Here is a 115,343-nt window from a genome sequence, read left to right on the forward strand (position 1 = left end):
GGCCGTGGAGCTGCGGTGGCCGGAGGGGCGGGCCGAGGACGTACTGGAGTCGATCTCGGAGGTCCGCCTGCTGGACATCATCGCCGACGGGGACCAACTGCGGTACCGGTACCGCCCATTGGTGTGGCTGTTCGCCCGTGAGCAGCGGGGCCGCGGACCGGGGCCGCAGTCACCGCCGGGCGGTACGGGCTGATCCGGTCGGGCCCCGGGCGGCCCTTGGCGGCCCCGGGCCCCGGCCGATCCGGCTCAAGACGCCTCAGGCGGGTCCGCGATGGTGCTGTGGACGGCGTTGATGAGCATGGCCACCAGGCTGGCCCAGCGGGCGCCCGCGTCGCTCATCAGCGACTGCCGGGGCCCGATGTACTCGGCGTACTCCGTGCGGTGCGGGTCGAGCGCCAGCTCCCTGACGACCGCGGCGAACTCCGCCGGATCGCCCAGGTCCCGGCGTTCCAGGTGCTGGAGCCAGGCCGTGAAATCGAGTTCCACTCCGGCCGGAATCTCAGTGGTCGATACGTTTTCCACTGCACCTCCCTCGTCTGTGCGGACCGGCATCCATGTCCGCGGGACCAGCATGGAATGCCCGCCTATGGCCGTCCTATTCCAGTGGAGGTCCATGACTATAGGCCGGTGATAGACGGACCGGTCGGCCTACGGCGTTCGGTTAGACGCGGGGGAAACGGGCCTGCAGATTCCAGATGGCGGGGTTGTCCGCGAGCTCGTCGTGCAGATCCACCAGATCCGCGATCAGATCGTGCAGGAAGTCCCGGGCCTCGCGGCGCAGTGCGGCATGGGAGAAATTCAGCGGTGGATCCGTGGCCGGTGCCCAGTCGGCGGTGATGTCCACCCATCCGAAGCGCCGCTCGAAGCGCATCCGGTCGGTGGATTCGGTGAAGTCCAGTTCGGCGTGGACGGGGGTGGCGGAGCGGCTGCCGCGCGGATCCCGGTCGAGCAGTTCGACGATGTCGCACAGCGCCCAGGCGAAGTCCAGCACCGGCACCCATCCCCAGGCTGTGGACAGTTCGCGGCCGGTCGATGTGTCCGTCAGGTGGACATCGCCGCAGAACAGGTCGTGGCGCAGGGCCTGAACAGGGGCGCTCCGGTAGTCCGTCTGTGAAGGGTCCGGGAAGCGGTGGGAGAGGGAGTAGCCGAGCTCGATCACCGACCGATGGTGTCATGGCGTCCCGCCGGCCCGCGGCGGGGGGCGGGCCCTGCGCTGGCACCTTCCTGTTAGCGCCATTGTGGAAGATCAACGAACTCGGATAGAAATCCAGTCAGTTGACGGAACACCCCGTGTCCCGGAAGTGGACGGCGGGAGATCCGACTCCGGCGGTGGTCATCCCCCGAACGACCGCCGGTGCCTCCCTCCGGCGCGCCCGCGGTGCTCCGCGCACCCGCCGCGGCATGCCGGGAGGAGGAGGTCAGGGGCTCGGACCCACCGTGCGAACCAGCCACGGGACCGGGCCCCTGATCAGGGGATGGCGGCGGACGAGAACGATTCGCTGGCAGCTTCCTGTACCGGCTGTTGCGCGGTACCGGCCGCGCGGATAGTTCTGGTGGGAAGCGCCGATAAATAACCGCCGATGAGCGGGAATCCGGGTAGCGGGCAGGTCTGCCGACCGGGATGTGGCAGCTTTATGCAGTGGGCATTGCGCGGTATCGCGGGGTGCCATAGAAAGATCCGAGTCCAAAATGGAAACGGCCCGTGAGTCGGCCTTGTTCGAAAGTGGGGGATCCATCATGAGTTCGGTGCATGAGGAGCGGGTGCAGAAGATCAAGGAGATCGTCTGCGATGTTCTGGAGATCGAAGAGGACGAGGTTACCGAGACCAGCCTCTTCAAGGAGGACCACTCGGCTGACTCGCTGCGTTCCATCGAAATTCTCGCGAATCTCGAGAAGGAATTCCACGTCACCATCGACCAGTCGGAACTCCCCCGGATGGTGCACCTCAAGGGCGTCTACGAGGTAGTCGCCGAGTCCGCCGGCTGGTAAAGCGGCGCTTTCGTATCTGCGGACACGGCCGGAACAGCGGACGAAGGGGTCGGGATGGCGGAGTCGGGGCATGCGAGCCCGCGAAGAGTGGTGATCACCGGTCTCGGTGTGGTCTCCAGTATCGGTATGGGCGTCGAGGAGTTCCGGCGGGGACTGCGCGCCGGAAGCAGCGGGGCCAAGCCGATCACGGTGTTCGACGTCGAGGGGTTCGACCACGCGAACGGCTGTGAGGTGGAGGATTTCGCCCCCGAGCGGTGGATACGCCACCTCGCGGTCGAGCACCTCGGCCGGGCGACGCAGTACTCGGTCGCCGCGGCCCGGATGGCGATCGAGGACGCGGGGGTTTCCATCGCGGACTGGCGGTCGCTGCCGGGTCTGATCTCCATCGGGACCACCGACGGTGAATCGAGGGACCTGGACCACCTGGTCGAGGCCGAGATCGCCCACGGTCCCGAGCACATGTCGCCCGAACTCGCCCGCCGCGTTCCGGCCGGCCGCCTGTCGGCGGCCATCGCACAGGAGTTGCAGCTGTCCGATGTGGAGGCGGTGACGATTCCGACCGCCTGTGCGGCCGGTAACTACGCCCTGGGCTACGGCTATGACGCGGTCCGCTCCGGGGACGCGGAGTACGCGCTGTGCGGTGGCGCCGACGCGATGTGCCGCAAGACGTTCTCCGGTTTCTACCGGCTGGGCACCATCGCGCCGGACCGGTGCCGGCCGTTCGACGTCGACCGCAAGGGCATCCTCACCGGTGAGGGGGCCGGGGTGCTGGTCCTGGAGAGCCTGGAGTCCGCGCTGGCCCGTGGCGCCCGGATTTACGCCGAGGTGCTCGGATACGGCCTGAACTGCGACGCCTACCACCAGGTGGCGCCGAACCAGGACAGCGTCGGCCGGTGCATGCAGCTGGCCCTGGAGAACGCCGGGGTCAAGGCCGACCAGGTGGACCTCATCTCCGCCCACGGCACCGGCACCAAGGCCAACGACGTCACCGAGGCACGCGCCATCCGCGAGGTCTTCGGCAGCCGTCCTCCCAGGACCATCTCGATGAAGTCGATGATCGGCCACACCATGGGCGCCGCCAGCGCGCTGTCGGCCATCGGCTGCGCCCTGGCGATCACCGAGAAGTTCATTCCGCCGACCATCAACCACACCACCACCGACCCCGAGTGCGACGTGGACTGCGTGCCCAACGTGGCGATCGAGGCGGAGCTGAAGGTCGTGCAGAACAACGGCCTGGCCTTCGGCGGCAACAACGCGGTGGTGCTGCTCGGCCGGTACGACGAGGTGCCGGCATGAGCTGGGCGGTGACCGACACGGGGACCGGGACCGACACGGAGGCCGTGGCCGGGTTGGGCGGTCGAGGTGCCGGCATGAGCTGGGCGGTGACCGGCACGGGGACCGGGACCGATACGGAGGCCGTGGCCGGGTTGGGCGGTCGAGGTGCCGGCATGAGCTGGGCGGTGACCGACACGGGGACCGGGACCGATACGGAGGCCGTGGCCGGGTTGGGCGGTCGAGGTGCCGGCATGAGCTGGGCGGTGACCGGCATGGGCGCCGTGGCCGGGCTGGGCGGGGATGTCGACGAGCTGTTCCGCAACCTGTGCGCGGGCCGCTCCGGAGTGGCCGAGCTGCGCGGCTTCGACCACGCCCGGCACACGGCCCGCCACGCGTACGAGGTGGACAACCGCCCCGCACCCGGGGTGGACGTCACCCGGCGGGCGACCGGACTGCTGCTGGACGCGGTCGGCCAGGCGGTGCGCGACGCGGGCCTCGACGACAGCGATCTGAGCGGGGTGCCGGTCCTGGTCGGCACCGGGCTGCGCGAGCTGCGCTCGGTGGAGCTGTGGCGCACCCAGGGCGCCGAATTCCCGGCCTCCCAGCTCCACTTCGGCACCGCGCTGCGCGAGACGTTCGGGGCCGATGACACCCACACCCTGTCCAACGCGTGCTCGGCCGGGCTGTACGCCCTGGCGCTGGGCGTGGACCTGCTGGCGCAGGGAGCGGACACGGTGGTCGTGGCCGGGGTCGACGTGCTCACCGAGACCATGTACGGCCTGCTGGAGCGGGTACAGCCGGTGCCCCCGACCCGGGTGCGGCCGTTCGACCGCGACCGGGACGGCGTCCTGATGGGCGAGGGCGCGGCGGCCGTCGTGCTCAGCCGGATCCCCGGCGGACGTCCGGTGCACGGCCTGGTCCGGGACGTCGCGGTCAACTGCGACGCCTTCCATGTGACGGCGCCGGACCCGGCCGGTATCGCCGAGGCGATCAGGGAGGCGCACACCCGGGGCGGGGTGAAGCCCGCGGACATCGACCTGTTGATGGTGCACGGCACCGGGACGCTGCTCAACGACGAGGCGGAGGCGACCGCGCTCGCGGACGTCTTCGGCCCGGACCGGGACAAGCCCCTGGTGACCGCCACCAAGTCGATGACCGGGCACACCTCCGGCGCCTCCGGGCTGCTCAATCTGGTGGTCACCCTTCGCTGCCTGGCCGAGGGGCTGGTGCCGCCGACCGTGGGCCTGGACGACCCGGTGGACGAGGCGGACGGATTCCGCTTCGTCACCGGCGAGGCCGCTCACCGGTCGCTGACCGTGGCGCAGTTGAACGCATTCGGCTTCGGCGGCATCAACGCCGTCGCGATCCTGGAGGCGGCCCGATGACCGTGGTGGTGAGCGGGGTCGGCGTGGTGCTGCCCCGCGCGAGGTCGGCACCGGAGCTGATGGCACCGGCGGCGGACGCCCCGCCCGTCGAACCGAAGGACCTGGTCGGCCGGAAGGGCCTGCGGTACAAGGACCGGGCCACTCAACTCGCCTACTGCGCGGCCGACGCGGCCCTGCGCGACGCCGGTCTGCTGGACGACGGGGGCCTGCGCGTCCCCGGCGGAAGCGTCGCGATGGTCGCGAGCTCCAACTACGGCAATCTCGACACCATCTGCCGGGCGATCGACACGATCGCCGAGCAGACGGCGGCGGCGGGCAGCGCCATGGACCTGCCGAACGCCTCGAGCAATGTCATCGCCTCCTCCGTCGCCATCCGCTTCGGGCTGCGCGGCCCCAACCTGATGCTGTGCAACGGCGCCACCTCCGGGCTGGACGCCGTCCACTGGGCGGCGACGCTGATCCGCGGTGGCCGGGCCTCCCGGGCGCTGGTCCTCGGCGTCGAACCCGACAACGAGTCCGTGCGCGCCTTCACCGGCGGATCGCGGACCATCGACGGGGCGGCGGCGCTGGTGGTGGAGAGCGAGGAATCGGCCGCCGAACGGGGAGTGAACGCGCCGGCCGTCCTCGGCGATTACGTCCGGGGCGCCGGACTGGGCCGCACTCTGGACCGGCTGGCCAGGACAACCGGCGACCGGCCGGCCCTGTGGCAACTGCCCGAACAGCGTACGGCCGTCGTGCCGGACACCCTGCTGGCGGGCGTCCCCCGGCACGATCTGGGCGAGGTCTTCGGCCTGGGCTCGGGCGCGCTGGGAGTGCTCCAGTGCGCCGCGGCCGTCGGCTGGTTCGCCCGGGGCGGAGCCGGTCCGGTGTACGCCACCGCGGGCACCGACGCCGACGACGCCAGTGCGGGCATCGCGCTGCGCGGGCGGGCAGCGGCCTGATGTCTGCCGGTGACCGTCTCGTGCGGGGACTCGCCCAGGAGGACGGTGGGCCCGCCGAGGCGTCCGCGCGGGGCGACAAGGAGAGCCCCGTGGTCGTGACCCGGCGTGCCCAGGGCGACCCCGGGCGGGGCCGGGTGCTCTTCCTGCACGGACTGTCCAACAGCAGCACGGTGTGGGACGCCTGCGTCGAGCACGGCCGGCGGGCCGGCGGGCCCGAGATGTGGGCCGCCGACCTGCCCTGGCGGGGCCGGAGCGTCGCCGGGTGGAGCGCCCGGGGCGATCTCGTGCCGTATACGGGCGACGCCCTGCGCGCGGTGCCGGGCGGCGCCGCCGTGGTGGTCGCCCACTCGATGGGCGCGAACGTCCTGATGGAGTTCCTGGGCCGCCGGATCGCGGAGGGCCTGGACCCGTTCACCGAGTTCGGCATCCACGGCCTGGTGCTGGTGGCCCCGTTCTACCGGCGCACGGCCGAGGAGTTCGACTGGGCGAGCCTGGCGTACTCCGTGGACAACATGGCCCCGCTGATCGCCGAGGGCATCCGGGTGCACGCCGGGGACCGGGTCCCCCGGGCGGCCCGTCAGCACCTCGCCGAGCGCATCCGGGACTGGGTCGGCCCCTATGGCTGGATGCGGTTCTTCGAGATCTATCTGCGCACCCCCGCCCTGCGGCTGGGAGGGTTCACCGTGCCGTGCCTCGTCCTCGCCGGTGCGGACGACTTCGCCGCGCCGCCGGCCGAGGGCCGCGCGCTCGCGGACGGCCTCCCCGACGCCGAGTTCCGTCTGCTGCCCGACTGCGGGCACTTCCTGATGATCGAGCGGGCCCGGCAGTTCGCCGCCCTGCTCGACCGCTTCGTCAGCACCTGTTCGGCCGTCCGTCCGCACGGCGGTCCCGGCCCCGGATTCCCATGGGAGCACGATCGATGACCACAGTGGCCGAAGGCGCCGTCAAGAGGCTGCTCACCAGCGAGACGACCGCGTCGCTGCGCACCCGGTACGAGGGCTCCAACATCTGCACCTGGATCGGGTTCAAGCACATCAACTACCTGGTCGAGGAGGCGATCCTCTGCCACTTCGCCGACGCGGACCTTCCGGCGCGGGCGCTGTACGCCGAACATGGTCTCGGCGTGGACGTCGTCGACCTCGACACCCGGATCCTGCACGCCCTCTACATGGACGAGACGGTCCAGGCGCGGGTGGTGCCGACGGCCGGGGACGACGACTCCTTCATCTCCTTCACGGTGTCCCTGCACGCCGAGCGGGACGGCGCGGACACCAAGGTGGTGGGCGCCAACGCCAAGGTGGTGCTGCGCTCGGACAGCTATGTCGAGGCGGCCGGTGAACCGCCCGCCGAGCTCGCCCGGTTCGTCACCGACCGGCTGAGCACCCCCGGCGCCGTCGCCCCCGAGCCGCCGGAGCTGACCGGCGCCGACCTCGCGGCCGTCACCACCTCGCTGTCGGCCGGCCGCGGCACCTCCGGCCCCGATCCGGTGCTCGACCTGCTGACCTCGGGGAAGAACGCGTTCGGCTGGAAGTGGCGGATCCCCTACCCGTACTGCCACTTCTCCGAGCGGCTCCAGATGTCCAGCTATCTGCGGCAGATGGAGGAGGTCGTGGACCTCTTCCTCGCCGACCGGGGCATCTCGGTGAAGACCCTGCTGGACGAGCGCCGGTGGATCCCCGCCTGCCCGCACTCCAGGATCCAGATCCTGGACGAGGCGCTGATGGAGGAGGACCTCTACACGGTCTACACCGTCGAGAACGTCTTCAAGGACTTCACCTACACCTCCCGCATGGACTGCTATGTGGTGCGCGACGGCAGGCTGGTGCCGACCGCGACCGGCAAGGTCACCCATGGCTACGCCCTGATCGAGAACCGGCGGGACTGGAACCTGATCAACTTCGACGAGCGCGTCTCCAAGGCGCTGCGCGGCGAATCCTGACCGACGACGGCGACGGAGCGACGGAGCAGACATGAGTGGCGGCACAGCTCTTGTGAATCGACCGGTCATCACGGCCTGGTCGGCGGTATCGCCCTTCGGGATCGGCCGCGCGGCCTTCACCGAGGGGATCAGGGAACGCCGGCCCGCGGCGGCCGGGCTCGACGACGAGCGGTGGCAGGCGGCCGGGGACCGCGCCTGTCTGGTGCCCGACTTCGACCTGCGTACGGTGCTCGGGAAGAAGGGGGTCCGCTCCATGGACCGGGTGACCGGCCTCGCGGTCACCACGGTCGCCCGGCTGCTCGACGACGCGCCGCGCAACCGGTGGGTGGCCACCGGCGAGGACGCCGCCCTCGTCCTGGGCACCACCACCGGCAGTGTGCAGAGCCAGATGGACTTCACCCGGGACTCGTTCACCGGGGAGAAGCCGTATCTGGTGGACCCGGCGCGCTTTCCCAACGCCGTCATGAACTGCGCCGCGGGGCAGAGCGCGATCTGGCACCAGCTCAAGGGGCCGAACACCACGATCGCCGGTGGCCACGCGGCGGGGCTGTACGCCCTCAACTACGCGCGCCGGCTGCTCACCTTCGGCCGGGCCAGGACCGTGCTGTGCGGTGCGGTCGAGGAGTTCTCGCACGCCCGCTCCTGGCTGGAGCGGCACGCGCACCGGCCGGGCACCGAGGGGCCCGCGCAACTGCCCGGTGAGGGCTGCGGACTGCTGCTGGTGGAGCAGCGCGGCTCCGGTGTGCGGGACGACACTGCCTGCACAGTTGGTGCGTCGCCGGCGGTGCAGCGCGGCTCCGGTGCGCGGGACGACACTGCCTGCACAGTTGGTGCGTCGTCGGCGGTGCAGCGCGGCTCCGGTGCGCGGGACGACGCCGAGCAGCCGGTGCTGGCGGAGATCCTCGCGGTGGAGATGGGCATCGCCCTGGACGGCGGGGTCCGCCCCGCGCTGGCGGCCTGTCTGCGCCGGGCCCTGGACCGCGCGGGGGTGCGCCCGGAGGAGATCTGGGCGGTCTCCACCAGCGAGGCGCCCGGCCCGTCCGGGGAGCAGGAGCGGGCCGCCGTGGCCGAGGCCGCCAAGGGAGCGGATCCCGTCCACCTCACCCAGGCCGCGCTCATCGGGGACACCGGGGCCGCGGCGGCGGCGTTCCAGATCGCCGGGGTGCTGGTGCACGCCGAAACCACCCCCGAGGCCGCCGACCGGGTGGCGCTGGTGACCTCCGTCGACCGTGACGGCGCGGTCGGCTGCGCCCTGCTGCGTCTGGCCGGTCCGCGATGACCGGGGCCGTCGGGATTGCCGGGGCCGCCGGGACGACCAGGACCGCCGGGACCGCCGGGACCGCCGGAACGCCGGGCACCCGGCCGAGCAGTCCGATCGCCGCGCGGGTGGAGGTCGTCCGTCCGGCCGCCGCCGACAGCCGGGGCAAGGTGCGTGCGGTGACGGCCGTCACGGTGGGCGAGGACGAGGCGGTCTTCCCCGGGCACTACCCGGGCTTCCCCATCTTCCCCGGGGTCTGCGTGATCGAGTGCGTGCACCTCAGCGGTCTGCGGACCCCTCCGCCGGGCTCGGCCGGTCTGGAACTGGTGGCGGTGGAGAGCACACGGTTCCTCAGGCCGGTCTTCCCGGGCGACCGGCTGGAGGTGGACCTGGTGTGGACCGGCGGGTCCGGGGCGTGGCGGTGCGCCGCCAAGGTGGCCACCGAGCGCGGTGCCGCCGCCCAGGTCAGACTGCGGTTCACGGCCGAGGAGGCGTGATGATCGGTCAGTTCGAGATCAGAAAGGTGCTGCCGCACCGGTTCCCGATGCTGCTGCTGGACCGGGTGACCGAAGTGGTCCCGGGGCAGCGGGTGACCGCAGTGAAGGCCGTGACCTGCAATGAGCCCTGGTACCAGGGGCTCGGACCGGACGCGGCGGCGGAGGCCTACGCCTATCCGCGGGTGCTGCTGCTGGAGTCCTGGTGCCAGTCGGCCGGGCTGCTGGCCACCTGGGAGTCGCCGGATCCCGATGTGCTCGAGGGCCAGGTCATGCTCTTCGGAAGCGTGTCCGGGGTCGAGTACCACCGGCCGGTGCTGCCGGGGGACGTACTGGAACACCGGGCGTCCATCACCCGGGTGGTGGACGACACCGTGATCATCGAGGGCGGTTCCACGGTGGCGGGTGAGCCCGCTCTGACGGTCGGCCTCGCGGTGCTGGCCTTCCGCCCGGCGGGGGAGCTGCGGCCCGGGGACCCTGCCCCCGCTCTCGCCTGACCCCGGCAACAGACATCCGGTCCCACGCGGCCGGCCGAATCGCTTTGGAGAACCAATGGCAGAGAACGCATCCCGGGTGGCGCTGGTCACCGGCGGTTCACGGGGAATCGGCCGGGCGACGGTGGAGCGTCTGGCACGGGACGGCTTCGATGTCGCCTTCTGCTACCAGTCGAACGAGGCGGCCGCCCTGGAGCTGGAGAAGGAGGTCATGGAGACCGGGGTTCGGGTACTGAGCCGCAGGGTCGACGTCCGTGACGCCGGGGCGGTGCGCGCGCTGGTCGCGGAGACCGAGCAGACGCTGGGTCCGATCGACGTGGCCGTGACCGCCGCCGGTATCACCCGTGACAATCCCCTGCTGCTGATGAAGGACGACGAATGGCATGACGTGCTGGACGTCAACCTCGACGGGGTCTACCACGTCTGCCGCTCCGTGGCGTTCGGCATGATGAAGCGGAAGAGCGGGGTGATCGTCAATATCTCCTCGGTCGCCGGTGTGTACGGCAACGCCACCCAGTCCAACTACTCGGCCTCCAAGGCCGGGATCATCGGCTTCTCCCGGGCCCTGGCCAAGGAGGTCGGGCGGTACGGAATCCGCGCCAATGTCGTCGCCCCGGGGTTCATCGACACCGACATGACCTCCGTGCTCACCGGCCAGGTGAAGGACAAGGCGCTGGAGTCGGTGCCGCTCGGGCGGCTGGGGCGGGCCGATGAGGTCGCCGACCTCGTCTCGTACCTCGTCTCGGACCGTGCGGCCTATGTCACGGGCTCCGTCGTCCAGATCGACGGCGGCATCACCATCTAGCTTCGCCCCGAACCAGGAGGTTTCATTGGCCGTCAAACCACCGCGCTGGTATTTCTCACTCCGCAGCCCCTATTCCTGGCTCGCCTACCGTGAACTCACCGAGAACGCGCCCGATGTGGCGGACGCGATCGAATGGCGTCCGTACTGGGAGCCGGACGAGGTGAGCGAGCGCATGCTGGCCGACGCCGGGATCCACCTCCCTTATGTCGCGATGTCGAAGGAGAAGCACTTCTACATCCTCCAGGACGTCAAGCGGGCGACCATCGAGCGTGGCCTGTCGGTGGCCTGGCCGATCGACACCGCTCCCAACTGGGACGTTTCCCATCTCGCCTATCTGGTCGCCGAGGACGCCGGCCGCGGGCGGGACTTCATCGACGCCGTGTACCGGGCCCGCTGGGAGAACGGCATCGACATCTCCGAACGCGCCACCATGGCCGCGATCGGCCATGAACTCGGCCTCGACCCCGATGCGTTGGCCGGTGCGGTCGACGATCCGGAGATCCGCCGGCGGGGCGTCGAGGCGCTGCGGGCGGTGGACCGCGACGGAGTGTTCGGAGTGCCGTTCTTCATCCACCGGCACGACAAGTTCTGGGGACTGGACCGGCTCTCGGGTTTCGTCGCGAGCGTCCGTGCCAAGACCCGGACCGCCGTCGTGGAACAGCGGGAGAACGACCGCGGGGTCGAGCCCGCCCTGCTCGTCCCGGCCGGTGACGCCGGCCACGCCGGTGGCTGCGGCTGACCGGACCCGCTCGCAAAGACCAGACAGACCAGACAGACCAGACAGACCCGATAGGCCCAATAGACCCGCCAGAAAGGCGATCACGCCATGAGCAACCCCTTCGAGGACGAGAACGGCAGCTACTACGTGCTGGTCAACGACGAGCAGCAGCACTCGCTGTGGCCGGCCTTCGCGGAGGTACCCGCGGGCTGGACCGTCGTCCATGGCCAGGACAACCGCCAGGCGTGCCTGGACTACATCAACGAGAACTGGACCGACATGCGGCCCAAGAGCCTGATCGAGGCGATGGGCTGACGCCCGCCACGCCCTCCCGCGCCACGGGGCCCGACATCCCGACGTCGGGCCCCGTGGTGTGTGTCTGGCAGGTTGCTGCGTGACATGCGGGCAGCACGGTCCGAGCCGGACGATCCGGACTACTGTTGACGCACTGTTCATCGCACCCGGGGGGACGTGCCATGACCTGGCTGGCTGCCACCAGCATCGACGACCTGTCCTTCGGGCTGCTGATCGTGCTGATCGCCGTGTCGTCGCTGGGCGTCTTCGTCTTCGGCGTCTCGGCGATCTCCGGTCGCCTGCTCGGCATCCGGGTGGGCCCGCTGCGCGCCCTCGGCGCCGGTCTGGTCGGGCTGGGCGCGATGCTCGTCTTCAAGCCGACCATGCACGACCAGCAGAGCATGGGCGTGCTGTACGGCGTGCAGGTCGGGGTGTCCGTCCTCGCCGCGATGGCCACCCTGGTGCTGGCCGAGGTCTTTCTGCCGCGCGGCAGCTGGGCGCTGCCCATGCGGCTGTGGCGCGCGATGCGCAGCCGGCTGCGGCGCACCCGCCGCTATTCGCAGATCAGCCGGATCTTCATGCGCCACGGGCTGAGCCGTCCGCTGCGCAGCCGGCACAGTCTGGAACGGGCCCTGCGACCGGGCGAGTTCGGCGAGCGGATGGCCAGGGGGCTGCGGCTGGCGCTGGAGGAGTGCGGCGGGGCCTTCATCAAACTGGGCCAGCTGCTGTCCACCCGGCGCGATCTACTGCCCTCGCACTTCATCGACGAACTCAGCCGTCTGCAGAGCGATGTGGCGCCCGCGCCGTGGGGGGACGTGGCGGCGCTGCTGCGCGCGGAGCTGGGCAGGCCGGTGGAGGACGCCTTCGAGTGGATCGAGCAGGTCCCGCTCGCGGCCGCCTCGATCGCCCAGGTCCACCGCGCCAAGCTGCGCGGGGGTCCGGTGGTCGTGGTGAAGGTCCAGCGGCCGGGCATCCGCGAGATGGTCGAGCGCGACCTGGACATCGTCGTCGCGGTCACCCGCGGCCTCCAGCAGCGGTCCCGGTCCTCCCACGCCATGGGGCTGCGGGATCTGGGCGACGGCTTCTCCACATCGGTGCGGGAGGAGCTGGACTTCCGGATCGAGGCCAACAACGCCGCGGTGGTGGCGGCGTCCTGCGGCGGGTACGAGGCGGACGCCCTGGTGCGCGTGCCCCGGGTGTACGAGGAGTTCACCACGGCCAGGGTGCTGGTCCAGGAGTGGCTGGAGGGGGTCACCTTCGACCGTGCGGCGACCGTCGCGGACCGCAAGGGGCTGGACCGCCACCGGATCGCCCGGACCGCCTTCGCCGCCATGCTGCACCAGATCCTGAAGGCGGGGGTGTTCCACGCCGATCCGCATCCGGGCAATGTGCTGCTGCTCGACGACGGACGGATCGGCCTGCTCGACTTCGGCTCGGTGGGCCGTATCGACCCGTCCGTACGCCATGCCCTCCAGGAGATGCTGGTGGCCGTCGACCGCGGCGACCGGGCCGGTCTGCATGACGCGCTGATGGCCCTGCTCGGCACGAGGGCCACCAGGAGCGAGGACCTGATGCTCAACTCGCTGCTGCTGGAGCGGGAGCTGGGGCAGTTCATGGCCCAGCACCTGGGGGCGGGGGCGCGGCCGGACACCGAGATGTTCACCGCGCTGTTCCAGCTGCTCGCCCGGTTCGGTCTCGCCGTTCCGCCGGAGGTGGCCGCCGTCTTCCGGGCCCTGGCGACCATCGAGGGCACCCTGGGCCGGATCACCCCCGACTTCAACATGATCGACGAGGCCCGGGCGATCGCCGTGGACCTCCTCACCGACCGGCTGCGGTTCCGCGCCACGGGTACCGGGAGCGAGGAGGAGGGCGGGCTCGCGTCCGGGTTCTCGTCCCTGGCGCGGAGCGCGACCCATGAGTTCCTGTCCGCGCTGCCGATGCTGCGGCGGCTGCCTCGGAGGGCGGAGCGGATCGGCGCGTCGCTGGAGGAGGGGCGGTTCACGGTCCGGGTGCGGGTGCTCGCCGACGAGCGGGAGCGGCGCTTCGTCTCCGGGCTGATCCACCAGATGACGGTCACCCTGCTGGGGGCCTGTACGGGGCTGATGGGGGTGGTCCTGGTGGTGTTCGGCACCGGGCGCGGGCCCCGGGTCACCGCGGAGGTGGAGCTGTTCCCGCTGCTCGGCTATCAGATGCTCGCGGTCAGTGCGATCCTCATGCTGCGCGCCCTCTACACCGCGATACGCCGGCCGAACACCCACGACACGTTCTAAGCGGTCCGCGGGAAGTGCCCCGACCTGCCGTCGATCGTCTGCGACGCCGTCGTGGCCGGTCCCACGCGGCGGAGCCGCATATCGACGCAGCCGCGGCGGAGCCGCATACCGACACAGTCGCGGCGGAGCCGCACATCGACACAGCCCCGCGCCCCTTCGCGGCGCGTCCGAACCGCGGCCGACTTCCGCCGATCCGCTGAGCCCCCGGGGCCGGGGGCGGACCCCGGCCGACGCGGTACGGGACATCCGGTGCGCACAGCCGCGGACCGGCCCCTGGGCGGAGCCGGTCCGGATTCCTCAGGCGTCGCCGACCAGCAGTGGCTTCTCCCGCATGGTCCAGCCGTTGGCGTCCAGCACCCGCCGTACGCCCGCGACGGAGGTCGAGTCCACGAGCAGTTCGACCAGGCCGCGCGGCTGGTCGAGGGAGTGCTCGATGCGCACGTCCTCGATGTTGACCCCGGCCTCGCCGACGGTGGAGAACAGCCGGGCCAGCGCTCCGGGCTGGTCCGGGACGGCCACCGGGATCGCCACGTACTCGGCGGGCCGTGAACGCTGTTTGTGCGGTACGCGGGCGTGGCCCCGGTTGCCGCGCCGCAGCAACTCCTGGAGATCGGCGGCGGCCTGCCGGCGCCCCTCGGACTCGGCGCCGGGCAGCGCCCGCAGGGCGGCGATCAGTTGTTCCAGGTCCTTGGCGTAGTCGTCGAGGACGTCGGCCACCGCGTCGGCGTTCGCGGTCAGGATGTCGCTCCACAGGGCGGGTTCGCCCGCCGCGATGCGGGTGACGTCCCGCAGTCCCTGTCCCGACACCCGGATGTGCTCGGTCTCGGCGTGCTCCAGCCGGGCCGCCATCATCGAGGCGACCAGATGCGGTGCGTGCGAGGTCAGGGCGACGGCGCGGTCATGGGCGTCGGTGTCCATCAGGACGGGGACGCCACCGCACAGCGAGACCAGCTCCAGCCCCCGGTTGAGCGCCGAGCGATCGGTGAGGGGCGAGGGGGTCAGCACCCAGGGGCGCCCCTCGAAGAGGTCGGCGCGGGCCGCGAGCGGACCGGAGCGCTCGGCGCCGGCCAGCGGATGTCCGCCGATGTAGCGGGACGGATCGCCACCGGCCGCGCGGACCTCCTCGTGCGGCCGCACCTTGACGCTGGCCACATCGGTGTAGGTGTGAGCCAGCCCGTCCCGCTGACAGCGGGCGAGCACGGTGCCGATGCTCGCGGGCGGCACCGCGAGGACGGCGAGGTCCACCTGCCCGGCGGGCATCTCCAGCGAGCCAGCCCCCAGGGCCTCGGCGGTCCTGGCGGCCGTGGTGTCGGCGTCGTCCAGGTACACCAGGACGCCCCAGCGGCTCAGGGCGAGGGCGATGGACGTCCCGATCAGCCCGGTTCCGACGACGACGGCGGTTCTCATGTGTCACGTCCCGATGTGGGTCCGGTGGCGCCGGGGCGCTCGATCTCCGACTGGAGGAAGGCGGCGAGCCGCGCGATGCCGTCCTCGATCTCCGCTGGGCTCAGATAGCTGAAGGAGAGGCGGATCGACCGTTCGCCGCCGGGGCCCGGGTAGAAGTAGGCCATCGGTGTCCAGATGACGCCGTGGTCCTCGGCCGAGCGCAGCAGCGCGGCGTTGTCGGCGGGGAACGGCACCCGGACGGTGAGGAAGAAGCCGCCGCTGGGCCGGTTCCAGCCGATGCCGAGCCGGTCGCGGACGTCTTCGGGGAAGTGGCGGTCCAGTTGCTCGAGGGTGACGCGGAGCGCCTCGCCGTAGTGCTTGGCCGGCACCGCGTTGCGTTCGGTGAGCCGGCCGCCGCAGGCCAGCAGGGCACCGGCGACGGCCGCCTGGCTCAGCGCCGGGGTGTTCACCGTCACCATGCTCTTGATCTTGGCGAGTTCGTCGGCGAGCAGGCTCTCGGCCCCCGACGGATCCCGTACGGGCTGGTCCGCGACGACGAATCCGACGCGGGCGCTGGGGAAGACCGACTTCGAGTACGACCCGATGTGGATCACCCGCCGTGCGTGGTCCATCGACTTCAGGGTGGGCAGCTGGACGCCGGGGCTGACCAGCCGGTACGGGCTGTCCTCGAGGATGAGCAGATCGTGCCGGGCCGCCAGCTCCAGCAACTCCTCGCGAGCGCGCCGGGACATGGTGTTGCCCGACGGGTTCGAATGGTCCGGCACCACGTAGAAGGCGCGCGGGCGGCGGCCCCGGGCCCGCTCGGCGAGGACGGCGGCCTCCACGTCGGCCACGTCAAGACCGTCGGCCCGCTCCTCGACGGGGTGTACGGGCACCCCCAGCAGACTGGCGGCTCCGGTGATGCCCACGTAGCAGGGGCTGGCGACCAGCAGGACGTTCCCGGGGTCCGTGAAGAGCGCGCGCAGGGCCAGCAGCATCCCCTCCTGGGCGCCCACCGTCACCACGATCGCGCCCGGCGGGGCGTCGATGCCCTCGTCGGCGCGGAGCGAGTCGGAGATCAGTTCGCGGATCTGGCCGGCGGTCGGGCCGTACTGGTACAGCGCGGTGCGGATGGCCTCGTCCGAGGCACCGCCCGCGGCCAAGTGGTCCAGATAGCGGCGGATGTGATCGAGGATCTCGTCCTTGTCGAAGAACTCCTCGTACGGCCTTCCGGGGGCGAAGGAGACCACGTCCGGGAAGCGGCCGGTGATCTCGTTCAGGAAGTTCATGGTGTCCAGCACCGGGTCGGACACGCTGTGGTGCAGATCTTCTTTGCGCAGCCCCGCCGTCGGCTCCGGCGGGCGCGGCGGGTCGTGGCGCGGTGCCCCGCCGGACCGGCGGTGGAGCGCCACGGTGGTGTCCTCCGGCGCGGCCGGCAGCGAGGCGTCCGCGTCGGCGACGGTGGCGGTGCCGGTCAGCGCCATGGCCTCCGACAGCTCGTCCAGGATCAGGCCCAGGACGCCCGCCACGCCGTTCCCGCCCGCCACGGCCAGTCCGTGCAGCACCGGGCGGCCCAGCAGCACGGCGTCCGCCCCCAGGGCGAGGGCGCCGAGGACGTCCCGGCCGCGGCGCACGCCGCCGTCCAGGAGCAGGGCGCAGCGGCCGTCCACGGCGGCGGCGATCCGGGCGAGCACGTCCAGGGTGGCGGGTGCCCCGTCCAGCTGCCGTCCGCCGTGGTTGGAAACCACGATGCCGTCCACGCCCGCGGCGATCGCACGCCGGGCGTCCTCGGCGGTCATCACGCCCTTGACCAGTACGGGCAGTCGGCTGACCGAGCGCAGCCAGGCGATGACCGACCAGTCGAGCGAGGGGTCGAGGCCGGTGCGGCCGTGCTCGGACGGGGACGAGTAATCGGCCTCGTCCGCAGGCAGGTTGGCGGGCGCGATATGCGACGGCAGCCGGAAGTCGTTGCGCAGGTCGCGCAGTCGGCGGCCGAGCCGTGGGGTGTCGACGGTCAGGACCAGCGCCTCGAAGCCGGCGGCCTCCGCGTGTTCGATGAGCCGCCGGGTCGTGGCGCGGTCGCGGAAGCAGTAGACCTGGAGCCACAGCGGCGAGGTGGCGGCCGCGGCGATCTCGGCGAAGGTCCGCCCGGCGAAGGTGCTCACCACGAGCGGGAGGCCGGCCGCGCCCGCGGCCCGCGCGGTGGCCGTCTCGCCGTCGGGGTGCATCAGCGTGTGGTAGGCCATGGGCGCCACGGCCACCGGCGCTCCCCACCGCCGTCCCAGGACCGTGGTGGACGGGTCGCACTCGCCCGCCCCGGTCAGGACCCGGGGGCTGAGCCGGATGCGGTCGAACGCCGCCCGGTTGGCGGCGAGCGTCCGCTCCTCCCCGGCCCCGCCCTCGATGAAGTCCCAGACCGCCGGGGTCAGTCGGGTGCGCGCCCGCTCGGCGTACTCCTCGAGGGACAGCGGCGGCCGGGAGGCGCCGGAGGGGGTTGTGCGGCCGGTCACGAGTTGGCCGCCCGGGCGCGCTCGACGGCCTCGTACAGCGCGCGGATGTTGGAGCTTCCGAAGCCCTGGGCCCCGTGGCGCTGGATGAGTTCGAAGAACAGGGTGCGCCGCTCGAAGGGCGAGCGGGTGAAGAGCTGCAACAGGTAACCCCACTCGTCGCGGTCGGCGAGCACATTGGTCTTGCGCAGATCGGTGATGGTCTCGTCGAGGTTGTCGATCCGCTCGGCGAGGGCGTCGTAGTAGGTGCCCGGGGTCTGCAGGAACTCGATGCCCCGGGTCTCGAACTCGACAACGGCCGGGATGATCTCGTCCACGAGGAACGCCAGGTGCTGCACCCCCGGGCCGCCGTTCCGCTCCAGGAATTCATCGATCTGGCCCGGCTTCTTGGTGCTGTCGGGCTCGATGATGGTGAAGGTGATCCCGGACGAGGGGCTGCGCACCACGATGGAGTCCATGGCCTGCTCGCCGACGGCGACGTATTCGCTGGAGTACTGGTCGAAGCCGAATCCGTCGATGTAGTACCGGACCGTGTCGTGCAGGGTGCCGGCCTCGAGACAGACCGCGATGTGGTCGAGCAGCCGCAGTTCGGTCGTGGTGCCGGCCCGGGGGGCGCCCGCCGGCGAGGTGACCCAGTCCCGGCCCGGGGGCAGCCCGTGCGGCTGGTCAGCGGAGCGCTTGAGGAGGGTGTGGCGGACGGCGCCGAAGCCGGAGACCGCGGGGCCGGCCGGGTTGCCGGAGGTCAGATCGCGGGCGCCGGCGGCCAGGGCGCCCTCGTGGGCCGCGAGGGGGTCCTCGCAGGCGAAGGCGATGTCGGCGATGCCATCACCGTGTTCGGCCAGGAAGTCGGCCGTGCCCGGTCCCGAGGTGATGACGAGCTGGATTTCCTTCTCGCGGAGCAGGGTCGATTCCAGCGCGCCGGTCCGGCACCGGGCCTCTTCCTGAAAACCCATACCGGACACGAAATAGTCCGTGGTTTTCCGCTGGTCGTTGGTGTAGATCTCGATGTACTCGACGTCATGCGCGGTCACGATGCTCCCCATCCGACGATTGCCTCGCCACACATGTGTGTGTGCAACTCGTGGAATCGCACGGTACCGGGACGGGGAAGCGGGGCCATGGGCCGCCGAGAATTCTTCTATAGACGGAAAGAGACGGGTGCGGAATTTTCGCGGAAGGCGGTGGAGGGCGTACCGCCAAGACGGCCCGCCGACCGCGTCAATCGCCTCTTTTCGGGCGGTCGCCGATGATCGTGAAGACGGTCGGCCGACCCTGGCAATGGCTTATTCGATTCTCTTCATTTGAACGCTTTGCGGCGCACCGCGTAAGCGTAGGTGACGGCGGCCAGCAGCGGCCCCCAGGCGAGCAGCGGCAGATAGGCGGTGACGAACACCCAGGATCGCCAGCCGAGTTCGCCGACGTCATGGATGAGCGATCCGCGCCAGCCGCCGCCCCCGAACTGGCGGCCGTCCAGCGCGCGCCCCCGCAGCGAGAGGACCAGGGTCATGGTCCAGGTGACGGTGAGGGCCACCGCCCCGAGCGCGGCGGGAATGATCGCGGACAGCGGCCGTACGGGTTTCCCGGCGAGGAAGGGGACCCAGCGCGGCCACACCTCGCCCCAGGTGGAGACCAGCCCCACGGCGAGGAAGGCCAGCCCCTCGGCGACGAGGGACAGGATGACGACGTAGATCTCCAGCGGCAGCCAGCCCGGCAACTGTCCCCGTCCGATGTCCACGTTCTTGGTGAGCGGAACACCGAAGGTGACCTGGGCGATGCGCCACAGCCCCGAGGGCAGCACGACCAACGGGATCAGAAAGGCCGCACGCCGGGCCCAGACGGGCACCCCTTCGGCGGGAGTGCCGTGCAGCTTTCGATAGCCACGGGAAACGGCGGTAAGGATTCCGGACACGGGGCCCTCCAGGAGACACGGGGAAACGTGCGTCCGTTGCTGGATCGCTGCCAGGAGAATGGCATACGGCACCCCGCACGCGACTCCTCCCACGGAGGCAAACCCACACGCCGTCGGGGGGAGCTCCCCTTCGCTCCCTCCTCCGTCCGGATGACCGCGAGGGAGGGGGTGAACGGCTTTCGAACACGCTCCGTGGGAGCTCGATAGAAATCCTCGAAGTGCGCCGGGGAAGCGCGGAAAAGCCTGCTATCAACGGATCGGAGACGTCGTTCACCCACCCTGCTTCCGCGACATGCGGCACGGGCCGACCGAGAGGACCGGACACATGTCCGAGGAGACCAGCCGGACGCCGGAGGTGCTGGGTGAGGACTTCATCCGCGACCCGTACCCGGTGTACGCCCGGCTCCGCGAGCGAACCCCGGTGGCGCGGGTCGTGCTCGGCGGGGCACCGATGTGGCTGGTGCTCCGCCATGAGGCCGCGCGCGCCGCGCTGACCGAGCCGAAACTGCACAAGGACCCCGAGCGCTGTGCCCGGCTGGCCGCCAAGCACGCGGGCGTCGACCCCGTCGAGCAGCCCGCCGAGAAGTCGCCCGGCCAGCGGATGCTGGTGGAGCACATGCTGGGCATGGACCCGCCCCACCACACCCGGCTGCGCAAGCTGGTGGCCAAGGCGTTCACCGCACGGCAGATCCAGGCGCTCCGGCCGCGGATCGAGCACACGGTCGGTGCCCTGCTCGACGGCATCGCCGGGCAGGGCGAGGTGGACCTGCTGAAGGTGTTCGCCTTCCCGCTGCCGCTCACCGTGATCTCCGAGATGATCGGCGTCCCCGAGGCCGACCGGGCCGCCTTCGGAGCGTGGTCCAACGCGCTGACCGTGGCCGTCCAGCCGCAGGAGATGCACCGCATCGCCGACCAGATGGCGGAGTACCTCACCGGCCTGATCGCCGCCAAGCGGGCGGCCCCGGCCGACGACCTGCTCAGCGGGCTGATCCAGGCGCGGGACAACGAGGACCGGCTCAGCGAGAACGAGCTGGTGTCGATGGTCTTCCAGCTCCTGGTGGCCGGATACGAGACCACCGCGCATCTGATCGGCAACGGGATGCTCGCCCTGCTGCGCCACCCGGACCAGCTCGCCGCCCTGCGCGCGGACCGGTCGCTGCTGCGGGGCGCGGGCGAGGAGTTCTGCCGCTACGACAACTCGCTGCACCTGAGCACGCTCTCGGTGACCACGGAACCGGTGGAGATCGCCGGTGTCCGCGTCCCGGCCGACGAGTTCGTCATCGTCTCGCTCGGCGCGGCCAATCACGACCCCGAACGCTTCGAGGACCCCGAGCGGTTCGACATCCGCCGGGAGACCGGCGGGCATCTGGCGTACGGCCACGGCATCCACCACTGCATGGGCGCGCCCCTCGCCCGGTTGCAGGCCGAGATCGCCGTCGGCGCGCTGCTCGACCGCTTCCCGCGGATCGAACTGGCCGTGGCGGCGGAGGGGTTGCGCCGCGAGGTGAACCTGACCCGGGGGCTGGAGTCACTGCCGGTCCGGCTCGGCTGAGCGAGGCGGACCGGACCGGCGTACCGGCCGATGATGAGGAGTCTGATGGATATCGCAATCTCCGCGGCGGGTCTGCGGAAGACTTACGGCGACAACGAGGTGCTGGGCGGCATCGACCTGTCCGTCGAGGCGGGCACGGTCTACGGGCTCCTGGGCCCCAACGGCGCCGGCAAGACGACCACGGTGCGGACGCTGTCGACGCTGATCAAGCCCGATGAGGGCACCGCGACGGTGGCGGGCTACGACGTGCTGAGCCAGGCGCACGAGGTGCGCCGCAGCATCGGGCTGACGGGTCAGTACGCGGCGCTGGACGGTGAGTTGACCGGCCGCGAGAACCTGGTGCTCATGGGAACGCTGCTGCACATGGGCCGTAAGCGGGCCCGTGCCCGCGCGGACGAGGTGCTGGAGATGTTCGACCTCACCGATGCCGCCGACCGGGTCGTCAAGACCTACTCGGGCGGTATGCGCCGCAGGCTGGACCTGGGCGCCAGCCTGACCGGGAGCCCGCCGGTGATCTTCCTGGACGAGCCGTCCACGGGTCTGGACCCGGTCAGCCGGAACGCGCTGTGGGACATGGTGCGCAAGCAGGTCGCCGAGGGGGTCACCGTGCTGCTGACCACCCAGTACCTGGAGGAGGCGGACCAGCTCGCCCACCGTATCGCGCTGATCGACAAGGGGCTGGTGGCGGCGGAGGGCACGCCCGACGAGCTGAAGCGGAAGGTCGGCGGCGAGCGGCTGGAGATCACCGTACGGACCACCGAGATGGTGGAGGCCGCCCGGGTCGCGCTGGCCCGGATCTCCGCGCGGGGCTCCGCCCCGCCGGTCGTCGACGACAGCGGGATGCGGGTGTCCATCGCGCTGGAGAGCGGTATCGCCGGTGTCTCCGCGGCGGCGTCCGAGCTCCAGGGGGCCTCGGTGGAGGTGGTCGACTTCCTCGTGCGGCGCCCCTCGCTGGACGACGTGTTCCTGGAGCTGACCGGAGCCGGACCCGGAGCCGGGCCCGAGGCCGAATTGGAGACGACGAGCCGATGACCACCTATGTCCTGAGCGACGCGCTCGCCCTGGCGGGCCGCCACATACGGCACCTGAAGCGGGCACCGCAGCGGATCCTCAGCATCACCCTGATGCCGATCATGTTCGTGTTCCTCTTCGGCTACCTCTTCGGCAGTTCGATGAACGTGCCGGAGGGCGACTACCACGAGTACATCATGGCGGGCATCTTCACCCAGATGATGCTGGCCGGCGTCATCAACACCGGTGTGGGGGTGGCCGAGGACCTCTCCAACGGACTGGTGGACCGGTTCCGGTCGCTGCCGATGAGCAAGGGCTCGGTGCTGCTCGGCCGGACCCTCTCCGATGTGTTGCTCAACGCGATCTCCTGTGTCGCGATGCTCTCCGTCGGCCTGCTCATCGGCTGGCGCATCCACGGCGGGCCGCTCAAGGCCCTCGCGGGCTTCGGGCTGTTGCTGCTGCTCGGCTACGCCACCGCGTGGCTCGGCTCGCTCATCGGGCTGCTGCTGCGCGATCCCCAGGCGGTCAACTCGGTGGCCATGGTGATCACCATGCCGCTCACCTTCCTGTCGGCGACCTTCTACCCGGCCCAGAACCTGCCGGGCTGGGTGCGTCCGGTGGCCGAGTGGAACCCGGTGACCACCCTGACCACCGGGATGCGGGAACTGTGGGGCAACCCGACGGGGAACGGCGCCGATCCGGCGTTCCCCCTGCGGCATCCGGTGGCGGCCTCGCTGATCATGGTGGTGGTCATGCTGCTCGTCGTGGTCCCGCTGGCCAACCGGGCCTACGAGCGGGCCGCCGCACGCTGAGCGGCGGCCGTAGGACACCCGGGCCGAAGCCGAAGCCCGGACGACCGAAGAGCGGTCGTCCGGGCTTTCGGCGCGGGCGCCGCCGGGTCAGCTCCCCAGATGCGCACGCCAGGTGTCATGGAGGCGGGCCAGGTGCTCGAAGCCGCCGACCACCGCATCGGTCGGCACACCGAAGTCCACCAGACAGGCGACCTCGTCCACCCCCGCGTCCTTCAGCTGCTTGAGCATCGCCATGCAGTCGTCGACGGTGCCGAACATCCCGCTGGTCTCGAAGTACCGGTCGAATGCCTGGGCCACGAGGAACTGACGGTCCTCCGGGCCCATGCTCCTCAGCTCCCGGGACATGTCCGCGCCCTGGGCGCCCGCCGCCTCGGCCGCCTTGATCAGCAGGTCGAAGGAGCTGGCCAGATAGCGGGAGAACGGCTCGCGCACGGTCTCCCGCACGGTGTCGCGGTCGGTGCCCACGAAGGTGTGCACCATCACGGCCACATGCCCCTGCCCGGCCGAGGCGGGCTGGTGCTCGCGGTGCGCCCGGCGGTACTCCCCGATGCGCTGGGCGAGAACATCGACCTCCTGGCCGAGTAGATGGGTGAGCATCCCCATCCCGTGCTCACCGGCCAGCGTGAACGTCGCCGGGGTGCCGCCGCTGGTCAGCCACATCGGCAGCTCGGGCTGGACGGGCGGCGGGAACATGGTCAACTCCACCGTCTCGCCCGCCCCGTCGGTCAGGGACACGCTCTCCCGCCGCCAGAGCCGGCGGATGGTCTCGACCGTCTCCATCAGCCCGGACTTGCGGGTCTCGTAGTTCTCCGGGCGGAGCGCGAAGTCCGCGGCGTGCCAGCCCGAGGCGAGTGCCACCCCGGCCCGGCCGCCCGAGAGGTTGTCGACGACCGACCACTCCTCGGCGATCCGCATCGGGTGGTGCAGCGGCGCCACGACGCTTCCGGCGCGCACCGCGACCCGCTGGGTGACCGCCGCCACCGCGGCGCCCGTCACCGAGGGGTTGGGGTAGAGCCCGCCGAACGGATGGAAGTGGCGCTCGGGGGTCCACACCGCGGTGAAGCCGTTGTCGTCGGCGAACCGGGCGCCGTCCAGCAGCAGCCGGTAGCGGTCGCGCTCCTCGGTGTCGTTGTTGGCGAAGTAGAACAGGCTGAAATCCATGGGTCCTCCGGAAAGCGAAAGAAAAGCGCCCGGGGCGCGCTGACGGCGGGTCCCGGGCGGTGTCGCTGCTGTGCGCCGTTCAGAAACGCACCGGCAGGTCGATCATCGGGCGGACCATGAGTCCGGGCCGATAGCGCACCTCCGAGGGGTGCACGGCCAGCCGGATGCCGGGAAAGCGTTCATAGACCCGTCGAATCGCCAGCTCGGTCAGCGCCTTGGACATATGGGAGCCAAGGCAGTAGTGGATTCCGTGGCCGAAGCTCACATGCGCGGGCTTGGGACGGGTGATGTCCAGCTCCGACGGCCCGTCGGGGAAGGCGTGCGGATCGTGGTTCGCCCCGGCCAGCGAAATGATGATGATCTCGTCCTTGGGGATTTTCACCCCGCACAGTTCGACCGGCTCCAGCGTGACCCGCTGGAGGGAGTTGATCAGCGGGCTGGTGAACCGCAGCAGCTCCTCGACCGCGTTCGGCAGCAGACTCCAGTCGGCCCGGATCTTGTCGGCCTCGCCGGTATGGGTGAGCAGCGCCGCGAAGGAGCCGTTGAGCAGGCTGGTCGTGGTGTCGTTGCCGCCGGTCATCAGGGCGAACGCGGTGGACAGCGCCTCCGCGGCGGTCAGCCGCTTGTCCTCGTCGGCGTGGACCAGCGCGGAGATCAGATCGTCCTGCGGGGTCCGCTGCTTGGTGGCGATCAGCGCTTTGAGGTAGTCCGACAGCTGCCGGGTGTGCTCGGCGATGATGCCCGTCGGATCGCTGGCGTCCACCCGGCGCAGCGTGTTCGTCCACACCAGGAACCGCGGCCAGTCGGCGTCGGGCACGCCCATCAGCTGCGCGATGGTGATGATCGGAAGCGGTTCGTTGAGCCCGGAGACCAGGTCCCGGTTGTCCGTCCGCACCATTTCGTCGAGCAGATCGTCGACCACCTTCTCCCAGCCGTCGCGCAGTCCTCTGACCCGCTTGGGGGTGAAGGCGAAGGTGAGCGCCTTGCGCAGCGGGGTGTGGCGCGGCGGATCGGAGTTGGCCAGGTGGTTGCTGATCTCGTCGGCGGGCTTGATCTCCTGGCCGAGCTGCTTGCCGAGCGCCGCGTAGAGCTTGCCGATGTCCCGGCCGAGCCGGGGGTCGGAGAGCGCGTCGCGGACGTCGTCGTAGCGGCTCACCACCCAGGCCCGCACCCCGTCCGGGGTCTCCACCCGGCACACCGGCTGTTCCTCGCGCAGCTGGGCGAGGAAGGGATAGGGATTCTGTGTGTACTCGTCGCTGAACATCCAGTAGCGGGACAGCGTGCCGGTGTTCGTCACCAGTACTCCCTGAAGTCGCGGTGCGGGTAGCGGCCCGCGGGCGATTGACGGCGCGCGGCCGAACCGATGACAGCACGACCGGACCGGACCGGTCAGCGTCAGTGCGAATTCTTCGAAGTGGACGGCGAAGTGGGCCACTTCCGCGCCACGCGGTGCGCAAAACGAAGTTTTTGCAGCGCCGTTGCCCGGTGGCCCGGCCGGAGCTGAGACTCGACGATCCAGGCTGGTGGCAGGCGACCGAGCCCTTTTTGTCGGCGACCGACGGAATGACGACTGGAGATTTCCATAATGACGCGAGCAGCCATCGACGACGTCCTTCCGCTGTGGCCACTGCAGGAAGGTCTGCTGTTTCAGACCCTGTACGGGGAAGAGAAACTCGATGTCTACGTCGCCCAGATCCTGATCGACCTCGACGGCCCCCTGGACGCCGGGGCCATGCGTGACTCGGTGGCCACTTTGCTGCGCCGGCACCCCAATCTGCGTGCCAGTTTCCGGTACGAGAAGCTGAGCCGTCCGGTGCAGGTGATCGCGCGCGAAGTCCCGGTGCCCTGGCGGGAGTTCGACCTCACCGGGCTCGACGAGCGGGCCCAGGAGCGGGAGCTGGAGCGGCTGGCCGCCGAGGAGGCGGCGCACCGGTTCGACCTGGGCTCCGGGCCGTTGCTGCGCTTCACGCTGATCAAGCTGGGCCCGCACACCAGCCGGCTGATGTTCAACTCGCATCACATCCTGCTCGACGGGTGGTCGACCGCCCGGCTCATGTTCGAGCTCTTCGAGATCTACCACCGCCGCGGCGACGACTCGGGCCTGCCGCCGGTGACGCCGTACCGCGAAGCCCTGAGCTGGCTGGAACGGCAGGACCGGGCGGCGGCCGAGAACGCCTGGCGCACCCTGCTCGCCGAGGTGGAGGAGCCCACGCTGCTCGCGCCCGGCGACACCGGGGCGCGGAACGTGCCGGCCGAGCTGGTCATCTCCATGCCCGATGAGCTGGCCGCCCGGGTGCGGGAGACCGCCCGGCGTAACGACCTCACGCTGAGCGCGGTGTTCCAGGGCTGCTGGGCGCTGCTGCTGGGGCAGCTGACCGGCCGTGACGACGTGGTGTTCGGCTCGACCGTGTCGGTGCGCCCCGCCGAGCTGGCCGGCGCGGACCAGATGGTCGGCCTGTTCATCAACTCGGTGCCGGTCCGGGTGCGGGTGCGCCCGCAGGAGAGCCTGCTGTCCCTGCTGACCGGGATGCAGCGCCAGGCGGCCGGAATGGTCGAACACCACCACCTCAGCCTCCCGGACATCCAGCGGGCCGCCGGGCGCGGCACCCTGTTCGACACGCTCACCGTCACCGAGAACTACCCCATGGGCGGGGACGACCTGCCCGAGCTGCCCGGTGACCTCACGCTGACGGGCGCCAGGGGCACCGACGCCAACCACTACCCGCTGAGCATCGCGGCCCTGCCGGGCGACGGGCTGCGGCTGCACTTCGGCTACCGGCAGGAGCTCTTCACCCGCGAGGACATCGAGGTGCTCGGCGACCGCTTCCGCCGCCTCTTCGCGGCCTTCGCGGCCGATCCGGAGCAGCCGATCGGCCGACTGCCCCTGCTGAGCGACGCCGAGGCCGACCGTATGCTCGCCCTGGGCATGCCCGCACAGCCGCTGCCGGGCGGTGATGTCATCCCCGCGCTCTTCGCCGAACAGGTACGGCTCCATCCGGACGCCGTCGCCCTGGTCCACGAGGACACCTCGCTCTCCTACGCCGAACTGGACCGCCGCGCCAACCGCCTGGCCCGCACCCTGATCGAGCGGGGCGCGGGTCCGGAGCGGGTGGTCGCGCTCGCCCTGGGGCGCTCTCCCGAGCTGGTCGTCGCCATGCTGGCGGTGCTCAAGGCGGGCGCGGCCTACCTGCCGGTGGACATCTCCTATCCGGCCGACCGGATCGCCTATCTGCTCACCGACTCCGATCCGGCGCTGGTCCTGGCCACCGCCGCGTCGGCGGAGGTGATTCCGGACGTCTGCGCCGCGCCGAGGGTGCTGCTGGACGACCCGGCCACCGTCCGCGAGACCGCCGCCCGGCCGGACACCGATATCGAGCCGGGCGAGCGGCGGGGGGCGACGACGTCCGCCAACCCCGCCTACGTCATCTACACCTCCGGCTCCACCGGCCGTCCGAAGGGCGTCATGGTGACGCACTCCGGTCTCGCCGGTCTGGTCGCCACCAACGTCGAGCGGTTCGACGTGGGGCCCGGCTGCCGGGTGCTCCAGTTCTCCTCACCCAGCTTCGACGCCGCCGTCTGGGAGACCTACACCGCCCTGCTCACCGGCGCCACGCTGGTGCTCGCCCCCGCCGAGCGACTGCGGCCCGGCCGGGCGCTGGTCGACCTGGTCGCCGAGCACCAGGTCACCCACGCGCTCATCCCGCCCGCCGCGCTGGCCGTGCTCACCGAGGATCTGCCGTCGATACGCCTGCTGGTGGTCGGCGGTGAGGCGTCCGCACCGGAGCTGGTCGAGGCGTGGTCCGGCAACCGGACGATGATCAATGCCTATGGGCCGACCGAGAGCACCGTCTGCGTCTCCCTCAGCGAGCCGCTCTCCGGCGCGGTGGCGCCGCCCATGGGCACCGCCCTCGGCACCGCGCGGCTGCGGGTGCTCGACGGCGCGCTGCGGCCGGTGCCGCCGGGTGTCACCGGGGAGCTGTACGTCTCGGGCCCCTGCCTGGCGCGCGGCTATCTGAACCGGCCCGGAGTGACCGCCGAGCGCTTCGTCGCCGATCCGTATCCGGGCGGCGGGATGCGCATGTACCGCACCGGTGACCTGGTGCGCTGGAACACCGAGGGCGAGCAGCCCGTGCTGGAGTTCGCCGGCCGGGCCGACGACCAGGTCAAGATCCGCGGATTCCGGATCGAGCTGGGGGAGATCGAGTCGGTCCTGGCCGCGCACGAGCGGATCGACCGTGCGGTGGTCGTGGTGCGTGAGCCGACCCCGGGCGACAAGCGGCTCGTCGCCTATCTGGTGCCGGTGGACGGAGGAGAGGTACCCGCCCCCACCGCGCTGCGCGACCACGTGGGCGCCTCGCTGCCCGAGTACATGGTGCCCTCGGCGTTCGTCGCCCTCGACGCCCTCCCGCTCACCCCCAACGGCAAACTGGACCGCAAGGCGCTGCCCGAGCCCGGCGGCGCGGCCGGACCGGCCGGGCGCGGGCCGCGCACCCCGCAGGAGGAGATCCTGTGCGCGCTCTTCGCCGAACTGCTCGGCGTGCCCGAGGTGGGGGTGGACGACGACTTCTTCGACCTCGGCGGCCACTCGCTGCTGGCCACCCGGCTGGTCACCAGGACCCGCGCGGTCTTCGGCGAGGAGCTGTCGCTGCGCGCGGTGTTCGAGACGGCCACGCCCGCCGGGATAGCCCGCAGGCTGCACCAGGCCGTGGACGGCCGGCCCGCGCTGGAGGCGGGGCCGCGTCCCGAGCGGGTGCCGCTGTCCTTCGCCCAGCGCCGGCTGTGGTTCCTGGACGGGTTCGAGGGCGCCAAGCCGATCTACAACGTCCCGCTCACCGTGCGGCTGACCGGTGAACTGGACCTGGACGCGCTGCGCCATGCCTTCGGGGACGTCCTGGCCAGGCACGAGAGCCTGCGGACGGTGTTCCCGGACGTGGACGGCGACCCGTACCAGCGGGTGCTGGAGCCCGCGGCGGCCGAGCTCGACCTGGCCCTGGTGGATCTGAGCGCGGCACCGGAGCGGCTGGACGAGGCACTGCAGGAGGAGGCCACCACCGGGTTCCGGCTGGCTGACGAACTCCCGCTGCGGGTGCGCGTCTTCCGCACCGGCGACCGTAGTTACGTCCTGCTCGTGGTGATGCACCACATCGTCGGGGACGGCTGGTCGCTGGGCGTCTTCGGCCACGACCTCTCGCTCGCCTACACGGCCAGGCTGAAGGACGCCGCGCCGTCGTGGGAGCCGCTGCCCGTGCAATACGCGGACTACACGCTGTGGCAGCGGCGCGTACTGGGTGAGGAGGCGGACGAGAACAGCGCGATCGCGAGCCAGTTCGCCTACTGGTCGGACGCCCTGGCCGGGATCCCCGACGAGCTCAACCTCCCCGTGGACCGGCCGCGCCCCGCGGTGGCGAGCTACGCGGGCGACACCGTGACGTTCCACCTCCCCGAGGAGCTGCACAAGCGGCTGCTCACCATCGCCCGCACCTCCCAGGCCAGCCTGTTCATGGTGGCCCAGGCCGGTCTTTCGGCGCTGTTGTCGCGGTCCGGCGCGGGCACCGACATCCCCATCGGCACGCCGATCGCCGGCCGTACCGACGACGCCCTCGACGGACTGGTCGGGTTCTTCCTCAACACGCTGGTGCTGCGCACCGACACCTCCGGCAACCCGACCTTCCGCGAACTCATCCAGCGGGTGCGGGAGACCGACCTGGCCGCGTACGCCAACCAGGACGTGCCGTTCGAGCGCCTGGTCGAGCAGCTCAACCCCGAGCGCTCCCTCGCGCGCCACCCGCTGTTCCAGGTGATGTTCACCGTGCAGAACAACCGCCCGGCCGAGCTTTCGCTGCCGGGCCTGCGGGTGGACCAGTACGACCACCTCGGCGACATGGCCAAGTTCGACCTGTTCGTCGGGCTGACCGAGCGGCGCACACCCGACGGCGCACCGGACGGTCTGGACGGGTGGATGGAGTACAGCACCGATCTGTTCGACCGGGAGACGGTCCAGGGGCTCGCCGACCGTCTGATCCGGGTGCTGGCCGCGGCGGCCGAGGACCCCAAGCGGCCGATCGGCGCCCTGGACCTGCTCGACCCGATCGAGCGGCACCGCCAGCTGACCGCCTACAACGACACCGCGCACCAGCTCGACGGGGCCTTCCTCCCGGAACTGCTGGAGCGGCAGGCGCACGCGCTGCCGGACACGCCGGCCGTGGTGCACGGCGACACGGTGATGTCGTACGCCGAGCTGAACGCGGCGGCCAACCGGCTGGCACATCTGCTCATCTCACGGGGCGCCGGTCCCGAGGGCACGGTCGGCATCGCGCTGCCGCGCTCGGCGGAGCTGCTTGTGGCGGTGTGCGCGGTGCTCAAGACCGGAGCGGCCTATCTGCCCGTCGACCCGGAGTACCCGGCCGAGCGCGTCTCCTTCATGCTGGCCGACGCGGCGCCCTCGGTGGTGCTGACCCGGACCGGGGTGCTGCCGGACGGCCATCGGGCCCCGCTCCTCGCCCTCGACACACCGGAGACCGCCGCCCTCCTGGCCGGGCAGGCGGACACCGACCCCACCGACGCGGACCGCACCCGTCCGCTCCACCCGGCCGCCCCGGTCTACGTCATCTACACCTCCGGCTCCACCGGCCGTCCCAAGGGCGTCGTGATGCCCGCGGGCGCCATGGCCAACCTGGTCGCCTGGCACCACGGTGAGATCGGCGGCGGCGCCGGGACGCGGGTCGCGCAGTTCACCGCGATCAGCTTCGACGTCTCCGCCCAGGAGATCCTCACCACCCTGCTCACCGGCAAGACGCTGGTGGTCCCGGACGACGCGGTGCGCCGCGACGCCGCCGCCCTCACCCGGTGGCTGGAGGAGCACCGGATCAACGAGCTGTACGCCCCCAACCTGGTGGTGGACGCCGTCGCGGAGGCCGCCATCGAGGGCGGTGTCACCCTCGGCGAGCTGCGGGTGATCGCCCAGGCGGGCGAGGCGCTGGCGCTCACCCCGCGGCTGCGCGCCTTCCAGGCCGACCGCCCGTGGCTGCGGCTGCACAACCACTACGGCCCCACCGAAAGCCATGTGATCACGGCCACCACCCTGCCCGGCGACCCCGCGCAGTGGCCCGCCACGGCACCGATCGGACGCCCGGTGTGGAACGACCAGGTCTACGTCCTGGACGACGCGCTGGGCCCGGTGCCCCCGGGTGTCGTCGGGGAGCTGTACCTCTCCGGCGCCGGGCTGGCCCGGGGTTATCTGAAGCGGCCGGGCCTCACCGCGGAGCGCTTCGTGGCCGACCCCTTCGGCCCGGCCGGGTCCCGGCTGTACCGCACCGGGGACCTGGTGCGCTGGGGCAAGGACGGCCAACTGGTGTTCGTGGGGCGGGCCGACCACCAGGTCAAGGTGCGCGGCTTCCGGATCGAGCTCGGCGAGATCGAGACGGCGCTCGCCGCCCACCCCGACCTCGCCTCGGTGGCCGTCCTGGCCCGGCAGGACCGGCCCGGGGCCCACCAGCTGGTCGGCTATCTGGTCCCGCCCACGGGACGGACCGCCCCGGCCCCGGCCGAACTGCGCAAGCACCTGGCCGCCACGCTGCCCGAGTACATGGTGCCCAGCGCGTTCGTCGCGCTGGACGCACTGCCGCTGACCCCCAACGGCAAGCTGGACCGCCGGGCGCTGCCCGCGCCGGTACGGGAGGACGCCGAGCGGCGGGAGCCGGCCACGCCGCAGGAGGCCGCGCTGTGCGGGCTGTTCGCCGAGGTGCTCGGGGTGGACGAGGCCGGGGTGGACGACAGCTTCTTCGACCTCGGCGGCCATTCACTGCTCGCCACCCGGCTGACCAGCCGGATCCGTACGACCTTGGGCGCGGAGCTCGGCGTGCGCGACCTGTTCGAGTCGCCGACGCCCGCCGGACTGGCCGGGCTGATCGCCGACGCGGGCGGGGCGCGGCGCGCGGTGACCGCGCGGGAGCGGCCCGAGGAGGTGCCGCTGTCGTTCGCCCAGCGCAGGCTGTGGTTCCTGGGCCGGTTCGAGGGGCCGAGCGCCACCTACAACCTGCCGATGGCCCTGCGGCTGACCGGTGAGCTGGACCGGGAGGCGATGCGCGCGGCGCTGGCCGATGTGGTCACCCGCCACGAGAGCCTGCGCACCGTCTTCCCGGAGGTGGACGGCCGCCCCCGTCAGGTGGTGCTGGACGCGGTGCCCGAACTGCCGGTGGCCGAGGTCACCGAGGCCGGTCTGGAGGCGGCGCTCACCGAGGCCGCCGGGTACGCGTTCGACATCGCCACCGAGATCCCGGTCCGGGCGTGGCTGTTCGCGCTGAGCCGGACCGAGCATGTGCTGGCGCTGGTGGTCCACCACATCGCGGGCGACGGCTGGTCCCTGGCCCCGCTGGGCCGCGATCTGTCCACCGCCTACGCGGCCCGGAGCGCGGGCCGCGCCCCGGAGTTCACCCCGCTGCCCGCGCAATACGCCGACTACACGCTGTGGCAGCACGAGGTGCTGGGCAGCGAGGACGACCCGGACAGCACCATCTCCCGGCAGGCCGCGTTCTGGCGGTCGGCCCTGGACGGCGCGCCGGAGGAGCTGGCGCTGCCCGCCGACCACCGCCGTCCGCCCGCCATCAGCTACCGCGGCGATATGGTCACCTTCCGCTTCGACGCCGAGGTGCACCGCGGCCTGCGCGAGCTGGCCCTGGTCCACCGGGCCAGCCTCTTCATGGCCGTCCAGGCCGGTCTGGCCGCGCTGCTCAGCAGGCTCGGCGCGGGCACCGACATCCCGCTCGGCACGGCGATCGCGGGCCGCACCGACGACGCCCTGGACGATCTGGTCGGCTTCTTCGTCAACACGCTGGTGCTGCGCACCGATGTCTCCGGCGATCCGACCTTCGCCGAGCTGCTGGAGCGGGTGCGGGAGACCGACCTGGCCGCGTACGCCCACCAGGACCTGCCGTTCGAGCGGCTGGTCGAGCTGATCAACCCCGAGCGCTCGGCGTCCCGGCATCCGCTGTTCCAGGTGATGCTGGCGTTCCAGAACACCGCCGAGGGGAGGGTCGAACTGCCCGGGGTGGTCGCGGGGCCGCAGCCGATCGGCCAGGACGTGGCCAAGTTCGACCTGTCCTTCACCCTCTCGGAGACCCATACGGAGGACGGCGCGCCCGCGGGCATCGAGGGGGCGCTCACCTACAGCACCGACCTGTTCGAACGGGACACGGTGCGGATGCTGGTGGACCGGCTGGCTCGGCTGCTGGCCGCCGCCGTCGCCGATCCGTCCCGCTCGGTGGACCAACTGGACGTCCTGCTCCCCGGGGAGCGTCGCCGGATCGTCGAGGAGTGGAACGACGCCGCGGTGCGTGAGGTGCCCCCGGCGACCATGGCGGAGCTGTTCGCCGGGTGGGTGGCCCGCACCCCGGACGCACCCGCTCTGCTGGCCGAGGACCGCACCTGGACCTTCGCCGAACTCGACGCGCGGACCGAGCGGATCGCCCGGGCGCTGGCCGCGCGGGGAGCGGGGCCGGAGAAGCTGGTGGCGGTGGCGCTGCCGCGCTCCCCGGAGCTGATCGTCTCGCTGCTCGCGGTGGTGCGGGCGGGGGCGGCCTATCTGCCGGTCAACCCGGACCTGCCGGGCGACCGCATCGGGTACATGCTCGACGACGCCGCGCCCGCCCTGCTGCTGACCTCCGGCTCCGTCGCCGGACGGCTGCCGCGGACCACCGTGCCCACGGCGCTGTTCGACACGCTGGACGCGCCCGCGCCGGTGGACGGGGCTGATGTGTCCGCGCCGGTGGACGGGGCTGATGTGTCCGCGCCGGTGGACGGGGCTGATGTGTCCGCGCCGGTGGACGGGGCTGATGTGTCCGCGCCCGTGCCCGCCGCCGCCCTGTCGCCCCAGCACCCCGCCTACGTCATCTACACCTCCGGATCGACCGGCAGGCCCAAGGGCGTGACCGTGACCCACGCCGGAGTGGCGCACCTGTGCGCGACGCTGGTGGAGCGGGCGGGCGTCGGCCCGGGGGCCCGGGTGCCGCAGCTGGCCTCGGCCAGCTTCGACGCGGCGTTCCTGGAGATGTCCATGAGCCTGCTGGTGGGCGGCGCGCTGGTGGTGGTCCCGGCCGACCGGCCGACGTCCGGACAGGCGTATCTCGATCTGTGCGCCGAATACGGCGTCACCCACGCCTTCATCACCCCCGCCTCGCTGGCCGCGCTGCCCGAGGGCGGGCTGCCCGAGGGCATGGAGATCGTCGTCGGCGGTGAGTCCTTCGGACCGGAGCTGATCGGCAGGTGGCGGCACACGGTGCGGATGCACAACGTGTACGGCCCGACCGAGACCACCTGTGTGGCCGCGATGAGCGGGCTGCTGACCGACGACGCCGTACCGGCGCTCGGCGCGCCCGTCGCCGACTCGCGGCTGCATGTGCTGGACGAGCGGCTCCGTCCGGTGCCGCTGGGCTGCGTGGGCGAGTTGCACATCGCGGGCGTCTCGCTGGCCCGCGGCTATCTGCGGCGCCCCGGGCTGACCGCCGCGGCTTATGTGGCCGACCCGTTCGGCCCGCCCGGATCGCGGATGTACCGCACCGGCGACCTGGTGCGCCGGCGCGCCGACGGCGAGCTGGAGTTCGTCGGGCGCGCCGACGACCAGGTGAAGCTGCGGGGTCTGCGGATCGAACTGGGCGAGATCACCGCGGCCGTCACGGACCACCCCGGTGTGCACCGCGCCACCACCGTCGTGCGCGAGGACCGCCCGGGGGTGCGGCTGCTGACGGCCTATGTGGTGCCCACCGCCGGGGCGGGCGGCATCGACATCGACGAACTGCGGGCCGGGCTGACGCGACGACTGCCCGACTACATGGTTCCGGCGGCCTTCGTGACGCTCGAGACGCTTCCGCTGACCACCAGCGGAAAGATCGACCGCAAGGCGCTGCCCGCGCCGGAGCAGGGCGGCACGTCCCGGGCGCCGAGCGGCGTCCGTGAGGAGACCCTGCGCCGGCTGGTCGCGGAGGTGCTGGGGCTCGGAGTCGAGGAAGTCGGGGTCGACGACAGCTTCTTCTACCTGGGCGGCGACAGCATCGTCTCGATCCAGCTGGTGGCCAGGGCCCGCGCCGCGGGTCTGGTCTTCACCCCGAAGGACGTCTTCCGCCACCAGACGGTCGCGGCCCTCGCGGCCGCCGCGGGCGCCGTCCCCGAGGCCGAGGCGGAGGACCCGGACGCCGGTATCGGGGAGATCCCCGCGACCCCGATCCTCAACTGGCTCAGCGAGCGGAACGGGCCCATCGACCGGTTCCACCAGTCGATGCTGCTGCAGACGCCCGCAGAGCTGGACCTGGACCGACTGGTCACCGCCGTACAGACGCTGCTGGACCACCACGACGCCCTGCGGGCGCGGCTGAACCGTACCGAAGGGCAGTGGTCGCTGGAGGTGGCGGCCCGCGGCGCGGTCCGCGCGGCGGACCTGATCCGGCGGGTCGACCTCACCGGCCTGGACGACGCGGGGCGCCGCGCGCGCCTCGCCGAGCACAGCGACGCGGCGGTGGGCCGGCTCGCCCCCGAGGACGGCACGATGGCGCAGTTCGTGTGGTTCGACGCCGGGCCCGGTGAGCGCGGCAGGCTGTGGTTCTCGCTGCACCACCTCGTCGTCGACGGCGTCTCCTGGCGGATCCTGCTGCCGGACCTGGCACGGGCCTGGGAGGCGGTACGGGACGGGCGCACCCCCCGGCTCGACCCGGTGGGCACCTCCTTGCGCCGCTGGTCGCGGACGCTGGCCGAGGAAGCCGTCACCCCGGAGCGGATCGCCGAGCTCCCGGTCTGGCGCGGCCGCCTCGCCCAGGCCCCGGAGCCCCTGGCCGAGCTGACCGTCGACCCGGCCAGGGACCTCACCCGCACCCAGCGCTCGATCACCATGGCGCTGCCCGCGGACACCACCCGGACCCTGCTCACCCGGCTGCCCGAGATGTTCCGCGCGTCGGTCAACGACGTGCTGCTCACCGGGCTGACCCTGGCGGTGGCCGACTGGCGCCGCCGGCACTTCGGCGGGGCCACGGGCGGGCTGCTGGTGGCCCTCGAGGGCCACGGCCGCGAGGAGATCGCCGAGCACACCGAACTGTCCCGTACGGTCGGCTGGTTCACCAGCGTGTACCCGCTGTTCCTGGACCCCGGGCGGATCGACTGGGGCGAGGTGTGGACCGGCGGGGCGACCGTCGGCGACGTCCTCGCCCGGATCAAGGAGCAGCTGCGCCAGGTGCCCGACAACGGCGTCGGCTACGGCCTGTTGCGCCATCTCAACCCGGACACCGCGCCCTCGCTGCGGGGGCTGGCCGAGCCGCAGATCGGGTTCAACTACCTCGGTCGCTTCGACACCTCGGCCGCGCCCGAGGCCGCCGACTGGGCGCTCGCCCCCGAGGCGGGCGCCGTCGGCGGCGAGGACCCGGACATGCCGGTCGCCCACGCGCTGGAGGTCACCGCGTCCACCCAGGACCGCGGCGACGGCCCCGAGCTGTCGGTGCTCTGGCAGTGGCCCTCGGCGCTGCTGGAGGAGGCCGTGGTACGGGACCTCGCACAGGCGTGGATCCGGGCGCTGGAGGCGCTGGCCCGCCATGCCGACACCCCGCAGGGCGTCCGCCACACCCCCTCCGACATGGATCTGATCGACGTCAGCCAGGACGAGTTGGACCAGCTCGCGAGCGAACTGGACGGCTGGCAGTAGCCCCACTGCCGAGTTGTTGGTGTGCGGTTTCGGCCAGGGCGAGTGGTCCGGCTCGCGAGTGAGCTGGACTACTGGCGGTGGCTGGCAGTAGCCCCACTTCCGAGTTGTTTATGTGCGGCTTTCACCGGGCCGCGGCGCCATTACGGTCGGATCGGCGGGCCTCGCCGACGGGCGAGACGGGCCCCGCCGATCTCGACTGCGCACTCGTCACACATCGCATCACGAAGACGCCCAGGGAGCCTGTGCAGTGAAGCAGACACGTATCGAGGACCTTCTGCCTTTGTCGCCGCTCCAGGAAGGGCTGCTCTTCCACGCGCAGTACTCCGAGGACGCGGACGCGCTCGACGTCTACACCGTCCAGCTGGCGGTGCGGATCCAGGGCCCGGTGGACGCCCCGGCGGTGCGCCGCGCCGCGGCCGCGCTGGTGCGGCGGCACGCGAGCCTGCGCGCGGGATTCCGGCGCCGCAAGACCGGCGACCCGATGCAGGTGATCCTCCGGGACCTCGAACTCCCTGTGACCGAGCTGGACTTCCACGGTGTCTCCGAGGAGGAGCAGCGGGCGAAGGTCCGGGAGTTCGCCGCCGGAGACCGTGCACGGCGCTTCGACATGGAGCGGCCGCCGCTGCTGCGGGTCACCATGATCAAGGTCGCGGCCGACGCCTTCTGGCTGGTGCTCACCGCCCACCACATCCTGCTGGACGGCTGGTCCGCCCCGCTGGTGATGCAGGAGCTGTTCCAGCACTACCGTGCGGGCGGCGAGGACACCACCCTGCCTCCGGTCACCCCCTACCGCACCTATCTCGCCTGGCTGGCCCGGCAGGACAAGGACGCGGCGAAGCGGGCCTGGCGAGAGGCGCTGGAAGGGGTGGACTCGCCCACGCTCGTGGTGCCCGAGGCGGGCCCCGGCGCCGAGGTGCTGCCCGAGGACCTGGTCGCCGAGGTGCCCGCGGACCTCACCGCCCGCCTCGGCGAGCTGGCCCGCTCCGCCGGGGTCACCCTGAACACGCTGGTGCAGAGCGCCTGGGGCGTGCTGCTCGGCCGGCTGACCGGCCGCGACGACGTGGTGTTCGGCGCCACCGTGTCCGGGCGCCCGGCGGACATCCCCGGCGTGGAGTCCATGGTGGGGCTGTTCATCAACACCCTGCCGGTCCGGGTGCGGGTGGACCACGGCGCCTCCTGGACCGACCTGCTGACCGCGGTCCAGCGGCAGCAGGCCACGCTGCTCGACCACCACCACCTGCCGCTGTCCGCCGTGCAGGAGGCCACGCCGGTCACCGGTGAACTCTTCGACACGCTGGTCGTCTTCGAGAACTACCCGCTGGACTCCGACGGCATCACCGAGCCCATCGACGGGCCGCGGATCACCGACATCACCGGCCAGGACGCCACCCACTACGCGCTCACCCTGTTCCCGACCCCCGGCCCCACCCTGCGGCTGCGCCTGGGCTACCGGCCCGATCTGTACCCGGCCGGGCGGGCGCGGGCCCTGCTGGACGGCTTCTGCCGGATGCTGGAGCGGATCGAGGCGGACCCGTCCCTCCCGGTGGGCCGCACCGAAGTGCTCGCGCCCGAGCTGCTGCGCACCGTCCTGGAGGACTGGAACGAGCCCGACGCCGGGGCGCCGGAGACTTCCGTGCCCGAGCTGTTCGAGGCCGCGGTGGCCGCCGACCCGGCGGCGGTGGCCCTGGTCGCGGACGGGGCCGAGGTCTCCTACGGCGAGCTGGACGCCCGCGCCAACCGGCTGGCCCGGCTGCTGTCCGGGCTCGGCGTCGGCCCCGAGACGCGGGTGGCGGTGGCGCTACCGCGCGGGGCGGACCTGGTGGCCACCCTGCTCGCGGTCCTGAAGACCGGCGGCGGGTACATCCCGCTGGACCCCGAATACCCGGCCGAGCGCGTCGAGTACATCGTGACCGACGCCGCGCCCGCGGTCGTGGTGACGGACTCCTCGGTGACCTCGGTGCCCGCGACCGGTGGTGCGACGCGGGTCCTGCTGGACGACCCGGCGGTCCGCGACCGGCTGGCCGCCCTGTCCGACGAGGCCCCGGAGCTCGCCCCGGTGGCGGGGGACCACCCCGCCTACGCCATCTACACCTCGGGTTCCACGGGCAGGCCCAAGGGCGTCGTCGTCACCCGGGACAACCTCACCAACTTCGTCCAGGACATGCGGGACCGGTTCGCCCTGCGGCCCGGGGACCGGCTGGCCGCGGTGACCACCATCGCCTTCGACATCGCGGGCCTGGAGCTGTACACCCCGCTGGTGTCCGGCGCCGCGGTGGTCCTGGCCACCCGCGACGAGGTGATCGACGTCCCCGCGCTGGCCGCGCTGCTGAAGGACACCGGTGCCTCGGTCATGCAGGCGACGCCCACCCTGTGGCAGGCGCTGGTGTCCCAGCACCCCGAGGCGCTCTCCGGGCTGCGGGTGCTGGTCGGCGGCGAGGCGCTGCCCGCCGGACTCGCCTCCCGGCTGTGCGAACTCGGCTCCGAGGTGACGAACCTGTACGGCCCCACCGAGACCACCGTATGGTCGACGGCCGCCCGCCTCGCGGGGCCCGATGGCAGTGGGACGCCGGGTACCGTACCGAGCAGCCGTGCAGTGCAGCCCACGGCCGCCCGCCTCGCGGGGCCGGACGGCAGTGGGACGCCGGGTACCGTACCGAGCAGCCGTGCAGTGCAGCCCACGGCCGCCCGCCTCGCGGGGCCGGACGGCAGTGGGACGCCGGGTACCGTACCGAGCAGCCGTGCAGTGCAGCCCACGGCCGCCCGCCTCGCGGGGCCGGACGGCAGTGGGACGCCGGGTACCGTACCGAGCAGCCGTGCAGTGCAGCCCACGGCCGCCCGCCTCGCGGGGCCCGACGGCAGTGGGACGCCGGGTACCGTACCGAGCAGCCGTGCAGTGCAGCCCACCGCCGCCCGCCTCGCCGAGGTGTCCGGCCCCCCGGCCATCGGCAGGCCCATCGCGAGCACCCAGGTCTACGTCCTGGACGCCGGGCTGTCACCGGCCCCGCCCGGAACCCTCGGCGACCTCTACATCGCCGGGCGGGGCGTGGCGCGCGGCTACGCGGGCCGTCCGGACCTGACCGCGGAGCGGTTCGTCGCCTGCCCGTTCGGCGCGCCCGGCACCCGGATGTACCGGACCGGTGACGTGGCCCGGTGGACGGACGAAGGGGAGCTGGAGTTCGCCGGCCGCACCGACGACCAGGTCAAGGTGCGCGGTTTCCGCATCGAGCTGGGCGAGATCGAGACCGCGCTCGCCGAGCTGCCCGAGGTCGCCCAGGCGGCGGTGGTGGCCCGCGAGGCCGGGTCGGGCGAGCGGCGGCTGGTGGCGTACGTCGTCGCGGCCCCGGGCGCGGCGGTGCCGGTGCCCGCGCTGCGCCGGGCCGTCGGCGCGCGGCTGCCGGAGTACATGATGCCCTCGGCGTTCATGGTGCTCGACGAGATGCCGCTGACGCCCAACGGGAAGACCGACCGCAAGGCGCTTCCCTCGCCGGACCTCACCGCACTGTCCACGAGCGTGGCCCCGCGCACACCGCAGGAGGAGATCCTGTGCGGCCTGTTCATGGAGGCGCTGGAGCTGGACTCGGTCGGCATTCACGACGACTTCTTCGAGCTGGGCGGGCACTCGCTGCACGCCACCCGGATGGTCAGCCGGACCCGGACGGCGTTCTCCGTGGAACTGCCGCTGCGCGCGTTGTGGGAGGCGCCCACGGTGGCGCGGCTGGCGGAACGGCTCCGGGACGCCGACAGCGCGCGGCCGCCGGTGGTCCCGGTGGAGCGCCCGGAGCGGATCCCGCTGTCCTACGCCCAGCGCAGGCTGTGGTTCCTCAACCGGTTCGAGAACGGCGCCGCGGCGCACAACATCAGCCTGGGGCTGCGGCTGACGGGCACGCTGGACCACGAGGCGCTGCGGGCGGCCGTCCGGGACGTCACGGCCCGGCACGAGACGCTGCGCACGGTCTTCCCGGAGACCGGCGGCTCCGCGCGGCAGCTGATCCTGCCCCCGGACCAGTGCCCGGCCGAGCTGGTCGTCACCTCCGTCGACGAGCGGACGCTGGACGCGGCGATCGCCGAACAGGCGGCGCGCGACTTCGACCTGGCGACCGAGACCCCGCTGCGGGTGACGCTGTTCCGGGTGGCCCCGGACCACCACGTCCTGCTGATCATCCTGCACCACATCGCGGGCGACGGCTGGTCCGTCGGCCCCTTCGCCGCCGACCTCACCTCGGCCTATCTGGCGCGGACCGCCGGCCGGGCCCCGGACTGGGAGCCGCTGCCGGTCCAGTACGCCGACTACACGATCTGGAACTACTCGGTCCTCGGCGACGAGAGCGACCCCGGGAGCCTGGTCAGCGAGCAGCTCGAATTCTGGCGGCAGCGACTCGAGGGCAGCCCCGATGTGTTGCCGCTGCCGACGGACCGCCCGCGTCCGCCGGAGGCCGACTACACGGCCGAGACGGTCGAGGGGCGGATCTCACCGGAGCTGCACCGCGCGCTGGCCCGTGTCGCCCGTACGACCGGGACCAGCCTGTTCATGGTGTTGCAGGCCGGTCTGGCCTCGTTGCTCTCCGCGCATGGCGCGGGCACCGACATCCCCGTGGGCTCACCGATCGCCGGGCGCAACGACAAGGCGCTCGAGGAAATGATCGGCTTCTTCGTCAACACACTGGTGCTGCGCACCGACACCTCGGGCGACCCCACCTTCCGCGAACTGCTGGACCGGGTCCGCGAGTACGACCTGGCCGCGTACGCCCACCAGGAGGTGCCCTTCGAGCGCCTGGTCGAGCTGCTCAACCCCGAGCGCTCGCTGGCCTGGCACCCGCTGTTCCAGATCTGGCTGAACGTACAGAACCTCGAGACCACCACCACCTCGCCGACCGGTCTTCCCGGGGTCGACGCCGTCGCGTATCCGGTGCCGGTCAACGCGACCCAGTTCGACCTGGCCTTCACCTTCAACGAGAGCACCGGTCCCGGCGGCGCCCCGGCCGGTCTTCAGGCACTGATCGACTTCCGGCTCGACCTCTTCGACCGGGAGACGGTCGAGGCCCTGTTCGAGCGCCTGACGCGGCTTCTGGAACGGGTCACCGAGGACCCGGACCTGCGGGTGGGCGACATCTCCCCGCTCACCGAGGAAGAGCACGCCGTGCTGGCCGCCGCGAACGACACCGCGCGCGACCTTCCCCCGGCGACCTTCCCCGCGCTGTTCGCCCGCAGGGTGGCCGAGGCGCCCGACGACCCCGCGGTGGCCTTCGAGGGCCGCGAGACGTCCTTCGCCGAACTGGACCGGAGGGCGAACCGGCTCGCGCATGTGCTGCGCGCCGAGGGTGCGGCCCCCGAGCGGTTCGTCGCCCTGGCGCTGCCCCGCTCCCCCGACTGGCCGGCCGCGGTACTGGCCGTGCACAAGGCGGGCGCGGCCTATCTGCCGCTCGATCCGGCGTACCCCGCCGAGCGCCTGGCCTACATGCTCGCCGACGCCCGGCCCGGCGTGGTCGTCACCACCCGGCCCATCGCCGAGACCCTGCCCCCCATGGGCGACACCACCGTCCTCCTCCTCGACGACGAGGCCACCGAGGCCAGGATCGCGAAGGCGCCGGAGACCGCGCCGGAGGTCCGGCTGTCGGTGGACCACCCGGCCTATCTGATCTACACCTCCGGCTCCACCGGCAGGCCGAAGGGCGTGGTGGTCCCGCACACCGGCTTCGCCAGTCTGCTCACCGGCTATGTGGAGGCGCTCGGACTCGGTCCGGGCAGCCGCGTCCTGCAGTTCGCCTCGCCGAGCTTCGACGCCGCCTTCGCCGAGCTGTGCAAGGCGCTCCTGTCCGGCTCCACGCTGGTGATGGCGCCGACCGAGCGCCTGGACCCCGGCGCCCCGCTGGCCGCGCTGCTCACCGAGGAGCGCGTCACCCAGGCGACCATCCCGCCGGCCGCGCTCGGTGTGATGACGGACGGTGAGGTGCCCGCGAGCATCACCCTGCTGGTGGCGGGGGAGGCGACCCCGCCGGAGCTGGCCGGCCGCTGGTCGGCGGGGCGGCGGATGGTGAACGCGTACGGCCCGACCGAGGCCACGGTGTGCGCCACCATCAGCGCGCCGCTGTCCGGCGCGGCCGAACCGCCCCTTGGCACACCGATCCCCAACGCCCGGGTGCGGGTGCTCGACGCGGCGCTGCGGCCGACGGCCCCCGGGGTGGTCGGCGAGCTGTACCTCTCGGGTCCCGGGCTCGCCCGCGGCTACCTCAACCGGCCAGGACCGAGCGCGGAGCGCTTCGTCGCCGATCCGTTCGGCCCGCCCGGCACCCGTATGTACCGCACGGGTGACCTGGCCAAGTGGACCCGCGATGGTGTGCTGATGTTCGTCGGCCGCGCCGACGAACAGGTCAAGCTGCACGGCTTCCGGATCGAGCTCGGCGAGATCCGCTCGGTGCTGCTGCGCCGGCCCTCGGTCCGGCAGGCCGAGGTGATGGTGCGCGAGGACCGCCCCGGTGAGCCGCGGCTGGTGGCCTACGCGGTGGCCGGGGCAGGGCCGCTCACCGGTGCCGACCTGCGCACCCAGATGGCCGCGGAGCTGCCCGAGTACATGGTGCCCGCCGCGGTGGTGGTGCTCGACTCGCTGCCGGTGACCCCGAACGGCAAGACCGACCGCAAGGCGCTTCCCGCGCCGGAGTACACCACGGCCACCGGCCCCGCCGACGAGCCGCGCACCCCCCACGAGGAGCTGCTGCGCGGGCTGTTCGCGGAGGTTCTCGGGCTGGAGCGGGTCGGCATCCACAACAGCTTCTTCGACACCGGCGGGGACAGCATCATGTCCATCCAGCTGGTCCGCCGGGCCCGTGACGCGGGCGTCAAGCTGACGCCGCGGGATGTGTTCGAGCACAAGACGGTGGCCGCGCTGGCCAAGGCCACAGCCGTCGAGGACGCACCCGCGGAAGGCCCCGCGGCCGAACCCGTGGCGGCCTCCGCGGGGGTCGGCGACGTACCGCTGACGCCGATCATCCACTGGATGCGCGAGCGGGGCGGCCGCCCCGACCGGTTCAGCCAGACCAACATGATCGTGGTCCCGGCGAACGTCGGCGAGCGGCGCCTGCGGTCCGCGTTGCAGACGGTGCTCGACCACCACGACGCGCTGCGGATGCGGCTGCGCCGCACCGGTGGCGTGGTGTGGAGCCTGGAGGTGCCCGAGCGTGGCGCGGTCCAGGTGGCGGACTGCCTGCGCCGGGTCGATCTGACCGGTCTTGACGAGGAGCGGGCCCATGCCCGTATGGCGGAGGAGACCAAGGGCGCCTGGGACCGGCTCGACCCCGAGGCGGGGCTGATGCTCCAGGCCGTCTGGTTCGACAACGGCCCGGATGTCTCCGGCAGGCTGCTGCTCACCGTCCACCACCTGGCGGTCGACGGGGTGTCCTGGCGCATCCTGCTGCCGGACCTGACCGCGGCGTGGTCCGCGCAGACGGACGGGACCTCCGGGCTCGACGCTGTCGGCGGGACCTCCGGGCTCGACGCTGTCGACGGCACCTCCGGGGCGGACGCTGTCGGCGGGAGCTCCGGGCTCGACGCCGTCGGCACCTCGTTCCGGGAGTGGGCGCAGCGGCTCTCCGACGCCGCCCAGCGGCCGGAGCGGATCGAGGAGCTGAAGTTCTGGCTGGACACCCTCGCCGAGCCCGACCCGGCGCTCGCCGCCCGGCCGCTCGACCCCGCGCGGGACATCACCGCGACGGCGAAGCGGCTGATGCTCACGCTGCCCGCCGAGCAGACCTCGGCCCTGCTCACCACGGTGCCCGCCGCGTTCCACGCCCGGATAAACGACGTCCTGCTGAGCGCGTTCGCGGTCGCCGTCGCCCAGTGGCGCGCACAGCGGGGCCACCAAGCCGGCCATGTCCTGGTCAACCTGGAGGGCCACGGCCGGGAGGAGCTCGACGAGGGCGTCGACCTGTCCCGGACCGTCGGCTGGTTCACCAGCCTGTTCCCGGTACGGCTCGACCCCGGCCCGTACGACTGGGCCGAGTTCCGCACGGGCGGTCCGGCGGCCGGCCGGGTGCTCAAGCGGGTCAAGGAGCAACTGCGCGCCCTGCCGGACAACGGGATCGGTTTCGGCCTGCTGCGGTACCTCAACCCGCAGACCGCCGCGGTGCTCTCGCGGCTGCCCGAGCCCCAGATCAGCTTCAACTACCTGGGCCGTTTCCCCGGCGCCGTGGCGACCGAGGAGACCGTCCCGGCCGACTGGGGGCCGGCCCCGGAGGGCTTCGACCTCGATGGCGGCAGCGACCCCGGGCGCCCGCTCGCGCACACCGTCGACATCACCGCGATGACCCAGGACCTGCCGGACGGCCCCCATCTGGTCGCCGATGTGTCCTGGGCGGGCGAGCTGCTGAGCGAGGACGAGGTCCACGAGCTGGGCCAGAACTGGCTGACCGCGCTCACCGCCCTGGTCAGGCACGCCGAGGGGCCGGAGGCGGGCGGCTACAGCCCCTCCGACCTGACGCTGGTCCCGCTGACCCAGGACGAGATCGAGGCGGTCGAGTCCGCGGGGGCGGAGCGGTTGGAGGACGTCCTGCCGCTCACACCGATGCAGGAGGGGCTGCTCTTCCACGCCCAGTTCGACGAGGACGAGCCCGACCTCTACACCGTGCAGCTCGGCATCGACCTCGCGGGCCCCCTGGACGCGGACCGGCTGCGCGGCGCGGCGCGGACCCTGCTGCGGCGCCACGCCAACCTGCGCGCGGGCTTCCGCCAGCAGGGGCTGACCCGCCCCGTACAGGTGGTGGTCGGCGACTTCGAACTGCCCTGGGTCGAGCTGGACTTCAGCCATCTGCCCGAGGCGGAGCGGGCCGCCCGGCTGGACGCGCTGATGGACGAGGACCGGGTGCGCCGGTTCGACCCCGAGCGGCCGCCGCTGCTGCGCTTCACCCTGATCCACATGGGCGACCAGCTGGCCCGGTTCCTGATGACCAACCACCATCTGCTGCTCGACGGCTGGTCGGGCCCACTGCTGATGCGTGAGCTGTTCACGCTGTACGAGACGGACGGTGACGAGTCGGCGCTGCCGGAGGTCACCCCGTACCGCGACTATCTCGCGTGGCTCGGCCGGCAGGACAAGCAGGCGGCGCGCGAAGCATGGCGCACGGTGCTCTCCGGGGTGGACGGCGCGACGCTCATCGCGCCCGACAGCGACGGACGGACCGTCGAGGTCCCCGGCGACATACTCGTGGAACTCCCCGAGCGCACCACCACGGAGCTGACCGCGCTGGCCCGGCGCCACGACGCGACCCTGAACACGGTCGTGCAGGCGGCCTGGAGCGTGGTGCTGTCCGGGCTGACCGGCCGGACCGACGTGGTGTTCGGCGCCACCGTCTCCGGCCGCCCCGCGGACCTCCCGGGTGTGGAGACCATGGTCGGCCTGTTCATCAACACCGTCCCGGTCCGCGCCGAGCTGAGGACGACCGACACCTGGACGACGCTGCTGGAGCGGCTGCGAGGCCAGCAGACGGCGGTGATGGACCACCACTACCTGGGCCTCCAGGACGTGCTGCGCCTGGTCGAACCGGACACGCTGTTCGACACGATCGTGGTGACCGAGAACTATCCGCTGGAAGGCGACGGGATGCCCGCCGTCGAGGACGGTCTGCGCATCGTCGGCCTGTACGGCTCGGACGCCAACCACTACCCGATCAGTCTGGTGGCGATGCCGGGACGCACCCTGCGGCTGCGTCTGGGCTACCGGCCGGACGTCGTGGACCGCGACGCCGTGGAGGCCATCGGCGGCCGGCTGGTCCGCGCGTTCGACGCCATGATCGGCGCGCCGGAGCAGCCGGTGAACCGGGTCGATCTGCTGGCCACGGACGAACGCCGCACGCTGCTGGAGGAGTTCACCGCCACGGCGCGGCCCGCGCCCGTCGCCCTGGTGCCCGAGCGCTTCCAGGCCCAGGTCGCCCGCACCCCGGACGCCCCGGCGCTGCTGGCCGCGGACGGCACCAGGCTCAGCTACGCGCGGCTCGACGCGGCCGCCGACCGGCTGGCCGCCGAGCTGATCGGGGCCGGAGTGGGTCCCGAGCGGCTGGTGGCCCTGGCCCTGCCGCGCTCGGCCGACCTGGTGATCGCCGCCCTCGCGGTGCTCAAGGCGGGCGGCGGCTATCTGCCCGTGGACCCGGGCGACCCGGCCGACCGGCTGGCGCACGTCCTCACCGACGCGACTCCGGTGCTGGTGCTGACCCGCTCGGACATCGCGCCCGGCCTGCCGCGGACGGCGGCGCCGGTGCGGCTGCTGGACGAGGCCGGTACGAGCGAGTCGGCCGAGCCTGTCCCCGGCGGTTCCGGCGGTTCCGGCGGTTCCAGTGGTTCCAGTGGTCCCGGCGGTCCCGGCGGTTCGAGTGGTTCCAGTGGTTCCGGCGGCCACCGGTGGCGGGCACAGAGCCCCGCGTATGTGATCTACACCTCGGGGTCCACCGGGCGGCCCAAGGGCGTGGTGGTGGAGCACCGTTCGTTCGCCCAGTACCTCGACTACGCCGCCGAGGCGTACCCGTCGCTCGGAGAGCGGGCCCTGCTGCACTCGCCGGTCTCCTTCGACATGGCGGTCACCTCGCTGTTCGGGCCGCTGACGACCGGCGGCTGTGTGCACGTGGCGGAGCTGGAGCAGCCCGCGGACGGGCGGGTCCGGCCGGCGTTCTGCAAGGTCACCCCCTCCCATCTGCCGCTGCTGGCCGGTGTGGACCCGGAGTGCTCCCCGACCCGTGAGCTGGTGATCGGCGGTGAGCAGCTGCTGGGCGAGGCGCTGGCCCCCTGGCGCGCCGCCCACCCGGACGTGGCCGTCGTGAACGAGTACGGGCCGACCGAGGCCACCGTCGGCTGCGCGGTGCTGCGGCTGGAACCGGGCGAGGAGACGCCGTCGGGCGCGGTGCCGATCGGCCGGCCCACTCCGAACACCCGGCTGTACGTGCTCGATCCGTTGCTGCGGCCCGCGCCGCGCGGCGCCGTCGGCGAGCTCTACATCGGCGGCGGCCAGCTGGCCCGCGGCTATCTGGGCCGGCCCGCCCTGACGGCGGCCCGGTTCGTGGCCGATCCGTTCGGCGCGCCGGGCGGCCGGCTGTACCGCACCGGCGACCTGGCGCGCTGGGACGCGGACGGGCAGCTGGAGTACCTGGGCCGGGTGGACGAGCAGGTCAAGGTCCGCGGCTACCGCGTGGAACTCGGTGAGATCGAGGCCGCGCTGGCCCGGGACCCCCAGGTGGGCCGTGCGACGGTCGTGCTGCGCGGGGACGAGGGCGCGGGCAAGCGGCTGGCCGCCTATCTGGTGCCGGCGGCGGGCGGTGGGCTGGACGCCGCCGCGGTGCGCGAGCGGCTGGCCGCGGCGGTACCGGACTACATGGTCCCGGCCGCGTTCACGGTCCTCGATGAGCTGCCGCTGAACGCCAACGGGAAGGTCGACCGCAAGGCGCTGCCCGCACCCGACTACAACCCCCGCGAGTGGAGCGGACCGAGCACCCCGCAGGAGGAGATCCTGTGCGGGCTGTTCCGGGAGGCGCTGGGGCTGGACGTGGTGGGCATCCATGACAGCTTCTTCGACCTGGGCGGCGACAGCATCATGTCGATGGGCCTGGTCAACCGGATCCGGTCGGCGTTCGGCGTGAAGCTCGGCATGCGGACGGTGCTGACCGCGCCCACCGTCGCCGAACTGGCCCAGAAGCTCGGCGGCGACGCGGAGCAGGACTCGCTCGACGTGCTGCTTCCACTGCGCGAGCACGGCAGCCGCGTCCCGCTGTTCTGTGTCCACCCCGCGGGCGGGCTGAGCTGGAGCTACTCGGCGCTGCTGCGGAGCGTGGACGCCGAGCACCCGGTCTACGGGTTGCAGTGCCGCGGACTCACCGGTGAGGGGGACGCGCTCCCCGGGACCCTGGAGGAGATGGCGGCCGACTATGTCGCCCAGATCCGCCGGGTCCGGCCCACCGGACCGTACGCCCTGCTCGGCTGGTCGTTCGGCGGCACGGTCATCCACGCCATGGCGGCGCTGCTGCGGGCCGAGGGCGAGGAGGTGGCGCTGCTGGTCAATCTGGACGAGTACCCGCTCGACCGCTCCCAGCCGCTGCCCGACCGGCTGCCGGACGAGCAGGACGCGCTGCGGGTGCTGCTGGACTTCGAGGGCTACGACGTGGCCGCCCTGGGCGACGCGCCGCTGACCCACGGCCAGGTGGTGACCATGCTGCGGGAGCGGCAGTCGGTGCTGGCCAGCCTGGACGAGGACAACGTGGCCGCCCTGGCCCGTGCCTTCGCCAACAACCGCCGGCTGTTCCTGGCCTATGAACCGGCCCGCTACCGGGGCGACCTGCTGGTGCTGGTGGCCGAGGAAGACCCGTCGGTGCCCGAGGCCGACCTGGCCGGGCGCGCCGAGCGGTGGCGGCCCTTCGTCGACGGACGGATCGAGTACCGGCGGATCCCTTACGCCCACCCGTACCTGATGCGGCCAGAACCGGCCGCCGAGATCGGCCGCGTACTCAACGAGAAGCTCCGGGAACTCAAGTGACCCGATTGGTGGAGAGATGAGCGTGCAGACAGCGATGAGCCGCGAAGAGATACCGGAGGAGATCTCGGCGGTCAACCTGGTCGACCCCAAGGCCTACCTCGAGCACGACATGGACGCGTACTGGCGCCGGCTGCGCGCCGACCACCCGCTGTACTGGCATCCGCCGGTCGACGGCGTTCCCGGCTTCTGGGTGGTCAGCCGCTACGCCGACGTGATGGCGCTCTACCGGGACAACCAGCGGCTCACCTCGGAGAAGGGCAACGTCCTGGTGACGCTGCTGGCGGGCGGCGACTCGGCCGCCGGCCAGATGCTGGCGGTGACCGACGGCCAGCGCCACAAGGACCTGCGCAATGTGATGCTCAAGGCGTTCTCGCCGCGAGCCCTGTCCAAGGTCGCGGCGCTGGTCCGGGTCAACGCGCGCCGGATGATCGCCGAAGCGGTCCGGCGGGGGGAGGGGGACTTCGCGGCCGAGGTGGCCCAGGTGATCCCGCTGACCACCGTGGGCGGCCTGCTCGGAGTGCCGGTGAAGGACCACGCCTATCTGCTGGGTCTGACCAAGTCCTCGCTCAGCTCGGACGAGGCGGACCAGGCTCCGGAGGAGGCGTTCCTGGCGCGCAACGAGATCCTGCTGTACTTCAGCGACCTGGTCGCCGAGCGGCGCGCCGATCCGCAGGACGACGTGATCAGCACGCTCACCGCCAGTGACATCGACGGCGTGCCGCTGACCGATCAGGACATCGTCTTCAACTGCTACAGCCTCATCCTGGGCGGCGACGAGACCAGCCGGCTCACGATGATCGACTCCCTCTACACCCTCAGCCGTGAGCCGGAGCAGTGGAAGCGGCTCAAGGAGGGTTCGGTGACGCTGGAGTCGGCCACCGAGGAGGCGCTGCGCTGGGCCACTCCCGCGATGAACTTCGGCCGCACCGCGCTGGTCGACGTCGAGATCGCCGGGGGCACCATCAAGGCGGGCGACGTGGTGACGCTGTGGAACACCTCGGCCAACCGCGACGAGTCGGTCTTCGACGACCCGTACGTCCTGGACCTGGGCCGTTCGCCGAACAAGCACATCACCTTCGGCTACGGTCCGCACTTCTGCCTCGGCGCCTACCTGGCGCGGGTCGAGGTGAAGGAGATGCTGGACGCGATGCGGACGTTCAGCAATGGTGTCGAGCTCACCGGTGAACCGCGCCGGATCCACTCCAATCTGATGACCGGGATGTCGACCCTGCCGGTCCGGTTCCTGCCGGACGAGGCGGGGCTGGCCACCGCCGACTCCTGAGTGCCGTTCCGACACCGGACCGCCAGGTGCCCCCGCGGGGGCACCTGGCGGTCCGGTGTCAGTGGTTCAGCGCCCGTCGGTTCAGTGCCCGTCCCCGTCCGGCGGGAACAGCGCGCTCGCGGGGCGGAACGCCATCACCATCCGCCCGACGGACACCACCGTGTCCCCGTCCACCACACTCTCCCCCTCGAAGATCAGATGGTCGCCGAGGGATCTGACGATCCTCGCCCGGTGCTCCAGCAGCACTCCGGGCAGGACCGTGCGGTGCACCAGGACATCGCTCATCCCGGCGAGCAGCATCATGCCCTCGGGCAGCTCACCGCTCAGCCGTGACAGGATCCCGGCGGCCTGGCCCCACGACTCGATCACCAGGGCCGGCGGATAGCCGAGCCGTTCGGCGGGGGTGGATTCGGGGAGCCGCGCGTACCACGGCTCATTGCAGGTGACGGCCTTTGCCGCGACGATCCGCTCGCCCGGGACGACTTCCAGCACCCGGTCCACGAGCAGCATGGGGCGGCGGCGCGGAAGCAGCCGGCGCACCCCGTCCAGTTCGATCACCGTTGTGCGGCGCGTGGTGTTCGCGGTGGTTGGTCGGGTCACCGGTCCGCCTCCCCGACGTAGCGCAGCCGGGCGGAGGCCGCTGTACCGCGTGCGGTGCTCGCGGTGGCCAGCCCGGTCCATTCGTCCTCGCCCGACCGCTGCCAGGTCAGCCGGACCGTCAGTTCCTCACCGGGGAACACCGCGCCCAGGAACCGCACCCGGTCCACCGCGTGCCAGCGCAGGCCCGGAGCGGGCGGGGTGGCCTCGGCGCTCGCCCGCAGATACTCCAGGACGCACACCCCGGGCAGGACGGGGAAGTCCGGACAAGGGGCCGCAAGCAACCTCTCGAGCGACGTGGTGTGGGTGACCTCGGCGGTCATCGCCGCCGGGGCCCGCTCGTGGTGCTCGGCATCCTGCCCTGTGACATTCATGGCCACATGGTGCCCATGGCGGGGGATGCCGCCTACATCGCCTTGAATAGTTCAAATCGGAAGCCCCGCTACACCCCCCGGATCACGTACTCAATTCTTTGCACTGTCGTTGTCGCACCTCACGGGCGTCGGACAGGCTGCGATGAGTGAAGGCTGTTCAGCCGACCGTCTCCTTTCTCCCATCGAGTGTGGAGTGAGTGCATGTCTGTCCCGCAGGGTGTTCGATTCCGCTTGACCGACGGCCAGCGGGGAATCTGGTACGCCGTCCAGGGCGATCCCGCCAATCCGCTCTTCGGCCTGGCGGAGCGGGTGGACATCCAGGGCCCCGTCGACCCCGGGCTGTTCGAGGCCGCCCTGCGGCGGGTGGTGGAGGAGACCGAGGCCCTGCGGGTGTCCTTCGGCGAGGACGCCGACGGGCCGTACCAGGTGGTGGCGCCCGGACTCGACTGGCCGTTCCACCTCGTGGACGTGTCCGGGCAGGACGATCCGGAGGCCGCCGTGCGCGCATGGGCCTCGGCCGACCAGAAGCGCCCGGTGGACCTCTTCGCCGGACCGCTGTTCACCTTCGCGCTGTTCCGGCTCGCCGAGGACCGGCACGTCTGGTACCAGCGCCATCACCACATCGCGCTGGACGGCCAGAGCGTGGGCATGATCGCGCGCCGGGTCGCCGCCGTGTACTCGGCCGCCGTGGCGGGGGAACCGTGCCCGGAGTCCGGCCACGGCGGTCTGCGGGAGCTCATCGAGGCCGACGCCGCGTACGGCGGGTCCGAGGAGATCGTCCGCGACCGGCGGTACTGGGCCGAGCAACTGGCCGACCGCCCCGAGGTCCAGGGCCTCACCGCACAGCCCACCCGCTATCCGGACGGCCCGCTGCTGCGGGTGGTCCGCACGCTGGAGCCGACCGCCGTCGAGTCGATCCGGTCGCTGGCCCGCGAGGCGGGCACCGCCTGGCCGACGGTGGCCGTCGCCGCCCAGGCGCTGTATCTGCACCGGATCACCGGCCGCACCGATGTCGTCCTCGCCCTCCCGGTCGCGGCCCGGCCCGGCGGCGGCGCCGCGAGCGTGCCCGGCATGGTGTCCAACCTCGTGCCGCTGCGGCTGTCCGTCCGGCCCGGGGACACCGTCGCCGAGCTGCTGGGCCAGGTCTCCCGGCGGATGCGCGGCGCCCTGCGCCACCAGCGCTACCGCTACGAGGAGCTGCGCCGCGACGCCGGCACGCTGGCCGACGGCAGCCGTCTGGTCGGCCCGCGCGTCAACATCATCATGTTCGACTACGACCTGGACTTCGGCGGCCACCCGGGCGTGGTGCACAACCTGACGATCGGTCACGACGACGACCTGACCGTCGTCGTCGACAACCGGGCGGGCGACGGCGGGCTGCGGGTGGAGCTCAACGCCAGCCCCGAGCTGTACTCCGCCGCCGAGGTGGAGCGCCACGGCGAGCGTCTGACCGGGCTGCTGCGCGCCCTGGGTGCCGGCGCCCCGGACCGGCCGCTCGGACTGCTGGACATCGCGACCCGGGCCGAGCGCCGACAGGTGCTGGTGGACTTCGCCGAAGAACCGGCCGCCACCGCCGCACTCACCGCCGAAGCCGCGCTTCCCGCCGCGACGGACGGCGGTACGGCGGCCCGGACCGCCACCGCCACCCTCCCCGAGCTGTTCGAGGCGCGGGTGCGGGAGTGCCCCGACGCGCGGGCGGTGTCCCTCGGCGCGGACACGCTGACCTACGCCGAGCTGAACGCGCGGGCCAACGCGCTGGCCCGGCTGCTGGTCGCGCGGGGCGCCGGTCCCGGCCGGTTCGTGGGCCTGGTGCTGCCCCGCTCGATCGACCTGGTGGTGGCGCTGCTGGCGGTGGTGAAGTCGGGCGCCGCCTATGTGCCCATCGACCCCGCGTATCCGGCGGACCGCATCGCGTACACCATCTCCGATGTGGACCTGACCCTGCTGGTGACGGACTCCCGGGTCGAGGTGGCGCTCCCGGAGGGCGTGCGGCGGGTGGTGCTGGGCGAGGAAGAGGTGCGGGAGCGGCTCGCCGCCCTGCCCGGCACCGATCTCACCGACGCCGACCGGCCCTCGCCCCTGCTGCCGGTGGCCCCCGCGTACGTCATCTACACCTCCGGTTCCACCGGGCGCCCCAAGGGCGTCGTGGTCTCCCACCACAACGTGGTCCGGCTGTTCACCGCCACCCGCCGGTGGTTCCCCTTCGGCGCCGACGAGGTGTGGACCCTGTTCCACTCGTACGCCTTCGACTTCTCGGTGTGGGAGCTGTGGGGGCCGCTGCTGCACGGCGGGCGGCTCGTCGTCGTCCCGTTCGAGGTGTCGCGGTCGCCGGAGCGCTTCCTGCGGCTGCTGGCGGACGAGCGGGTGACCTTCCTCAACCAGACCCCGTCGGCGTTCTACCAGCTCGTCAACGCCGACCGGGAGGACCCGGCGACCGGCGACCGGCTGGCGCTGCGCCATGTGGTCTTCGGCGGTGAGGCGCTCGACCTGGGGCGGCTGGCCGACTGGTACGAACGCCACGGCGAGGGCGCCCCCTGCGCACCGCTGCTGGTCAACATGTACGGCATCACCGAGACCACGGTGCACGTCAGCCACCTTGCCCTGGACCCCGAACTCGCCGCATCCGGCGCCGGTTCGCTGATCGGCCGGTCCATCCCCGACCTGCGGGTGCGGGTGCTGGACGGCGCGCTGCGCCCGGCGCCCCCGGGCGTGGCCGGGGAGATGTACGTGGCGGGCGCCGGTGTCGCGCAGGGCTATCTGAAGCGGCCGGGGCTGAGTGCGTCACGGTTCGTGGCCGACCCGTTCGCGGGCGACGGCAGCCGGATGTACCGCACCGGCGACCTGGCCCGCTGGAACGCCGACGGGCTGCTGGAGTACCTGGGCCGCGCCGACGACCAGGTGAAGATCCGGGGCTTCCGGATCGAGACCGGCGAGATCGCGGCCGCGCTGTCGGCCTGCCAGGGCGTCGCGGACTGCGCGGTGGTCGCCCGGGACGACCGGAGCGGCGAACGCCGTCTGGTCGCCTACGTGGTGCCGCAGGCCCCCGGCGAGGCGCTGGATCCGGCATCTTCCTTTGGTACGTGGGCTGTTGGGTCCGCGCCGCAGGCCCCCGGCGAGGCGCTGGATCCCGGGCTGCTGCGCAAGAAGCTCGGCGAGTCGCTGCCGGACTACATGCTGCCCGCCGCGTTCGTCACCCTGCCCGCGCTGCCCCTGACCCCCAGCGGCAAGCTCGACGCGCGGGCGCTGCCGGAGCCCGAGGTGACCGGCGGGGCGGCCGGACGGGACGCCCGCACGCCGGGCGAGCAGGTGCTCGCCGGGCTGTTCGCCGAGGTACTGGGCGTGCCCGGGGTCGGTGTGGACGACAACTTCTTCGCGCTCGGCGGCCATTCGCTTGCCGCCACCCGGCTCGCCGGCCGGGTCCGCTCGGTGCTCGGCGTGGAATTCGCCGTGCACGAGGTGTTCGACCGGCCCACCGTGGCCATGCTCGCCGAACTGCTGGACACCGCGCGGGCGGCGCGGCCCGCGCTGGTCCCGGTGGACCGGCCGGAGCCCATGCCGCTGTCGTTCGCCCAGGCCCGGCTGTGGTTCCTCGACCGGCTCGACGGCCCCAACCCCACGTACAACATCCCCTTCGTGCTGCGGATGTCCGGCGACCTGGACGTCCCGGCGCTGCGGGCGGCGCTGCGGGACGTCCTGCTGCGGCACGAGAGCCTGCGCACCGTCTTCCCCGACACCGCGGGCGAGCCCCGGCAGCACCTGGTGCCCGCCGAGGAGCTGCCGCCGCTGCCGTACGCGTCCGAGGTCGCCGCCGCGGACCTGCCCGCCGCCCTGGCGGCCGCCGCGGGCCACAGCTTCCGGCTCGCAGGCGAACTGCCGCTGCGCGCCGAGCTGTTCCACCTCGGCGGCGATGAGCATGTGCTGTCCGTCGTGGTCCACCACATCGCCGGGGACGGCTGGTCCCTGGCGCCGCTGGTACGCGATCTGTCGGCCGCCTACACCGCCCGCTGCGACGGCCGGGCCCCCGGCTGGGAGCCGCTGCCGGTCTCCTACGCCGACTACACCCTCTGGCAGCGGTCACTGCTGGGCGAGGACTCCGACGAGACCAGTCCGCTGGCCCGTCAGCTGGCGCACTGGAAGACCGCGCTGGCCGGTCTCCCCGAGGAGCTGGCCCTGCCCACCGACCGGCCCCGGCCCGCCGTGGCGAGCCACCGCGGCGCCGTACTGGACTGCGAGATCGGCCCCGAACTCCACCGTGAGCTGCTCGCCGTCGCCCACGCAGGCGGCGCCAGCGTGTTCATGGTGCTCCAGGCGGCGCTGGCCGTCCTGCTGTCCAAGCTCGGCGCGGGCGACGACATCCCGGTCGGCAGCCCGATCGCCGGACGGACCGACGAGGCCCTGGACGAGCTGGTCGGGTTCTTCGTCAACACGCTGGTGCTGCGCACCGACACTTCCGGGCGGCCGTCGTTCACCGAACTGGTCGACCGGGTCCGCCGGGCCGACCTGGCGGCCTACGCGCATCAGGACGTGCCGTTCGAGCGGCTGGTCGAGGTGCTCAACCCGGACCGCTCGCGGTCCCGGCACCCGCTGTTCCAGATCCTGCTGAGCATGCAGGACCACCCGGACCGCTCGCTGGAGCTGCCCGGTCTGACCGCCTCGGTGGCCCCGGGCGACCTCACCATCGCCAAGTTCGACCTGCAATTCGACTTCCAGGAGCGCCGGGACGCGGAGGGGGCGCCGGCCGGGATCGGTGGCCAGGTGCTGTACGCCACGGATCTGTACGACGCCGAGACCGTGCGCCGGATGGTGGCGCGGTTCCTGACGGTGCTGGAGTCGGCCGTGGCGCGGCCCGGCAGCAGCATCGCCGAGATCGACGTCCTGGCACCCGAGGAGACCCGGAGGCTGGCCGTGGAGTGGGTCGGCCCGGTCCGCGAGGTGCCCGCGCTCACCGGCTCCGTACCCGCCCGGTTCGCCGAGCGGGTGGCCGCCGCCCCGGACGCGACCGCGCTCATCGCCGCGGACGGCACGGAGATCAGCTACCGGGAGCTGGACACGCGCGCCAACCGGCTCGCGCACCGGCTGCTCGCCGCGGGCGCCGGCCCGGAGGCGCGGGTGGCCGTGCTCCAGCAGCGCTCGGTGGAGCTCGTCGTCTCCCTGCTCGCCGTGGTCAAGGCCGGTGCCGCGTATGTGCCGCTGGACTCGCGCGCCCCGCAGGCCCGCTGGGAGCAGGTGATGGAGCGGACCGAACCATCGGTGCTGCTCCTCGACCGGGCCCAGCCGGAGCTGGAGTTCACCCACCGGGCCACCACCGTCGTGGTGGACGCCGAGGCCCCGGCGCTGGACACCCCGGCCGATGCCGCCCCCGACGTGGCCGTCCACCCCGAAGAGCGGCTCACCGAGGCCCCCGCGCCGGGCGCCCGGACCGATGCCGCCCCGGCCGATGCCGCCCCCGACGTGACCGTCCACCCCGAACGGCTCGCGTATGTGATGTTCACCTCCGGCTCGACCGGCCGCCCCAAGGGCGTCGCGGTCACCCACCGCGATCTGCTGGCGTTCGCCCTGGACGGCTGCTTCGAGGCCGACGCCCACCGCCGGGTGCTGCTGCACGCGCCGCACGCCTTCGACGCCGCCAACTACGAGCTGTGGGTGCCGCTGCTCACCGGCGGCACGGTCGTCATCGCCCCGCCGCAGGACCTGGACGTCCGCACCCTGCGCCGGATGATCGCCGAGCACGGCATCACCGGACTGCACCTGACCGCCGGGCTCTTCCGCGTCGTGGCCGAGAACGACCTGGACTGCCTGACCGGTGTGCGGGAGCTGCTGGCCGGTGGCGACGTCGTGCCCGGTACGGCGGTGCGTGCCCTGCTCGAGCGGTTCCCCGGCATGGTGTTCAAGGACACCTACGGCCCGACCGAGACCACCTCCTTCGCCACCTTCCACCGGGTGACCTCCGCCGACCAGGTGCCCGACGTCGTACCGATCGGTGCCCCGCTGGACAACACGCGGGCCCATGTCCTGGACGGCCAGTTGCGCCGGGTGCCGCCGGGCGTGGTCGGCGAGCTGTACATCGCCGGCGAGGGTCTGGCGCGCGGCTACTGGCGGGCGCCCGCGCTCAGCGCGGAGCGGTTCGTCGCCGACCCGTACGGTCCGGCGGGCAGCCGGATGTACCGGGTGGGCGACCTCGCCCGCTGGACCGAGGAGGGGGCGCTGGAGTTCGCCGGCCGCGCCGACGATCAGGTGAAGATCCGGGGCTTCCGGATCGAGCCGGGTGAGGTCGAGGCCGCGGTCGCGCGCCGCCCCGGTGTCGCCTCCGCCGCCGTGGTGGTGCGCGAGGACCGCCCGGGGGACAAGCGGCTGGTCGCCTACGCGGTGCCCGCCCCGGGCCACCGCCTCGACACATCCGCGCTGCGCGAGGATCTCGCCGAGGCGCTGCCCGACTACATGGTGCCCTCCGCCGTGCTGGCCCTGGACACCCTTCCGCTCACCCCCAACGGCAAGCTCGACCGCAAGGCGCTGCCGGAGCCGGAGCTCACCGGCGAGGGAGCGGGCAGGTCCCCGCGCACCCCCCAGGAGCAGGTGCTGTGCGGACTCTTCGCCGAGATCCTCGAGCTGGCCTCGGTGTCGGTGGACGACAACTTCTTCTCCCTGGGCGGGCACTCCCTGCTCGCCACCCGGCTGGTGCTGCGCATCCAGGCCGTCCTGGGCGCCGACGTGGCGGTGCGCGACCTGTTCGACGCGCCGACCGTCGCCGAGCTGGCCCGGCTGGTCGACCGGGCCACCGGGGCGCGCACCCCGCTGACGCCCCGGGAGCGCCCCGAGGTGGTGCCGCTGGCGTACCCGCAGCGCGGACTGTGGTTCATCAACCAGCTGGACCACGCGGACGGCACCTACAACCTGGGTGTCTCGCTGCGCTTCACCGGACGGCTCGACCGTGCCGCGCTCCACACCGCGCTGCACGATGTCATCGCCCGGCACGAGAGCCTGCGCACCCTCTTCCCCGACCGCGGCGGTGTGCCCTCCCAGGTCGTGCTGGACGCCGAGCGGGCCCAGGCCGAGATCCGGGTCTCCGAAGTGACCGAGGAACGGCTGGACGAGGCGCTGTCGGAGGTGGCGCGGCGCGGCTTCGACCTCGCCTCCGAGCTGCCGATCCGCGCCGACCTGCTGGTGCTGAGCCCCACCGAACACGTCTTCCTGATCGTGGTGCACCACATCGTCGCCGACGGCTGGTCCTTCGGCCCGCTGGTGGACGACCTGGTCGCCGCCTACACCGCGCGGCGCACCGGGGCGGCGCCCACCTGGCGGCCGCTGCCGGTGCAGTACGCGGACTACACGCTGTGGCAGGCCGAGCTGCTGGGCGCAGAGGACGATCCGGACAGCCTGCTGGGCGGCCAGCTGGACTACTGGAAGCGGACCCTCGACGGTCTGCCCGAGCAGCTGGAGCTGCCGACCGACCGGCCCCGCCCGGCGGTGCTGAGCAACGACGGAGACCGTCTGCCGCTGTCCCTGAGCCCCGAGCTGCAGACCGCGCTGACCGACATCGCCCGCTCCAGTGGCGCCAGCCTCTTCATGGTGGTGCAGGCGGGCCTGGCCGCGCTGCTGTCCCGGCTGGGCGCGGGCGAGGACATCCCCGTAGGCACGGCCATCGCGGGCCGCAACGACGAGTCCCTGGTGGACGGCATCGGCTTCTTCGTCAACACCCTGGTGCTGCGCAACGACGTGTCCGGCGACCCCACCTTCCGGCAACTGGTCGAGCGGGTCAGGGAAGCGGACCTGGCCGCCTACGCCCACCAGGAGGTGCCGTTCGACCTGCTGGTGGAGACCCTGAGCCCGGACCGGTCGCTCTCCCGCCACCCGCTGTTCCAGACCATGCTGACGTTCGAGAACATCCCCGAGCTGACGCTGCGCTTCCCCGGCCTGGACACCCGGCTGCACCCCGCCAACAACCGCACGGCCAAGTTCGACCTCGACTTCGCCATCGGCGAGACCTTCGACGCCGGCGGCTCCCCGGCCGGGATGACCGGCACGCTGGTCTACAACACCGACCTGTACGACCGGGCCGGCGCGCAGGCGCTGGCCGACCGGTTCGTACGCCTCCTGGAGACGGTGGCGGCCAACCCGGCCGCCCGCGTCACGCAGATCGACCTCCTCTCCGAGGCGGAGCGCCGGCGGGTGCTGGTGGAGTGGAACGGGGAGGCGGCCGGTGAGGCCGTGGCCACGCTTCCGGAGCTGTTCGAGGCGCGGGTGCGGGAGTGCCCCGGTGCGCGGGCGGTGTCCCTGGGCGAGGACGGGTTGACGTACGGGGAGCTGAACGAGCGCGCCAACGCGCTGGCGCGGTTGCTGGTCGAGCAGGGCGCGGGTCCGGGCCGGTTCGTGGGTCTGGTGCTGCCGCGGTCGGTGGATCTGGTGGTGGCGCTGCTGGCGGTGGTGAAGTCGGGTGCCGCGTATGTGCCGATCGACCCGTCCTATCCGGCGGACCGTATCGCCTACACGGTCTCGGACGTGGACCTGGCGCTCGTGGTGACGGACACCCGGGCCGATGTGCCGCTGCCGGAGGGCGTGGCGCGGGTGGTGCTCGGCGATGAGCCGGTCATGGGCCGGCTCGCCGGACTGCCGGGTACGGACCTGACGGACGCCGACCGGATCGCGCCGCTCGTACCGGGAGCGCCCGCGTATGTGATCTACACATCGGGTTCGACGGGGCGTCCCAAGGGCGTGGTGGTCTCGCACGGCAATGTGGTGCGGCTCTTCGAGCACACGCGGCAGTGGTTCGCGTTCGGCCCGGACGAGGTGTGGACGCTGTTCCACTCGTACGCGTTCGACTTCTCGGTGTGGGAGCTGTGGGGGCCGCTGCTGCACGGTGGCCGGCTCGTGGTGGTGCCGTTCGACGTGTCCCGTTCGCCGGAGCGCTTCCTGCGGCTGCTCGCGGACGAGGGGGTGACCTTCCTCAACCAGACGCCCTCGGCGTTCTACCAGCTCGTCAACGCCGACCGGGAGGACCCGGCGACCGGCGACCGGCTGGCGCTGCGCCATGTGGTGTTCGGCGGTGAGGCGCTCGATCTGGGACGGTTGACGGACTGGTACGAGCGGCACGGTGCGGGCGCCGCCTGTGCGCCGCTGCTGGTGAACATGTACGGCATCACCGAGACCACGGTCCACGTCAGCCATCTGCCGCTGAACCCGGAGCTGGCGGCCTCGGGCGCGGGCTCGCTCATCGGCCGGGGCATTCCGGACCTGCGGATCTATGTGCTGGACGGTGCGCTGCGCCCGGTGCCCCCGGGGGTGGCGGGGGAGATGTACGTGGCCGGTGGCGGCGTGGCACAGGGCTATCTGAAGCGGCCGGGGCTGAGTGCGTCACGGTTCGTGGCCGACCCGTTCGCGGGCGACGGCAGCCGGATGTACCGCACCGGCGACCTGGCCCGCTGGAACGCCGACGGGCTGCTGGAGTACCTGGGCCGCGCCGACGACCAGGTGAAGATCCGGGGCTTCCGGATCGAGACCGGCGAGATCGCCGCCGTGCTCTCCGCCTGCCGGGGCGTGGCCGACTGCGCGGTGGTCGCCCGGGACGACCGGAGCGGCGAACGCCGTCTGGTCGCCTACGTGGTGCCGCAGGACCCGCAGGAAACCCCGGAACCGGGCCTGCTGCGCGACGCGCTCGCCGCGTCGCTGCCCGACTACATGCTGCCGTCCGCGTTCGTGATGCTGGACGCCCTGCCCTTGAACGCCAGCGGCAAGCTCGACCGCAAGGCGCTGCCCGCACCGGAGTACGCTCCGGCGTCGGCGGGCCGCGCGGCGGGCACACCCCGCGAGGAGATCCTCTGCGGTCTGTTCGCCGATGTGCTCGGCGTGCCCGCGGTCGGCGTGGACGACAACTTCTTCGATCTGGGCGGCCATTCGCTGCTGGCGGCCAGGATCGTCAACCGGATCCGTTCGGTCCTGGCCGTCGAGCTGTCGGTCCGCACGCTCTTCGAGGCCCCGACCGTGGCGGCGCTGGCGAGGACCCTGGACGGGGAGGCGGCCGCCCGGCTGCCGCTGACCGCCCGCGAGCGGCCCGGTGTGCTTCCGCTGTCCTTCGCGCAGCGCAGGCTGTGGTTCCTGGGCCGGATGGAGGGGCCGAGCGCCACCTACAACGTGCCGGTGGTGCTGCGGCTGTCCGGGGAGCTGGACCGGGCGGCCCTGGAGCAGGCGCTGTGGGATCTGATCGGCCGGCACGAGAGCCTGCGCACGGTCTTCCCCGAGACCGACGGCTCGCCCCGGCAGCAGGTGTGGGACCCGGACGCGGTGCGGATACCGCTGACCGTGGTGGAGACGACCGAGGAGGCGTTGCCGGAGCAGCTCGAGGCGACCGTCACCCGGGGCTTCGACCTGACCGTGTCGCTGCCGCTGCGCACCACCCTGTTCGCGCTCGGCGAGAGCGAGTACGTCCTGGCTCTGGTGATCCATCACATCGCCACCGACGGCTGGTCCACGGCGCCGCTGGTGCGCGACCTGTCGGCCGCCTACGCCGCCCGCTGCGACGGCCGCGCCCCGGCCTGGGAGCCGCTGCCGGTCGCCTACGCCGACTACACCCTCTGGCAGCGCGACCACCTCGGCGACGAGGACGACCCGGAGAGCCTGGCCTCCCGTCAGCTGGCGTACTGGCGCCAAACGCTCGCCGGGCTGCCGGACGAGCTGGCCCTGCCCACCGACCGGCCCCGGCCGGCCGTGTCCGGTCATCGCGGCCGCACCCTGGACTTCGCGATCGACCCCGGGCTGCACGAGCGGCTCACCACGCTGGCCCGGGCCCGCGGGGTCAGCACCTTCATGGTGCTGCAGTCGGCGCTGGCCCTGCTGCTGACCAAGCTGGGCGCCGGAGAGGACATCCCGGTCGGCAGCCCCATCGCCGGGCGCCCCGACCAGGCCCTGGAGGACCTGGTCGGTGTCTTCCTGAACACGCTGGTGCTGCGCACCGACACCTCGGGCGACCCGACGTTCGACCAGCTGCTGGAGCGGGTGCGGCGCACCGCGCTGGACGCCTACGCCCACCAGGACGTGCCGTTCGAGCGGTTGGTGGAGGTGGTCGACCCGGAGCGGTCCCTGGCCCGGCATCCGCTGTTCCAGGTCATGCTGATGGTCCAGAACATGCCGGCCGCCGAGACCTCGCTGGGCGGGCTGGCCCTGCGGTCCGAGCTGGTCGACCTGGGCGTCGCCAAGGTCGATCTGAGCTTCGCCTTCGGTGAGCGGCCGGACCGGCCGGGCGCGCTGTCCGGCGTCTGCGAGTACAGCACCGAGCTGTTCGACGCGGACAGCGTGGAGACGCTGGTCCGGCGGCTGATCCAGGTGCTTGAGGCGGTGACCGGTGACCCGGGGCTGCGGATCAGCGAGGTCGAGGTGCTCTCGGCGGCCGAGCGCGAGCGGGTGCTGGTCGAGTGGAACGACACCGCGCGGCCGCTGCCCGCACGCCGGGTCCACGAGCTGTACGAGGCGCAGGCCGCCCGTACCCCATCGGCCGTCGCGGTGCTCTCCGGGGGTGTCGAGCTGACCTACGCCCAGCTGGAGACGCGCGCCAACCGGCTCGCCGCGCTGCTGACCGCCCGCGGGGCGGGCCCCGAGCGGCTGGTGGCCGTGGCGCTGCCGCGCTCGGCGGACCTGCTCGTCGCCCTGCTGGCGGTGCTCAAGACCGGGGCGGCCTATCTGCCGCTGGACCCGGAGCACCCCAGGGACCGGATCGGCTACACCCTCCAGGACGCCCGCCCCGCACTGGCGCTGGTCACCTCGGGCACCGCGCCGCTGCTGGCCGTGGGCGGCGGGGACGGCGGGGACGGCGGTGGGCAGGATCTGGCGGACCGTAGCGGGGTGGCTGCGGTAATGGGTGGTGCTGCGGGCGGCGGGGACGGCGGGGACGGTGGTGGGCAGGATCTGGCGGACCGTAGCGGGGTGGCTGCGGTGATGGGTGGTGCTGCGGGCGGCGTGGGCGGCGGGGACGGCGGTGGGCAGGATCTGGCGGACCGTAGCGGGGTGGCTGCGGTGATGGGTGGTGCTGCGGGCGGCGTGGGCGGCGGGGACGGCGGTGGGCAGGATCTGGCGGACCGTAGCGGGGTGGCTGCGGTGATGGGTGGTGCTGCGGGCGGCGTGGGCGGTGGGCACGGCGGTGGGCACGGCGGCGTACCGGCGCTGGTGCTGGACGACCCGGCGACCGTCGCCGAGCTGGCGGCGGCGCCCACGACCGCGCCCGGTGCGGTGTGCTCACCGGACCACCCGGCGTATGTCATCTACACCTCCGGTTCGACCGGCCGCCCGAAGGGCGTGGTCGTCCCGCACGGCGCGCTGAGCAACTTCCTGGACGACATGGGCGAGCGGTTCGGCCTCGGCCCCGCCGACCGGCTGCTCGCGGTCACCACGGTGTCGTTCGACATCGCGGCGCTGGAGCTCTATCTGCCGCTGCTGTGCGGCGCGGGCGTGGTGATCGCCGACCGGGACACCGTGCGCGACCCGGCCGCGCTGCTGCGGATGGCCGAGGAGACCGGGGCGGGGGTCGTCCAGGCGACGCCGTCGCTGTGGCAGGCCATGGTCACCGCGTCGCCGGAGGCGTTGCGCGGGCTGCGGGTGCTGGTCGGCGGTGAGGCGCTGCCGGAGGCCCTGGCCACGCGGCTGCGCACGTCGGCCGCCGGGCTGACCAACCTCTACGGACCGACCGAGACCACCATCTGGTCGACGGCCGCGGATCTGACGGACGGCCAGGGCGTGCCCTCGATCGGCGCCCCGATCGCCAACACCCGGGTCTATGTGCTGGACGACCGGCTGCGGCCGGTCGCCCCCGGGGTGCCGGGCGAACTCTACATCGCCGGAGCGGGCGTCGTGCGGGGCTACCACAACCGGCCCGCGCTGACCGCGGAGCGGTTCGTGGCCTGCCCGTTCGGCGGCCCCGGCGAGCGCATGTACCGCACCGGCGACATCGTCCGCCGGACCGCCGACGGCCGGCTGGAGTTCTCGGGCCGGGCCGACCACCAGGTGAAGGTGCGCGGCTTCCGGATCGAGCTCGGGGAGATCGAGACGGTGCTGACCGCCCATGGGGCGGTCGGCCAGGCCGTGGCGCTCGCCCGCTCCGACCAGGGCGCCGCCGCCCGTCTGGTCGCCTATGTGGTGCCCAAGGTCCCCGGTGCGGCGCCGGATCCCGGGGTGCTGCGCAAGTGGCTCGGCGAGTCGCTGCCGGAGTACATGATCCCGTCCGCGTTCGTGGTCCTGGACCGGCTGCCGCTCACTCCGAACGGCAAGCTCGACCGCAAGGCGCTGCCCGCACCGAGCTTCGGCGCGGCGGCCGATTCGCGGCCCCCGCGCACCCCGGTCGAGGAGGCGCTGTGCGCGGTCTTCGCCGAGGTGCTCCGGCTGCCCTCGGTCGGCATCGACGACAGCTTCTTCGAACTGGGCGGCGACAGCATCGTGTCGATGCAGCTCATCGCCCGCGCCCGGGCGGCGGGTCTGGTCCTCGCCGTCAACGACGTGTTCGAGCACAAGACGGTGGCCGGGCTCGCCGCGGTGGCGGAGGTGCTCGACGACGCGGCCTCCCGCGAACCGGACAACCCCGTCGGCGAGTTCGCCCCCACGCCGATCATGCACTGGCTGCGGGAGCGCGGCGGTGCGATCGACTCCTTCAGCCAGCCGATGCTCGTGCGGACCCCGGCGGGCCTGGACCTGCCGACGCTCACCACCGCGCTCCAGGCGCTGCACGACCGGCACGATGTGCTGCGCGCCCGGCTGGTCGAGGACGACGAGGGCGGCTGGCGGCTGAGCGTGCCACCGGCCGGGGCGGTGTCCTGCGCGGACCGAGTCCGCCGGGTCGACACCGCCGAGGCTGCTGCCGGTGACCTCGCCCCGCTGGTCGGTCGCGAAACCGCCGAGGCCGCTGCCGGTGACCTCGCCCCGCTGGTCGGTCGCGCCCTCGCCGAGGCCCGTGCCGAGCTGGCGCCCCGGGACGGCGAGATGGTGCGCGCGGTGTGGTTCGACGCCGGTCCCGGACGGCCGGGACGGCTGCTGCTCGTCGCCCACCACCTGGTGGTCGACGGGGTGTCCTGGCGGATCCTGCTCCAGGACCTCGCCGACATCGCGACGGCCGTCGCCGCCGGACGGGAGCCGGAGCTCACTCCGGTGGGCACCTCGGTGCGCCGCTGGAGCGAACTTCTGGCGGCCGAGGTGCGCAAGCCGGAACGGCGGGCGGAACTGCCGCTGTGGACGGACGTCCTGTCCGCTCCGGACGCCCGGCTCGGCGGGGTCACGTCGGCCGCCGGGCACGACCCGGCCGGACCGGTCGCCCGCGTCACCATGACGCTGCCGGCCGCGAAGACCGCGCCGCTGCTCGGCGAGGTGCCGTCGGTGTTCCACTGCGGTGTGGACGACGTGCTGCTGAGCGCGCTGGCGCTGGCGGTCACCGACCGCCGCCGTCGGCTGGGCTCCGTGGCCACCTCGGTGCTGGTCGCCGTGGAGGGACATGGCCGGGACGAGAGCGTCGGGGGCGTGGATCTGTCCCGTACGGTGGGCTGGTTCACCAGCCTTCACCCGGTGCGTCTCGACCCCGGCCAGGTGCAGTGGGGCGAGCTGTGGTCGGGCGGCCCGGCCACCGGGCGGGTGGTCAAGCGGATCAAGGAACAGCTGCGCGCGGTGCCCGGTACCGGGATCGGCTACGGCCTGCTGCGCCATCTGGACCGCGAGACCGCCGCGGAGCTGTCCGGGGCGGCCGTGCCGTGGATCGGCTTCAACTATCTGGGCCGGGTCGAGGTCCACGACGGGCCCGGGGGCGACTGGCGCCCGGCCTCGGAGGCGCTCGGGCTCGACCTCGGCGACGACGGTCCGGGCAGCCCGTACGGACTGGAGCTGAACGCCGTCACCGTCGACCGCCCCGGTGGCCCGGAGCTCATGGTGACCTGGACCTACGCCTCCGATGTGCTGTCCGAGGCGGAGGTACGGGAGGTCGGCGAGGTGTGGCTGCGCGCCCTGGACGGGATGGCGCTGCACGCGGCCGGACCTGGCGCGGGCGGCCACACCCCCTCGGACCTCGCGCTGTCGAATCTGGAGCAGGAGGAGATCGAGTTGCTGGAGGACGAGTGGTGAAGCGTCGATGACCATCACCTCTGAGGAGTTCACCCGGGCCATGGCCCGGGTGCCCGCCCCCGTGACGGTGGCCACGACGGTCGACGCGTCCGGACGCAAATGGGGGTTCACGGGCAGCTCGTTCAGCTCGCTGTCCCTGACCCCGCCACTGGTGCTGATCTGCCTGGGCAAGACCGCGAGCACCCATGAGGCGTTCACCACCGCCGAAAGCTTCATGATCAACATCTTGGCGGAGGGACAGGCGGACATCGCGCGGCGCTTCGCCGCCTCCGGCGCGGACCGGTTCGCGGCGGGGGACACCCTGCCGATGGAGCTGGGGCTGCCCGGCATTCCGGAGGCGGTCGCCCGGGTCGCCTGTTCACTGGACCGCGTCGTGGACGGCGGCGACCATTCCGTCCTCATCGGCCGGGTCGTGGCGGCCCACGTCGGCGAGGACGACCCGCTCGTCTACTGCGACCGCTCCTTCCAGCGCCCGGCGGCGGTGGCCGAGACGGTCCGCGGGGCCGCGGTCTGGTGAGCGCGGCCCCGCGGACCCGGGTGTGGACCGACCGCGGGGCGCAATGGCCCCCGGGTCGTGCGCTGGTTCAGGTGTGGGGCCGACCGCGGGGCGCAATGGCCCCCGGGTCGTGCGCTGGTTCAGGTGCGGGACCGACCGCGGGGGGCAATGGCCCTCGCGTCGTGCGCTGGTTCAGGTGCGGGGCCGACCGCGGGGGCTCAGTGCCCCCGCGCGATCCACTCCTCCAGATGCGGGGCCTCGTCCCCGACGGTCGTGGAGTCGCCGTGGCCGGTGCGGACCACCGTCTCCGGCGGCAGCGTCAGCAGCCGCTCCCGGATCGACTCGATGATCGTCGGGAAGGACGAGTACGAGCGCCCGGTGGCGCCCGGGCCGCCCTGGAACAGGGTGTCCCCGGAGAAGACCGTGGTCAGCGCCGGTGCGTACAGACAGACCGCGCCGGGGGAGTGGCCGGGGGTGTGCAGCACTCGCAGCTGCGTCCCGGCCACGGTGAGGACATCACCGTCGGCCAGCGGCTTGTCCGGGGCGCGGTCCGGGTGGCGCATCCGCCACAGCACCTCGTCCTCCGGATGCAGCAGGATCGGCGCGCCGGTGCGCTCGGCGAGTGCCGGGGCCGCGTCGATGTGGTCGTCATGGCCGTGGGTGGAGATGATGCCGAGCAGCCGGCGGCCGCCGACGGCATTCGCGATGGCGTCGGCGTCATGCGCGGCGTCGATCACGTACACCTCGTGGTCGTCGCCGATCAGCCACACGTTGTTGTCCACCTCCCAGGTGCCGCCGTCCAGCGAGAAGGTGCCGGAGGTGACGAGGTGGTCGACGCGTACGGGCGGAGGGGTCATCAGAACATCACCACCGAGCGGAGCACCTCACCGCGGTGCATCTTGGCGAACGCCTCCTCGATGTCCTCGAGCCCGATCGTCTCGCTGACGAACGCGTCCAGGTCGAGGCGGCCCTGCTGGTAGAGGTCGATCAGCATGGGGAAGTCGCGGTCCGGCAGACAGTCCCCGTACCAGGAGGACTTGAGCGCCCCGCCGCGCCCGAAGACGTCCAGGAGCGGCAGCTCCAGCTTCATCTCGGGGGTGGGGACGCCGACCAGGACGACGGTGCCGGCCAGATCGCGGGCGTAGAACGCCTGCTTGTAGGTCTCGGGGCGGCCCACGGCCTCGATGACGACGTCGGCGCCGTTGCCGTCGGTCAGCTCCCGGACGGCCTCGACGACGTCGGCGCTCTTGGCGTTGAGGGTGTGGGTGGCGCCCAGCGAGCGGGCCCACTCCAGCTTCCGCTCGTCCAGGTCCACCGCGATGATCTTCGCGGCCCCGGCCAGCCGCGCCCCGGCGACCGAGGCGGCGCCGACCCCGCCGCAGCCGATCACGGCGACGGAGTCACCGCGCTGGACGTTGCCGGTGTTGAGCGCGGCGCCGATGCCGGCCATCACCCCGCAGCCGAGCAGCCCGGCCGCGGCGGGCGAGGCCGAGGGGTCGACCTTGGTGCACTGCCCGGCCGCCACCAGCGTCTTCTCGGCGAACGCGCCGATGCCGAGCGCGGGGCTGAGCGCGGTGCCGTCGGTCAGGGTCATGGGCTGCTTCGCGTTGTGGGTGTTGAAGCAGTACCAGGGGCGGCCGCGGCGGCAGGCCCGGCACTCGTGGCAGACCGCGCGCCAGTTGAGGATCACGTAGTCGCCGGGGGCCACCTCCGTGACGCCCTCGCCCACGGACTCCACGATGCCCGCCGCCTCATGGCCGAGCAGGAAGGGGAACTCATCGTTGATCCCGCCCTCGCGATAGTGCAGATCGGTGTGGCAGACGCCGCACGCCTGGATCCGCACCACCGCCTCGCCGGGGCCCGCGTCCGGCACCACGATCGTCTCGATCCTGACCTTCTCGCCCTTGCCGGGGGCCACCACGCCGCGTACCTGTTGAGTCATGACAGCAGCGTAAGTGGCGACCAGCGGCTACGACAGGGATGACGAGGCCCGTCCGGAACGGGTCGCACCGGTCGGTCAGGAACGGGCCGCACCGGTCCCCCGGCGCGGCCCGTCACCACTTCGGGGGACCGCTTACTTCACGTTGATCGCGGTCCAGGCGGCGGCGACCGCCTTGTACTCGGTGGAGTTGGCCCCGTAGAGGTCGGAGGCGGCGCTGAGGGTGCCGGTGCGGGCGCCCGCGTACTTGGTCGTCGAGGTCCAGTACGTGGTCAGGGCCCGGTACCAGATCTTGATGGCCTTGTCCCGGCCGATCCCGGTGACGGTCGAACCGTTGTAGGTCGGGCTGTTGTAGCTCACGCCGTTGATCACCTTCGCGCCGCTGCCCTCGGACAGCAGGTAGAAGAAGTGGTTGGCGGGGCCGGAGGAGTAGTGGACGTCGATGTTGCCGAGCGTCGAGGACCAGTAGTCCTTGGACGCCCCGTCCTTGCTGGGCTTGTCCTGGTAGCGCAGCGGGGTGCCGTCGCCATTGATGTTGATCTTCTCGCCGATGAGGTAGTCACCGACGTCCGCGGAGTTGCCCGAGTAGAACTCCACCGCGGTGGCCATGATGTCGGAGGTGGCCTCGTTGAGACCGCCGGGCTCACCGCTGTAGTTGAGGTTGGCGGTGGCCGCGGTCACGCCGTGGCTCATCTCGTGGCCCGCCACGTCCATCGCGGTCAGCGCGTTGGCGTTGCCCGAGCCGTCGCCGTACGTCATGCAGAAGCAGGAGTCCTGCCAGAAGGCGTTGACGTAGTTGTTGCCGTAGTGGACGCGGGAGTACGAGCCCACGCCGTTGTTCTTGATGCCGTTGCGGCCCAGGAACTCCTTGTAGAAGTCCCAGGTCTCGGCCGCGCCGTAGTGCGCGTCGACGCCGGCGGTCTGGCGTCCGCCGCCCCATGCGTCGTCCGCGTCGGTGAACAGGGTGCCGGTTCCCGAGCTGCCCTGGTTCAGGTCGTACGTCTTGTGATTGCCCCGTGTGGAGTCGGTGAGGCTGTAGGTGGAGCCGCTCTTGGTGGTGCCCAGGGGCACCGTGCCGCTGTACTTGCTGGTGCCGGTGCCGGTCTCGACGCCCTCCCACTGGGACAGCTTCTTGCCCGTGGTGGCGTCGGTGACGACGTGCAGCTCGCTCGGGGTGCCGTCGGCCTGCGTGCCGGTGACGACGGTCTCCCAGGCCAGGACGGGCGTGCCGGTGGCCGCCCAGACCACCTTCCGCGGCGACTTGGCCTTCTCGCCGGTGGTCGCCTTCGGCGCGGCCTTCAGCGCGGTGCCGGAGGCGGCCGCCGGGGCCACGGCGGCGTCGGTGCTCTTGACCGCTATCCGCGCGTCGGTGGCCTTGTTGACGGAGCGCGCGCCACTGGTCTTCTCGTGGACGACCAGGTCGCCGCCGAGGACGGGCAGCCCCGCGTAGGTGCGCTCATAGCGGGTGTGAACGGTTCCGTCCGCGTCCTTGATGACGTCACGGACGAGGAGCTTCTCCTTGGCCCCGAGCCCGAGGGACTCGGCCTGCGCGGAGGCGTCGGCCTGGGCCGCCTTGATCGCGGTGGCGCGCTCGCCCGCGGTCAGCGGAAGCGCCGTGGCGCCCGCCTCGCGGGAGTGCTCCGGCTGGGCGCTGGCCTGGCCGGTCTGCACGCCGATGACGACCATGGCGGCGGAGGCGACGAGCGCCGCCACGCGGACGGTCTTCTTACGGGGGGAGGAAGCGATGGGTCTCACTCGGTCTCCTTGCCTTGGGGCCGCCGGGTCGCGGCCCTGTGTAGGGGGTACGGCCGGCCATGGGTGGGCCGTCCGGTCGAGCAGGAGTGGTGCGAGTGGTGCACAGAGTGGTGCATGAGGGCCTTACCGCGGAGTCAGAAGGACGCGCGGCGGGCCGACCAGAGATTGTCATTGAACGATCGATTGGGGTAGGCGCGTAACAAGAATTTGACGCGACGTTGTTCAAGTAGGGGCGAATTCGGTCAGCGAGGCATGAGGCAACAACGGCTGGTTGATGCCGACTTATGCCACTACGTCATGCCCCTGCCGCATCGGTGCCCCCGGCCGGGGCCGGGGGCGGGACCCGGCCGATCGCCCAGGTGACGAGCGCGGCGGGGCGATCGGCGGGCGCGCCGGGCCGGGTTGCTGTGCGTTGCTGTGTACGCGACGAGAAGACGATCTGTGTGGTGGGCCGTGTGCGGCCAGGTTTCCCGGCATCGCATGGTGGCGCGTGTGTTCGTGGCGGGCGTGGTCGAGTTCTGTGTGCGGGGCGCGGGCGTGGCCACGTTTCCCGGGGCCCGGCCCAGCCCGGTCCGGCCTCAGAACTCCAGCACCGCCCGGTACCGCGCGCGTCCGTGGCGGACGTGGTCGAGCGCCTCGTCGATGCGCGCGACCGGGAACGTCTCGACGACCGGGCGGATGCCGTGCCGCGTCGCGAAGTCCAGCATCCGCCGGTTCTCCTCCGCCGATCCCACGACGCCGCCGACGATCCGCTTCTCGCCCGGCAGCAGGCTCAACGGGTGGATGCTGAACGACCCGTGGGGAACGCCGACCACGGACAGCGTCCCCTGTGGGCGCAGCGCCGCGAGGTAGGCGTCCCACGGCAGATCGGCCGAGACGGTCGAGAGGATGAAGTCGAACGAGCCCGCCGCCCGCTGGAGCCCCTCCTCCGCGGCGAGGAACTCATGGGCGCCGAACCGCCGGGCGTCGTCCGCCTTCGCTCCCGTCGAGGAGATGGCGGTCACATGGCAGCCCCACTTGGCGAGGAACTGGATCGCGAGGTGGCCCAGGCCGCCGACGCCCACCACGGCGACCCGGTCCGTGGGCCGCACCCCGTTCCGGCTGATCGCCGAGAAGACCGTGATCCCGGCGCACAGGAGCGGCGCCGCGTGCTCGGAGGCGAGGGCGTCGGGCAGGGGCTGGACGTACCGCCAGTCGCTCGCCCGTACCCGGGTGGCGAACGCGCCGCGGTCGCCACGCAGCGCCGTGTCGTCCTTGCGCGGGCACAGATACTGCCGACCGGTGAGGCACCACTCGCAGGTGAAGCACGCCCCGGCCACCGCGCCGACACCGACGCGCTGACCGACGGCCAGCCGCGTGCCGTCGACGGCACTGCCCACGGCCTCGACCACGCCGACCGCCTCATGCCCCGCGACCACCGGAAACCGGGACACGCCGTACACGTCGTCCACCAGGCCGATGTCGGTCTGGCAGACGCCGCAGTGCGTCACGGCGACGTCGACCTCCAGGGGTCCCAGGGGCTCCGGCTCGTACTCGAGCGGCTGTACAGGGCCACCGGCTTGCTCCACCGCGTATGCGCGCACGGTCATGCTTCCCCACCTCATTTTCTAACTAACTAGTTGGTTGGATTTAGGTACGCTACGCGCCCACGCCCAGCGCTGGCAACTAACCAGTTGGTAACCTGAATCCCGTGTCTCCCCGGAAAAGCGATGCCACCCGCCGCCGCCTGCTCGACGCGGCCACCGCCGACTTCGCCGCCCATGGCATCGCGGGTGCCCGGGTCGACCGCATCGCGGCCGCCGCGGGCGTCAACAAGGCGCAGCTGTACGCCTACTTCGGGGACAAGCTCGGCCTCTTCGGCGCCGTCTTCCGCCTCCACGCCGACGCCGTCGTCGACGCCGTCCCGTTCACGGCCGACGACCTCCCCCGGTACGCCGTGCGGCTCTACGAGACCGCCATCGAACGGCCGGAACTGGTCCGTCTGGCCACCTGGGCCAAGCTCGAAGGAGTGGTCACCGGCAATCTGGTGACCGAGTCATCCGCCGTCACCGTCAAACTCCAGGCGATCGGCGAGGCCCAGCACGCCGGCCGTGTCACCGCCTCGATCGACCCCCAGGACGTGCTCGCGCTGGTCCTCGCCATGGCCCTGACCTGGTCCGCCGCCGGTCTCTCCGCCACCGCCGCCCCCGACGACCCGCCCAAGGCCCACACCCGCCGCAAGCAGGCCCTGGCCCAGGCGGTCTCGGGCGCCTTCGGGACAAGCGCTGATCGTCATCCGGACGGGTGACAACGGGCCCAACCGCCCGAGACGGCTCGCCTACGCTGGAAGCATCGCTCCGTACGAAGGAGGTCCACCGTGGCACTGACGGCCGCCGAGCGCGAGGCGCGCACGGACAGTGGCGAGAGCACCGCTTCATCGGTCGAGGAAGCCTTCGTGGCGTTGAGCGCGGCAGCCCCCGAGGGATGGCGCGTGGAACTGATCGAAGGGGAAATCCACGTGGTGCCTCCCGCTAATGGTGAGCACGAAGAGATTGTGTCCGAGGTTGCGGACCAGGTGACCAGCCGTCGTACGAACAAGGAACTGCGAACGCGTACTGGCCTTGGGCTCCTCGTTCCTGGAGCTTCGACCACCGGCAAGGTCGTTCCGGACATCGTCATCGCGCCCAAGGGGAGCTTTGACGACTCCTTGGAGTACCACGACCCCGGGGCGGTGATGCTCGTCGGCGAGGTCACGTCACATTCGACCGCCGACAATGATCGGGGCCCCAAGCTCCGCGGTTACGCGGCGGCGGGCATTCCCTTCTACCTGCTGATCGACCGGGAGCGGAACCAGGCGGTCCTGCACTCCCTGCCCGCTGGGAAGAGGTACACCCGCAAGGTCGAGGTCGACATCTCCCAGCCGCTGTCGCTGCCCGAGCCCCTCGGGTTCGATCTGGACACCAGCGAGTTCTGACCCCGTTCCCCTTCAACGGGGGCATGGCCGCGGACACGGCGAGGGCCGCCCCGGGTGCGGGGCGGCCCTTGGTGGTGGTGCGCTGGTGGAACCTCAGACGTTGACGCCGAAGTCCTTGGCGATGCCCACCAGGCCGGAGGCGTAGCCCTGGCCCACGGCGCGGAACTTCCACTCCGCGCCGTTGCGGTACAGCTCGCCGAAGACCATGGCGGTCTCGGTGGCGGCGTCCTCGCTCAGGTCGTAGCGGGCGATCTCGGTGCCGCCGGCCTGGTTGACGATGCGGATGAACGCGTTCCGCACCTGGCCGAAGTTCTGGCTACGGGACTCGGCTTCGTAGATCGAGACCGGGAAGACGATCTTCTCCACGTCGGCAGGCAGACCGGCCAGGTTGACGTTGATCTGCTCGTCGTCGCCCTCGCCCTGGCCGGTGACGTTGTCACCGGTGTGGACGATGGTCTGGTCCGGCGTGGACTTGTTGTTGAAGAACACGAAGTGCTGGTCGGAGTAGACCTTGCCGTTCGTGTTCACGGCGATGGCGCTCGCGTCGAGGTCGAAGTCGGTGCCCGTGGTGGTGCGGACATCCCAGCCGAGGCCGACCGTGACGGCGGTCAGGCCCGGTGCCTCCTTGGTGAGCGAGACGTTGCCGCCCTTGGACAGGCTTACAGCCATGGGGAGTCCCTTTCGTGGTCTCGATGGTCCGAGGCGACGGGCGAAGCCGTCGTCACCCTCCACAACGCCATGAATGGCCCGACAGGTTCCAGCTCTCTTTACTTTCTTTGCCAAACCCTGATGTCGGCGTACGACGAGATAACAAGATGACGCCGCCGGGGTCGGCAGGCGACCATGGGGGACATGCCCGCGCCCTATGTCATCCGAGGTTCGGTCTTCTTGCCGGAGGCCGAGTTGATGTGGCGTTTCTCGCGGTCCTCCGGGCCCGGCGGACAGCACGTCAACACCAGCGACAGCCAGGTCGAGCTGCGCTTCGACCTCGCCCGCACCGAGGCACTGCCGTCCGTATGGAAGGAGCGCGCCCTGGAGCGGCTGGCGGGCCGGCTGGTGGACGGGGTGGTGACCGTACGGGCCTCCGAGCACCGTTCGCAGTGGCGCAACCGCGAGACGGCCGCCGTAAGGCTCGCATCACTGCTCGCGGAGGCGACCGCGCCACCGCCCAAGCCGCGCCGCCCCACCCGGATCCCCCGGGGCATCAACGAGCGGCGGCTGCGCGAGAAGAAGCAGCGGAGCGAGGTCAAGCGGGGGCGTACGGGGCGGGGCTGGACGTAGCCCCGGACGGCCGCTCGGATCGCCCGGACCGACCGGATTGCCCGGACCGACCGTGCTGCCCGTGCCGACCGTGCTGCCTGGGTCGCCGTGCCGCCCGTGCCGCTCGGGTCGCCCGTGTTGCCTGGGTCGCCCGTGCCGCTCGGGTCGCCCGTGCTGCCCGGACCGACCGTGCTGCCCGTGCCGCCGTTCCCCGCCCGCCACGTCTTCGGCGCCCCTCACCCCAGCGTCCGGTAGCGCCCCCTGAAGTACGTCAGCGGCCCGCCCTCCGCGGCCGGTGCCGCCGCGGCGAGCACCCGGGCCACCACCAGCGTGTGGTCCCCGGCCGTCACCCGCTGCTCGGTGCGGCACTCCAGCGTCGCCAGCGCGCCCACCGCGAGCGGCGCGTCCGTATGTTCGCCCCGCACCACGGACATGTCCTCGAACAGCAATCTGTCGCTGATGCGCCCCTTCATGGCGAATCGTCCCGCGATGTGCCGCTGACCTTCCGACAGGACCGATACCGCCCAGTGGGGCTGTCGCTCCAGGAGCTCGTCCATCCGGGACCCGTTGCGAACGCTCACCATCACCAGCGGCGGGTCAAGTGACACTGACATGAACGCGGTGGCCGTCATGCCGACGTCCTCGCCGCGCGGCCCCTCCTCCGGGTCGTGCGCGGTCACCAGCACCACACCCGCGGTGAATCGCGACAGCGCGATGCGGAACTCGTCCTCGCTCACCCCACCAGCATGGGGGACGGCGGGCTCGGCTGGGCTGGAAGGAGTCGTCGGGAACACCCTTCGACGCTAACCGCCCCCGGCCGGTCCCCGCATCGGGCCCGGGGACCACTGCGGGCGTAGGTCGCGGGCCGTAAGCCGGGCGCCGGGCCGGGGGGGTGTCCCGGCTCCCCGGGCGGCCGCCTTGCATGGCCAGGCGCACTCGTTCCGGGATTTGCGATCACAAAAACTAGGAGCGCTCCCATCCGCTCTCTTGAAGAGATGAACACGGTCTGTGACATGAGTCACAGCAGGCAGTAATTGTTGACCCTGTGTACCGAGTGGGCAGCTCGCTGTGATTCAGTGGCCGTGGCAATCGGACGACAAGACGCCAGGAGTTTGCTGTCGAGGTCTCGGGGGAGTGCGATCGATGGAGACCGAGTCGGAGCCGTACATCCGCCTTGCGACACTGCGGCAGCTGCACCAGGTAGTCGCCGATCTGAACACCGCCCGCAACTTCGCCGACACGCTTCAGGCCGTCGCCGACGGTGTCATCGCCGGGCTCGGCTTCGAGCTGTCGGCCGTCAACCTCGTCCGCCCCGACGGGGACCTCGTCGTCGCCGCCGTCGGCGGCAGCGCCGGGGCCGAGGCGCTGATGGCCGGGCGGGTCGGCTCCCGCTGTTCCTGGGAGCGCCGGCTGTCCATGGGCGAGCGCTGGGGCGATCTGCGCTTCATCCCGTACAGCGAGGGATGGGTCCTCGACGACGACGACGTCCCGCAGTGGCACACCCCGGGACCCGCGCCCCGCTTCCCCGACGAATGGCATCCGATGGACCGCCTGTTCGCCCCGCTCTACGCGGCGGGCGCCTCCGGCGGCGAGCTCATAGGCGTGCTGTCCGTCGACAAGCCGCGCAACGGCCGCCACCCCGGCGCCTGGGGCCGCGAGGCCCTCCAGATGTACGCCTTCCACGCCGCCGTCGCGATCGGCAACGCCCGACTGCGCGGCAATATGCAGCGCGCCCTGCTGCGCCTGGAGCGCGAGCAGCAGGCGCTGCGCGCCAGCGAGGAGTCCTTCCGGCAGGCGTTCGAGTACGCGCCCAGCGGCATGGCCATCGCCGAGATGGGCGGCGATCAGCACGGCCGGCTGCTGCGCACCAACGACGCCCTGTGCCGGCTGCTGGGCCGCCCGGCCTCCGCGATGCGCCGCTTCTCCTTCTCCGACCTGGTCCACCCCGAGGACATCGGCACCCTGCTGCGAACCTCCGCCGAGGGCGGCCGCGCCGAGCTGCGGCTGGCCCGCCGCGACGGTTCGTACGTCTGGGTCTCGCTGCGCAACTCGGTGGTGGCCGACGCCGCCGACGGCCCGCGCTTCCTGCTCACCCATGTCGAGGACATCGAGGAGCGCAAGCGCCATGAGCTGCAGCTCGCCCACCGCGCCAGCCATGACTCGCTGACCGGTCTGCCCAACAGCGCCGAGCTGCGCGCCCGGCTCGCCGCCCGGCTGTGCGCCACCCCGCCCCGGCCGGGCGGGGGGTACGAGGACGGGGGCGCGTCGGACGGCGGTGCCGCGGGCGCCGGCGGGGTCTATGTGGACGCGGCGGGGCATCTGCACGGCTTTGACGAGTTCGAGTGCTTCGGCACCCCGCCCCCGGTCGAGACCGCCCCGTTCGACGGCCATGTGCACACCGTCCCGCCCAACGAGGACTCCGACATCGACGACGGCCACAAGGGGCTCGCGGTGCTCTTCTGCGACCTCGACGGCTTCAAGTCCATAAACGACCGGTTCGGGCACCACGCGGGCGACGCCGTGCTCATCGAGGTCGCCCGCCGGCTGACCAACGGAGTGCGGGAAGGGGACACGGTCGCCCGCCTCGGCGGTGACGAGTTCGTCGTCCTCGCCGACGGCCTCGGCCGGGCCGACGCGGCTGACCTGGCGGTACGGCTGCGGAACGCGATCACTCCGCCCATCCGGGTGGACGGCCGGGCCGTCCGGGTCGGTGCCAGCTTCGGCATCGGCTGGGCGGGCTGCGGAATGTCGGCCGAAGAGGTGCTGCACTCCGCTGACCAGCGGATGTACATCGAGAAGCGGTCCCGCTCCAAGGAGCGCCGCCGGGCGGGGTGAGGGGTGGGGGGTATGGGCGTGGGGTGGTTGTGAGATATGTCGGCGGGTGGGAGGTGGGCGCCGCCGGGCCGGATGAGGTGGGCAGGCGGTCGGTCGCGGTAGGCTGCGCCGATGCGGCCCTGCCGCCGACAGTGAACCGATCATGAATATTGGCCATCCGGACAGCACACGCCCTGTTGAGGCCCTCTCGACCCTGATATGAGCTGTCGTGGCGCGTTCTGATCCCGCGCCGATGGCCATATGCATAGGGGAGTGACGAGGGATGACGGCCGGCAACAACGGCTCGGGCACACCGGAGAACGACGACCCGTTCGCCTACCTGTATCGCTCGGAGGGCGATCAAGGGAACGAGGGCGGTCAGTCGGGCCAGCCGGGTGCCGCCCCCCGCACCGGCGGCTATGGCTACCCGGGCCCGGCCCAGCCAGGGGTTCCCCGCACCTCGTACAACCAGGTCCGCGCGGTGGGTGAGCGCAACTACGGCCAGCAGATCCCGAACCAGCAGCCGCAGCAGGGGTACGGCCAGCAGGGCGGCCATGGTCGGCAGAACGCCCACTACGCCGCCCCCGAGACCCTGCCCGGCGGCGCGCCCCGCCAGCCCGGTGCGGCCGGCCCGCGCGGCGGCCATGGCGGAGGCGGCCGCGGCCCCAACAACAAGGGGCTGCTCATCGGCGCCCTCGCGGTGGTCGCGGTGGTCCTCGTGGGCATCGGCGTCGCCATGATCACCAACGGTGACGACAACAAGGACGACCAGGCCGATCCGACCGGCCAGCCCACTGCGGGCTCCAGCGTCCGGCCCCGCGAGCCCTCCGGGCCCGCAAAGGGTCCGGGCGACGAGAAGCTGCCCACCGAGGACGCCGCGAAGATGAAGCTGACCGGCGGCGCGGCCCCCGCGAGCGACATCAAGGGCGCCAAGGCCGCGGGCGGCACCTACGTCGGCGGGCTCAACACCCCGGGCTCGTCCGCGACCTGGAGCCTGGACGTGGCCAAGGCGAAGTCCTACCGGCTGTACGTCACCTACGGCGTGCCCGGCGAGGACCAGAGCATGTCGCTGACGATCAATGGCAAGAAGGAGACGCGGCCGCTCAACATGAAGAACTTCTCGGGCGCGCCGAAGGGTGACTACGAGAAGGGCTGGACCGAGACCTGGTCGATCGTCCAGCTCACCAAGGGCACCAACACGATCACCGTGTCGTGTGACCCCGGCGACAAGTGCGACGCCAACATCGATCAGATGTGGCTGGCCAGGGCCAAGGGCTAGCCACGGCAAAGGGCTAGCCAGGGCCAAGGGCTGGCCAGGGCCGATGGCTAGCTGGTGTCCGGCGGATCGTGACGCCCGCGGCGGGGTGCCTTCCCCTACCCGCCCCTTCCCTCAACTGGGGCTCCGCCCCAGACCCTGGGATCTGGGGCGGAGCCCGTGCCACGCGGCGGAGCCGCATATCGATGCCGCGGGAAGGGGCGGGGAGGGGAAGGCGTAGGACCGGGGCGGCACTCGGCGGTTGTTCACGCCGCCGCCGGCGGGTGCTCCGTCACCTCGACCCGCGCCAGCGCCTCGTCGTAGACCGCGCGGTCGAACTCGCCCGCCACCGGGGCCCTTACGGCCGCCGCCGACAGGGCGACGGCGCGGGCCAGCCGGTCCGGCCACGGCACCTCCTCGACCAGCCCGGACAGCAGCCCCGCGACCGCCGCGTCCCCGGCGCCCGTCGGATTGCCCGTCAGCCGGCGCGGCGGGGTGGCGCGCCAGGCGCCGTGGGCGGTGACCATGAGCATGCCGTCGGGGCCGAGCGAGGCGGCCACCGCGCGCGCCCCGCGCCGCCGGGCGTCGCGCGCGGCGCGCAGCGGGTCGGTGGAGCCGGTGAGCCCGGCGAGCTCGTCGGCGTTGGGCTTGACGAGATGGGGGCGGGCGGCGATGCCCCGGCGCAGCGGTTCGCCGCTGGTGTCCAGCAGGGTGGGCACGCCCGCCGCATGCGCCTCCCGGATGAGCTGGGCGTACGTCCCGACGGGAACCCCGGGCGGCAGACTGCCGCACAGCGCGACCGCCGACGCCTCGCGGAGCAGCCGGCCGTAACCGTCCATGAAGGCGGACCACTCGGGGGTGGTGACGATCGGGCCCGGCTCGTTGAGCTGGGTGGTGTCACCCGTGGCGGCGTCCACGACGCCGATGGTGCGCCGGGTGGTGCCGGCGATCGGGACCAGCGCGTCGGTGATCGTGCCGCGAGGTGCCTTGGGACCGCCGCCGGGCGTGGCGATCTCGGCGAGCAGCTGCCGCAGCACCGCGCCGGTGACCCCGCCGACGAAACCGGTGACGACGGTGTCATGGCCCAGCGCGGCCAATACCCGGGCCACGTTGAGGCCCTTGCCGCCGGGCCGTTCGGTGACCTCGGTGACGCGGCGGGTGGTGTGCGGGCGCAGTTCCGGCACCCGGTAGGTGACGTCGAGGGCGGTGTTGAGCGTGACCGTGAGGATCACCCTGGCATCCCCTCTCCCGTCCCCCCGCCGGACGGAGACTCCTGTGCTGAACGCGACTGTGTGCCTAGCCGTGCCCGAGTCGGGCGTGCCCGTTCCCGTGCCCGAGCGATCATGCCAAAACGAGTGGCTTCGGCCCAGACCTCCGCGTCGTTCCGGACAGCGTCGGACGGTGTCAACACCCCGTCATCCCGACCTGAAATCAGAACACTTCAGCTCAATTCGGGATGGACCACCCAAGTGCCCCGGCGCATCACGCGCCGCAGCCGGAAGTCGTCGTCGAGCACGACGAGATCGGCGTCCTTGCCGGGCTCGAGCGAACCCACCCGGTCGGCGATGCCCAGTACCCGGGCCGGGGTGGCGGACAGCGCCCTTACGGTCGCCTCGACGCCGAGCCCGTCGATGGTGACGGCCCGCCGGAAGGCGCGGTCCAGGGTGAGGGTGGAGCCCGCGATGGAACCGGCCGTCGGCCCGTCGCTGATCCGCGCGACACCGTCCTTGACCTCGACTTCCATGGGCCCGAGCGGATAGCGGCCGTCGCTCATGCCCGCCGCGCCCATCGCGTCGGTGATGAAGGCGACCCGGTCCGCGCCCGCCCGGTGGAAGGCCAGCCCCAGGACGGCGGGGTGCAGATGGGTGCCGTCGTTGATCAGCTCCACCGTGATCCGCTCGTCCTCCAGCAGCGCGGCCACCGGGCCGGGGGCGCGGTGCAGCAGCGACGGCATCGCGTTGAACAGGTGGGTCGCCACGGTCGCGCCCGCCTCGACGGCCTCCAGCGTCGCCTCGTACGTCGAGTCGGTGTGGCCGACGGCCGCGAGGACCCCGCTCTCGGCCAGCAGCCGTACGGACTCCAGCCCGCCCGGCAGTTCGGGGGCGAGGGTCATCATCCGCGCGGTGCCGCGCGCCGCGTCCACCAGCTTGCGCACATCCGCCGGATCGGGCGCGCGCAGCAGCGAGGGCTGGTGGGCGCCGCAGCGGTGGGGGGAGATGAACGGCCCCTCGAAGTGGATGCCCGCCAACTCGCCCTGCTCCACCAGCTCCGAGAGGGTGGCGGCCTGCCGGGCGAGGTCGTCCAGATCGCCGGTGACGGTGGAGGCGAGCATCGTGGTGGTGCCGTGCCGCCGGTGCGTACCGATGACGGTCAGGGCCTCCTCGGAGGTGCCCGCCGAGAACGAGGCACCGCCGCCGCCGTGCACATGCAGGTCCACGAAGCCGGGGACGATCCAGCCGCCCGCCAGGTCGAGCACCCGCTCGCCGCCGCTGGCCGCTGGTCCTGTCGCGTGTCCGGCCGCCGGTCCCCCCGCGTGTCCGGCCGCTGGTCCTGCCGCGTGTCCCGCCGCGTGCCCGGCCGCTGGTCCTGCCGCGTGTCCGGCCGCCGTGATGCGCGTGCCCTCGACCGTCACCCGCCCGTTGTCGACCACGCCGTCCGGCAGGACCACCCGGGCGCCGGTGAGATGCGTTCGCTGGGCCATCAGGCGGTTACCTCCGTGGAGAGTCGGTCCCAGGCGAGCAGACCCGCGCCCAGGCAGCCGGCGGTGTCCCCGAGGGCCGCCGGGACGATACGGGGGAGCTGCTGGAAGGTGAGCCGCTCCTCGACCGCGGTGCGCAGCGGCGCGAACAGCGTCTCCCCGGCCTCGGCCAGCCCACCGCCGACGATCAGCACACCGGGGTCCAGCAGGGTGAGGGCGGTGACCAGGCCGTCGGCGAGCGCGCCCACCATCTCGCCCCACACGGCCACGGCCCGGGGATCGCCGGACCGGACGGCCTTGGCGCAGTCGGCGGCGTCGGCGGCCGGATCGCCGCTGGCGGCGGCCCAGGCGCGGCCCACCGCGGCAGCCGAGGCGAGCGTCTCCAGACAGCCGGACTGACCGCAGCCGCAGGCGGCGCCGCCCGGCCGGACGACGATATGGCCGATCTCACCGGAGGAGCCATGGGCTCCGGGGTCGATGCGCCCGTCGACGCCGATGGCGCCCGCGATGCCGGTGCCGACGGAGACGAACAGGAAACGCCGGGCGCCCTCGCCCGCTCCTATGCGCCCCTCGGCCAGCCCGCCCAGCCGGACGTCATGGCCGAGCGCGACCGGGATCCCGCCCAGCCGCTCGGTGAGCAGCGCCCGCAGCGGGACGTCGCTCCAGCCGAGGTTGGCGGCGAAGACGGCCACCCCGCGGTCCTCGTCCAGTACCCCGGGCACGCCGACCCCGGCGGCCAGCGGGGGCCCGCCGAACCGCCGCTCGCCGATCGCGCGCAGCTCGGCGGCGAAGTCGAGGATCGCGGCCACGACCGCCTCGGGTCCGCGCTCCCGCTCGGTGGGCCTCCTGGCCTCGTGGAGGAGTGTGGTGTCCGCCCCGATCAGGGCGGCCTTCATACCGGTGCCGCCCACATCCAGGGCGATGACGTGTTTCACATGGAACAGTCTCGCGCGATCCACCATGAGAGGTCTAGTCCACTCGCCGCTTCTCGTCGGGAGATCACGCCGTCGCCGGTAGGGGAGTTGGTGTGAACCAGCCCCTCCGTTTGTGACTGGGTGACACATCCCACTTACGCGTGTAGCACCCCGCTCACCTGGGCAATTCAGCTCCGATACCGAAGCGATACGCCCGTGGTGTAGACCTTGTGGAGGTTTGCAAGGCAGACTCGCTCGACCTCGGGGGAGGACCCTTGAGGATGAAACAAGCCATAGGGTGGGAAAACAGCGGTGCAGCGGCGACGGTTCTTGGGTCTGACAACGGCGGGTGTCGCGGCGGTGGCGACGGCACCAGGACTCACGGCATGTGGCGGCGACAGCTCCGGCTCCGACGGTGATGTCACCTTGAAGGTGGTCGCGGCCGACTACGGCGACAGCACCGCCAACGGCTCCCAGAGGTACTGGAACAAGGTGGCCCGGGCGTTCGAGGCCAAGAACGGCGGCCTTAAGGTCGACGTCAGCGTCTACAGCTGGACCGAGGTGGACCGGCGGGTGGCCGAGATGGTCAAGAACGGGCAGGCCCCGGACATCGCACAGATCGGCGCGTACGCCGACTACGCCGCGCAGGGCAAGCTCTACCGCGCCGACGAGATGCTCTCCATCCCCACCCAGGCCGGGTTCATCACCTCGATCGCCCATGCGGGTGAGGTGCGGCGGGTGCAGTACGGGGTGCCGTTCGTGGCAAGCGCCCGGCTGCTCTTCTACAACAAGAAGCTCTTCGACCGGGCCGGGATATCCTCCGCCCCCACCAGCTGGGACGAGCTCAAGGAGGCGGCCGTCCGGCTCAAGGCCAATGGGGTGAAGATCCCGTACGGGCTGCCGCTCGGCCCCGAGGAGTGCCAGGCCGAGACCATGATGTGGATGCTCAGCGGCGGTGGCGGCTACACCGACACCAACGGCAGCTACACCATCGACTCCACCGAGAACATCGAGGCCTTCGAGTGGCTGCGGGACGAACTCGTCGGCGCGGACCTCACCGGCCCCGGCTCCCCGGCCCGCACCAACCGCCAGGACACCTTCGATGCCTTCGCCCGCGGCGAGGTCGGCATGCTCAACGGCCACCCGACCCTGATGCAGCAGGCGTCCGGCCACGGCATCACATACGGCACCGCGCCGCTGCCCGGCCGCAGGGGCAAGTCCCCGTCGACGATGGGCGTCGCCGACTGGCTGATGGCCTTCAAGCAGAACGGCCACCGTCAGGAGATCGGGAAGTTCCTCGACTTCGTCTACACCGAGAAGAACGTGCTGGACTTCGTCACCGAGTACGACCTGCTGCCGGTGACCACCGCCGTCGAGCAGACGATGCTCGGCGACCGTGAGTACAAGCGGCTGTGGCGGTTCCTGGACGAGCTGGAGAGCGCGGAGTTCTACCCGGCCGACAAGACCTCCTGGGCGGAGGTCAGCAAGCTGATCAAGCAGAAGATCGGCTCGACCGTGGCCAAGGGCGGCGACCCGGCGAGCGTACTGGGCCAGATCCAGCGGGAGGCCGACGCCATGGAGAATGCGGGGGCATGACAGTGGACACGCCCGGCCCCGGCCCCTCCGACGACCCCGCCGACCAAGTCGGGGAGCAGGACCAGGACCAGGTCGAGGACCAAGGGCGAGCCGAGGACCAGGGCCAGGGCCAGGACCAGGACCAGGGCCCGGACCAGGGTCGGGGCCGGGGCCAGGGTCGGGACCAGGTCGAGGACCAAGGGCGAGCCGGGGGCCAGGGCCAGGCTCAGGGCCAGGACCAGGGCCAGGACCAGGACCAGGGCCAGGGGCAGGGGCAGGACCAGGTCGGGGACCGGGAGCCGGGTCCGGATGCCGGGCTGTCAGAGCGCGACTTGGCCGTGCTCGCCGTGGAGCGGCGCGGCTGGCCGGGCCCCGGCGCCAAGGAGCGGGCGATACGGGAGCGGTTGGGCCTCTCCCCGACCCGCTACTACCAGCTGCTGAACGCGCTGCTGGACGACCCCAGGGCCCTGGAGCACGACCCGGTGACCGTCAACCGGCTGCGCCGGATCAGGGACGAGCGCCGCGAACGCCGCTGACGCGCATCGTCGGCGGGACGGCCGGGCCGCGTTCATCAGCCGGGCGCGCGCGAGCCGTGCACGGGCGGGCACCCGTGAGGCGTTCACCGGCCGGGCACCCGGGGGCACCGGCCGGGCACCCGCGACGCGTTCACGGGCCGGGCGCCCGGGGGCGTTCAGCGGGGGGACGCTCGGGGGAAGCCCGCTGTGCCGCCGGGCCCGGTAGGGTCACCGCCATGGGCAGCGCTATGGGAAGTCACCCCGTCCCCGTACCCACCACCTCCGCCGGCCGTGAGGGCCTCGCCGCCCTCCTGGAACGGCCCGGACGCGCCATCGTCGGACTCGACTTCGACGGCACCCTCGCCGAGATCGTCCCCGACCCCGACCAGGCCCGCGCCCACCCCGGCGCCGTCCCCGCGCTCTCCCGGCTGGCCCCGCGGATCGGCTCCGTCGCGGTGATCACCGGACGCCCGGCCGAGGTCGCCGTACGGTACGGCGGGTTCGCCGGGGCCGAGGGGCTGGACGGGCTCGTCGTCCTCGGCCTCTACGGCGCCGAGCGCTGGGACGCGGGCAGCGGCGAGGTCCAGGCGCCCGAACCGCACCCCGGCGTCGCCGCCGTCCAGGCCGAACTCCCCGCCGTCATCGAGGAGCACGGCGCCTCGCGCGGCATCTGGATCGAGGACAAGGGCGGCGCCGTCGCCGTCCACACCCGCCGTGCCGAGGACCCCCAGGCCATGTTCGAGCGGCTGCGCGCGCCGCTGCACGCCCTCGCCGAGCGCCATGGGTTGATCGTCGAGCCCGGCCGCTTCGTGCTGGAGCTGCGACCGCCGGGGATGGACAAGGGCGTCGCGCTCACCGAGTACGTACGGCGGACGGGCGCGGAAGCCGTGCTCTACGCGGGCGACGACCTGGGCGACCTGGCCGCGTTCGCGGCGGTGGAGCGGCTGCGCGAGGAGGGGGTGCCGGGGGTGCTGGTGTGCAGCGGCAGCACGGAGGTGACCGAACTCGCCAAGCGGGCCGACCTGGTGGTCGACGGCCCGGCGGGCGTGGTGGGCCTGCTGTCTGCCCTGGCCGCCGCGGTCAGCGGCGAAGCCGCGTAGGGCTCGCCGGCGACAGTGGCCGCTACCCACCCGGACAGTGGCCGCTACCCAACCCGGACAGTGGCCGCTACCCACCCGAACCCGGACAGTGCCGGTCTACAGCGCCCGCAGCTGCGCCAGGAACCATGCCTGTGGCGGTAGCGCGGTCGCCGCGGCGGCGAGTCGCTTCGTGCGGTCCGCGCGCTCGCCGTCGCTCATGCGCAGGGCCTCGTGCAGCGCGCGGGCCGTGCCCTCCACGTCGTACGGGTTCACCACCAGCGCGTCCTCGCCCAGCTCGGCGTACGCGCCGGCCTCCCGGGACAGCACCAGCGCGCAGCCCCGCTCGGAGACCACCGGGACCTCCTTGGCCACCAGGTTCATCCCGTCCCGGATGGGGTTGACCAGTGCCACGTCCGCCAGCCGGTAGGCCGCGAGGGACCGGGCGAAGTCGTCCTTCACATGCAGGGCGACCGGGGTCCAGCCCTCCGTGCCGTACTCCTCGTTGATCTCGTCCGCGATCCGTCGCACCCGCTCGGTGTAGTCGCGGTAGACCGCGAGGTCCTGGCGCGAGGGGTAGGCGAAGGCGACATGCACCACGCGCTCGCGCCACTCGGGGCGGGTCTCCAGCAGCCGCCGATAGGCCAGCAGCCCGCGCACGATGTTCTTGGACAGCTCGGTACGGTCCACCCGGACGATCGACTTCCGGCCCGGCCCGATCTGCGCCCGCAGACTGCTCAGCCGTTCGTCCACATCGGCCTGGCGCGACCGCTCCCGCAGGAAGTCCGCGTCCGCGCCCAGGCCGTGGACGCCCAGCCGGGTCTCCCGGCCCTCGAAGCGGACGGCCGTCGCCATACCGCCGCCGCCACCGTCCCCGTCGCCGCCACCGTCCCGGACGATCTCCGCGCCCAGCACCGCCGCGCAGCAGTCGGCGAAGGCGGTGGCCCAGCGCTCGGTGAGGAACGCGGCGCGGTCGCCGCCGAGGATGCCGCGCAGCACGCCGCCCGCGACCTCGTCGGGCAGCAGCCGGTAGTAGTCCGGCGGGGCCCACGGGGTGTGGGAGAAGTGACCGATCCGCAGATCGGGGCGGCGCTCGCGGAGCATCGCGGGCACCAGCGCCAGGTGGTAGTCCTGCACCAGGACGACGGCCTCGTCCACCGCCTCCTGGGCGAGCGCGTCCGCGAAGGCAGCGTTATAGCTCTCGTAGGCCGCCCACTGCTCGGCGAACTCCGCGTCGAAGACCGGCTCGACCGGGGTCTGGTAGAGCAGGTGGTGGATGAACCACAACACCGAATTGGCGACACCGTTGTACGCGGCGGCGAAGACGTCCGGCGCGATGTCGAGCATCCGCACCTGCTGGCCGCCGGTGTCACCGGGGTTCAGATGGCTGTCCCCGGCCCGCCGAGCCGCCTCGCGGTCGCCCTCGCCGAGCGCCGCGCACACCCACACCCCGCCCGACTCGGGGCCGATCGCGCTGAGCCCGGAGACCAGCCCGCCACCGCCGCGCCGGGCGGTGAGCGAGCCGTCCTCGCCCAGGGTGTACGAGACCGGGCCGCGGTTGGACGCGACCAGGATCGGGGCGGTGCGCGGAACTGCCATGTCGCGAGCCTAGCCAGGCGCGGCCCCGCGCAAACGTACGTACGGTTTCTTGCCCCGTAGGTGCTATTCCGGTTCCGGCCACGTAACCGCCAACGCGCTATCCGTCCCTAACCGCCAAGGCGCTGCCCCTCCGGAGGCGCCGAGCCGCGGCCCGGCGTCACGCCGCGCGCCGCGCCGTGTACTCCGGGATCTCGATCATCGGCGGCCGCTCCTCGGTGTCCACGGCCGTGGTGCGCGGCTCGAAGCCGTTCTCGCCCCGGTCGAACTGGGTCAGCCGCGGCCGCACCAAGTGGCCCCGGGCCAGCCGCAGCTGTGCGGTTCGGTAGATCGCGGCCGCCATCCGGCCGAGCGCCTGCCCGTCCTGGTGGCGGTGTTTGCGTACCCCGATGTCCACCTGGCCGAGCGCGTCGAGCCCCACCGTGTGCAGCGCGTCGACCAGCAGCCCGAGCTCGACGCCGTAGCCGACCGGGAAGGGCAGCCGCTCCAGCAGCGAGCGGCGCGCCGCGTACTCCCCGCCCAGCGGCTGGACGAATCCGGCCAACTGGGGCCAGTGCAGATTCAGCAGCGGGCGGGCGACCAGCTCGGTGACCCGGCCGCCCTGGCCCGCCACCTCGCCGAGCGGGCGGTCGTACATGCCCTTGACCAGCTCCAGCGTGGGGTCGGTCAGCAGCGGACCGACGATCCCCGAGACAAAGCGCGGTTCGAATTCCCGTAGGTCGGCGTCGATGAAGCAGACGATGTCGCCGCTCGTGGCGAGCAGGGACCGCCACAGCACCTCGCCCTTGCCGGGCAGCGCGGGCAGCCGGGGCAGCAGCGAGTCGCGGGGGACGACGGTGGCGCCCGCCGCCGCGGCGACCTCGGCGGTGCGGTCCGTGGAATCGGAGTCCACCACCACCAGCTCGTCCACCAGCGGCGTCGCCTCGCCCATCAGCTCACGCCGGATCGTGTCGGCGATCTCGCCGACCGTGGCCTCCTCGTTCAGGGCGGGCAGGACCACGCTCACCGTCGTCGCCGCGGCCCGCTTCGCGGCCAGCAGGCGATCCAGCGGACGGTCGTCGGCAGACCAGGAGCGACGCTTCAGCCAGCGCTCCACCTCATCCAGCACCTGTGTGTCTCCCCTGCTGTGATCGCTGTGATCCATCTCGCGCATCGGACGGCTAGCTCAACCATCCGGGCCTTCGGTTACAGTCTTGAACAACGCACATGGCCGTCGTATGTCGGGGTCGACCTCGGTGTTTACCGAGGTACCGACGTATCGGCGAAGCCCGTGCCGACAAACGCCCCGGGCCCGCCCGGCGCCATACCGCTCATCCAGAGGGGCAGAGGGAACGGCCCGTTGAAGCCCCGGCAACCCTCCAGCTGATCTCGCATTCCGCAGCGAGGCTCCCAGCTCGGGAAGGTGCCAATTCCGTCTCGTGGCGAAATGCGTCGCGAGGAAGATGAGGAGAAAGGGCCTCGCCATCCATGGCTGTGCAGTCAGTAGAAAGCTCAACCACTTCCTCCGCCTCCGGTGCCTTCGGCCCCGCCGTCGCATTGTCCTGCCGGGAGTGCGGTGAGCGGTTCGAGCTGGGTCCGATCTTCGCGTGCGAGTCCTGTTTCGGGCCCCTCGAGGTCGCGTACGAGCTTCCGGCCGACGACCCGGAGGGGCTGCGCCGGCGGATCGAGGCCGGCCCGAACAGCATCTGGCGCTACGCCCCGCTGCTGCCCGTCCCGGCGGACGTGGCGGATCTGCCGAGCCTGAACCCCGGCTTCACCAAGCTGGTCAAGGCCGACCACCTCGCCCGTGAGCTCGGCGTCACCGGTGAGCTGCACATCAAGGACGACTCCGGGAACCCGACCCACTCCTTCAAGGACCGGGTCGTCGCCATCGCCGTCCAGGCCGCCCGCACCTTCGGCTTCACCACCCTCTCCTGCTCCTCCACTGGCAACCTCGCCGGTGCGGTGGGCGCCGCGGCCGCCCGCGCGGGCTTCCGCTCCTGCGTCTTCATCCCGCACGACCTGGAGGCGGGCAAGGTCGTCATGGCCGCGGTCTACGGCGGCGAGCTGGTCGGCATCGAGGGCAACTACGACGACGTCAACCGCTTCTGCAGCGAGCTGATCGGCGACCCGGCGGGCGAGGGCTGGGGCTTCGTCAACGTCAATCTGCGGCCGTACTACGGCGAGGGCTCCAAGACCCTGGCGTACGAGATCTGCGAGCAGCTCGGCTGGCGGCTGCCGGACCAGATCGTCGTCCCGATCGCCTCCGGCTCTCAGCTCACCAAGATCGACAAGGGGCTGAAGGAGCTGGTCGCGATCGGGCTGGTCGAGGACAGGCCCTACAAGATCTTCGGCGCCCAGGCCGAGGGCTGCTCCCCGGTCTCCGTCGCCTTCAAGGCGGGCCATGACGTCGTCCGGCCGCAGAAGCCGCGGACCATCGCCAAGTCGCTGGCCATCGGCAACCCCGCGGACGGCCCGTACGTCCTGGACATCGCCCGCCGTACGGGCGGCGCGGTGGAGGACGTGAACGACGAGCAGATCGTCGACGCCATCAAGCTGCTGGCCCGCACCGAGGGGATCTTCGCGGAGACCGCGGGCGGCGTGACCGTCGGCGTGACCAAGAAGCTGATCGAGGACGGTCTGCTCGACCCGTCCCTGACGACCGTCGTGCTCAACACCGGCGACGGCCTCAAGACCCTCGACGCGGTGGCCCCCACCACGGGTCCCTCCGCCATCATCCGCCCCACCCTTGACTCGTTCCGAGAGGCTGGACTCGCATGAGCGTCAACGTCCGAATCCCGACCATCCTGCGCACCTACACCGGCGGCCAGGCCGAGGTCTCCGCCGTGGGCGCGACCCTGGCCGAGGTCCTGGCGGACTTGGAGAAGAACCACGCGGGCATCTCGGCCCGCGTCCTGGACGACACCGGCAAGCTCCGCCGCTTCGTGAACGTCTACGTCAACGACGACGACGTCCGCTTCGCCGACGGCCTGGCCACGGCGACCCCGGACGGCGCCGGGATCTCGATCATCCCGGCGGTCGCGGGCGGCTGCTGACTCCGCGTCCACCCGCTCACCCCTCCTCACCTTTGGCATCGCCCCGTCCGGGGACAACCGGACGGGGCGATTCCGTCTGTGGAATCGCGATACAGTTGCCCGGATTCCCCGACGGCTCCGGGGTCGGAGCCACATATGAGAACTCGTCAAGTTGTGCGTAAAGTGTGAGCGCGAATTGTCGGGTTGGTTCCTTATGTCCGGCCCGGCTTGCCCGAACTTCACGTAATTTCTCACTTTTAACCGTTCGACCGTGCCCAGAATTCTCGTCCGATTGACCTGTTGCAGAGGGCGTTGGGACGGATACATTCAGCGGCGGTCGACGCGTTCCGGCGCACACCCCCCACATCCGGGGGGTGAGGTCTGACCCGGGTCCGCGGAGTGCGGTCCTGCGCAAGGGCCAGCAATAGGGGAGTTAGGAATGGCTCAGGGCACCGTCAAGTGGTTCAACGCGGAGAAGGGGTACGGCTTCATCGCGGTCGACGGTGGTGCGGACGTGTTCGTCCACTACAGCGCGATCCAGATGGACGGGTACCGCACCCTCGAGGAAGGCCAGCGGGTCGAGTTCGAGATCTCGCAGGGCCAGAAGGGCCCGCAGGCCGACATGGTCCGCGTGGCCGTAGGCTGACGCGCCGACGCGACGCAGCTGAAACGAACAAGTCCGTAGGGTCCGTGTCCCCAACAGGGTACGGACCCTTCGGCATGCCTGCAGGGTACGGACCCTACGGCATGCCTGGCGCCATGGCTCCCCATGCCCTACCGCCCCTTCGGGCGCTTGCGCCCACCCGTCACCCGGCCACCACCCCCCAAGGACGCCCTTCGGGCGCTTGCGCCCACCCGTCACCCGGCCACCACCCCCCAAGGACGCCCTTCGGGCGCTTGCACTCTATAGGTCCGAGTGCTAATCATTGGCGTTAGCACTCTGACGTTGAGAGTGACAGAAGGACCGGGTCGGTGAGGCCCGCCAGGCCATGCGGGGTAAGGAACCGCGCGGCAGGTAGGCCGTCCGTCGCGGGCGCCAGCGCGGTCCGGAGCAATCCACCCCGTCTCTGGGAGGACCACTTCACATGGCCAAAATCATCGCGTTCGACGAGGAGGCGCGGCGCGGCCTCGAGCGCGGGATGAACCAGCTCGCCGACGCCGTCAAGGTCACCCTCGGCCCCAAGGGCCGTAACGTCGTCCTCGAGAAGAAGTGGGGCGCCCCCACGATCACCAACGATGGTGTTTCCATCGCCAAGGAGATCGAGCTCGAGGACGCGTACGAGAAGATCGGCGCCGAGCTGGTCAAGGAGGTCGCGAAGAAGACGGACGACGTCGCCGGTGACGGCACGACGACCGCGACCGTCCTGGCCCAGGCGCTGGTCAAGGAAGGCCTCCGCAACGTCGCCGCGGGCGCCAACCCGATGGCGCTCAAGCGCGGTATCGAGAAGGCCGTCGAGGCCGTCTCCGCCCAGCTGCTCGAGCAGGCCAAGGACGTGGAGACCAAGGAGCAGATCGCCTCCACCGCCTCCATCTCCGCCGCCGACACCCAGATCGGCGAGCTCATCGCCGAGGCGATGGACAAGGTCGGCAAGGAAGGTGTCATCACCGTCGAGGAGTCGCAGACCTTCGGGCTCGAGCTCGAGCTCACCGAGGGCATGCGCTTCGACAAGGGCTACATCTCCCCGTACTTCGCGACGGACATGGAGCGTATGGAGGCGTCGCTCGACGACCCGTACATCCTGATCGTCAACTCCAAGATCAGCAGCGTGAAGGACCTCCTCCCGCTGCTGGAGAAGGTCATGCAGTCGGGCAAGCCGCTGCTGATCATCGCCGAGGACGTCGAGGGCGAGGCCCTGGCGACCCTGGTCGTCAACAAGATCCGTGGCACCTTCAAGTCCGTCGCCGTCAAGGCCCCGGGCTTCGGTGACCGCCGTAAGGCCATGCTCGGTGACATCGCCATCCTTACCGGTGGCACCGTCATCTCCGAGGAGGTCGGCCTCAAGCTGGAGAACGCCGGTCTCGACCTGCTCGGCCGTGCCCGCAAGGTCACGGTCACCAAGGACGAGACCACGATCGTGGACGGCGCCGGCGACACCGAGCAGGTGCAGGGCCGCGTCAACCAGATCCGCGCCGAGATCGAGTCCTCGGACTCGGACTACGACCGCGAGAAGCTCCAGGAGCGCCTGGCGAAGCTGGCCGGCGGCGTGGCCGTCATCAAGGCCGGTGCCGCCACCGAGGTCGAGCTCAAGGAGCGCAAGCACCGCATCGAGGACGCGGTGCGCAACGCCAAGGCCGCCGTCGAGGAGGGCATCGTCGCCGGTGGTGGCGTGGCCCTGCTCCAGACCGTCTCGGTCTTCGAGAAGCTGGAGCTCGAGGGCGACGAGGCCACCGGTGCCCAGGCCGTGCGCCTGGCCCTGGAGGCCCCGCTGAAGCAGATCGCGGTCAACGCCGGTCTCGAGGGCGGCGTCGTGGTCGAGAAGGTGCGCAACCTGACCCCGGGTCACGGCCTCAACGCCGCGACCGGTGAGTACGTGGACCTGATCGCCGAGGGCATCATCGACCCGGCCAAGGTCACGCGCTCCGCGCTGCAGAACGCCGCGTCGATCGCCGCGCTGTTCCTCACCACCGAGGCCGTCATCGCCGACAAGCCGGAGAAGGCCGCCCCGGCGGGCGCTCCGGGCGGCATGCCGGGCGGTGACATGGACTTCTGATCGACTCGGCGCGTTCGTTCGCCGGTCGGTCGTACCGTCCACACGTCGGGGCGGCACCCTCTCCCAGGGGTGCCGCCCCGACGGCGTATCGGGGGCCGTGCGTATCCGGGCTCCGTGCGTATCCGGGCTCCGTGCGTATCCAGACCCTGTGCGTATCCAGACCCTGCGCGGATGCGGGCCCTGCGCGGATGCGGGGCCCACCCTCGGGCCCACCCTGGGCTCACCCCGTGGCCGCCTCCAGGGCGGCGCGCAGATGGCCGTGCGCCTCGGCGAGGAGCTTTTCGGCGGTCGGGGCGTCCACCTCGCCCAGGATGGTGAGGATCGCGTTCTTCACCTCGCCGTCCGTGGCCGCCAGTGCGCTCTCGATCCGCTCGTCGGAGGCGCCGGTCGCCAGGAAGACGATCCTCCGTGAACGGGCGCGCAGCTTGTCGTTGGAGGCGCGCACGTCGACCATCAGGTTCCCGAAGGTCTTGCCCAGCCGGATCATGGTGATGGTCGAGATCATGTTGAGCACCAGCTTCTGGGCCGTGCCCGACTTCAGCCGGGTCGAGCCGGTGAGCAGCTCCGGCCCCACGATGATCTCGATGCCGTGGTCGGCCGCGGCGGCGAGCGCCGAACCGGCGTTGCAGGACAGCCCGACGGTGAGCGCGCCGCGCCGCCGGGCGTGCTCGACCGCGCCCACGGCGTACGGGGTGCGGCCGGAGGCCGAGACGCCGACCACGGTGTCGTCGGGCCCGATGTCCAGCCGGTCGAGGTCCCGGGCGGCCAGCTCCGCGCTGTCCTCCGCGCCCTCGACCGAGGTCACCATGGCGTCCGGGCCACCCGCGATCACCCCGACGACCTGCTCGGGACGGGTGTTGAAGGTGGGCGGGCACTCGCTCGCGTCGAGCACCCCGAGCCGCCCGGCGGTGCCCGCGCCCGTATAGAGGAGGCGGCCGCCACGGGACATCCGTACGGCGATGGCGTCGATGGCGGCGGCGATGCGGGGGAGCTGACCGGCGACGGCGGTGGGGACGGCGGCGTCCTCCGCGTTCATGATCTGGGCGATCTCAAGGGTTTCGAGCCGGTCGATCTCGGCGAGTTCGGGGCGGAACGCCTCGGTGGTCAGGGTGTCGAGCTGGGCGCGGAGCCGTGCGGAGTCGGCGGTAGTCATGGCGAAGCGGCTCTTTCCGGTACGTCAGCGTGAGGGTGGGGGTGGGGGTGGGGGTGGGGGTGGGGTGACGGTGACTTGGAAGGGCAGTCACCGGGCGAAGCAGTGACCGGTATCGGAGGTCGGAGCGCGAGGGCGGGACCGGGCGGTACCGGCAGGCAGGACCGGCGGGCGGTCCGCCGGGCGGTACCGGCAGCCAGGACCGTCGGGCGGGACCGGCCGGGCTCAGCGGTGCCCGGGACGCGGATCGTGGCGGTGCGCGAGCGCCTCGTACGACGCGGAGAGCGCGGGCGCGGCCGATTCGTACGTCCGCTGGGCGACCCCTATGAACAGGCAGTCCACCACCAGCAGCTGGCTGGTCCGGCTGGACATGGCCGCCGGGCGCAGCTCGCTCTCGCGGGCCGTGGAGGTGGTGAGCACCAGGTCCGCGTACTGCGCGACCTCGCCGTTCGGCCGCCCCGTGATCGCGACGGTGGTCGCCCCGTGCTCGAAGGCCACCCGCAGCGGTTCGATGACGTCCGTCGTACGCCCGGAGTGGGTGATCGCGATGGCGACGTCGCCGGAGTGCAGCTGGACCGCGTTGGTGACCGCAAGGTGCGGATCGGCGTGGGCGTGGGCTATCAGCCCGATGCGCAGCAGCTTCTGGACCAGGTCCTGGCCGACCAGGCTGGACGCCCCGATCCCGTACACATCGATCCGGCGGGCGGCGGCCAGCGCCGAGACGGCCGCCTCGACCTGGCTGGTGTCCAGCCCGGCGGCGGTGTCGGCCAGACACTGCTGCTCCTCCCGCGCCAGCTTGGTGACCACGTCGGCGATCGGATCGTCCACCGCGATGTCCGCGGTGACGGCCGGGGCCCGGCCGGCGGCCTGCTGGGCGGCGAGCGCGGCGAGCGCGAGGCGCAGATCCCGGTATCCGGGGTAGCCGAGCAGCCGGGAGGTGCGGACCACGGTGGCCTCACTGGTGCCGGTCCGCTCGGCGAGCCCGGTGACGGTGAGCGCCGCGCAACCGGCCGGATCGCCCGCCACGGCTTCGGCGACGCGGTGCATGGAGCGGGTCATGGAGGGAGCTAACGTGCGGACCTTGGCGGCGAGGGCGGCCGGGGCGGGTGGGACGGAGGGGATGGAGGGGATGGAGGAGGCGGGGGAGACGGGGGAGACGGGCGGTGTGGCGTCGGGCTGCGGAGGAGGCATGAAAGTTTCCTTCAGGTCGCTACTCAACTGCGAAAATTATTTCCGGCCACGGTGCTCGTCAACCCTCCGAACGACGACGCGACGGGTCGGCGAGCGGCCGCGGGGCGAGCCCGGGCCGACCAGGACTGCGGACGAAACGAACAGGCGCTGGGAGGAAGCAAAGGTGACAATGGGACCCATGAAGCTCGAACAGGCACTGCACGCGGCCCGCGCCCTCGTCCTGGCCGACCTCGCGGCGGGGGAGGTCGCCCGCGCCGACATCGTCTCGCTGGTCGAAGACGCGATCGCGCACCGGCGGTGGTGGGTCGAGCAGTGGCCGGAAGGCGTCGCGTACGTGGCCGGTCTGGTCGCCCAGGACGTCCAGGACGCCCTGCTGGAACGGTACGGCCGCTGGCCGCTGTGCCCCGTCTGCACCCAGGGCGGCGACCTCCACGCCCTCGACGTGGAGCCCGAGTTGGGCTCCGACCCGCACTGGGTCTGTGGCAAGACGGCGGTCGCGGTGGCGCCCGTGGGATCGCTGGGTACCACCCTCTGATGGCTGTCCTGATCGACCCGCCCTCGTGGCCGGGCCACGGTCGCCTGTGGTCCCATCTCGTCAGCGATGTCTCCTACGCCGAACTCCACGCCTTCGCCGCCCGCATCGGCGCCCCGCGCCGAGGCTTCGACCGCGACCACTACGACGTGCCGAGCGAGCTGTACGCGGAGGCGGTACGGGCGGGCGCGGAGGAGGTCGGCAGCAAGGAACTCCTCCGCCGCCTCAAGGCCGCGGGCCTCCGCCGCCCCAAGCGGGCCGCGAACGTGGACTGACCGAGATGGACGGGCCTGCGACCCGCCCTGCCATTCGGCCGCCTTGCCGACTGCCCGACCTGCCGCCTTGCCGCCCTGCCCGACCTGCCGCCTTGCCGCCCTGCCGACTGCCCGACCTGCCGCCCTGCTGACCTGCCGCCCGGCGCGGCGACAACGGGTGTGTTCGCCGCCGCTCGTGCTGCCCCGAGCGGATGAGGGCGTGCCCCGCGCGGCTGAGGGCGTGCCCCGCGCGGGCGGTGTCGCCGTACCTGCGCAGCGAGGTGGGGTCTCTCAGCGCGTGCTGCGCGACGGGTCGGAGGCCAGGTCGTGGGCCGTTTCCGTACCCGCTGGGGAACTCGTCGCCGACGCGGCGATGACACGCGAGGCGCCCGCCGTCCGGTGCAGCCGCATCGCGGCGACCGTCGTCACCGCGCCCGTACCGGCGAGGGCCGCGCCCGTCCAGGCCACGGCCGGGTAGCCCCAACCCGCGTCGATGACGAGGCCGCCGAGCCACGGGCCCACCGTGTTGCCGATGTTGAAGGCGGAGGTGTTCGTCGCGCCCGCGAGCGTGGGCGCGGCGTTGGCGAGGTTGAACATCCGGGCGTTGAGCGCGGGCGCCGTGAAGAAGGCGGTGAAGCCGAGCATCAGCGCCAGGCTCACGGCCGCGACCGCGCTGTGCGCGGTCAGCGCCAGCGCGCTCAGCACGACCGTCGAGGCGATGATGCCCCCGAACATCGTGCCGAACAGATGCGCGTCCGCGATCCGCCCGCCGATCACCGTACCCAGCAGCGCGCCGACCCCGAACAGCGCGAGCACGGTCGGCACCCAGCCCTCGTCCAGCCCCGCCACGTCCGTCAGCAGCGGCCCGAGGTAGGAGAACAGGCAGAAGACCGCGCCACCACTCAGCGCGGTGGCGGCCAGCGCCAGCCACACCTGCCGGTCGCGGTAGATACGCAACTCGGCCCGCAGCCGCGGCTGGTCGTCCCCGGTCGGCACCTCCGTACGCGGTACGAGCGCGACGACCCCGGCCAGCCCGAGCACCGACAGCCCGGCCACCGCCCAGAAGGCGGCCCGCCACCCCGCGTGTTGCCCGAGGAACGCCCCGGCCGGGACCCCGGCGATGTTCGCGATGCTCAGCCCGCCGACCATCACCGCCATCGCCTTGGCCCGCGCGTTCACCGGCACCAGCGACACCGCCACCGCGGCGCCCACGGCCCAGAACCCGGCGCACGCGAGCGCGCTCACCACCCGGGACGCGAACAGCACCCCGTACGACGGCGCCACCGCCCCCGCGATCTGCCCGAGCCCGAACACCGCCAGCAGCGCCAGCAGCGTCGTCCGCCGCGGCAACCGCAACGTGGCCGCCGCCAGCACCGGCGCCCCGACCACCATCCCGATCGCGAACGCCGATATCAGCAGCCCGGCCGTGGGGATCGACACCCCCATGTCCCGCGCGACGGGTTGCAGCAGCCCGGACAGCATGAACTCGGAGGTACCGAGCGCGAAGACGGACAGTCCGAGGACGTAGACCGCCAGGGGCATGCGGGAGCGAGCGGAATCCGCTGGGGAGGAGGGCATGCCAGGCCAACGTCGTGGAACGACGTCGGCATTCCTGCGCGGAACATCGGGATGTGCGCTTCTCGAACGTTCACTCGATGGTGTGGACTGACGGTTCTGATCTGGTTTCGTCACGCTGAGTGAGGAAGGATGGAGATGTGAACCCGCTGGGGGAGGCGGGGCAAGGAGATCACTGGGGGGTGATCGACATGACGGAGGAGACGACCAGCGAACTGAACGGCCCGGGCGCGCCGGACGAATGGGCCGCCTATCTGGCAACGGCGGCCCCGGGGCCGGAGACCGCATCCGTACTGCCGGTCCTGGACGCGGAGAAGCTGTCCCGCACCGGCCGGATCGACGCGCTGAGAGCCCTGGAGCGTCATACGGGGTGGATCCAGGCGCACCAGGCCCAGATCCTGGCCGCGTTGGAAGCGGACACCGAGGCGGAGCTTCCGGCAGCAGTACGGGATCGCGATACGGAAGCCGCCTGGAACTTCACCTGCGAGGAAGTCGCCTGTGCGCTGAAGCTGTCCGGCACGACGGCCGCGAAGCGCCTGGAAGTCGCCCGCGAGCTCGACCGCCACTACCCCACCACGCTGGGGATGCTGGAGCGCGGTGAGATCTGCTACATGCAGGCGGTAGCCGTCACTGAGGCATGCGCAGTCCTGGACCCGGAGGTGGCGGGACAGGTCGAGGCCGCCTTGGTGGAGAAGATGCCAGGCATGGCCACCGGCCAGACCCGCCGCGCTCTGGCCCGCGAGATCCTACGAGCCGATCCGCACGGGGCCGAGCAGCGCCATCAGGCACGTAAGTGCGAGCGGCAGATGGTCCACTACCCGAAGGACGACGGCATGGCGCTCTGGGGCGCCACCCTCCCGGCCGAACAGGCCGCCGCCATGAACGCCGCTGTGGACGCCCACGCCGCCACCCTGCCCGACGAGGGCCGCAACCTGGAACAGAAGCGGGTGGACGCCCTGGTCGACCTGGTGCTCAACCGTACTGACCCGGGTGCGGCGACTTCAGGTATGCGGGCTTCAGACGAACCGGCCTCGGGCGAGTCAACCCCGAGCGGGTCGGCCCCGGACAGGCCGATCACAAGTGGGCCGATCACAAGTAGGCCGACCGCAGGCGGCCGCTCGGCGACGGTGGTCCAGGTCACCGTCCCCTTGGACGTCCTGATCGGCGACAGCGACGACCCGGCCCAGCTCAAGGGCTACGGCCCGATCACCGCAGGGCAGGCCCGAAGGATCGCCTTCGCCAAGGGCACGGTCTGGCACCGCCTGATCATCGAACCGAAGACGGGGATGCTGATCAAGACCGACCCCACTACCTACAAACCCACCGCCGAAACCGAGCGTCATGTCATCGCGCGCGACGCCCACTGCACCTTCCCGACCTGCCGTATGCCCGCTCGGCGATGCGACCTGGACCATGTCGAGCCGTTCAACCACCACGACCCGGCGGCGGGCGGCCAGACGGTTCCGGAGAACCTCGGGGCGCTGTGCAGACGCCACCACCGCATGAAGACCCACCACCCCGGCTGGGCGGTGAAGCGCGACTCCCGGACCGGCACCACCACCTGGACCGCCCCTACTGGTCACACATACACCAACCGGCCCCATGACTACCGTCACTGATCGGTTCGGTTCCGCTCGTCGGCGCCGCGCTCGCCATGGACAAGGAGCCGTCCACCCCTGCTCTCTGCGACGCGCAACACGTCTGTCAGCGCCTCGGCCAACCGCCGGGCCAAAAAGCGGAGTTCACCACTTGTCGCGTTGTCCTCGTCGAGCAGAGCGCCGGCATGGGCCAGCAGTTGGGCGCCCATGGCGAGTTGGAGCGCCTCGATCTCGTCTGCTTTCCGGCTCAACCGGCTGTTGCTGTCGTCCGTCGCCAGGTAGCAGGGCTTGCCCTCCGGGCTGGGCCATGGCAGGAGGCGCAGGCCGTTCATGTCGTTCATGTCATCAGCTCCACTCGGCTGTTTCCGGCGACGCCGAGGTGCGCACCGCGTGTAGTCAATTGGTCACGCGGATAACGCGGCTGCCAATAGAATGAGACGCCTTGAACGGCAGCGCGCAAGGCCGTGACCTGCCGCGATGCTGGCCCTGATCACATAGCGAGAGGTCACGGCATTGGACGAGACGACCCCACCCGCTCACTTGAATCCGCTCCAGCGCTTCGGTCGTGACGTCAAGCAGGTGCGTCTCGCCCGCAAGCTCACGCAGAAGCGCCTGGGCTTGGCCGCTGGCTATTCAGAGGCGTACGTCAGCAGGGTGGAGGCCGGGAAGCTTCTGCCCAGACCCAGCGACAAGTTTGCGAAGGGCTGCGACCTCGCCTTCGGCACGGGAGAGTTGTTCGCGGGGATGCTTCGGCGGATCGATGAGGGCGACCATCCCTCGTGGTTCACCCCGTACCTCAACCTGGAACGGAAGGCGTCGCGGGTGCTGGACTACTCGACGAACCTCGTGATCGGCATCCTTCAGACGAAGGACTACGCGCGGGCCATCTTCCGGTCATCCCATCCGCGGGAAGAAGCTGAGGTGATCGAGGGCAAGGTCGCAGCGCGTCTGAGCCGGCGTGAGGTTTTCGAGCTGGAGACTCCGCCGCTCCTCTGGGTCATCCTGCACGAAGCGTGTCTGCGAACAGTGGTTGGCGGCGCCGACGTCATGACCGGGCAGCTTGAGTACCTGTTGACGGCGGCGGAGTCACCGCACATCAAGCTTCAGGTCATGCCGTTCTCGGCAGGAGCTCCCGCCGCACACGCGAAGCCCTTCACCTTGTTGCACTTCATCACGGATGCTCCCACGGTGCTCTACACCGAGACCCGGGTGGGCGGCAGAATGCACGACTCCGCGCAGACGGTCGCCAGTGCCCTGGATGACTATGATCTGCTCAGGGCGCATGCGCTGTCCCCGGATCGATCACTGAGCCTGATCAAGACCGTGTCGAAGGAGTACCGCGAATGAGCGCCGACTTGGATCTCACGGCTGCCCAATGGGTCAGGTCTTCCCACAGCGACGGCAGTGGCGGCCAATGCGTCGAGTTCTCCCCCACCTTCGCCCAGACCCACGGCGCCATCCCGGTCCGCGACTCCAAGAACCCCGACGGACCGACCCTGATCGTCTCGGCAACGGGCTGGTCGTCGTTCATATCGACCCTCATACGCGGCGAGTTCCGCACAACCTGATCCCCAGCGCTCTTACCCGAACCAGTCCTCCGCCTCGTGAGACATACCCAGCCCTGTCGCGACCTGGGCAGCCTCGCGGAAGGAGACGCGGTTCCTCATGGCGACGGAGGCGAGGGCGGGCAGAGAGATGCGCCTGGCGGGGTTCGCGTGGTGCGCGGGCGGGGTGGCTCTCGTCGGCGCGTTCGAGCCAAGGACCGCGTCGAGCTCTTCCTCAATGGCGATGTCCGCCGCGAGGTCTTCAGGGATTGGCTCCACGTCGAGACCGAGCCGGGTCAGACCATCGGTGATCTGTTCTGTCGTAAGACCGGTCAGCTGGGCGGCGGCGTAGAGGTGCTCTGCGGGGATGGGGGGTGCTGAGCGCGCCCCCGCGAGAGTGTGGGTTCTCAAGGAGCGGATGTCGCCAGGGGTGAGTGATTCCACGAGCGCGGTCTCCCCGCGACGTCGTAGCCAAGGGTGGTCAGGAGCTCTGCCAGACGTGGTAGAGACTCCGTTTGGCTATCGGATAGTTGGGCGAGGGTGAAGACGTCGCCCGGCTCATCCTCGGCGGGCCAGTCTCGTGAGCGAGCATCTCGACTGGTGAGCTCGGCCTTTGCCCGTGTCATGAACCCGGGTCCGGGCAGTGGGTCGGGTACCTGGAACCCCAGCTGGGACAGGCGCTCCGCGACATCGGGGACAGCTCGGCCCAAGTGGAGGGCGAGTGACGCCAACTGCCCCCGTGGCACCATCCGGTCGACTGGCAGGCCGTCCGACAGAATGACGCTGTCGTCGTCGTGGCTTGTGTCGAACTGCTCTGCCGTAGCGGAGACGGAGAACCCGGCTTCGGTCAGCACCCGCACTACGGCAGTCACCGGCCGGCTCAAGGCGAACGCGGTGGTGACGACTCGGGCTGTCGAGATCTCCTCGGCCTTGGCCGCGGGGACCCGTTCCGATTTGGTGCTCCGGAGCGACCTCAGCAGTTGGGCATCCTCAGAGGGCCAGGCGACACTTGCGTATGTCTGATCCGGTGTCTGATCCGGTACACGATAGCCGAGGCGCCGCAGACGTTCTGCAGCGTCGGCCGGGTGCGCTTGGCGAGCTCGCCGTCGTGCCAGGGATCTTCGCGTAGCGAGCCCGCGGCCGTTTCGTAGGCGACCGAAAGATGGGCGGCCAGCGAGACGGAGAAATCTTTGAGCGTGTCTCGCGCCGCGCACAGCTCCGGGTCGGTCCGTTCCCACGCCGGGTAGCCGGCGACCGCACGTACCCAAGGGTGCTCTCGGGCGTCGCGGACGGGGCCGGGCAGCACCGCGAAGCCCTGGACTCGCCTGGTGACGTTCCGACGTCCGTGCTGTCCCGAACAGCCTCCGCTTCCTGTACGAACAGGGCGAACTGCCCCGGAGAGCAGGCGTACACGTACGCGACCTTGCGGGTGGCGAAGACCTGCTGGAGGGCGTCGACGGTGGCGGCGAGGTTCTTGCGCAGCGGGCCGAGGGGGACCATGCGCAGTTGGGGGTTGCCTCCTCCGAGGATGCCCATCGAGTCGTCGTCGCCGTCCTCGGTCACCTCGACCCAGAAGGGGAGTGCCTGGTCATCGAGGTGTGCTGCGGTGTCGTCCATGCTGCCCCCCTGGCGTGCGCGGATGGCCCGTCAACATTAGAGCCGCGAACGGCACGTGTTATGCACTCAGCAGTTCCAGCTCGGTGGCCATGTTGTGGCGGGCGGAGGCCTCCCAGCGGTCGTGCCCGATGGGCGTGCGGAACAGACGGGACAGCCCCAGCAGATGGCGGAGGACGTTCGCGCGGCCTTCGCGGAAGGCGTCGTCGGGCACAAATCCGTACTCCTCGCGGACCGCCGCCGCGTAGGCGCCGTATGCCTCGGGGGAGCCCGCCAGGATGGCGAGGTCGGCGTCGCAGAGGACTTCGCCGTTGGTGTCGCCCTCGGCGGGGTCGTGGTCGCGGGTGAGGAGGACGAGGCGGACGGTTTCGGCCACGCGGGGCTCCGGGACGCCGGCTTCCGGGAGGGCGCGTTCGGCGAGGCGGGCGCTGCGTTCCTCGTTGGTAGAGCGGTCGGGGAGGTAGACGGCGTCGTGGAACCAGGCGGCGAGACGGATCGCGGCGGGGTCGGGGGCCTGGACGTGGGGGAGCAGTTCGTCCACCCGGTCCAGGACCGCGAGCAGGTGATCGGTGGTGTGGTAGCGGCGCTGGGGCTCGGCCCAGCGGGTCAGGAGGTCTTCGCCGTAGGGAACGGGAGACGGGGTCGTGGCGTCGCGGGCGCTGGTGAGGAGGTCCGTCCAGCGGGTGAGCAGCGCGTCATGGGCCGGATGGCGGGTGGGTGCGGGTGCGGGCATGGGCCAATTGTGGGGCAGCGGTTTGCAGCGCGTCATGGGTCGGATGGCGGGTGGGTGCGGGTGCGGGTGCGGATGTGGTTTGGGCGTGGGCGCGGGTGTGGGTGCGGGTGGGCCAATTGTGGGGCAGCGGTTTGCCCCCTTGTGCGGTGTGGCAAGCTGTCCTGCATGTCTAGACCATTGCTCGAGGTGATCGCCCTGACCCCTGCGGACGCGATCGCCGCACAGGCCGGAGGGGCGGACCGCCTTGAACTGGTCACCGACATGGCCGCCGACGGGCTCACCCCGTCCCGTGAGACCTTCGCCGCCGTTCGTTCGGCCGTCGATCTGCCGGTGCGGGTGATGCTCCGCGCGTCGGACGGCTTCGCGACCGGAAACGCGTTCGACGCGCTGTGCGAGGCCGCTGCCGCGCTGCACTCGGAGGGGGCGGACGAGTTCGTTCTGGGCTTCCTGGCCGACGACGGCGGGGTCGACCTGGCCGCCGTGACCGCGCTGACCGAGGTCGTGGGCGCGGGCGGCGGCGTGGACGAGAGCCGCTGGACCTTCCACCGGGCCATCGACCGCGCCGCCGATCGCGACGGCCTGCGCAAGCGGCTCGCCGACATCCCCGGCCTCGACACGTATCTCACCGCCGGGTCGGCGCGCGGCATGGACGACGGCCTGCCCACCCTGCTCGCCGAGGCCGAGCGGGCCGGTACCCCGGGCTATGAAGCGCGCATCATGGCGGGCGGCGGCCTGCGCCTCGACCACCTGCCCACCCTGCGCGCCGCCGGGATCAACGCCTTCCACATCGGCGGCGCGGCCCGCCCCGGCGGCTGGTCGGGCCCGGTGGACGCCATCGCGGTCGGCCAGTGGCGCACGACCTTGGACGCGCCGGTTCCGGTGGCCTGACCGGGAGGACGGGCTGGTTGGGGTGGCCTGACCGGGAGGACGGGCTGGTTGGGGTGGCCTGACCGGGAGGACGGGCTGGTTGGGGTGGCCTGACCGGGAGGACGGGCTGGTTGCGGTGGCCTGACCGGGAGGTCGACCGCCGAACCGCACCCCACCCCCGTCAGGCCGTCGGCCGCACCCGCACCTCCACCCCCGTCAGGCCGTCGGCCGCACCCGCACCCCCACCCCCGTCAGACCGCCGGCCGCTCCGCCAGCCGCTCCGGCAGCGGTGCCCCATGGACCACCGTCAGCCCCGAGACCGCGCGGGTCAGGGCCACGTACAGGCGGCGCAGCCCCGTGCGTTCGTCGGGTTCGCCGTCGACCACGGCGGCCGGTTCGTCCAGTACCACGTAGTCGTACTCCAGCCCCTTGGCCAGCGTCGCGGGGACGAGGGTGAGGCGGGACTCCGCGCTGGTCTCCTCGCCGGGGGTGAGGTGGGTCAGGCCCGCCGTGTCGAGGGCCTGGGCCAGTGCCGGGATGCGGGCGTCGGCCGCGATCAGCCCGATTGAGCCCTCGCGCCTCAGGGCCTCGTGGCAGGCGGCGATCACGGCCGTGTCCAGTTCGGCCGGGCCCACGGCCCGTACGGAGAAGTCGCCCGCCGCCTCGCGGATCGAGGTGGCCTCCGACAGGCCGGGGGCGATCGCGGGCAGCAGCCGGGAGGCGTACGCGATCACCTCGCGCGGCACCCGGAAGCCCTGGGTCAGCTCCTCGATCCCCGCCCCCTCCTTGCCGAGGTGGATCAGGGCCTCCTCCCAGCTGGCCGTCGCCCATGGGGTGGTGCCCTGCGCGATGTCGCCGAGCACGGTCGCCGAGCCGGTGCTGCAACGGCGGCCGACCGCGCGGTACTGCATGGGGGAGAGATCCTGCGCCTCGTCCAGGACCACATGGCCGAGGGAGGGGGTGCGCTCGATGAGATCGGCGGCCTCGTCGATCAGCACCAGGTCCGCCGGGGACCACTTCGCGGACTTCACCCCGCGCCCCGGCTTCGCCCACAGGACGGTCTTCTGCTCGTCGGCGTCGAGGACGCCGTCCGCGTGCTCGGCCAGGAAGTCGGCGTCGGAGAGCAGCCGCAGCACCAGCTTGGCCGGGTCGACCGGTGGCCAGATCGCTTTGACGGCCGCCTTCACGGCGGGGTTACGGGCCACCGCGTCCTGGACCCGGTCGTCGGGTGCCTCGCCCGCCTGCTCCATCCGGACGAGCACGGCGTGCGCGATGCGCTGCGGAAGCGCCTCGCGGGCCGCGCCGTAGCGGATGTCGCGGGTGAGCAACTCCTCGACGATCTCCTCCAGTTCGTACGCGGGCACCCGCCAGCGGCGTGAGCCGCGCACCACGACGCACGGCTCGGTGGGCCGGGTGACGTACGAGCGCAGGGCGCGGCGCAGCACCTCGGCCAGCCGGGCGTCGCCCTTGATACGGGCCGCGTCGGCGGAGTCGGCGCCCCGCGCCACCGCGCCCAGGGACGGCCGGGTCACCAGGTCCTCGACGGTCGCCTGCGCCACCTGCAACTCGCCGAGGGCGGGCAGAACCTGCTCGATGTAGTGGAGGAAGGAGCGGTTCGGGCCGATGACCAGGGTGCCGGAGCGGGCCAGCCGCTCGCGGTGCGCGTAGAGCAGATACGCCACCCGGTGCAGCCCCACGGCCGTCTTACCGGTGCCCGGCGCTCCCTGGACGCAGATGGTGCCGCCGATCCCCTGGCGGACGATCTCGTCCTGCTCCGGCTGGATCGTCGCCACGATGTCGCGCATCGGGCCGACGCGCGGGCGCTCGATCTCGGACTGGAGCAGCTTGCTGGTCTGCTCCCCCTCGGTGGGGTCGGAGAGCCGTTCGTCCTCGTACGCCGTCAACTCGCCGCCCGTATATCCGAAGCGGCGGCGCAGCCCGATGTCCATCGGCGCCTTCTTGGACGCCTGGTAGAAGGGCTGGGAGACGGGGGCACGCCAATCGATGACCATGGGGTCGCCGTCCGCGTCGTGCACATGGCGGCGGCCGATGTAAAAAGTGTCTGCTGAGCCGCCTCCGGCGGCGGGCCGCTCCCTCTCGACGCCCTCCGCCGTCCCCGCGCCCGGCGCGTGCAGATAGTCGAGGCGGCCGAAGAAGAGCGGGGTGTCGGCGAGGTCGGCGAGGGCCTTGATGCGCTCGCTGACCTGGTGGTGCAGGGCTTCGGCGTTGACCCAGTTCGCGGTGACGTCCCGGAGGTTGAGGGCCTCGACGTCGGCGCGCATGGCGCGCAGCGCGGCGCGGGACGCGGTCAGATGGGCGCGCTCCCGCGTGAGGGGGTCGACGAGCGGGTCCGCGAGGGGGCTCGCGAGCGGGTCCGAGACGGGCGCTGAGAGCGGCTCCGAGAGCGGATCTGGGTGGTCAGGGGCGTGCGAGGGCACGGCGTAGCCTCCGGCGAGCGAGTACACACAGGTGAGGTGAGTACGGAAAACGGGTGCGCGGGTACGGACGCGGACGCGGACGGACGCGCGATACGAGATGCCGACCGGTTTCCGTCCGGGCGGCGGCTCTCCCGTTCGGAACGCGGGAGGCGGCAAGACCGGCGATTGTAGCCAGGGCATGTCGGGGAGGCGAATGAATTATGACGGGGCCGGGGGAGCCGTCCCGGAGTCGGCTCCCCCGGCGGGACCAGTCAGGCGAGCCGCAGCGCGCGGAAGGTCACGCGCTGGTTGAACCACAGCAGCATCACCGTCGTCGCGCCCATCAGGACGGCGACGGCCAGATGCCCGGCTACCGAGGTGACCGGGGCACCGACGGCGGCGAGGACGAGATGGAGGCCGCCGCGGAGTGCGACCAACCCGATGACGATCTTCCGGGTGTGGGAGTTCCTGAGCATCGCGCGCATCAGCTTCATCCGGCGGCGCAGCACGGTCGCCCCGACGACGATGTTCACCAGGGCGATCCCGATGAGCACCATCCAGGCGTCGTCCCACGCCTTGGTCAGGTCGTACGCGGCCCCCATGACGCCCTCGAAGCCGAAGAACCACAGCGGCAGCGGCTTGATCCCGCTCGGGTCGATGTCGGCGGTCTCGCCCTTGGCCTTGCTCTTGCCCTTGGTTTCGCCCTTGGCCATCGCCTCGGTCTCGGCCTTGCGATTACGGATGCTGATGGCCATGTCCCCCGCCCTTTCGGCGTCATGTGGTGCCGTGTCCTGCTGACACCCACGATCCTTCCGGGCGGGGGACGCCCCGGGCAGAGCCGCCAATCACCGGCCTCTCATGACAGAAGTCATGGGGCATGGGGGCATGGGGGTCATGGGCCATGGGGGCATGGGTGACCGGCGACGGCCCGAACGTCACGCCCGAACGTCAGACGTCCTCGTCCGCGAGCAGCTCGCTCGCGTCCACGATCCGGTACGCGTACCCCTGCTCGGCCAGGAACCGCTGGCGGTGCGCCGCGAAGTCCTGGTCGATCGTGTCGCGCGCGACCACCGAGTAGAAGACCGCCGGGTGGCCGTCGGCCTTCGGGCGCAGCACCCGGCCGAGCCGCTGGGCCTCCTCCTGGCGGGAGCCGAACGTGCCGGAGACCTGGATGGCGACCGTGGCCTCCGGGAGGTCGATGGAGAAGTTGGCGACCTTCGAGACGACGAGCACCGACAGCTCGCCCTGCCGGAAGGCGTCGAAGAGCTTCTCCCGCTGGGCGTTGGTGGTCTCGCCCTTGATGACGGGCGCGTCCAGGTGCTCGCCCAACTCGTCGAGCTGATCGATGTACTGCCCGATGACCAGCGTCTGCTGCCCCTTGTGGCGGGCGACCAGCGCCTCGGTGATCCGCCGCTTGGAGTCGGTCGTGGCGCAGTAGCGGTACTTCTCGTCGGTCTCGGCGGTCGCGTACGCCAGCCGCTCGGCCTCGGTCAGATTGACCCGGACCTCGACACAGTCGGCGGGCGCGATGTAGCCCTGCGCCTCGATCTCCTTCCAGGGCGCGTCGAAGCGCTTCGGCCCGATGAGGGAGAAGACATCGGACTCCCGGCCGTCCTCCCGGACGAGCGTCGCCGTGAGCCCGAGCCGCCGCCGCGCCTGGAGATCGGCGGTGAACTTGAAGACGGGCGCCGGCAGCAGATGCACCTCGTCGTAGACGATCAGGCCCCAGTCGCGGGAGTCGAACAGCTCGAGGTGTGGGTAGATGCCCTTCCGCTTGGTGGTGAGCACCTGGTACGTGGCGATGGTGATCGGGCGGATCTCCTTCCGCGTACCGCTGTACTCACCGATCTCCTCCTCGGTGAGCGAGGTGCGGCGCACCAGCTCGTGCTTCCACTGGCGGGCGGAGACGGTGTTGGTGACCAGGATCAGCGTGGTCGACTTGGCGGTGGCCATCGCACCCGCCCCGACCAGCGTCTTTCCGGCGCCGCAGGGCAGCACGACGACGCCCGAGCCACCGTGCCAGAAGCCCTCCACGGCCTGCGTCTGATACGGCCGCAGCGCCCAGCCGTCCTCGCGCAGCTCGATGGGGTGCGCCTCGCCGTCCACATAGCCGGCCAGGTCCTCGGCGGGCCAGCCCAGCTTCAGCAGCGCCTGCTTGATCTGGCCGCGCTCGGAGGGGTGGACGACGACGGTCTCCGGGTCGATCCGGGCCCCGACCAGCGGCTGGATCTTCTTCGACCGCAGGATCTCCTCGAGGATCGGGCGGTCGCTGGTCTCCAGGACCAGCCCGTGGGTGGGGTGCTTGAGCAGCCGCAGCCGCCCGTAGCGGGCCATGGTCTCCGCGACGTCCACGAGCAGGGCGTGCGGGACCGGGTAGCGGGAGTACGCGACGAGGGCGTCCACGACCTGCTCGGCGTCGTGCCCGGCGGCGCGGGCGTTCCACAGCCCGAGCGGGGTTACCCGGTAGGTGTGGATGTGCTCGGGCGCTCGCTCCAGCTCGGCGAAGGGCGCGATGGCGCGGCGGCAGGCGCCCGCCTGCTCGTGATCCACCTCGAGCAGGAGCGTCTTGTCGCTTTGGACGATGAGGGGTCCATTCACGCGCCTGGGTCCTTTCGTGCTGGCCGGCCAAAGAACCAGTGTCCCCCATCGAGAAGGCGTGGCGGAGAGGGAGAGGGATACGGGGCGCAGCGCGACGGGGATTTGTGGCGGAGAGCAACAGGGACACTCCGGACGGCCAGGGACAAGCGGCGAAGACGGATACGGACCGACGGAGCGGCGACAACGGGGCCATGGGCGGGAGGCGAGGCCCTGTGATCAGCATCGCTGGATGGGAGATCCGGCGGACGGCGCTCGGCCACGCCCCGCACCCGCGCCGCCGCCACTGGTGGCACTGGTGGCACCGGTGGCACCGGTGGACCCGGTGGACCCGGCGAGGGACCGAGGCACCGCCCGCGGCGTGAGCTGTCCCTGCGTGCCGCAGCCTCCACCCCGCCCGTGGACCGGACGGTCCTTCGGGCGTGTTACGTGGCGTCCTCGGCGAGTTCGGCGGCGCCCGTGATGCGGTGCAGGGGGTACGTACGGACCTCGTCGGCCGTGTGGTCGTACGCCGTGACGAAGCCGCCCTCGACCCGGACCGGGGCGATCACACGCTGGGTGGCCGCGCCGTTCGCGTTGACGTAGCCGATCCAGACGTTGGAGCCGGTCAGGGCCGCGGCCTGCATGGTGGCGAGTGTGTCGGCGGAGGTGGTGCGGGGCAGCCGTTCGCCGCTGGCGGCGGACCCGGACCCGGCCCTGGCCCCGGAACCGGCCCTGGCCCCGGCCCTGGCCCCGGACCCGGCTCCGGACCCGGAACCAGCCCCGGGCCGTGAGCCGGAAGCGGTCTCCGGGCCGGAAGCGGTCTCTGCCCTTGCCTCGGTCGCGACCGCCGGTTTGTGGGGCGCGGTGGCGGCGAGGTCCCCGGCGCGGATGGCGCGCACCGCCGCGCTCAGCAGGGTGGCGTCGGGCACCGGCGGGCCCTCCGGGACCGGGACGGGCGGCTTACGGGGCGGGGTGCGCTGGGCTTCGGCCCGGCTGACCAGCACATCGCCCTCGGCGGACTCGGCGGCCGGGGCGTACCCCATCGCCCGCAGCCCCTCCAGCAGGGTGTCCGGCGGCGCCTGGGCGGCCAGCACGGTGGGGGCGAGGCGGCGCAGCCGCAGGCCCGCCGAACGGCGGTCGGCGAGGATCTCGGCGAGCAGCGCGTCGTCGTCGCAGCGCAGATACGCGGAGGCGGCGCCGATGCGCAGTCGGCCGTGCTTACGGGCCACGTCGTCCACGAGGTAGGCGAGCGGCTGGGGCACCGGGGTGCGGGAGTGCGCGGCGAGGAAGGTGTGCACATCGTCGGCGGTCCGCCCGGCGTCGAGTGCGCGGCGTACGGACTCGGGCGTGAAGCGGTAGACGGTCGCGCCGCCCTTGGACTCGACGTCGGCGAGGATGCCCAGGGTCTCGGCGAGCGGCCGTTCCAGCGGGCCGGGCGCGACGGCGGTCAGGTCGGCCTGGAGCAGGACGTGGTCGAGGGGGTCGGGGAGCAGCGGCGCGAGCAACCGGGCGGCCTGCGCGGACGCGAGTTCGCTCTCGGCGGCCGTCGGTTCGTCCGGGTGGCGTTCCAGCAGGGCGCGGCCGTGGGCGGAGAGCGCGCCCCGGCCGGTGACCCCGAGCATTTCGGCCTCGGTGACGGCCCAGCGGGCCAGCCGCGAGCGCAGGTCCTCACCGGTGGGCGAGGCGCCGGTGGGCGAGGCGGCGGTGGACGCGGCCCTGGGGGCGGCAGCGGAAGACCAGGTGGCGGCGGACGATGTGGCCCCGGGGGCGGACCCGGACGGGGCGGCCGCGCCGGGGCCGGACGGGGCGGGGGCCGGGGCCCCGCGGTGGCCGGTCGGCCGCTCCCACCGCAGCCGGGCCAGCAGGACGTCGGGGGCGGCCGCGGCACCGCGCGGGAGAGTGGCCAGGAGTTCGAGGATCCGGCGGCGGACCTCGGGGGCCGGGGAGCGGTCCAGTTCCGGGCCGAGCGCGGCGAGGGTACGGCCCCTGCTGTCTCGGCCGCCGACCAGGCCCGATGTACGGGTCGCGGGCAGCCAGGCGGCGGCGAGCCGCGCCCAGCGCTGCTCGGCGGGCAGCCGTAGCCACTCGTCGTAGGCGGGGGTGGGGGCGTAGCGCTCGTCGGTCTCGCCGTCGGAGGCCACCAGTCCGGCCGCGTACGCCAGCTCGATCCAGAAGGCGGCCACCGGTTCGGACACATCGAGGGCCACGGCGGTCCGCTTGAGATCGCGGACGCTCAGCCCGCCCGCGCGCAGGACGGGCGGCCCGGCGGTCTCCCACTGCCCCAGCAGCTCCTCGACGGTCGCCAGAGCGGTGAAGGTCTGGCCCGCCGCGGTGTTGTCCACAACCTGTGGATCGTGCTCGGTGACGGGCGAGAGCGGCGGGGCGAACGGCTCGGGGGCGCGGTGTGCCCGGCCGTGGCGCAGATGCAGGGCGACCTCGCGGGGCAGTACGACATTGCGCGGGCCGGACGGGAGCAGCAGTCCGCGGTCCAGCAGCCAGCCGACGGGCGGGGTGGGCGAAGCGACGGACGCCTCCCCGTACGGCGGCCCCCAGGTCAGCTTGGCCAGCACGGCCGCCGCGCCCGCCGGCGCCCCGTCGAGCAGCGCCGCCATCCGGGCGCGGTCCCGGAACAGCTCGGCCAGGGCCGCCGCCGCCGTGACGGGATCGTGCGTGGGCGACTGCCCGGCCGCCGCCAGCAGCTCCTGAAGCCGCCCCGGCGACATCCCGGACGTGGCCTCCTGCACGGTCGGGCCGAGCCCGGTGGGGGAGGGCGAGGTGGGCGAGGGCGCGAGTAGCTCCCGAGCGGTCCGGACGAGCCGAAGCCGATCGTCCCCACCCCAGATCAGGGCCTGTTCGCGCAGCGTGGCCACGGCTCGCGGCAACTCGGCGACGATCGCGGCGCGTTCCTCGGCGCGCAGGGGGGCGCCGACGCCCGGGGTGGCCTCGGCGGGCGAGGTGGTCCCGGCGGGCGAGGTGGTCCCGGCGGCCGAGACATCTCCTGGGGGCTGGGCGCTCCCGGCACTCCGGGGGTCCCTTGGATCCTGGGCGTCCCTTGGATCCTGGGCGTTCTCGGAATTCCGGGCTTCTCCGGGACCTCCGGGACCCCCAGCACCCCCGGCACTCCCGGCACCCCCGGGACCCCCGGGACCCCCGGAACCCCCGAGTTCATCCGCGCCCCTGGCGTCCCCGCTACTCCCCGCCTCCTCGGCGCCCCCAGCGCCCTCGTCGCCCGTCAGCAGGTCCCGCAGGGTCTCGTACGGGCAGGGGTCGGGCGCGACGGCCAGGGCCTCGGCGGTCTGTTGCGCGAATCGGTCGAGACGCTCCACCGCCCGTACCACCGAGGCGCGGGTGCCCGCTCGGGTGGCGAGCTGGGTGAGGTCGTTGGGGACCGGGCAGAGCAGATCGGGACGGGCGCGCAGCAGGGCGGCGAGGGCGTCGTCGGGTCGGGTGCGCAGCTCCTCGGCGAGGGTGCGCGGCACCCCGCGGCCACGGTCACCGTGGCCGCCGTCTCGTGGGCCGCCGCCCCGGGGGAGGCGGTCCTGCGGACCGCTGTCCCCGTGGCCGGTGTCTGCGGGCAACTCATGCCTCCCGGTTGCGCGAGCTGGTCTCTTCGGGCACGTCAGCCCTCTCGATTCCATGAACTGCTCATTCGATCCACAGTACCCGCGGGGTGCGGGACGGAGGGGATGCGGCGGGATTCCGGTTCCGCGCGGTACCGTCGGAGCCGATTGATACGCCGACGGTGCGCATTCTCAGGGGTCTTGGTGGGGATCGAGAGCGAGAAGCTCGTCTACGACTATCTGAGCCGTGTCGGTGACCTGGCTCAGCAGCAAGGTCTGTCGTCCGGTGAACGTATGCGGCTGGTCTCCGGGCTCCGTGCCGATATCGACCATCGCCGGGCCACCGGAGGGTCGGACAGCCCGGCCGGGGTGAAGCGGATTCTGTCCAAGCTGGGCTCACCGGCCGATGTGGTGGCCGCCGCGGGTGGCCGAGGCCCCGACCCGGGATCGGGGGGGATGGGTGGTGAGCCCAGTACGGACGGCAGCGGTGCGGGCAGCGCTACGGGCGGCGGTGCGGCGCCGCGAGGGGCCGCCGGGGCGGCGCGGGCGGCCCGCGACAAGCTGGCCGGGCTCGCCAAGAGCAGCGGTCTCACCGGTAAGGTGCCCGCCCCGCGCGAGGAGGACGCCCCGGGGGCGCCCGGTACCGGCCGGAACGGGGACGGCCGCGCGAATCGCACGCCGGGCGACGGCATCCCCTCCCTGATCAAGCCGAGGCCCGCCACCCCCGCCACGCCCCCGTCCAACGCCGCCTCGCCACCGCACCTCGCGGGCGAGGACGAACTGGGCCCGCGCGAGTCCGACATGGACTGGTGGCATGTCGAGCCGGGCCCGTTCGCCCAGCCCGAGCAGCGCGACGCGCAGTACGGCGCGGTCGAGGGGTTCACCGGCGGGATCGAGATCCCCGAACTGCTCGGTAAGGGCAAGTCGGCCGAGCAGGAACGCCAGGAGCGGCGCGAGGCCGAGGAGAAGGCGGCGGCGGAAGCGGCCGCCGCCGAGGCTGAGGCGGACGCTGAGGCGAAGGCGAAGGCCGGGGCCAAGAAGGCGGAGGCCGGAGGCAAGCGGCGTGGCGGGCTGCGCCGCGTACTGCTCGGGCCCGGTAAGGCGGGTAAGGCGGCCGATCAGCCCGCGGGCGGGGGCGGCGTCCCCACATGGCTGTCCGGGCTCGGCCCGGTGCTGCTGGTGGCGGTCGCACTCCTCGTGGCGGGTGCCGCCCTGGGCAACATCATCCTGATCGCCTTCGGCTGGGTGATCGCGTACTACAGCACCTACCGCCGCTCCCCTGCCGAGGCGAAGTGGGCCGCTCTGGGCATGCCCGGCCTGGTCGCGGCCGGGGCCGCGATCTGGCTGTATGGCCGAGCCGACGGCAAGTGGGGCGAGCCGATCCCCGAACACGGCTGGAAGGACGTCCTGACCGATACCTGGCCCTACGTCGTCCGGGGCGCCGCCATCGCCTCCGTGCTGTTCCTTCTCTGGCGCGCCACGAAGCGCAAGGGCTGACTCCGGGCGGTAAGGCGCGAGGGCTGACGTCGGGCGGCGAGTCGCAGGGGAGGGGCTGACTCCGGGCGCGTGAGCCTCTTGCGTTCAGCCCTGCTCGGTGGCCTGCCAAGGCGTGCCCGGGACGACCAAGGGGCTGCCGGTCACCGGGTCCGGGACGACCACTGAGTCGAGGCCGAAGACCTCGTGCACCAGCTCCGCCGTGACGATGCCCTCCGGGCGGCCGCGAGCCACGATGCTGCCGCCCTTCATCGCGATCAGATGGTCGGCGTAGCGGGCGGCCTGGTTGAGGTCGTGGAGGACGGCGACGACCGTACGGCCGCGTTCGTGGTTGAGCTGGCGCACCAGGTCCAGCACCTCCACCTGGTGGGAGATGTCCAGGTACGTCGTCGGCTCGTCCAGCAGCAGCAGATCGGTCTCCTGTGCGAGCGCCATCGCGATCCATACGCGCTGCCGCTGCCCTCCCGACAGCTCGTCCACCGGGCGGTCGGCGAGCGCCGTCACGTCCGTGCGCTCCATGGCGTCCGTGACGGCCCGTTCGTCCTCCTCCGACCACTGCTGCCACCACCGCTGATGCGGCTGGCGGCCACGGGAGACGAGATCGGCGACGGTGATCGCCTCGGGCGCGACCGGGGTCTGCGGGAGGAGCCCCACGGACTGGGCGATCTTCTTCGTCGGGATGCGCGCGAGATCCGTGCCGTCGAGGAGCACGGCGCCGCCACGTGGCCGAAGCAGCCGCCCGAGGGCTCGCAGCAGGGTGGACTTGCCGCAGGCGTTGGGGCCGACGATGACCGTGACCTCGCCGTCGGGTATCTCCAGGTCCAGCCCGTCCACGACGGTGCGGTCCTCATAGGCGAGGGTCAGCTCGCGTGCGGTGAGGCGGTTCGGCCCGTTCGGCCCGTTCAGCCGGTTCATCTGGTTCTGCCGGTTCGCGGAAGCGGGCTCCGCCGGACC

At 72.1% G+C, this 115,343-nt stretch carries 75 protein-coding genes and 1 riboswitch (1 of these 76 running past the window's edge); of the genes, 41 read left to right on the top strand and 34 right to left on the bottom strand.

Going from position 1 to position 115,343, the window contains the following annotated elements; translation table 11 throughout:
• Positions 1–193, top strand: partial view of an AfsR/SARP family transcriptional regulator gene (locus ACMTAK_RS28350; protein WP_413808794.1) — the end only. The gene continues 1,676 nt to the left of window position 1, outside the view; the window shows 193 of its 1,869 coding nt (coding positions 1,677–1,869); its start codon lies off the left edge, out of view; the stop codon is at positions 191–193.
• A gap of 53 nt (positions 194–246) precedes the next feature.
• Here the strand turns inward: ACMTAK_RS28350 and ACMTAK_RS28355 are convergent, their stop codons facing one another.
• Positions 247–522: a hypothetical protein gene (locus tag ACMTAK_RS28355; RefSeq protein WP_262699247.1), complete on the bottom strand. Its 276-nt coding sequence runs from the start codon at positions 520–522 to the stop codon at positions 247–249.
• Positions 523–661: 139 nt separating this feature from the next.
• A complete protein-coding gene (locus tag ACMTAK_RS28360) occupies positions 662–1,159 on the bottom strand; it encodes a hypothetical protein (protein WP_413808795.1) in 498 nt (165 codons plus the stop codon).
• Positions 1,160–1,737: 578 nt separating this feature from the next.
• Here ACMTAK_RS28360 and ACMTAK_RS28365 point away from each other — a divergent pair.
• The 13 genes from ACMTAK_RS28365 to ACMTAK_RS28425 all read left to right on the top strand — a co-directional run bounded on the left by ACMTAK_RS28365 (position 1,738) and on the right by ACMTAK_RS28425 (position 13,862).
• Complete coding sequence (locus tag ACMTAK_RS28365; RefSeq protein WP_014061562.1) at positions 1,738–1,989, top strand: acyl carrier protein; 252 nt, start codon at positions 1,738–1,740, stop codon at positions 1,987–1,989.
• Between the two features lie 54 nt (positions 1,990–2,043).
• Entirely contained in the window at positions 2,044–3,285 is a 1,242-nt protein-coding gene (locus tag ACMTAK_RS28370; RefSeq protein ID WP_413808796.1) for a beta-ketoacyl-[acyl-carrier-protein] synthase family protein, read from the top strand.
• A 230-nt stretch (positions 3,286–3,515) separates the two neighbouring features.
• Positions 3,516–4,649, top strand: a complete 1,134-nt coding sequence (locus ACMTAK_RS28375; RefSeq protein ID WP_413813014.1) for a beta-ketoacyl synthase N-terminal-like domain-containing protein — start codon at positions 3,516–3,518, stop codon at positions 4,647–4,649.
• The gene (locus ACMTAK_RS28380; protein ID WP_413808797.1) at positions 4,646–5,590 is read left to right on the top strand and encodes a beta-ketoacyl synthase N-terminal-like domain-containing protein; all 945 of its coding nucleotides are present in this window, start codon (positions 4,646–4,648) and stop codon (positions 5,588–5,590) included. The genes ACMTAK_RS28375 and ACMTAK_RS28380 overlap by 4 nt, the downstream gene beginning before the upstream one ends.
• Entirely contained in the window at positions 5,590–6,513 is a 924-nt protein-coding gene (locus ACMTAK_RS28385) for an alpha/beta fold hydrolase (protein ID WP_413808798.1), read from the top strand. Before ACMTAK_RS28380 ends, ACMTAK_RS28385 begins: the two co-directional genes overlap by 1 nt.
• Positions 6,510–7,529 carry a hypothetical protein gene (locus ACMTAK_RS28390; protein ID WP_413808799.1) on the top strand — a complete coding sequence of 340 codons (1,020 nt, stop codon included), beginning with the start codon at positions 6,510–6,512 and terminating at the stop codon, positions 7,527–7,529. The genes ACMTAK_RS28385 and ACMTAK_RS28390 overlap by 4 nt, the downstream gene beginning before the upstream one ends.
• A 31-nt stretch (positions 7,530–7,560) precedes the next feature.
• Entirely contained in the window at positions 7,561–8,808 is a 1,248-nt protein-coding gene (locus tag ACMTAK_RS28395; protein ID WP_413808800.1) for a beta-ketoacyl synthase N-terminal-like domain-containing protein, read from the top strand.
• On the top strand, positions 8,805–9,284 hold the full coding sequence (locus tag ACMTAK_RS28400; protein ID WP_413808801.1) for a 3-hydroxyacyl-ACP dehydratase FabZ family protein: 480 nt from the start codon (positions 8,805–8,807) through the stop codon (positions 9,282–9,284). The genes ACMTAK_RS28395 and ACMTAK_RS28400 overlap by 4 nt, the downstream gene beginning before the upstream one ends.
• Positions 9,284–9,778, top strand: coding sequence for a 3-hydroxyacyl-ACP dehydratase FabZ family protein (locus ACMTAK_RS28405; protein WP_413808802.1), 495 nt, complete (start codon positions 9,284–9,286; stop codon positions 9,776–9,778). Before ACMTAK_RS28400 ends, ACMTAK_RS28405 begins: the two co-directional genes overlap by 1 nt.
• A 55-nt stretch (positions 9,779–9,833) precedes the next feature.
• Complete coding sequence (gene fabG / locus ACMTAK_RS28410; RefSeq protein WP_413808803.1) at positions 9,834–10,580, top strand: 3-oxoacyl-[acyl-carrier-protein] reductase; 747 nt, start codon at positions 9,834–9,836, stop codon at positions 10,578–10,580.
• Positions 10,581–10,605: 25 nt separating this feature from the next.
• Positions 10,606–11,319, top strand: a complete 714-nt coding sequence (locus ACMTAK_RS28415) for a 2-hydroxychromene-2-carboxylate isomerase (protein WP_413808804.1) — start codon at positions 10,606–10,608, stop codon at positions 11,317–11,319.
• Between the two features lie 87 nt (positions 11,320–11,406).
• Positions 11,407–11,613, top strand: a complete 207-nt coding sequence (locus tag ACMTAK_RS28420; RefSeq protein ID WP_044573519.1) for an MbtH family protein — start codon at positions 11,407–11,409, stop codon at positions 11,611–11,613.
• 161 nt (positions 11,614–11,774) lie between these two features.
• Complete coding sequence (locus ACMTAK_RS28425) at positions 11,775–13,862, top strand: ABC1 kinase family protein (RefSeq protein ID WP_413808805.1); 2,088 nt, start codon at positions 11,775–11,777, stop codon at positions 13,860–13,862.
• Positions 13,863–14,159: 297 nt separating this feature from the next.
• Here ACMTAK_RS28425 and ACMTAK_RS28430 read toward each other — a convergent pair whose 3' ends face one another.
• The 4 genes from ACMTAK_RS28430 to ACMTAK_RS28445 form a co-directional block, all read right to left on the bottom strand.
• Entirely contained in the window at positions 14,160–15,269 is a 1,110-nt protein-coding gene (locus tag ACMTAK_RS28430; RefSeq protein ID WP_413808806.1) for a prephenate dehydrogenase, read from the bottom strand.
• Positions 15,266–17,758, bottom strand: a complete 2,493-nt coding sequence (locus ACMTAK_RS28435; protein ID WP_413808807.1) for an aminotransferase class I/II-fold pyridoxal phosphate-dependent enzyme — start codon at positions 17,756–17,758, stop codon at positions 15,266–15,268. Before ACMTAK_RS28435 ends, ACMTAK_RS28430 begins: the two co-directional genes overlap by 4 nt.
• Complete coding sequence (hppD, locus tag ACMTAK_RS28440) at positions 17,755–18,786, bottom strand: 4-hydroxyphenylpyruvate dioxygenase (protein ID WP_413808808.1); 1,032 nt, start codon at positions 18,784–18,786, stop codon at positions 17,755–17,757. Before hppD ends, ACMTAK_RS28435 begins: the two co-directional genes overlap by 4 nt.
• Positions 18,787–19,052: 266 nt before the next feature.
• Complete coding sequence (locus ACMTAK_RS28445) at positions 19,053–19,664, bottom strand: hypothetical protein (protein WP_413808809.1); 612 nt, start codon at positions 19,662–19,664, stop codon at positions 19,053–19,055.
• Between the two features lie 325 nt (positions 19,665–19,989).
• Between ACMTAK_RS28445 and ACMTAK_RS28450 the strand changes: the two genes are divergently transcribed.
• From ACMTAK_RS28450 to ACMTAK_RS28460, 3 genes are read left to right on the top strand one after another with little or no spacing between them, the layout of a single operon-like run.
• Complete coding sequence (locus ACMTAK_RS28450) at positions 19,990–21,216, top strand: cytochrome P450 family protein (protein ID WP_413808810.1); 1,227 nt, start codon at positions 19,990–19,992, stop codon at positions 21,214–21,216.
• Positions 21,217–21,261: 45 nt separating this feature from the next.
• A complete protein-coding gene (locus ACMTAK_RS28455) occupies positions 21,262–22,248 on the top strand; it encodes an ATP-binding cassette domain-containing protein (protein WP_413808811.1) in 987 nt (328 codons plus the stop codon).
• Positions 22,245–23,039: an ABC transporter permease gene (locus tag ACMTAK_RS28460; protein WP_413808812.1), complete on the top strand. Its 795-nt coding sequence runs from the start codon at positions 22,245–22,247 to the stop codon at positions 23,037–23,039. Before ACMTAK_RS28455 ends, ACMTAK_RS28460 begins: the two co-directional genes overlap by 4 nt.
• 87 nt (positions 23,040–23,126) lie before the next feature.
• On the opposite strand, the gene ACMTAK_RS28465 is transcribed toward ACMTAK_RS28460, so the two are convergent.
• Both ACMTAK_RS28465 and ACMTAK_RS28470 read right to left on the bottom strand, forming a co-directional pair.
• A complete protein-coding gene (locus tag ACMTAK_RS28465; RefSeq protein WP_413808813.1) occupies positions 23,127–24,200 on the bottom strand; it encodes a MupA/Atu3671 family FMN-dependent luciferase-like monooxygenase in 1,074 nt (357 codons plus the stop codon).
• Between the two features lie 79 nt (positions 24,201–24,279).
• Positions 24,280–25,497 carry a cytochrome P450 family protein gene (locus ACMTAK_RS28470; protein WP_413808814.1) on the bottom strand — a complete coding sequence of 406 codons (1,218 nt, stop codon included), beginning with the start codon at positions 25,495–25,497 and terminating at the stop codon, positions 24,280–24,282.
• Between the two features lie 288 nt (positions 25,498–25,785).
• On the opposite strand from ACMTAK_RS28470, the gene ACMTAK_RS28475 reads away from it, so the two are divergent.
• The 3 genes from ACMTAK_RS28475 (at position 25,786) to ACMTAK_RS28485 (ending at position 50,663) form a co-directional block, all read left to right on the top strand.
• Positions 25,786–36,879 carry a non-ribosomal peptide synthetase gene (locus tag ACMTAK_RS28475; RefSeq protein WP_413808815.1) on the top strand — a complete coding sequence of 3,698 codons (11,094 nt, stop codon included), beginning with the start codon at positions 25,786–25,788 and terminating at the stop codon, positions 36,877–36,879.
• A 247-nt stretch (positions 36,880–37,126) separates the two neighbouring features.
• The gene (locus ACMTAK_RS28480) at positions 37,127–49,381 is read left to right on the top strand and encodes an amino acid adenylation domain-containing protein (protein WP_413808816.1); all 12,255 of its coding nucleotides are present in this window, start codon (positions 37,127–37,129) and stop codon (positions 49,379–49,381) included.
• A 16-nt stretch (positions 49,382–49,397) separates the two neighbouring features.
• Positions 49,398–50,663: a cytochrome P450 gene (locus ACMTAK_RS28485; protein WP_413808817.1), complete on the top strand. Its 1,266-nt coding sequence runs from the start codon at positions 49,398–49,400 to the stop codon at positions 50,661–50,663.
• Positions 50,664–50,744: 81 nt separating this feature from the next.
• On the opposite strand, the gene ACMTAK_RS28490 is transcribed toward ACMTAK_RS28485, so the two are convergent.
• Both ACMTAK_RS28490 and ACMTAK_RS28495 read right to left on the bottom strand, forming a co-directional pair.
• Positions 50,745–51,263, bottom strand: coding sequence for a 3-hydroxyacyl-ACP dehydratase FabZ family protein (locus ACMTAK_RS28490; protein ID WP_413808818.1), 519 nt, complete (start codon positions 51,261–51,263; stop codon positions 50,745–50,747).
• A complete protein-coding gene (locus ACMTAK_RS28495) occupies positions 51,260–51,634 on the bottom strand; it encodes a hypothetical protein (protein ID WP_413808819.1) in 375 nt (124 codons plus the stop codon). Before ACMTAK_RS28495 ends, ACMTAK_RS28490 begins: the two co-directional genes overlap by 4 nt.
• A gap of 231 nt (positions 51,635–51,865) precedes the next feature.
• Between ACMTAK_RS28495 and ACMTAK_RS28500 the strand changes: the two genes are divergently transcribed.
• Positions 51,866–66,712 (top strand): amino acid adenylation domain-containing protein, encoded by a 14,847-nt coding sequence (locus ACMTAK_RS28500; RefSeq protein ID WP_413808820.1) that lies wholly within the window; start codon positions 51,866–51,868, stop codon positions 66,710–66,712.
• Between the two features lie 7 nt (positions 66,713–66,719).
• Entirely contained in the window at positions 66,720–67,229 is a 510-nt protein-coding gene (locus ACMTAK_RS28505; protein ID WP_413808821.1) for a flavin reductase family protein, read from the top strand.
• 197 nt (positions 67,230–67,426) lie between these two features.
• Here the strand turns inward: ACMTAK_RS28505 and ACMTAK_RS28510 are convergent, their stop codons facing one another.
• The 4 genes from ACMTAK_RS28510 to ACMTAK_RS28525 form a co-directional block, all read right to left on the bottom strand.
• Entirely contained in the window at positions 67,427–68,065 is a 639-nt protein-coding gene (locus tag ACMTAK_RS28510; RefSeq protein ID WP_413808822.1) for an MBL fold metallo-hydrolase, read from the bottom strand.
• Positions 68,065–69,150: an S-(hydroxymethyl)mycothiol dehydrogenase gene (locus ACMTAK_RS28515; protein WP_413808823.1), complete on the bottom strand. Its 1,086-nt coding sequence runs from the start codon at positions 69,148–69,150 to the stop codon at positions 68,065–68,067. The genes ACMTAK_RS28510 and ACMTAK_RS28515 overlap by 1 nt, the downstream gene beginning before the upstream one ends.
• A gap of 132 nt (positions 69,151–69,282) precedes the next feature.
• Entirely contained in the window at positions 69,283–70,902 is a 1,620-nt protein-coding gene (locus tag ACMTAK_RS28520) for a M4 family metallopeptidase (protein ID WP_413808824.1), read from the bottom strand.
• Positions 70,903–71,480: 578 nt separating this feature from the next.
• Positions 71,481–72,491, bottom strand: coding sequence for an NAD(P)-dependent alcohol dehydrogenase (locus tag ACMTAK_RS28525; RefSeq protein WP_413808825.1), 1,011 nt, complete (start codon positions 72,489–72,491; stop codon positions 71,481–71,483).
• A gap of 101 nt (positions 72,492–72,592) precedes the next feature.
• Between ACMTAK_RS28525 and ACMTAK_RS28530 the strand changes: the two genes are divergently transcribed.
• Both ACMTAK_RS28530 and ACMTAK_RS28535 read left to right on the top strand, forming a co-directional pair.
• Entirely contained in the window at positions 72,593–73,189 is a 597-nt protein-coding gene (locus tag ACMTAK_RS28530; protein ID WP_413808826.1) for a TetR family transcriptional regulator, read from the top strand.
• Between the two features lie 69 nt (positions 73,190–73,258).
• Positions 73,259–73,855, top strand: coding sequence for a Uma2 family endonuclease (locus ACMTAK_RS28535; protein ID WP_413808827.1), 597 nt, complete (start codon positions 73,259–73,261; stop codon positions 73,853–73,855).
• Between the two features lie 93 nt (positions 73,856–73,948).
• On the opposite strand, the gene ACMTAK_RS28540 is transcribed toward ACMTAK_RS28535, so the two are convergent.
• The gene (locus ACMTAK_RS28540) at positions 73,949–74,524 is read right to left on the bottom strand and encodes a TerD family protein (protein ID WP_210949255.1); all 576 of its coding nucleotides are present in this window, start codon (positions 74,522–74,524) and stop codon (positions 73,949–73,951) included.
• A 174-nt stretch (positions 74,525–74,698) separates the two neighbouring features.
• Here ACMTAK_RS28540 and arfB point away from each other — a divergent pair, with 174 nt between their 5' ends.
• The gene (gene arfB, locus ACMTAK_RS28545) at positions 74,699–75,136 is read left to right on the top strand and encodes an alternative ribosome rescue aminoacyl-tRNA hydrolase ArfB (RefSeq protein ID WP_413808828.1); all 438 of its coding nucleotides are present in this window, start codon (positions 74,699–74,701) and stop codon (positions 75,134–75,136) included.
• Between the two features lie 215 nt (positions 75,137–75,351).
• On the opposite strand, the gene ACMTAK_RS28550 is transcribed toward arfB, so the two are convergent.
• The gene (locus ACMTAK_RS28550) at positions 75,352–75,852 is read right to left on the bottom strand and encodes a flavin reductase family protein (protein ID WP_343299752.1); all 501 of its coding nucleotides are present in this window, start codon (positions 75,850–75,852) and stop codon (positions 75,352–75,354) included.
• A gap of 406 nt (positions 75,853–76,258) precedes the next feature.
• Here ACMTAK_RS28550 and cdgB point away from each other — a divergent pair, with 406 nt between their 5' ends.
• Together cdgB and ACMTAK_RS28560 are read left to right on the top strand one after the other, a co-directional pair.
• Positions 76,259–77,950, top strand: a complete 1,692-nt coding sequence (gene cdgB / locus ACMTAK_RS28555) for a diguanylate cyclase CdgB (RefSeq protein WP_413808829.1) — start codon at positions 76,259–76,261, stop codon at positions 77,948–77,950.
• Between the two features lie 262 nt (positions 77,951–78,212).
• On the top strand, positions 78,213–79,208 hold the full coding sequence (locus ACMTAK_RS28560) for a carbohydrate-binding protein (protein WP_413808830.1): 996 nt from the start codon (positions 78,213–78,215) through the stop codon (positions 79,206–79,208).
• Positions 79,209–79,450: 242 nt separating this feature from the next.
• Here ACMTAK_RS28560 and ACMTAK_RS28565 read toward each other — a convergent pair whose 3' ends face one another.
• From ACMTAK_RS28565 to ACMTAK_RS28575, 3 genes are all read right to left on the bottom strand, one after another.
• A complete protein-coding gene (locus ACMTAK_RS28565) occupies positions 79,451–80,416 on the bottom strand; it encodes a 1-phosphofructokinase family hexose kinase (protein WP_413808831.1) in 966 nt (321 codons plus the stop codon).
• A gap of 209 nt (positions 80,417–80,625) precedes the next feature.
• Positions 80,626–81,885, bottom strand: coding sequence for an N-acetylglucosamine-6-phosphate deacetylase (gene nagA / locus ACMTAK_RS28570; protein ID WP_413808832.1), 1,260 nt, complete (start codon positions 81,883–81,885; stop codon positions 80,626–80,628).
• The gene (locus ACMTAK_RS28575) at positions 81,885–82,817 is read right to left on the bottom strand and encodes an ROK family protein (protein WP_413808833.1); all 933 of its coding nucleotides are present in this window, start codon (positions 82,815–82,817) and stop codon (positions 81,885–81,887) included. Before ACMTAK_RS28575 ends, nagA begins: the two co-directional genes overlap by 1 nt.
• A 291-nt stretch (positions 82,818–83,108) precedes the next feature.
• Here ACMTAK_RS28575 and ACMTAK_RS28580 point away from each other — a divergent pair, with 291 nt between their 5' ends.
• From ACMTAK_RS28580 to otsB, 3 genes are all read left to right on the top strand, one after another.
• Complete coding sequence (locus ACMTAK_RS28580; protein WP_413808834.1) at positions 83,109–84,392, top strand: extracellular solute-binding protein; 1,284 nt, start codon at positions 83,109–83,111, stop codon at positions 84,390–84,392.
• A 296-nt stretch (positions 84,393–84,688) separates the two neighbouring features.
• Positions 84,689–84,907 (top strand): DUF3263 domain-containing protein, encoded by a 219-nt coding sequence (locus ACMTAK_RS28585; RefSeq protein WP_121825225.1) that lies wholly within the window; start codon positions 84,689–84,691, stop codon positions 84,905–84,907.
• 227 nt (positions 84,908–85,134) lie between these two features.
• Positions 85,135–85,986: a trehalose-phosphatase gene (gene otsB / locus ACMTAK_RS28590; RefSeq protein ID WP_413813015.1), complete on the top strand. Its 852-nt coding sequence runs from the start codon at positions 85,135–85,137 to the stop codon at positions 85,984–85,986.
• A 96-nt stretch (positions 85,987–86,082) separates the two neighbouring features.
• On the opposite strand, the gene ACMTAK_RS28595 is transcribed toward otsB, so the two are convergent.
• A complete protein-coding gene (locus tag ACMTAK_RS28595; protein WP_413808835.1) occupies positions 86,083–87,561 on the bottom strand; it encodes an alpha,alpha-trehalose-phosphate synthase (UDP-forming) in 1,479 nt (492 codons plus the stop codon).
• A gap of 157 nt (positions 87,562–87,718) precedes the next feature.
• The gene (locus ACMTAK_RS28600; RefSeq protein ID WP_413813016.1) at positions 87,719–88,666 is read right to left on the bottom strand and encodes a glucosyl-3-phosphoglycerate synthase; all 948 of its coding nucleotides are present in this window, start codon (positions 88,664–88,666) and stop codon (positions 87,719–87,721) included.
• A gap of 199 nt (positions 88,667–88,865) precedes the next feature.
• A riboswitch (SAM riboswitch) is annotated at positions 88,866–89,007 on the top strand.
• An 18-nt stretch (positions 89,008–89,025) separates the two neighbouring features.
• On the opposite strand from ACMTAK_RS28600, the gene thrC reads away from it, so the two are divergent.
• From thrC to groL, 4 genes are all read left to right on the top strand, one after another.
• The gene (gene thrC / locus ACMTAK_RS28605; RefSeq protein ID WP_413808836.1) at positions 89,026–90,318 is read left to right on the top strand and encodes a threonine synthase; all 1,293 of its coding nucleotides are present in this window, start codon (positions 89,026–89,028) and stop codon (positions 90,316–90,318) included.
• Positions 90,315–90,593 carry a MoaD/ThiS family protein gene (locus ACMTAK_RS28610; protein ID WP_413808837.1) on the top strand — a complete coding sequence of 93 codons (279 nt, stop codon included), beginning with the start codon at positions 90,315–90,317 and terminating at the stop codon, positions 90,591–90,593. The genes thrC and ACMTAK_RS28610 overlap by 4 nt, the downstream gene beginning before the upstream one ends.
• 418 nt (positions 90,594–91,011) lie before the next feature.
• Complete coding sequence (locus tag ACMTAK_RS28615; RefSeq protein ID WP_009716982.1) at positions 91,012–91,218, top strand: cold-shock protein; 207 nt, start codon at positions 91,012–91,014, stop codon at positions 91,216–91,218.
• 439 nt (positions 91,219–91,657) lie between these two features.
• Positions 91,658–93,283 (top strand): chaperonin GroEL, encoded by a 1,626-nt coding sequence (gene groL / locus ACMTAK_RS28620; protein ID WP_413808838.1) that lies wholly within the window; start codon positions 91,658–91,660, stop codon positions 93,281–93,283.
• Positions 93,284–93,503: 220 nt separating this feature from the next.
• Here groL and murQ read toward each other — a convergent pair whose 3' ends face one another.
• Positions 93,504–94,436 carry an N-acetylmuramic acid 6-phosphate etherase gene (gene murQ, locus ACMTAK_RS28625; protein ID WP_413808839.1) on the bottom strand — a complete coding sequence of 311 codons (933 nt, stop codon included), beginning with the start codon at positions 94,434–94,436 and terminating at the stop codon, positions 93,504–93,506.
• Positions 94,437–94,658: 222 nt separating this feature from the next.
• Complete coding sequence (locus ACMTAK_RS28630; protein ID WP_413808840.1) at positions 94,659–95,624, bottom strand: MurR/RpiR family transcriptional regulator; 966 nt, start codon at positions 95,622–95,624, stop codon at positions 94,659–94,661.
• A gap of 178 nt (positions 95,625–95,802) precedes the next feature.
• Here ACMTAK_RS28630 and ACMTAK_RS28635 point away from each other — a divergent pair, with 178 nt between their 5' ends.
• Both ACMTAK_RS28635 and ACMTAK_RS28640 read left to right on the top strand, forming a co-directional pair.
• Positions 95,803–96,159, top strand: a complete 357-nt coding sequence (locus ACMTAK_RS28635; RefSeq protein WP_413808841.1) for a hypothetical protein — start codon at positions 95,803–95,805, stop codon at positions 96,157–96,159.
• Entirely contained in the window at positions 96,159–96,431 is a 273-nt protein-coding gene (locus ACMTAK_RS28640) for a DUF4031 domain-containing protein (RefSeq protein ID WP_307110297.1), read from the top strand. The genes ACMTAK_RS28635 and ACMTAK_RS28640 overlap by 1 nt, the downstream gene beginning before the upstream one ends.
• Positions 96,432–96,701: 270 nt before the next feature.
• On the opposite strand, the gene ACMTAK_RS28645 is transcribed toward ACMTAK_RS28640, so the two are convergent.
• Complete coding sequence (locus ACMTAK_RS28645) at positions 96,702–97,952, bottom strand: Cmx/CmrA family chloramphenicol efflux MFS transporter (RefSeq protein WP_413808842.1); 1,251 nt, start codon at positions 97,950–97,952, stop codon at positions 96,702–96,704.
• Positions 97,953–98,176: 224 nt separating this feature from the next.
• Here ACMTAK_RS28645 and ACMTAK_RS28650 point away from each other — a divergent pair, with 224 nt between their 5' ends.
• The gene (locus tag ACMTAK_RS28650) at positions 98,177–99,604 is read left to right on the top strand and encodes an HNH endonuclease signature motif containing protein (protein ID WP_413813017.1); all 1,428 of its coding nucleotides are present in this window, start codon (positions 98,177–98,179) and stop codon (positions 99,602–99,604) included.
• Here the strand turns inward: ACMTAK_RS28650 and ACMTAK_RS28655 are convergent.
• Entirely contained in the window at positions 99,598–99,924 is a 327-nt protein-coding gene (locus tag ACMTAK_RS28655) for a hypothetical protein (protein WP_413808843.1), read from the bottom strand. The two genes, ACMTAK_RS28650 and ACMTAK_RS28655, sit on opposite strands and share 7 nt — an antisense overlap.
• Positions 99,925–100,096: 172 nt before the next feature.
• On the opposite strand from ACMTAK_RS28655, the gene ACMTAK_RS28660 reads away from it, so the two are divergent.
• Positions 100,097–100,930 carry a helix-turn-helix domain-containing protein gene (locus ACMTAK_RS28660; RefSeq protein ID WP_413808844.1) on the top strand — a complete coding sequence of 278 codons (834 nt, stop codon included), beginning with the start codon at positions 100,097–100,099 and terminating at the stop codon, positions 100,928–100,930.
• Complete coding sequence (locus tag ACMTAK_RS28665) at positions 100,927–101,151, top strand: DUF397 domain-containing protein (RefSeq protein WP_413808845.1); 225 nt, start codon at positions 100,927–100,929, stop codon at positions 101,149–101,151. The genes ACMTAK_RS28660 and ACMTAK_RS28665 overlap by 4 nt, the downstream gene beginning before the upstream one ends.
• 12 nt (positions 101,152–101,163) lie before the next feature.
• Here ACMTAK_RS28665 and ACMTAK_RS28670 read toward each other — a convergent pair whose 3' ends face one another.
• The 4 genes from ACMTAK_RS28670 to ACMTAK_RS28675 all read right to left on the bottom strand — a co-directional run bounded on the left by ACMTAK_RS28670 (position 101,164) and on the right by ACMTAK_RS28675 (position 103,474).
• Entirely contained in the window at positions 101,164–101,571 is a 408-nt protein-coding gene (locus ACMTAK_RS28670; RefSeq protein WP_461773820.1) for a wHTH domain-containing protein, read from the bottom strand.
• Entirely contained in the window at positions 101,535–101,999 is a 465-nt protein-coding gene (locus ACMTAK_RS52690) for a wHTH domain-containing protein (RefSeq protein WP_461773821.1), read from the bottom strand. Before ACMTAK_RS52690 ends, ACMTAK_RS28670 begins: the two co-directional genes overlap by 37 nt.
• 101 nt (positions 102,000–102,100) lie before the next feature.
• Positions 102,101–102,433, bottom strand: a complete 333-nt coding sequence (locus ACMTAK_RS52695; protein ID WP_461773822.1) for a hypothetical protein — start codon at positions 102,431–102,433, stop codon at positions 102,101–102,103.
• A gap of 369 nt (positions 102,434–102,802) precedes the next feature.
• Positions 102,803–103,474 carry an HD domain-containing protein gene (locus tag ACMTAK_RS28675; RefSeq protein ID WP_413808847.1) on the bottom strand — a complete coding sequence of 224 codons (672 nt, stop codon included), beginning with the start codon at positions 103,472–103,474 and terminating at the stop codon, positions 102,803–102,805.
• A 165-nt stretch (positions 103,475–103,639) separates the two neighbouring features.
• Here ACMTAK_RS28675 and ACMTAK_RS28680 point away from each other — a divergent pair, with 165 nt between their 5' ends.
• Positions 103,640–104,362 carry a copper homeostasis protein CutC gene (locus ACMTAK_RS28680; RefSeq protein ID WP_413808848.1) on the top strand — a complete coding sequence of 241 codons (723 nt, stop codon included), beginning with the start codon at positions 103,640–103,642 and terminating at the stop codon, positions 104,360–104,362.
• Positions 104,363–104,592: 230 nt separating this feature from the next.
• Here ACMTAK_RS28680 and ACMTAK_RS28685 read toward each other — a convergent pair whose 3' ends face one another.
• The 4 genes from ACMTAK_RS28685 to ACMTAK_RS28700 form a co-directional block, all read right to left on the bottom strand.
• Positions 104,593–106,779, bottom strand: a complete 2,187-nt coding sequence (locus tag ACMTAK_RS28685) for a HelD family protein (RefSeq protein ID WP_413813018.1) — start codon at positions 106,777–106,779, stop codon at positions 104,593–104,595.
• 251 nt (positions 106,780–107,030) lie between these two features.
• Complete coding sequence (locus ACMTAK_RS28690) at positions 107,031–107,513, bottom strand: hypothetical protein (protein ID WP_413808849.1); 483 nt, start codon at positions 107,511–107,513, stop codon at positions 107,031–107,033.
• A 193-nt stretch (positions 107,514–107,706) separates the two neighbouring features.
• Positions 107,707–109,356, bottom strand: coding sequence for a DNA repair helicase XPB (locus ACMTAK_RS28695; protein WP_413808850.1), 1,650 nt, complete (start codon positions 109,354–109,356; stop codon positions 107,707–107,709).
• A 422-nt stretch (positions 109,357–109,778) separates the two neighbouring features.
• Positions 109,779–112,814 (bottom strand): helicase C-terminal domain-containing protein, encoded by a 3,036-nt coding sequence (locus tag ACMTAK_RS28700; protein WP_413813019.1) that lies wholly within the window; start codon positions 112,812–112,814, stop codon positions 109,779–109,781.
• A gap of 285 nt (positions 112,815–113,099) precedes the next feature.
• On the opposite strand from ACMTAK_RS28700, the gene ACMTAK_RS28705 reads away from it, so the two are divergent.
• A complete protein-coding gene (locus ACMTAK_RS28705) occupies positions 113,100–114,392 on the top strand; it encodes a hypothetical protein (protein WP_413808851.1) in 1,293 nt (430 codons plus the stop codon).
• Between the two features lie 84 nt (positions 114,393–114,476).
• Here ACMTAK_RS28705 and ACMTAK_RS28710 read toward each other — a convergent pair whose 3' ends face one another.
• Positions 114,477–115,304 (bottom strand): ABC transporter ATP-binding protein, encoded by an 828-nt coding sequence (locus tag ACMTAK_RS28710; protein WP_413813020.1) that lies wholly within the window; start codon positions 115,302–115,304, stop codon positions 114,477–114,479.
• Positions 115,305–115,343 lie beyond the last annotated feature (39 nt).

Origin of the sequence: Streptomyces lacaronensis, assembly GCF_047337785.1 — a bacterium.
Taxonomy (GTDB): Bacteria; Actinomycetota; Actinomycetes; order Streptomycetales; family Streptomycetaceae; genus Streptomyces; species Streptomyces lycopersici.

Bases quoted from the DNA above. Each gene is read 5' to 3' on its own strand.
- ACMTAK_RS28450 (WP_413808810.1), top strand. From the start codon at position 19,990: ATGTCCGAGGAGACCAGCCGGACGCCGGAGGTGCTGGGTGAGGACTTC.
- ACMTAK_RS28465 (WP_413808813.1), bottom strand. From the start codon at position 24,200: ATGGATTTCAGCCTGTTCTACTTCGCCAACAACGACACCGAGGAGCGC.
- ACMTAK_RS28610 (WP_413808837.1), top strand. From the start codon at position 90,315: ATGAGCGTCAACGTCCGAATCCCGACCATCCTGCGCACCTACACCGGC.
- cdgB (WP_413808829.1), top strand. From the start codon at position 76,259: ATGGAGACCGAGTCGGAGCCGTACATCCGCCTTGCGACACTGCGGCAG.
- ACMTAK_RS28650 (WP_413813017.1), top strand. From the start codon at position 98,177: ATGACGGAGGAGACGACCAGCGAACTGAACGGCCCGGGCGCGCCGGAC.
- ACMTAK_RS28365 (WP_014061562.1), top strand. From the start codon at position 1,738: ATGAGTTCGGTGCATGAGGAGCGGGTGCAGAAGATCAAGGAGATCGTC.
- ACMTAK_RS28655 (WP_413808843.1), bottom strand. From the start codon at position 99,924: ATGAACGACATGAACGGCCTGCGCCTCCTGCCATGGCCCAGCCCGGAG.
- ACMTAK_RS28495 (WP_413808819.1), bottom strand. From the start codon at position 51,634: ATGAATGTCACAGGGCAGGATGCCGAGCACCACGAGCGGGCCCCGGCG.
- murQ (WP_413808839.1), bottom strand. From the start codon at position 94,436: ATGACTACCGCCGACTCCGCACGGCTCCGCGCCCAGCTCGACACCCTG.
- ACMTAK_RS28665 (WP_413808845.1), top strand. From the start codon at position 100,927: ATGAGCGCCGACTTGGATCTCACGGCTGCCCAATGGGTCAGGTCTTCC.
- ACMTAK_RS28690 (WP_413808849.1), bottom strand. From the start codon at position 107,513: ATGGCCATCAGCATCCGTAATCGCAAGGCCGAGACCGAGGCGATGGCC.
- ACMTAK_RS28640 (WP_307110297.1), top strand. From the start codon at position 96,159: ATGGCTGTCCTGATCGACCCGCCCTCGTGGCCGGGCCACGGTCGCCTG.
- ACMTAK_RS28460 (WP_413808812.1), top strand. From the start codon at position 22,245: ATGACCACCTATGTCCTGAGCGACGCGCTCGCCCTGGCGGGCCGCCAC.
- thrC (WP_413808836.1), top strand. From the start codon at position 89,026: ATGGCTGTGCAGTCAGTAGAAAGCTCAACCACTTCCTCCGCCTCCGGT.
- ACMTAK_RS28525 (WP_413808825.1), bottom strand. From the start codon at position 72,491: ATGACCGTGCGCGCATACGCGGTGGAGCAAGCCGGTGGCCCTGTACAG.
- ACMTAK_RS28510 (WP_413808822.1), bottom strand. From the start codon at position 68,065: ATGACCCCTCCGCCCGTACGCGTCGACCACCTCGTCACCTCCGGCACC.
- ACMTAK_RS28430 (WP_413808806.1), bottom strand. From the start codon at position 15,269: ATGAGAACCGCCGTCGTCGTCGGAACCGGGCTGATCGGGACGTCCATC.
- ACMTAK_RS28400 (WP_413808801.1), top strand. From the start codon at position 8,805: ATGACCGGGGCCGTCGGGATTGCCGGGGCCGCCGGGACGACCAGGACC.
- ACMTAK_RS28425 (WP_413808805.1), top strand. From the start codon at position 11,775: ATGACCTGGCTGGCTGCCACCAGCATCGACGACCTGTCCTTCGGGCTG.
- ACMTAK_RS28455 (WP_413808811.1), top strand. From the start codon at position 21,262: ATGGATATCGCAATCTCCGCGGCGGGTCTGCGGAAGACTTACGGCGAC.
- ACMTAK_RS28680 (WP_413808848.1), top strand. From the start codon at position 103,640: ATGTCTAGACCATTGCTCGAGGTGATCGCCCTGACCCCTGCGGACGCG.
- ACMTAK_RS28540 (WP_210949255.1), bottom strand. From the start codon at position 74,524: ATGGCTGTAAGCCTGTCCAAGGGCGGCAACGTCTCGCTCACCAAGGAG.
- ACMTAK_RS28635 (WP_413808841.1), top strand. From the start codon at position 95,803: ATGAAGCTCGAACAGGCACTGCACGCGGCCCGCGCCCTCGTCCTGGCC.
- ACMTAK_RS28420 (WP_044573519.1), top strand. From the start codon at position 11,407: ATGAGCAACCCCTTCGAGGACGAGAACGGCAGCTACTACGTGCTGGTC.
- ACMTAK_RS28375 (WP_413813014.1), top strand. From the start codon at position 3,516: ATGAGCTGGGCGGTGACCGGCATGGGCGCCGTGGCCGGGCTGGGCGGG.
- ACMTAK_RS28370 (WP_413808796.1), top strand. From the start codon at position 2,044: ATGGCGGAGTCGGGGCATGCGAGCCCGCGAAGAGTGGTGATCACCGGT.
- ACMTAK_RS28395 (WP_413808800.1), top strand. From the start codon at position 7,561: ATGAGTGGCGGCACAGCTCTTGTGAATCGACCGGTCATCACGGCCTGG.
- ACMTAK_RS28615 (WP_009716982.1), top strand. From the start codon at position 91,012: ATGGCTCAGGGCACCGTCAAGTGGTTCAACGCGGAGAAGGGGTACGGC.
- ACMTAK_RS28385 (WP_413808798.1), top strand. From the start codon at position 5,590: ATGTCTGCCGGTGACCGTCTCGTGCGGGGACTCGCCCAGGAGGACGGT.
- ACMTAK_RS28505 (WP_413808821.1), top strand. From the start codon at position 66,720: ATGACCATCACCTCTGAGGAGTTCACCCGGGCCATGGCCCGGGTGCCC.
- ACMTAK_RS28560 (WP_413808830.1), top strand. From the start codon at position 78,213: ATGACGGCCGGCAACAACGGCTCGGGCACACCGGAGAACGACGACCCG.
- ACMTAK_RS28515 (WP_413808823.1), bottom strand. From the start codon at position 69,150: ATGACTCAACAGGTACGCGGCGTGGTGGCCCCCGGCAAGGGCGAGAAG.
- ACMTAK_RS28380 (WP_413808797.1), top strand. From the start codon at position 4,646: ATGACCGTGGTGGTGAGCGGGGTCGGCGTGGTGCTGCCCCGCGCGAGG.
- groL (WP_413808838.1), top strand. From the start codon at position 91,658: ATGGCCAAAATCATCGCGTTCGACGAGGAGGCGCGGCGCGGCCTCGAG.
- ACMTAK_RS28390 (WP_413808799.1), top strand. From the start codon at position 6,510: ATGACCACAGTGGCCGAAGGCGCCGTCAAGAGGCTGCTCACCAGCGAG.
- ACMTAK_RS28710 (WP_413813020.1), bottom strand. From the start codon at position 115,304: ATGAACCGGCTGAACGGGCCGAACGGGCCGAACCGCCTCACCGCACGC.
- ACMTAK_RS28675 (WP_413808847.1), bottom strand. From the start codon at position 103,474: ATGCCCGCACCCGCACCCACCCGCCATCCGGCCCATGACGCGCTGCTC.
- ACMTAK_RS28630 (WP_413808840.1), bottom strand. From the start codon at position 95,624: ATGCCTCCTCCGCAGCCCGACGCCACACCGCCCGTCTCCCCCGTCTCC.
- ACMTAK_RS28485 (WP_413808817.1), top strand. From the start codon at position 49,398: ATGAGCGTGCAGACAGCGATGAGCCGCGAAGAGATACCGGAGGAGATC.
- ACMTAK_RS28645 (WP_413808842.1), bottom strand. From the start codon at position 97,952: ATGCCCCTGGCGGTCTACGTCCTCGGACTGTCCGTCTTCGCGCTCGGT.
- ACMTAK_RS28475 (WP_413808815.1), top strand. From the start codon at position 25,786: ATGACGCGAGCAGCCATCGACGACGTCCTTCCGCTGTGGCCACTGCAG.
- fabG (WP_413808803.1), top strand. From the start codon at position 9,834: ATGGCAGAGAACGCATCCCGGGTGGCGCTGGTCACCGGCGGTTCACGG.
- ACMTAK_RS28405 (WP_413808802.1), top strand. From the start codon at position 9,284: ATGATCGGTCAGTTCGAGATCAGAAAGGTGCTGCCGCACCGGTTCCCG.
- otsB (WP_413813015.1), top strand. From the start codon at position 85,135: ATGGGAAGTCACCCCGTCCCCGTACCCACCACCTCCGCCGGCCGTGAG.
- arfB (WP_413808828.1), top strand. From the start codon at position 74,699: ATGGGGGACATGCCCGCGCCCTATGTCATCCGAGGTTCGGTCTTCTTG.
- nagA (WP_413808832.1), bottom strand. From the start codon at position 81,885: ATGGCCCAGCGAACGCATCTCACCGGCGCCCGGGTGGTCCTGCCGGAC.
- ACMTAK_RS28595 (WP_413808835.1), bottom strand. From the start codon at position 87,561: ATGGCAGTTCCGCGCACCGCCCCGATCCTGGTCGCGTCCAACCGCGGC.